This is a genomic window from Streptomyces sp. NEAU-174, assembly GCF_052665095.1.
In genome coordinates this window covers 113,572-227,493 of sequence record NZ_JBQTCE010000016.1, presented here as the reverse complement: position 1 = coordinate 227,493, position 113,922 = coordinate 113,572, and the positions used below count along the sequence as shown (strand labels likewise).

At 68.6% G+C, this 113,922-nt stretch carries 93 protein-coding genes and 14 pseudogenes (2 of these 107 cut by a window edge); 52 read left to right on the top strand and 55 right to left on the bottom strand.

Going from position 1 to position 113,922, the window contains the following annotated elements:
- The 10 genes from ACT2CW_RS37895 to ACT2CW_RS37850 all read left to right on the top strand — a co-directional run.
- On the top strand, nt 1-858 hold the 3' portion of the coding sequence (locus ACT2CW_RS37895; protein WP_182470108.1) for a VOC family protein. The gene continues 111 nt to the left of window position 1, outside the view; only the last 858 of its 969 coding nucleotides appear in the window; its start codon lies off the left edge, out of view; its stop codon occupies nt 856-858.
- The gene (locus ACT2CW_RS37890) at nt 855-1,679 is read left to right on the top strand and encodes a sugar phosphate isomerase/epimerase family protein (RefSeq protein ID WP_445519859.1); all 825 of its coding nucleotides are present in this window, start codon (nt 855-857) and stop codon (nt 1,677-1,679) included. The genes ACT2CW_RS37895 and ACT2CW_RS37890 overlap by 4 nt, the downstream gene beginning before the upstream one ends.
- 105 nt (nt 1,680-1,784) lie before the next feature.
- A complete protein-coding gene (locus ACT2CW_RS37885) occupies nt 1,785-3,134 on the top strand; it encodes an MFS transporter (RefSeq protein WP_445519858.1) in 1,350 nt (449 codons plus the stop codon).
- Between the two features lie 9 nt (nt 3,135-3,143).
- Entirely contained in the window at nt 3,144-3,599 is a 456-nt protein-coding gene (aroQ, locus tag ACT2CW_RS37880) for a type II 3-dehydroquinate dehydratase (RefSeq protein WP_445519857.1), read from the top strand.
- Nucleotides 3,596-4,648, top strand: a complete 1,053-nt coding sequence (locus ACT2CW_RS37875; protein ID WP_445519856.1) for a Gfo/Idh/MocA family protein — start codon at nt 3,596-3,598, stop codon at nt 4,646-4,648. Before aroQ ends, ACT2CW_RS37875 begins: the two co-directional genes overlap by 4 nt.
- 79 nt (nt 4,649-4,727) lie before the next feature.
- On the top strand, nt 4,728-5,006 hold the full coding sequence (locus ACT2CW_RS37870) for a hypothetical protein (RefSeq protein ID WP_445519855.1): 279 nt from the start codon (nt 4,728-4,730) through the stop codon (nt 5,004-5,006).
- Nucleotides 5,003-5,902 (top strand): shikimate dehydrogenase, encoded by a 900-nt coding sequence (locus tag ACT2CW_RS37865; protein WP_445519854.1) that lies wholly within the window; start codon nt 5,003-5,005, stop codon nt 5,900-5,902. The genes ACT2CW_RS37870 and ACT2CW_RS37865 overlap by 4 nt, the downstream gene beginning before the upstream one ends.
- A gap of 10 nt (nt 5,903-5,912) precedes the next feature.
- Nucleotides 5,913-6,587 carry a hypothetical protein gene (locus tag ACT2CW_RS37860; RefSeq protein ID WP_445519853.1) on the top strand — a complete coding sequence of 225 codons (675 nt, stop codon included), beginning with the start codon at nt 5,913-5,915 and terminating at the stop codon, nt 6,585-6,587.
- Nucleotides 6,584-7,372: a 2-keto-4-pentenoate hydratase gene (locus tag ACT2CW_RS37855; protein WP_445519852.1), complete on the top strand. Its 789-nt coding sequence runs from the start codon at nt 6,584-6,586 to the stop codon at nt 7,370-7,372. The genes ACT2CW_RS37860 and ACT2CW_RS37855 overlap by 4 nt, the downstream gene beginning before the upstream one ends.
- Complete coding sequence (locus tag ACT2CW_RS37850; protein WP_164430878.1) at nt 7,369-8,133, top strand: 2-keto-4-pentenoate hydratase; 765 nt, start codon at nt 7,369-7,371, stop codon at nt 8,131-8,133. The genes ACT2CW_RS37855 and ACT2CW_RS37850 overlap by 4 nt, the downstream gene beginning before the upstream one ends.
- A 671-nt stretch (nt 8,134-8,804) precedes the next feature.
- Here ACT2CW_RS37850 and ACT2CW_RS37845 read toward each other — a convergent pair.
- A complete protein-coding gene (locus ACT2CW_RS37845; RefSeq protein ID WP_445519851.1) occupies nt 8,805-9,410 on the bottom strand; it encodes a lytic polysaccharide monooxygenase auxiliary activity family 9 protein in 606 nt (201 codons plus the stop codon).
- 756 nt (nt 9,411-10,166) lie between these two features.
- Between ACT2CW_RS37845 and ACT2CW_RS37840 the strand changes: the two genes are divergently transcribed.
- Nucleotides 10,167-10,382, top strand: a complete 216-nt coding sequence (locus ACT2CW_RS37840) for an aromatic-ring hydroxylase C-terminal domain-containing protein (RefSeq protein ID WP_445519895.1) — start codon at nt 10,167-10,169, stop codon at nt 10,380-10,382.
- 86 nt (nt 10,383-10,468) lie between these two features.
- Nucleotides 10,469-12,619 carry an MMPL family transporter gene (locus ACT2CW_RS37835; protein ID WP_445519850.1) on the top strand — a complete coding sequence of 717 codons (2,151 nt, stop codon included), beginning with the start codon at nt 10,469-10,471 and terminating at the stop codon, nt 12,617-12,619.
- A gap of 206 nt (nt 12,620-12,825) precedes the next feature.
- Here the strand turns inward: ACT2CW_RS37835 and ACT2CW_RS37830 are convergent, their stop codons facing one another.
- The 6 genes and pseudogenes from ACT2CW_RS37830 to ACT2CW_RS37805 all read right to left on the bottom strand — a co-directional run bounded on the left by ACT2CW_RS37830 (nt 12,826) and on the right by ACT2CW_RS37805 (nt 18,840).
- Nucleotides 12,826-14,229 carry a HAMP domain-containing sensor histidine kinase gene (locus ACT2CW_RS37830; protein WP_445519849.1) on the bottom strand — a complete coding sequence of 468 codons (1,404 nt, stop codon included), beginning with the start codon at nt 14,227-14,229 and terminating at the stop codon, nt 12,826-12,828.
- The gene (locus ACT2CW_RS37825) at nt 14,226-14,918 is read right to left on the bottom strand and encodes a response regulator transcription factor (RefSeq protein WP_445519848.1); all 693 of its coding nucleotides are present in this window, start codon (nt 14,916-14,918) and stop codon (nt 14,226-14,228) included. The genes ACT2CW_RS37830 and ACT2CW_RS37825 overlap by 4 nt, the downstream gene beginning before the upstream one ends.
- An 88-nt stretch (nt 14,919-15,006) precedes the next feature.
- A pseudogene (locus ACT2CW_RS37820) lies at nt 15,007-15,315 on the bottom strand (helix-turn-helix domain-containing protein); the annotation flags it as partial.
- A gap of 748 nt (nt 15,316-16,063) precedes the next feature.
- Nucleotides 16,064-17,917 (bottom strand): alpha-L-fucosidase, encoded by a 1,854-nt coding sequence (locus ACT2CW_RS37815; protein ID WP_445519847.1) that lies wholly within the window; start codon nt 17,915-17,917, stop codon nt 16,064-16,066.
- Between the two features lie 24 nt (nt 17,918-17,941).
- A complete protein-coding gene (locus tag ACT2CW_RS37810) occupies nt 17,942-18,094 on the bottom strand; it encodes a hypothetical protein (protein ID WP_164430889.1) in 153 nt (50 codons plus the stop codon).
- 432 nt (nt 18,095-18,526) lie between these two features.
- Nucleotides 18,527-18,840: pseudogene (locus ACT2CW_RS37805) on the bottom strand (alpha-amylase family glycosyl hydrolase).
- Nucleotides 18,841-19,108: 268 nt separating this feature from the next.
- Here ACT2CW_RS37805 and ACT2CW_RS37800 point away from each other — a divergent pair.
- A pseudogene (locus ACT2CW_RS37800) lies at nt 19,109-19,780 on the top strand (ROK family protein); the annotation flags it as partial.
- A gap of 423 nt (nt 19,781-20,203) precedes the next feature.
- Here ACT2CW_RS37800 and ACT2CW_RS37795 read toward each other — a convergent pair.
- Nucleotides 20,204-20,275, bottom strand: a pseudogene (locus ACT2CW_RS37795) (hypothetical protein); the annotation flags it as partial.
- A gap of 364 nt (nt 20,276-20,639) precedes the next feature.
- On the opposite strand from ACT2CW_RS37795, the gene ACT2CW_RS37790 reads away from it, so the two are divergent.
- Nucleotides 20,640-22,283 carry an alpha-L-fucosidase gene (locus tag ACT2CW_RS37790; RefSeq protein ID WP_445519846.1) on the top strand — a complete coding sequence of 548 codons (1,644 nt, stop codon included), beginning with the start codon at nt 20,640-20,642 and terminating at the stop codon, nt 22,281-22,283.
- Nucleotides 22,284-22,461: 178 nt separating this feature from the next.
- On the top strand, nt 22,462-23,841 hold the full coding sequence (locus ACT2CW_RS37785) for a M64 family metallopeptidase (protein WP_445519845.1): 1,380 nt from the start codon (nt 22,462-22,464) through the stop codon (nt 23,839-23,841).
- Nucleotides 23,842-24,184: 343 nt separating this feature from the next.
- Here ACT2CW_RS37785 and ACT2CW_RS37780 read toward each other — a convergent pair whose 3' ends face one another.
- From ACT2CW_RS37780 to ACT2CW_RS37740, 9 genes are all read right to left on the bottom strand, one after another.
- Nucleotides 24,185-26,023, bottom strand: coding sequence for an alpha-L-fucosidase (locus ACT2CW_RS37780; protein ID WP_445519844.1), 1,839 nt, complete (start codon nt 26,021-26,023; stop codon nt 24,185-24,187).
- Nucleotides 26,024-26,076: 53 nt separating this feature from the next.
- Nucleotides 26,077-28,413: a glycosyl hydrolase family 95 catalytic domain-containing protein gene (locus ACT2CW_RS37775; RefSeq protein ID WP_445519843.1), complete on the bottom strand. Its 2,337-nt coding sequence runs from the start codon at nt 28,411-28,413 to the stop codon at nt 26,077-26,079.
- A gap of 109 nt (nt 28,414-28,522) precedes the next feature.
- Nucleotides 28,523-30,643 (bottom strand): ricin-type beta-trefoil lectin domain protein, encoded by a 2,121-nt coding sequence (locus ACT2CW_RS37770; RefSeq protein ID WP_445519842.1) that lies wholly within the window; start codon nt 30,641-30,643, stop codon nt 28,523-28,525.
- Between the two features lie 76 nt (nt 30,644-30,719).
- Nucleotides 30,720-32,051 carry a ricin-type beta-trefoil lectin domain protein gene (locus ACT2CW_RS37765; RefSeq protein WP_445519841.1) on the bottom strand — a complete coding sequence of 444 codons (1,332 nt, stop codon included), beginning with the start codon at nt 32,049-32,051 and terminating at the stop codon, nt 30,720-30,722.
- 318 nt (nt 32,052-32,369) lie between these two features.
- A complete protein-coding gene (locus ACT2CW_RS37760; protein WP_445519840.1) occupies nt 32,370-33,674 on the bottom strand; it encodes a Gfo/Idh/MocA family protein in 1,305 nt (434 codons plus the stop codon).
- A gap of 118 nt (nt 33,675-33,792) precedes the next feature.
- Complete coding sequence (locus ACT2CW_RS37755) at nt 33,793-34,623, bottom strand: carbohydrate ABC transporter permease (RefSeq protein ID WP_445519839.1); 831 nt, start codon at nt 34,621-34,623, stop codon at nt 33,793-33,795.
- A complete protein-coding gene (locus ACT2CW_RS37750; protein ID WP_445519838.1) occupies nt 34,620-35,522 on the bottom strand; it encodes a carbohydrate ABC transporter permease in 903 nt (300 codons plus the stop codon). The genes ACT2CW_RS37755 and ACT2CW_RS37750 overlap by 4 nt, the downstream gene beginning before the upstream one ends.
- Nucleotides 35,523-35,668: 146 nt before the next feature.
- A complete protein-coding gene (locus tag ACT2CW_RS37745) occupies nt 35,669-36,958 on the bottom strand; it encodes an ABC transporter substrate-binding protein (RefSeq protein ID WP_445519837.1) in 1,290 nt (429 codons plus the stop codon).
- A gap of 46 nt (nt 36,959-37,004) precedes the next feature.
- Nucleotides 37,005-38,588: an alpha-amylase family glycosyl hydrolase gene (locus ACT2CW_RS37740; protein WP_445519836.1), complete on the bottom strand. Its 1,584-nt coding sequence runs from the start codon at nt 38,586-38,588 to the stop codon at nt 37,005-37,007.
- Nucleotides 38,589-38,920: 332 nt separating this feature from the next.
- Between ACT2CW_RS37740 and ACT2CW_RS37735 the strand changes: the two genes are divergently transcribed.
- Complete coding sequence (locus tag ACT2CW_RS37735; protein ID WP_445519835.1) at nt 38,921-39,856, top strand: ROK family protein; 936 nt, start codon at nt 38,921-38,923, stop codon at nt 39,854-39,856.
- On the opposite strand, the pseudogene ACT2CW_RS37730 reads toward ACT2CW_RS37735, so the two are convergent.
- The 7 genes and pseudogenes from ACT2CW_RS37730 to ACT2CW_RS37700 all read right to left on the bottom strand — a co-directional run bounded on the left by ACT2CW_RS37730 (nt 39,840) and on the right by ACT2CW_RS37700 (nt 44,773).
- A pseudogene (locus tag ACT2CW_RS37730) lies at nt 39,840-40,231 on the bottom strand (thiolase C-terminal domain-containing protein). The gene ACT2CW_RS37735 and the pseudogene ACT2CW_RS37730 sit on opposite strands and share 17 nt — an antisense overlap.
- 230 nt (nt 40,232-40,461) lie before the next feature.
- Nucleotides 40,462-41,166, bottom strand: coding sequence for a Zn-ribbon domain-containing OB-fold protein (locus ACT2CW_RS37725; RefSeq protein WP_445519894.1), 705 nt, complete (start codon nt 41,164-41,166; stop codon nt 40,462-40,464).
- Nucleotides 41,136-41,252: pseudogene (locus ACT2CW_RS37720) on the bottom strand (hypothetical protein); the annotation flags it as partial. The gene ACT2CW_RS37725 and the pseudogene ACT2CW_RS37720, both read right to left, overlap by 31 nt.
- Nucleotides 41,253-41,260: 8 nt before the next feature.
- Complete coding sequence (locus tag ACT2CW_RS37715; RefSeq protein WP_432045412.1) at nt 41,261-42,430, bottom strand: epoxide hydrolase family protein; 1,170 nt, start codon at nt 42,428-42,430, stop codon at nt 41,261-41,263.
- A gap of 39 nt (nt 42,431-42,469) precedes the next feature.
- Nucleotides 42,470-42,808, bottom strand: coding sequence for a hypothetical protein (locus ACT2CW_RS37710; protein WP_445519834.1), 339 nt, complete (start codon nt 42,806-42,808; stop codon nt 42,470-42,472).
- 146 nt (nt 42,809-42,954) lie between these two features.
- On the bottom strand, nt 42,955-44,037 hold the full coding sequence (locus ACT2CW_RS37705; protein WP_445519833.1) for a helix-turn-helix domain-containing protein: 1,083 nt from the start codon (nt 44,035-44,037) through the stop codon (nt 42,955-42,957).
- 274 nt (nt 44,038-44,311) lie between these two features.
- Nucleotides 44,312-44,773, bottom strand: coding sequence for a MarR family winged helix-turn-helix transcriptional regulator (locus ACT2CW_RS37700; RefSeq protein ID WP_445519832.1), 462 nt, complete (start codon nt 44,771-44,773; stop codon nt 44,312-44,314).
- A 135-nt stretch (nt 44,774-44,908) separates the two neighbouring features.
- Between ACT2CW_RS37700 and ACT2CW_RS37695 the strand changes: the two genes are divergently transcribed.
- The 5 genes from ACT2CW_RS37695 to ACT2CW_RS37675 all read left to right on the top strand — a co-directional run bounded on the left by ACT2CW_RS37695 (nt 44,909) and on the right by ACT2CW_RS37675 (nt 48,854).
- On the top strand, nt 44,909-45,337 hold the full coding sequence (locus tag ACT2CW_RS37695; RefSeq protein ID WP_445519831.1) for an NADPH-dependent FMN reductase: 429 nt from the start codon (nt 44,909-44,911) through the stop codon (nt 45,335-45,337).
- Nucleotides 45,338-45,385: 48 nt separating this feature from the next.
- The gene (locus ACT2CW_RS37690; RefSeq protein ID WP_445519830.1) at nt 45,386-46,333 is read left to right on the top strand and encodes an amidohydrolase family protein; all 948 of its coding nucleotides are present in this window, start codon (nt 45,386-45,388) and stop codon (nt 46,331-46,333) included.
- Between the two features lie 360 nt (nt 46,334-46,693).
- The gene (locus tag ACT2CW_RS37685) at nt 46,694-47,569 is read left to right on the top strand and encodes a dioxygenase family protein (RefSeq protein WP_445519829.1); all 876 of its coding nucleotides are present in this window, start codon (nt 46,694-46,696) and stop codon (nt 47,567-47,569) included.
- A gap of 3 nt (nt 47,570-47,572) precedes the next feature.
- Nucleotides 47,573-47,737, top strand: coding sequence for a hypothetical protein (locus ACT2CW_RS37680; protein WP_445519828.1), 165 nt, complete (start codon nt 47,573-47,575; stop codon nt 47,735-47,737).
- Nucleotides 47,738-47,777: 40 nt separating this feature from the next.
- Complete coding sequence (locus ACT2CW_RS37675; RefSeq protein WP_445519827.1) at nt 47,778-48,854, top strand: dioxygenase family protein; 1,077 nt, start codon at nt 47,778-47,780, stop codon at nt 48,852-48,854.
- 552 nt (nt 48,855-49,406) lie between these two features.
- On the opposite strand, the gene ACT2CW_RS37670 is transcribed toward ACT2CW_RS37675, so the two are convergent.
- The gene (locus ACT2CW_RS37670) at nt 49,407-49,982 is read right to left on the bottom strand and encodes a MaoC family dehydratase (RefSeq protein WP_182470128.1); all 576 of its coding nucleotides are present in this window, start codon (nt 49,980-49,982) and stop codon (nt 49,407-49,409) included.
- Between the two features lie 56 nt (nt 49,983-50,038).
- A complete protein-coding gene (locus ACT2CW_RS37665) occupies nt 50,039-50,926 on the bottom strand; it encodes a LysR family transcriptional regulator (RefSeq protein ID WP_199335058.1) in 888 nt (295 codons plus the stop codon).
- 113 nt (nt 50,927-51,039) lie between these two features.
- On the opposite strand from ACT2CW_RS37665, the gene ACT2CW_RS37660 reads away from it, so the two are divergent.
- The 8 genes from ACT2CW_RS37660 (at nt 51,040) to ACT2CW_RS37625 (ending at nt 58,089) form a co-directional block, all read left to right on the top strand.
- On the top strand, nt 51,040-52,278 hold the full coding sequence (locus tag ACT2CW_RS37660) for a CaiB/BaiF CoA transferase family protein (RefSeq protein ID WP_445519826.1): 1,239 nt from the start codon (nt 51,040-51,042) through the stop codon (nt 52,276-52,278).
- Nucleotides 52,263-53,504, top strand: a complete 1,242-nt coding sequence (locus ACT2CW_RS37655; RefSeq protein WP_445519825.1) for an SLC13 family permease — start codon at nt 52,263-52,265, stop codon at nt 53,502-53,504. Before ACT2CW_RS37660 ends, ACT2CW_RS37655 begins: the two co-directional genes overlap by 16 nt.
- 25 nt (nt 53,505-53,529) lie before the next feature.
- Entirely contained in the window at nt 53,530-54,348 is an 819-nt protein-coding gene (locus ACT2CW_RS37650) for an HpcH/HpaI aldolase/citrate lyase family protein (RefSeq protein ID WP_182470131.1), read from the top strand.
- Between the two features lie 122 nt (nt 54,349-54,470).
- Nucleotides 54,471-54,596, top strand: a complete 126-nt coding sequence (locus ACT2CW_RS37645; protein ID WP_445519824.1) for a hypothetical protein — start codon at nt 54,471-54,473, stop codon at nt 54,594-54,596.
- Nucleotides 54,597-54,598: 2 nt separating this feature from the next.
- Nucleotides 54,599-54,787: a transposase gene (locus tag ACT2CW_RS37640; RefSeq protein WP_445519823.1), complete on the top strand. Its 189-nt coding sequence runs from the start codon at nt 54,599-54,601 to the stop codon at nt 54,785-54,787.
- A 1,135-nt stretch (nt 54,788-55,922) separates the two neighbouring features.
- Nucleotides 55,923-56,813, top strand: a complete 891-nt coding sequence (locus ACT2CW_RS37635) for a VOC family protein (RefSeq protein ID WP_445519822.1) — start codon at nt 55,923-55,925, stop codon at nt 56,811-56,813.
- A gap of 187 nt (nt 56,814-57,000) precedes the next feature.
- On the top strand, nt 57,001-57,252 hold the full coding sequence (locus ACT2CW_RS37630) for a hypothetical protein (RefSeq protein WP_445519821.1): 252 nt from the start codon (nt 57,001-57,003) through the stop codon (nt 57,250-57,252).
- A gap of 231 nt (nt 57,253-57,483) precedes the next feature.
- Nucleotides 57,484-58,089, top strand: a complete 606-nt coding sequence (locus ACT2CW_RS37625; protein WP_445519820.1) for a dihydrofolate reductase family protein — start codon at nt 57,484-57,486, stop codon at nt 58,087-58,089.
- A gap of 118 nt (nt 58,090-58,207) precedes the next feature.
- On the opposite strand, the gene ACT2CW_RS37620 is transcribed toward ACT2CW_RS37625, so the two are convergent.
- Nucleotides 58,208-58,906, bottom strand: coding sequence for a FadR/GntR family transcriptional regulator (locus tag ACT2CW_RS37620; RefSeq protein WP_445519819.1), 699 nt, complete (start codon nt 58,904-58,906; stop codon nt 58,208-58,210).
- Nucleotides 58,907-59,146: 240 nt separating this feature from the next.
- Here ACT2CW_RS37620 and ACT2CW_RS37615 point away from each other — a divergent pair, with 240 nt between their 5' ends.
- The 5 genes from ACT2CW_RS37615 (at nt 59,147) to ACT2CW_RS37595 (ending at nt 65,235) form a co-directional block, all read left to right on the top strand.
- Nucleotides 59,147-60,391, top strand: a complete 1,245-nt coding sequence (locus ACT2CW_RS37615; RefSeq protein ID WP_445519818.1) for an aminotransferase class V-fold PLP-dependent enzyme — start codon at nt 59,147-59,149, stop codon at nt 60,389-60,391.
- Nucleotides 60,392-60,476: 85 nt separating this feature from the next.
- Nucleotides 60,477-61,778: an ABC transporter substrate-binding protein gene (locus ACT2CW_RS37610; protein ID WP_445519817.1), complete on the top strand. Its 1,302-nt coding sequence runs from the start codon at nt 60,477-60,479 to the stop codon at nt 61,776-61,778.
- Between the two features lie 2 nt (nt 61,779-61,780).
- Nucleotides 61,781-62,770 (top strand): carbohydrate ABC transporter permease, encoded by a 990-nt coding sequence (locus ACT2CW_RS37605; RefSeq protein WP_445519816.1) that lies wholly within the window; start codon nt 61,781-61,783, stop codon nt 62,768-62,770.
- Nucleotides 62,767-63,603, top strand: a complete 837-nt coding sequence (locus ACT2CW_RS37600; RefSeq protein ID WP_445519815.1) for a carbohydrate ABC transporter permease — start codon at nt 62,767-62,769, stop codon at nt 63,601-63,603. The genes ACT2CW_RS37605 and ACT2CW_RS37600 overlap by 4 nt, the downstream gene beginning before the upstream one ends.
- 6 nt (nt 63,604-63,609) lie before the next feature.
- Nucleotides 63,610-65,235: a hypothetical protein gene (locus ACT2CW_RS37595; protein WP_445519814.1), complete on the top strand. Its 1,626-nt coding sequence runs from the start codon at nt 63,610-63,612 to the stop codon at nt 65,233-65,235.
- On the opposite strand, the gene ACT2CW_RS37590 is transcribed toward ACT2CW_RS37595, so the two are convergent.
- On the bottom strand, nt 65,232-66,185 hold the full coding sequence (locus ACT2CW_RS37590; protein WP_445519813.1) for an IS481 family transposase: 954 nt from the start codon (nt 66,183-66,185) through the stop codon (nt 65,232-65,234). The genes ACT2CW_RS37595 and ACT2CW_RS37590 overlap by 4 nt on opposite strands.
- 389 nt (nt 66,186-66,574) lie before the next feature.
- On the opposite strand from ACT2CW_RS37590, the pseudogene ACT2CW_RS37585 reads away from it, so the two are divergent.
- Nucleotides 66,575-67,310 (top strand): annotated as a pseudogene (locus ACT2CW_RS37585) (integrase); the annotation flags it as partial.
- Nucleotides 67,311-67,476: 166 nt separating this feature from the next.
- Here the strand turns inward: ACT2CW_RS37585 and ACT2CW_RS37580 are convergent.
- Entirely contained in the window at nt 67,477-68,256 is a 780-nt protein-coding gene (locus ACT2CW_RS37580; protein WP_445519812.1) for an NAD(P)H-dependent oxidoreductase, read from the bottom strand.
- A 137-nt stretch (nt 68,257-68,393) separates the two neighbouring features.
- On the opposite strand from ACT2CW_RS37580, the gene ACT2CW_RS37575 reads away from it, so the two are divergent.
- Nucleotides 68,394-69,242 carry a helix-turn-helix transcriptional regulator gene (locus ACT2CW_RS37575; RefSeq protein ID WP_445519811.1) on the top strand — a complete coding sequence of 283 codons (849 nt, stop codon included), beginning with the start codon at nt 68,394-68,396 and terminating at the stop codon, nt 69,240-69,242.
- A 207-nt stretch (nt 69,243-69,449) separates the two neighbouring features.
- On the opposite strand, the gene ACT2CW_RS37570 is transcribed toward ACT2CW_RS37575, so the two are convergent.
- Nucleotides 69,450-69,641, bottom strand: a complete 192-nt coding sequence (locus ACT2CW_RS37570) for a hypothetical protein (protein ID WP_445519810.1) — start codon at nt 69,639-69,641, stop codon at nt 69,450-69,452.
- Nucleotides 69,642-70,152: 511 nt separating this feature from the next.
- Here ACT2CW_RS37570 and ACT2CW_RS37565 point away from each other — a divergent pair.
- Complete coding sequence (locus ACT2CW_RS37565; protein ID WP_445519809.1) at nt 70,153-70,689, top strand: sensor histidine kinase; 537 nt, start codon at nt 70,153-70,155, stop codon at nt 70,687-70,689.
- 337 nt (nt 70,690-71,026) lie between these two features.
- On the opposite strand, the gene ACT2CW_RS37560 is transcribed toward ACT2CW_RS37565, so the two are convergent.
- From ACT2CW_RS37560 to ACT2CW_RS37540, 5 genes and pseudogenes are all read right to left on the bottom strand, one after another.
- Nucleotides 71,027-71,281 carry a hypothetical protein gene (locus tag ACT2CW_RS37560; protein ID WP_445519808.1) on the bottom strand — a complete coding sequence of 85 codons (255 nt, stop codon included), beginning with the start codon at nt 71,279-71,281 and terminating at the stop codon, nt 71,027-71,029.
- Between the two features lie 130 nt (nt 71,282-71,411).
- Nucleotides 71,412-73,796: a phosphoketolase family protein gene (locus ACT2CW_RS37555; protein WP_445519807.1), complete on the bottom strand. Its 2,385-nt coding sequence runs from the start codon at nt 73,794-73,796 to the stop codon at nt 71,412-71,414.
- Nucleotides 73,797-74,211: 415 nt separating this feature from the next.
- Nucleotides 74,212-75,114, bottom strand: a pseudogene (locus tag ACT2CW_RS37550) (cytochrome c oxidase subunit I); the annotation flags it as partial.
- A gap of 233 nt (nt 75,115-75,347) precedes the next feature.
- On the bottom strand, nt 75,348-78,032 hold the full coding sequence (gene ppdK / locus ACT2CW_RS37545) for a pyruvate, phosphate dikinase (RefSeq protein ID WP_445519806.1): 2,685 nt from the start codon (nt 78,030-78,032) through the stop codon (nt 75,348-75,350).
- A 16-nt stretch (nt 78,033-78,048) separates the two neighbouring features.
- The gene (locus ACT2CW_RS37540; protein WP_445519805.1) at nt 78,049-78,951 is read right to left on the bottom strand and encodes a universal stress protein; all 903 of its coding nucleotides are present in this window, start codon (nt 78,949-78,951) and stop codon (nt 78,049-78,051) included.
- A 178-nt stretch (nt 78,952-79,129) separates the two neighbouring features.
- Between ACT2CW_RS37540 and ACT2CW_RS37535 the strand changes: the two genes are divergently transcribed.
- Complete coding sequence (locus ACT2CW_RS37535) at nt 79,130-79,825, top strand: universal stress protein (RefSeq protein WP_445519804.1); 696 nt, start codon at nt 79,130-79,132, stop codon at nt 79,823-79,825.
- Nucleotides 79,826-79,858: 33 nt separating this feature from the next.
- Here ACT2CW_RS37535 and ACT2CW_RS37530 read toward each other — a convergent pair whose 3' ends face one another.
- The 3 genes and pseudogenes from ACT2CW_RS37530 to ACT2CW_RS37520 all read right to left on the bottom strand — a co-directional run bounded on the left by ACT2CW_RS37530 (nt 79,859) and on the right by ACT2CW_RS37520 (nt 83,560).
- Nucleotides 79,859-80,356, bottom strand: a complete 498-nt coding sequence (locus ACT2CW_RS37530) for a flavodoxin domain-containing protein (RefSeq protein ID WP_445519803.1) — start codon at nt 80,354-80,356, stop codon at nt 79,859-79,861.
- A 14-nt stretch (nt 80,357-80,370) separates the two neighbouring features.
- Nucleotides 80,371-80,823: pseudogene (locus ACT2CW_RS37525) on the bottom strand (CBS domain-containing protein); the annotation flags it as partial.
- 43 nt (nt 80,824-80,866) lie between these two features.
- Entirely contained in the window at nt 80,867-83,560 is a 2,694-nt protein-coding gene (locus ACT2CW_RS37520) for a bifunctional acetate--CoA ligase family protein/GNAT family N-acetyltransferase (RefSeq protein ID WP_445519802.1), read from the bottom strand.
- A 5-nt stretch (nt 83,561-83,565) separates the two neighbouring features.
- Between ACT2CW_RS37520 and ACT2CW_RS37515 the strand changes: the two genes are divergently transcribed.
- Nucleotides 83,566-83,907, top strand: a complete 342-nt coding sequence (locus ACT2CW_RS37515; RefSeq protein ID WP_445519893.1) for a DUF5808 domain-containing protein — start codon at nt 83,566-83,568, stop codon at nt 83,905-83,907.
- On the opposite strand, the gene gap is transcribed toward ACT2CW_RS37515, so the two are convergent.
- Entirely contained in the window at nt 83,882-84,895 is a 1,014-nt protein-coding gene (gene gap, locus ACT2CW_RS37510) for a type I glyceraldehyde-3-phosphate dehydrogenase (protein ID WP_445519801.1), read from the bottom strand. The two genes, ACT2CW_RS37515 and gap, sit on opposite strands and share 26 nt — an antisense overlap.
- A gap of 162 nt (nt 84,896-85,057) precedes the next feature.
- On the opposite strand from gap, the pseudogene ACT2CW_RS37505 reads away from it, so the two are divergent.
- Nucleotides 85,058-85,393 (top strand): annotated as a pseudogene (locus ACT2CW_RS37505) (polyphosphate kinase 2); the annotation flags it as partial.
- A gap of 14 nt (nt 85,394-85,407) precedes the next feature.
- On the opposite strand, the pseudogene ACT2CW_RS37500 reads toward ACT2CW_RS37505, so the two are convergent.
- From ACT2CW_RS37500 to ACT2CW_RS37485, 4 genes and pseudogenes are all read right to left on the bottom strand, one after another.
- Nucleotides 85,408-86,279, bottom strand: a pseudogene (locus tag ACT2CW_RS37500) (universal stress protein).
- A gap of 5 nt (nt 86,280-86,284) precedes the next feature.
- Nucleotides 86,285-87,307: an alcohol dehydrogenase AdhP gene (gene adhP, locus ACT2CW_RS37495; RefSeq protein ID WP_445519800.1), complete on the bottom strand. Its 1,023-nt coding sequence runs from the start codon at nt 87,305-87,307 to the stop codon at nt 86,285-86,287.
- 39 nt (nt 87,308-87,346) lie between these two features.
- Nucleotides 87,347-88,252: a universal stress protein gene (locus ACT2CW_RS37490; RefSeq protein WP_445519799.1), complete on the bottom strand. Its 906-nt coding sequence runs from the start codon at nt 88,250-88,252 to the stop codon at nt 87,347-87,349.
- Nucleotides 88,253-88,414: 162 nt separating this feature from the next.
- A pseudogene (locus tag ACT2CW_RS37485) lies at nt 88,415-89,040 on the bottom strand (hypothetical protein).
- Nucleotides 89,041-89,322: 282 nt separating this feature from the next.
- Between ACT2CW_RS37485 and ACT2CW_RS37480 the strand changes: the two are divergent.
- Together ACT2CW_RS37480 and ACT2CW_RS37475 are read left to right on the top strand one after the other, a co-directional pair.
- A complete protein-coding gene (locus tag ACT2CW_RS37480) occupies nt 89,323-90,015 on the top strand; it encodes a SulP family inorganic anion transporter (RefSeq protein WP_445519798.1) in 693 nt (230 codons plus the stop codon).
- Nucleotides 89,985-90,335, top strand: coding sequence for an STAS domain-containing protein (locus ACT2CW_RS37475; protein ID WP_445519797.1), 351 nt, complete (start codon nt 89,985-89,987; stop codon nt 90,333-90,335). Before ACT2CW_RS37480 ends, ACT2CW_RS37475 begins: the two co-directional genes overlap by 31 nt.
- A gap of 46 nt (nt 90,336-90,381) precedes the next feature.
- Here the strand turns inward: ACT2CW_RS37475 and ACT2CW_RS37470 are convergent, their stop codons facing one another.
- The 4 genes from ACT2CW_RS37470 to ACT2CW_RS37455 are packed head-to-tail and all read right to left on the bottom strand — an operon-like array spanning nt 90,382 to nt 95,063.
- Nucleotides 90,382-91,305: a carbamate kinase gene (locus ACT2CW_RS37470; protein ID WP_445519796.1), complete on the bottom strand. Its 924-nt coding sequence runs from the start codon at nt 91,303-91,305 to the stop codon at nt 90,382-90,384.
- Nucleotides 91,306-91,308: 3 nt separating this feature from the next.
- Nucleotides 91,309-92,310, bottom strand: coding sequence for an ornithine carbamoyltransferase (gene argF, locus ACT2CW_RS37465; RefSeq protein WP_445519795.1), 1,002 nt, complete (start codon nt 92,308-92,310; stop codon nt 91,309-91,311).
- A gap of 19 nt (nt 92,311-92,329) precedes the next feature.
- Complete coding sequence (locus ACT2CW_RS37460) at nt 92,330-93,544, bottom strand: arginine deiminase (RefSeq protein WP_445519794.1); 1,215 nt, start codon at nt 93,542-93,544, stop codon at nt 92,330-92,332.
- 28 nt (nt 93,545-93,572) lie between these two features.
- The gene (locus ACT2CW_RS37455) at nt 93,573-95,063 is read right to left on the bottom strand and encodes an APC family permease (RefSeq protein ID WP_445519793.1); all 1,491 of its coding nucleotides are present in this window, start codon (nt 95,061-95,063) and stop codon (nt 93,573-93,575) included.
- A 431-nt stretch (nt 95,064-95,494) separates the two neighbouring features.
- Here ACT2CW_RS37455 and ACT2CW_RS37450 point away from each other — a divergent pair.
- Nucleotides 95,495-95,884: pseudogene (locus ACT2CW_RS37450) on the top strand (cyclic nucleotide-binding domain-containing protein); the annotation flags it as partial.
- A 23-nt stretch (nt 95,885-95,907) separates the two neighbouring features.
- A complete protein-coding gene (locus ACT2CW_RS37445; RefSeq protein WP_445519792.1) occupies nt 95,908-96,612 on the top strand; it encodes a CBS domain-containing protein in 705 nt (234 codons plus the stop codon).
- A gap of 180 nt (nt 96,613-96,792) precedes the next feature.
- Here the strand turns inward: ACT2CW_RS37445 and ACT2CW_RS37440 are convergent, their stop codons facing one another.
- The gene (locus ACT2CW_RS37440; RefSeq protein ID WP_445519791.1) at nt 96,793-97,488 is read right to left on the bottom strand and encodes a response regulator; all 696 of its coding nucleotides are present in this window, start codon (nt 97,486-97,488) and stop codon (nt 96,793-96,795) included.
- A gap of 271 nt (nt 97,489-97,759) precedes the next feature.
- On the opposite strand from ACT2CW_RS37440, the gene ACT2CW_RS37435 reads away from it, so the two are divergent.
- From ACT2CW_RS37435 to ACT2CW_RS37425, 3 genes are all read left to right on the top strand, one after another.
- Nucleotides 97,760-98,170, top strand: a complete 411-nt coding sequence (locus ACT2CW_RS37435; RefSeq protein ID WP_445519790.1) for a hypothetical protein — start codon at nt 97,760-97,762, stop codon at nt 98,168-98,170.
- Between the two features lie 256 nt (nt 98,171-98,426).
- Entirely contained in the window at nt 98,427-101,099 is a 2,673-nt protein-coding gene (gene adhE, locus ACT2CW_RS37430) for a bifunctional acetaldehyde-CoA/alcohol dehydrogenase (protein ID WP_445519789.1), read from the top strand.
- Nucleotides 101,100-101,323: 224 nt separating this feature from the next.
- Nucleotides 101,324-101,815 carry a pyridoxamine 5'-phosphate oxidase family protein gene (locus ACT2CW_RS37425; RefSeq protein WP_445519892.1) on the top strand — a complete coding sequence of 164 codons (492 nt, stop codon included), beginning with the start codon at nt 101,324-101,326 and terminating at the stop codon, nt 101,813-101,815.
- A 94-nt stretch (nt 101,816-101,909) separates the two neighbouring features.
- On the opposite strand, the gene ACT2CW_RS37420 is transcribed toward ACT2CW_RS37425, so the two are convergent.
- The 5 genes and pseudogenes from ACT2CW_RS37420 to ACT2CW_RS37400 all read right to left on the bottom strand — a co-directional run bounded on the left by ACT2CW_RS37420 (nt 101,910) and on the right by ACT2CW_RS37400 (nt 106,212).
- Nucleotides 101,910-102,221 (bottom strand): universal stress protein, encoded by a 312-nt coding sequence (locus tag ACT2CW_RS37420; protein WP_445519788.1) that lies wholly within the window; start codon nt 102,219-102,221, stop codon nt 101,910-101,912.
- 149 nt (nt 102,222-102,370) lie between these two features.
- A pseudogene (locus ACT2CW_RS37415) lies at nt 102,371-102,460 on the bottom strand (hypothetical protein); the annotation flags it as partial.
- Between the two features lie 128 nt (nt 102,461-102,588).
- Nucleotides 102,589-103,314, bottom strand: a complete 726-nt coding sequence (gene pflA, locus ACT2CW_RS37410; protein ID WP_445519787.1) for a pyruvate formate-lyase-activating protein — start codon at nt 103,312-103,314, stop codon at nt 102,589-102,591.
- A gap of 20 nt (nt 103,315-103,334) precedes the next feature.
- Entirely contained in the window at nt 103,335-105,596 is a 2,262-nt protein-coding gene (gene pflB / locus ACT2CW_RS37405; RefSeq protein WP_445519786.1) for a formate C-acetyltransferase, read from the bottom strand.
- Nucleotides 105,597-105,771: 175 nt separating this feature from the next.
- A complete protein-coding gene (locus tag ACT2CW_RS37400) occupies nt 105,772-106,212 on the bottom strand; it encodes a pyridoxamine 5'-phosphate oxidase family protein (protein ID WP_445519785.1) in 441 nt (146 codons plus the stop codon).
- A 175-nt stretch (nt 106,213-106,387) separates the two neighbouring features.
- On the opposite strand from ACT2CW_RS37400, the gene ACT2CW_RS37395 reads away from it, so the two are divergent.
- Entirely contained in the window at nt 106,388-106,777 is a 390-nt protein-coding gene (locus tag ACT2CW_RS37395) for an STAS domain-containing protein (RefSeq protein WP_445519784.1), read from the top strand.
- A gap of 471 nt (nt 106,778-107,248) precedes the next feature.
- Nucleotides 107,249-109,549, top strand: coding sequence for an Orn/Lys/Arg family decarboxylase (locus ACT2CW_RS37390; protein ID WP_445519783.1), 2,301 nt, complete (start codon nt 107,249-107,251; stop codon nt 109,547-109,549).
- Between the two features lie 359 nt (nt 109,550-109,908).
- Here ACT2CW_RS37390 and ACT2CW_RS37385 read toward each other — a convergent pair whose 3' ends face one another.
- Complete coding sequence (locus ACT2CW_RS37385; RefSeq protein WP_445519782.1) at nt 109,909-110,535, bottom strand: TetR/AcrR family transcriptional regulator; 627 nt, start codon at nt 110,533-110,535, stop codon at nt 109,909-109,911.
- Between the two features lie 113 nt (nt 110,536-110,648).
- On the opposite strand from ACT2CW_RS37385, the gene ACT2CW_RS37380 reads away from it, so the two are divergent.
- The 3 genes from ACT2CW_RS37380 to ACT2CW_RS37370 all read left to right on the top strand — a co-directional run bounded on the left by ACT2CW_RS37380 (nt 110,649) and on the right by ACT2CW_RS37370 (nt 113,572).
- Nucleotides 110,649-111,671 (top strand): aldo/keto reductase, encoded by a 1,023-nt coding sequence (locus tag ACT2CW_RS37380; protein ID WP_445519781.1) that lies wholly within the window; start codon nt 110,649-110,651, stop codon nt 111,669-111,671.
- A gap of 455 nt (nt 111,672-112,126) precedes the next feature.
- A complete protein-coding gene (locus tag ACT2CW_RS37375; RefSeq protein WP_445519780.1) occupies nt 112,127-112,903 on the top strand; it encodes a hypothetical protein in 777 nt (258 codons plus the stop codon).
- Between the two features lie 459 nt (nt 112,904-113,362).
- Nucleotides 113,363-113,572 carry a transposase gene (locus ACT2CW_RS37370; protein WP_445519779.1) on the top strand — a complete coding sequence of 70 codons (210 nt, stop codon included), beginning with the start codon at nt 113,363-113,365 and terminating at the stop codon, nt 113,570-113,572.
- Here ACT2CW_RS37370 and ACT2CW_RS37365 read toward each other — a convergent pair.
- Nucleotides 113,564-113,922: the 3' portion of a TetR/AcrR family transcriptional regulator gene (locus ACT2CW_RS37365; RefSeq protein WP_445519778.1), read on the bottom strand. The gene runs 286 nt beyond the window's last position; 359 of the gene's 645 nt are visible here — the last part of the coding sequence; its start codon lies off the right edge, out of view; it ends in the stop codon at nt 113,564-113,566. The two genes, ACT2CW_RS37370 and ACT2CW_RS37365, sit on opposite strands and share 9 nt — an antisense overlap.

Sequence of the window (113,922 nt, the reverse complement as noted above, 5' to 3'; positions counted from 1 at the left end):
ACCCTCGTCGGCGAGGACCCCGGCCGGGCGCACCTGCGTGCCTGGAACGACGACGTCCTGACCTCACTCACGCTGACGGGCGCCCCCGAGGCCGGTCTGGGCCACGTGGCGTGGCGGGCGACCAGCCCGCAGGCCCTTGAGCGACGGGTCGCCGCGCTGGAGAGGCACGGCGTCGAGGGCACCTGGCATGACGGCGACTTCGGCCACGGCAAGGCCTACCGCTACACCGGCGTCGGCGGGCACATCCAGGAGGTGTACTTCGAGACCGAGAAGTACGTGCCGCCGCCCGGCGAGGCGCCGGCCCTTCCCAACCAGCCGCAGCGCTTCGCCCCCAAGGGCGCCGCTGCCGCGCGCATCGACCACATCAACCTGCTGGTGCCGGACGTCGCCGAGGCGAGCCGCTTCCAGCAGGAGGTCCTCGGGTTCAAGCTGCGTGAGCGGCTCGTCCCCGCCGGGGGCGAGGAGGTCGGCGCTTGGCTGTCGGTCATGACGAAGGCCCACGACCTCGCGCTCACGAAAGAACCCGCCCCCACCACCGGACGGCTGCACCACCTGGCCTACGCCGTGCCCGAGACCTCGGATGTGATCCGCGCCGCCGACATCTTCCTCGAGAACGACGTGTTCATCGAGTTCGGTCCCGCCAAGCACTCGCGCACTCAAGGCTTCTTCCTCTACGTGTACGAGCCCGGCGGCAACCGCGTCGAAGTGTTCACCGGCGGGATCCACATCTTCGCGCCGGACTTCGAGACCGTCACCTGGGACACCGAGTCGAAAGGCCGCGGCACCGCATGGGGCCTGGGCGTGCCGGAGTCGTTCCACACCCACGCGACCCCGCCGTTCGCAGGGGCGCCCGCGTGACCGGGCTGACCGCGAGCTACGTGACGCTGCACGGGGCCGGGTTCACCGATCCCGCGCGCACTCCTTTCGCCGCGCGGGCCGCCGCTGCCGCGAGGGCGGGATTCACCGGGATCGGTGTGCAGTTCGCCGACCTCGCCGCGCACGGCGGGGTCGATGCCGTGCGCACCGTGGCCGCCGACGCCGGGCTCGCCGTCACCGAGGCCGAGTTCCTCGGCGGGTGGGCGCTCGCCGAGTCGGTCGCGACGCCCTCGGAGGCCGAGGTCACGCTCGCTGAGGCCGCGCGCGTCTGGGGGCCGCTCCGGGTCACCTCCGGCGAGTTCGCCGCCGGACCGGCCGATCCCGGACGCGCGGCCGACCGCCTCGCCGAGCTGGCCGCCCGGTTGGCCCCCCTCGGCGTCACCCTGGCGGTGGAGGCATTCGCCTGGGGCGCTCTGCGCGACTATCCCACCGCGCTCGACGTGGTCCGGCGCAGCGGCGCCCCGAACGCCGGAGTGATGATCGACATCTGGCACTGGTTCGCCACCGGCGCCGACACCGCCCTGCTCCACGACATCGACGTCCGCGAAGTCGCCGGCGTCCAGCTCAATGACGGTCCCCGGGTCCGCCCGGACGACCCGGACATGCTGCACAAGGCCCGTTCCACCCGGTTACTGCCGGGCAAGGGTGAACTCCCCGTCCGCGCGCTGGTCGCGGAGCTTCGCAACCTCGGCTACACCGGCCCCTGGTCGGTCGAGGTCAACGACCCGCGGTTCCGCGCCCTGCCCGTCGATGAAGCCGCACAGCGAGCGTTCGGCTCCGCCACCGCAGTCCTCGACGACTGATCCCCGGCCTCCGGCCGCCTCGGCCCGACGCTCGTCCCCGACACCGCTCGTCCTCAACACCGCTCGTCCCCGACACCGCTCGTACCTGACACAAAGGAGTGTCCTGTGTCCGATGCACTCGCAAAAACCGGCCAGACGCCGCGGAAGGCCGCGCTCGCGTCCTTCCTCGGCAGCATGGTCGAGTATTACGACTTCTTCATTTACGGATCGGCGTCGGCGCTGGTCTTCAGCCATGTGTTCTTCCCGGACGTCAGCGCGACCGTCGGTACGCTGGCCGCGCTGGCGACCTTCGCGGTCGCCTACATCGCCCGGCCGATCGGCTCGTTCTTCCTCGGCCACTTCGGCGACCGGATCGGCCGCAAGCGCGTCCTGATCTTCACGCTGGCCACCATGGGCGGTTCGACCTTCCTGATCGGCTGCCTTCCCAGCTACTCCGTCATCGGCGTCTGGGCACCGATCCTGCTGGTGCTGTGCCGCGTGGCGCAGGGGTTCTCCGCCGCAGGTGAGCAGAGCGGCGCGAGCTCGATGACCCTGGAGCATTCTCCCGAGGGCAGGCGCGGCTACTTCACCAGCTTCACCCTCTCCGGGACCCAGGCCGGGCTGGTCGTGGCGACACTGGCCTTCATCCCGGTCGCGGCCCTGCCGAGCGAGGCCCTCTATTCCTGGGGCTGGCGGGTGCCGTTCTGGGCCAGCGCCATCGTGGTGGTCGTGGCGATGTTCGTGCGCCGGACGCTGGAGGAGCCGCCCGCGTTCGAGGAGATCAAGGAGAGCGAGGAGACCGTCAGGTTCCCGCTGACGGTATTCGTCCGCCACTACTGGGGCTCGTTCCTTCGGATCGTCGTCTGCCACCTCTACGGCACGATCTCCACCACCGTGACCGTGTTCGGCCTGGGGTACGCGGTGGATCAGTGGGACATCTCGCGCTCCTCGATGCTGTGGACGATCGTGATCTCCAACATCGGCCAGGTCGTCACGATCCCGTTGTGGGCCAGGCTGTCGGACAGGATCGGCCGCCGCCCGGTGTTCGCCGTGGGCGCCCTGGGCTGCGCCGCGTCGGTGTTCGTCTACTTCTGGGCCATCACGACCTCGAACTGGTCACTCGTCGTGCTCGCCTCGGTCCTGCTGGGCTCGGTGTGCTACGCCGCGCCGAACGGCGTCTGGCCGTCCCTGTACGCGGAGATGTTCGACGCCCGGGTCCGCTACACCGGCATGGCTGTCTCGACCCAGTTCGCAAACGTGCCCCAGGGCTTCCTGCCCACCATCGCCGCGCTCATGATCGGCACAGGTGCCTTCGGCTGGGTCCCGCTCGCGATCCTGCTCGCCGTGCTCTGTCTGCTCGCCGCGGCCGCGGCCCTCGCGGGCCCCGAGACCGCTCACGTGCCGCTCGACCAGCTGGGACACACCTCCCGTCCAGCCGCAGAGACCCCCGCCGCCCGTCTGACCACCACCACCTGAGGAGCCGCCGTGCGACACGGTCGCCTACTGATCCTCAACGGCCCGAACCTGAACATGCTCGGGACCCGTGAGCCCGCCCTCTACGGCGCCGACACCCTCGCCGACGTCGAGCGCATCACCGCGCAACGCGCCGAGGCGCTCGGATACAAAGCCGATTTCCTCCAAAGCAACTGGGAAGGCGCGCTCATCGACCGGCTCCACGAAGCCCGCGGAGGCACGGACGGCGTCGTGATCAACCCGGGCGCGTTCACCCACACGTCCGTGGCACTGCGCGACGCGCTGCTGGCCTCCGAACTGCTCATCGCCGAGGTACACATCACCAACGTGCACAAGCGCGAGGAGTTCCGGCACCACTCCTACGTCTCCGACATCGCCGAAGCCGTCTTCGTCGGAGCCGGCATCCAGAGCTACATCTACGCCGTGGAGACGCTGCACCGTGCCCTCGAACGGAGGGACACCCCATGAGCGCGCTGCGGACCGGCATCGTCGGAACCGGGAAGATCGCCGTCAACCACGCCATGGCGCTACAGGCGATCCCGGGTGTCGACCTGGTGGGCGTCAGCGACGTCGAACCCGACCGTGCGGCGGCCTTCGCCGCACGGTTCGGGATTGCCGGTCATGACCCGGACCCGGAGAGTTTCCTGTCGTCCGGGCTGGACGCGATCACCGTGTGCACCCCGCACCCCTCGCACGAGCGAGTGGTGGTCGCCGCCGCCCGGCACGGTCTGCACGTGCTGTGCGAGAAGCCGATCGCGGTGACCCTCGCCGAGGCCGACCGCATGGTCACGGCCATGGAAGAGGCGGGCGTCCGGTTCGGTGTGCTGTTCCAGCGCCGCTTCTGGCCCTCGGCGGCGCGCCTGCGCGCGGCGATCGACGAGGGCAGGCTCGGCCCGCCGATCGTGGGGACGGTGACCATGCGCTGGGGCCGCGACGCCGAGTACTACGCCGAGCCGTGGCGCGGCCGCTGGGACACCGAGGGCGGCGGAGCCCTCCTCAATCAGGGCATCCACTACGTCGACCTGCTCCAGTGGTACCTCGGCACACCGGTACGGGTGTACGGCGCGATCCGCACCCTCAAACACGGCGACTGCATCGAGGTCGAGGACACCGCGGTGGCGACCGTGGAGTTCGCCTCGGGCGCGGTCGCCACGATCCAGGCGGGCACGACGTTCGCCCCGGGGCTCGGCACCACGGTGTTCGTGTCGGACGCGGCAGGCCAGGCCGCGACTGTCACGGAGTACCCGGAAGGCACCGGGCACACCGACCTGTGGACGGTGAAGGGCGAGGAGGCGTACCGGCAACTGCTCTCCACCGGGATCGACGCCGATCCGCCGCTCAGCCGGATCCACGAGGGCCTCATGCCTTTCCACCGCGAGCAGATCACCGAGTTCGTGACCGCCGTCCGTGAGGGCCGCGATCCGCTCGTCACCGGGCGGGACGCGCGCACCGCACTGGCGGTGGTGCTGGCGATCTACGAGTCGTCGCGAACCGGCCTCCCGGTGGATCTGACGTGACCGGCCGGGTCCCGCGCGAACCCTACGTGTGGGGCAGGTCCACCGGCACCCCCACCACAGCGCCCGAGGAGCACACCGTATGACCGACACGACCACCAAGGCCCGCGCCCTCTACGAGGCCCGGCGCACCCGTATCGCGATCGCCGGACTGGAAGCGGTGACGGTGTGCACCCCGCGCCCGTCGCACGGGCGTGTGGTGGTCGCCGCCCACAGGCACGCTTCGTATGTGCTGTGCGGCGAGCTCGCCGCGTCCCCACGCAAGAACGGTCCGGTGCCGGTCACCACACGTTCCGCGGTCGCCACAATCCGGGTGATCGAGCCCGTGCTCGCCTCGGCCGACCCCGAGGGGGAATCGTGACGACTCTGCTGACGGGCCTGATCGGAAGCGGGATCGGGTTCTCGCTGTCCCCCGCGATGCACGAGCGGGAGGCTGCACTCCTCGGCCTCGAGCTGCGCTACGACCTGTGGGACCTCCAGGCCCTGGGGGCCTCTCCGGGCGATGTCGGCGACCTGCTGCGGCGAGCCAGGGATGCCGGCTACCGGGGCCTCAACATCACCCATCCCTGCAAACAGCTGGTCCTCGCGCACCTGGACACCCTGTCCACTGATGCGGCAGCGATCGGCGCGGTGAACACCGTGGTCATCGGTGAGGACGGCCTCGCGGGCCACAACACCGACTGGACCGGCTTCCGGCGCGGCCTCGTCGACGGGCTCGCGGGCGCCCCGCTGGACCGGGTCGTCCTCGTCGGCGCGGGCGGGGCGGGCGCCGCGGCAGCCTACGCGCTGCTCGACCTGGGTACTGAGCGACTCGACGTCGTCGACGCCGACCCGGACCGGGCGGCTCGCCTCGCCGCCGACCTCGACCCGTACCGGGTCCGCGGTGGCAGACTCACCGAGCTCCCGACGCTGCTCGGACACACGCACGGGGTCGTGCACGCAACCCCGGTCGGAATGGCTGGTCACCCCGGCCAGGCAGTGCCCGGCAACTGCCTGCGGCCCGACCTCTGGGTCGCCGAGATCGTGTTCCGGCCGCTCCACACCGCTCTGCTCGCGGCCGCCGCCGAGGCGGGCGCGGTCTTCCTCGACGGCGGCCGGATGAACGCCCACCAGGCCGCCGATGCCTTCCGGCTGTTCACCGGCTTGGAGCCGGATCCCTCGCGGATGTACGCCCACCTGCGCGAACTCGTCGCCCCTGAAGTTTCCCGCGTTCCGCTGAGCGGGGCGCCCTCTCCCCACCCGACCGAGAGGATGTGACGGTCCCACCATGGGGCAGCAGAAGATCCCGGCGGCCATAGTCGGCCCCGGGAACATAGGCACCGACCTGCTGGCGAAGCTCGCCCACAGCCCGGTGATCGACGTCCGGTACGTCGTGGGCATCGTCGAGTCCGACGGCCTGGCCCGCGCCCGCACCCGCGGCATCGAGGCCAGCGCGGAGGGGGTGGACTGGGCGCGCGCTCGCTTCGAGGCCCTGGTCGCCGAGATCGGTGACGAGGCCTGGGTCGGTTACCACGGTCACCAGAACATGAGTTTGGGCGTCACGAACTCCGTGATCGCGCACGAGGCCGGCGTCCGCTACATCGACGGCTCACTATGCGCGCTCGGTGCCGGCGCGGGAGACTCCCCCACCGAGGTGCTCGGGGCGGTGTTCGACCGGCTCGGCGTCGCGACCGGGCTCGACGCCGGGCTGCTGCTCGACGCTGCCGAAGAGGTCGTCCGGCCGTACCTGAGCCGGTGGCCGAAGATGGACCGCAACGCGATCGTGCAGGGCTGGGCAGGGGTCTACTCAAGCTTCCTGCTGCACGCCGAGCGCGCAGCCGAGCGGTACAAGGTCCCCGCGCACGCCATCTTGCGCCGCTGCGGCGAGCGCGGCTGCGTCGGCGGCCAGGAGGACATGATCATCGACATCGCCATCGGGCCGGCCGAGGAGCAGACCACATGACCGATACGACGGCCAAGGCCCACGCTCTCTACGAGGCCCGGCGCACGCGTACCGCGATCCCGCCGTTCACCGACGCCGAACCCGGTCTCGGCATGGACGACGGCTACGCCATCCAGCAGGAGCTTGTGCGACTCCTGCTCGCCGACGGCGATCGGATCGTGGGGCACAAAGTCGGGCTCACCGCTGTCCCGATGCGGAAGGCGCTCGGCATCGACACTCCCGATTACGGACCGGTTCTGGCCTCCACCGCCTACCGCGACGGGGACGCGGTCCCGCTCGACGCGTTCGTGGCACCCAAGGTCGAGGCCGAGATCGTCTTCGTTCTGGGCGACCGGCTCGAGGGCCCGGGTGTCACCGTCACCCAGGCCCGGGCCGCCATCGCGGGTGCCGTGGCCGGGATGGAGATCATCGACTCCAGGATCGCGGACTGGCGGATCAAACTCGCCGACACCGTCGCCGACCTGGCGTCGAACGGCGCCATGGCCACCTCGAGCCGCATCGTGCCTCTCGACGATGGTCCGAACGGCTGGGATCCCCGGCTGGTCGGGATGGTTCTGACCCGCAACGGCGAATTGGTCGACACGGGCGCCGGCGCCGCCGCGCTGGGAGACCCGGTCGCCGTCGTCGCATGGCTGGCGAACACCCTGGGCGAGCACGGAGTTGCCCTGGAACCTGGGCACCTGATTCTGACGGGCGCGCTGCACGCGGCCCTTCCCATGAACCCGGGCGATGTGTTCCGGGCCGAGTTCGACCGGCTGGGCCCGGTGACGGTGAGGATCGCATGAGCGTGAACGTAAGCGAGTTGGCCGCCCGGCTGAGCAAGGCCGTTGCGGATCGTACCGCCATCACCAAGCTGACCGACGAGTTCCCCGAACTCGACATCCCCACCGGCTATCGAGTGCAGCGCGAGCTACGGTCCGCGACCGGACAGATCGCCGGCTGGAAGCTCGGCGTCACCTCACGTGCCAAGCAAGCCCAGGTCGGAGTGGACAGCCCGATCTACGGCTTCCTGCCGGCCACGGGGGCGGTGGACCTTGGCGAGCCACTGGACACCTCGGCGCTCATCCAGCCGCGCTGCGAGCCGGAGATCGTGTTCACTCTTGGTCGGGACCTCAAAGGCCCGCACATCACCGCGGCCGATGTCGTCGCCGCGTCGTCGGGGGTGGCCGTCGGTATCGAGGTGCTCGACTCCCGATTCGTGGACTACGGCTTCACCATGGCCGACGTTGTCGCGGACAACACCTCGGCGAGCCGGTTCGTCGTCGGGGTGCCGGTCACGACGTCTGGGGTCGACCTGCGCCTGGTGGGCGTCCTCCTGGAGAAGAACGGTGAGGTGGTCGCGACCGCCTCCGGAGCGGCGTCGCTGGGCCACCCGGCAGCCGCGGTCGCCTGGCTCGTCCGGCAGCTCGCCGCCGAGGACGAAGGCCTGACCGCCGGGCAGATCGTGCTCTCCGGCGGACTCACCGCCGCCGTCCCGGTCAGGCCCGGGGATGTCGTCACCGCGACCATCGATCGCCTCGGCTCAGTAGAGCTGAGCTGCCGGTGACCCAACGCTGCAAGCAGAGCGAGCACGGCCGTGTGCCGCAGCCGTGGTCCCCACGCGGCCAAGGTGCGCGCGGCGTGCGTCGGCGCTGTGGTTTGGCGGGACGGGCGAGGGCGAAGAGGTAGTCGCGTTCGTCGTCGTTCAGGTGCAGGGCGCGGGCGACCGAGGCCGGCACAGCCTCAGAGACGTGCGGCGTCGGGCGCAAGGCGGGCGCGACTCAAGCGCAGGAAATCGCCGAGTTCGCTGTTGTGCTCCATCCTGCGCTTGCCGAAAAAGTCATCCGTCCTGGTGGGCGGTGGTGCGCGCGGTGTACCGGAGGTCGACCGGCGAAGTCGCCCGTCAACTCGGCAAGGGCAAGGTCCGGTTCACGCCCAGCGATCGGGCGTTCCTGGCGGCGCTGCCGCACCGGCTGCCACCTCACGTCCTGCGAAGATTACGGCTGCTTGTACGCCCTGACACGGTGCTGCGTTGGCACCGCCCCCTCATTGCGCGCCGCCATACCGCCTCCTGCCGGCCCAAGCGTCCGGGACGGCCGCGCACCACCAGGAGCGAAGGGAGCCCCCCGTCGGGGCAGGGTGACCAAACGGGTCCCCTGCCCCGACGGAGCTCGGTCGGCCGGGCGGCGGGTTACCGGCGCCCGGCAGAGACCGGCGCCGTGTGCGGCGCTCCTCTGCTCAGCCGAAGTTCACGTCGCTGCACCACATGTAGGCCTGGTCGAGGTGCGAGGCCTGCCAGATCACGAACAGGATGTGGTGTCCGGTGTAGCCGGAGGTGCTGACGTTGAACGTGTAGTCCGTCGCCGGGCCGAAGCGGCCGGTCTGCGTGATGAAGTCGAGGTTGCCCCAGCCCAAGGTCTGGGTCTTGGGGTCGAAGCCCTGCTTGCTCACGTAGGCCCTGAAGTAGTCGGCACCGTGGGACGCCTGGTCGTGCACGTGGACCGAGAAGTTGTTGCCGACGGTGGTCGTCTTCCACTGCCCGGGCTTGTTCAGACTGGCGTTCCTCGAGAGGTTGTTGCTGCACAGCGTCCCGTTGGGGGTCTGCGACTGGAACTGGCCACCGAGACCGTCGCGGAGCGCGCTCATCCAGTTCCACATGGTGTCGGGGTTGGCCTGGAAGGCCTGCCAACACATGGGGTCTTCGGTCTGCATGGCCGGGTTCATGTGGTCGTTACCCCACCTTTCCCAGCAGTGGTACGCGCGGGAGGCGGGGCCGACGACGGAGCCGTGAGCCTGGGCGGGGGCCGACCAGGTCAGTGCGCCGACAACCACCGCGAACAGCATGGCGAGCGCCTGGAGAGGCCGGCGGAGGGCCGACCGGGAACGCCCGGTTAATGGGCTCTGTCTGCGCATATGGGGGGAACTCCTTCCAGTTGAAAGGCACCATGGGAGCGCTCCCAACCTACGACTTCTGAGTGAAATGTCAATGAAGCAAACGAAGTTGATTACAGGGGTGGGCGGCGATCAAGAAATCCGCCGTGAGCCGGGAGCGGAGGCTTCGGCGACTTCGGCGGCACGACAGTCAGAACCCTTCCCGAAACCGGAAACCAGCGTGCGGCCTGCCTGCGTTCCGCGTAATTCGGAGTTCAGAGAGCCACGCCACTGCGGGTGCCGATAAATCATTCACGCAGGTCGGCAGACTGATCACGGATCTTCGGTTCTCCTCGACGTTCACCCCCGGGGTCTTCACCTGCGCAGGACCCCGGCGGCATCATGATCTGTCGTACTGCTGCGCCTGGCCTTGCGCTTGCCGAAAATCTGTCCGTCCTGGTGGGAGACAGTGAGCGGGGGTGTTCGGGCTTCGATGGCGATCGGTTGAGACGCGCTCTCACGCGGGTATCGATCGCCGAGGAATGATGGTCGGCCGTCTGCACCCGTTACCCGCGCCGATCACCGATCCGGACCAGATCGCCAGTCTCGACATACGAAGACGCGAGCGCCTCGGCGGCATCCTCCACGAATACCGACATGCTGCATGACCTGCACGAATGAGATTTCCGGCAAGCGCACGGCGGACCTGCTGCGTGAGGTCGTGGGCTCCTGCTCGACCTCGTCGACCGCGCGGAGGTCCGCGACGCCGCGGCCGCGTGGACCGGACGGGTCAACACCGTCACCGCCCGCACGGACCGGGTGGGCGTCGACGCGTTGCTCATCCGGCCCGACGGCTGTGTCGCCTGGGCCTTGCCTACCGGGCAGGACCTCGACGCCACCACGTTGGTGCGTGCGCTGGGCACCTGGTTCGGCCAACCGGCCTGAGCGCCGTATTAACCGTCGTCTCAGGTTCGCTCCGTATGAAGTAGGCATCCAGATAAGCGATGTAACCCGTATATAGGAGGCTAGTGATGGCAGTCAACGCAGCACCGTCCGGCGAAGCGCCGGCCGGTCGGTTGGCAGGCCGATGGGTGCCGTGGTTGGTGATTGGCTTGTGGTTGGTGCTGGCGGCGGGCATGGTGCCGCTGAGTGGAAAGTTGAGCTCGGTCACCACCGACAGCGCCGTGGACACTCTGCCGGCCGGTGCCGAGTCCACCAAGGTGGCGGTGCTGGAGGACAGTCTCCCCGACGGTGACAACAACACGTTCGTCTTCGTGTACCACCGCGCCGGCGGCATGACCGACGCCGACCGCGCGACGGTCGAGCGCCACTACAACACCCTTGCCAAGCGGTACCCGCCGAAGGCGACGGCGGCGGCCGGCGAGGACGACGAGGGCTCACCGATAAGACGCTCCACCGACGGCAAGGCGATGATGTTCACCCTCGAGGTGAGCACGACCTACGGCGAACCGGAGGCCATGGTCGGCCCGTTGCGTGACGCCGCCAAGGACCGCCCCGCCGGCCTGGAACTCGACGTGACCGGCCCGGGCGCGATCGACGGCGACATGGACGCCGTCTTCGACGGCATCGACGTGCAGGTCCTCCTCACCACCATCGTCGTCGTCACGCTCCTGCTCATCCTCACCTACCGCAGCCCGGTGTTGTGGATCATCCCGCTGGTGGCCGTTGGCGCGGCCGCACTGACCGCGATGGCGACCGTCTATCTGCTCGTCAAGGGCTTCGGCATCGTGGTCAACGACCAGAACTCGGCGCTGCTGACGATCCTGGTATTCGGCGTCGGCACGGACTACGCGCTGTTGCTCATCGCTCGATATCGGGAGGCACTGCACCACCATGAGAACGTCCGGGTCGCGATGGTCCACGCGTTACGCGGCGCGGCGCCGGCCATCGTCGCGTCCGCGGCCACCGTGGTCGCCGGCCTGCTCTGCCTGCTCGTCGCGGACCTGAACAGCACCAGCGGGTTGGGCCCGATCGGTGCGGCCGGGATTCTGTGCGCGCTGGTGGCCATGCTGACGCTGTTCCCGGCGGTGCTCGTGGTGCTCGGCAGGCGGATCTTCTGGCCGGCCATCCCGCGGTTCAGCACGGCCGTGGAGGAGAAGCCGGGGCTGTGGGGACGGCTCGGCACCGCCATCAGCCGCCGCCGGTGGGTGGCGACACTCGGCTCGCTCGGAGTCCTCGGCGTGCTCGCCATCGGGCTGGCGGGCAACACCGGCGCCCTACGGGAGCAGGACCAGTTCCTGTCCGCGCCGGAGTCGGTCACCGGCTTCACCGTTCTCCGCCAGCACTTCCCGGAGCTCGGCGGCCAGCCGATGACGATCTTCACGCGGCCGGCGCACCAGGAGCGGGTGCTCGACATCGTCAAGGACACTCGCGGTGTGGCCCTGGCCATCCCGGAGCAGACCAGCCGTGGCTGGGCCAACATCTCCGTGTTCCCGACGGACGCGCCGGACACCGTCGCAGAGTACGACACGATCAAGCGGGTGCGCACCGCCGTGCACGCGGTGAGCGGGGCGGAGGCGATCGTCGGCGGGCCGAGTGCGGAGAACCTCGACACCGAGGTGACCACCAGCCGCGACGAGAAGCTGGTGATCCCGCTGGTGCTCGCCGTCGTCCTGATCGTCCTCGGGCTGCTGCTGCGCGCGATCGTGGCCCCGCTGATCCTGATGGCCACCGTGATCGTCTCATTCGCCGCAGCCTTCGGCGGCAGCGTGTTCGTCTTCGACACGATCCTCGGGTTCAAGGGTATCGACTATTCGGCGCCGGTGCTGGCATTCCTGTTCCTGGTGGCGCTCGGCGTCGACTACAACATCTTCCTGGCCAGCCGGGCCCGGGAGGAGACCGTGCGTCTCGGCACCAGAGAAGGCATGCTCAAAGCCCTCTCGGCCACCGGTGGCGTCATCACCTCGGCAGGCCTGGTCCTGGCGGCCACGTTCGCGGTCCTCGCCACACTTCCGCTGGTGATGCTGATCGAGGTCGGGTTCCTGGTCGCCTTCGGCGTGCTGCTCGACGCCCTGCTGGTGCGGTCGGTCCTGGTGCCCGCCCTCACCCTGCTGATCGGCCGGCGGATCTGGTGGCCGAGTCGGCTGTCCCGTCCAGTGGCGGAGCTGCCGGACGGTCAACAGTCGCTCGGCGACGACGAGGAGCCCGCGCTGCAACGGTGAGCGCGGCGGCACGGACGAGATCCGGGACGGGGCCCCAGGCCCGTCCCGGATTTTTTCATGGGCCCGACGGTCGCCGCCCTTTGGTCCTGCGCCGTGCGGCCGGGGCTGGGGTCGGCGCACCGCGGTGTCCTGCCCCGACGGTGAGCCGCGCGGGGCCATGCCCGAGGGCCGCCGTCCCTTGTCCTGCGCCGCGCCGCCGGGGCGGGTCAGCGCACCACGGCCGGAAGGTCGACCCGAAGCAGCGCACCACCGCGTGCGGAGCGGGCGACGGTGGCCCGGCCGCCGTGGGCGTCGACGACCCGCTGCACGATCGACAGCCCCAGACCGGATCCCGGCAACGCCCGGGCGCTGTCGGCACGGTAGAACCGGTCGAACACCCGCGGTACGTCGGCGGCGTCGATGCCCGGCCCGGCGTCGTCGACCTCGAGCACCGCCGACGCGCCCTCGGCACGGAGCCGGACCTGGACCGGCTGGTCCGCGGGGGACCACTTGCCGGCGTTGTCGATGAGGTTGAGCACCGCCCGCTGGAGCGCAGCGGGACGCCCGTTCACCCACACGGAGGTCACGTCGAGCGCGACCTCGATGTCGGGCACGCGGGAACGCGCCCGGGTCTCGGCGGCCACCACCACGTCGGCGAGGTCGAGCAGCTCGGTGCTCTCGTCGCTGACGTCACCGCGCGCCAGGTCGGTCAGCTCGGCGGCAAGGGTGCTCAACTCGGCCACCTGGGCGCCGAGATCGTTGAGCAGCCGGGTCCGGCTCTCCGCCGGCAGTGCGCTGTCCAGGGTGCCGCGCCGATCGAGCCGGATCAGCAGCTCGACGTTGAGGCGCAGGCTGGTGAGCGGGGTCTTGAGCTCGTGGGCGGCGTCCTCGGCGAGCAGCCGCTGGGCCCGCCGGGAGTCCCGGAGCGCGGCGAGCATGTCGTTGATCGACTGGATCAGCCGCCGGATCTCCCCACCGCCCTCATCCGGGATGTCGGCGTCGAGATCCCGGGTGTGCGCAACACGTACCGCGGCGGCGGTCAGTCGGTCGATCGGTGCCAGCCCGGTCCGCGCCACGGTCCGCCCGACAAGGGTGCCGCCGGCCACGCAGAGCAGCCCGATCAGCAGCATGCCGAACCCGAACTGGTTGATCGGGCTGTCGTCGGCGACACGGGCCACCTGGACCGCGCCGTCGCCCGCCCGCAGAGTGTAGATGCGGTAGCCCTCGTCGTCGCTGTCCCTCGACTCCATCAGGTCGGCCGACGCGCCCTGCGCCACGCGCCCGGCGTGCTCGCTGACCGGGGGCAGCGCGGGTTGGCCGACCGGCGTCCGGGTCGAGCCGTCGGGCAGGATGACCCGCACCAGCTGACCGGATCCGGGATACGGCGGTAGCTGGACCTGCGCCAGACCGGCGCGCTCCGCGGTCGTCGCCAGGACGCGGGAGTCGGCGCGCAGCTGATTCTCGGCGGTGTCCCGCAGCTCCCAGCCCAGCAGCTCGCTGGCCACCTGGAAGGCCACGAACACGCTGACCGCGATGGCCGTCGCCGCGATCACCGTCAGCCTGGTCCGCAGGGACCGCCGGCGCCACCATCGGGTCAGCCGGCGCGGTTCCCGGCCGGCGGGCCTGCTCACGGAGGAGTATCCCGCAGCACGTAACCCAGGCCGCGCAGCGTGTAGATCAATCGCGGCTCACCCTCGGCCTCCATCTTGCGGCGCAGGTAGCTCACGTATACCTGGAGGTTGTTGGCGGTGGAGCTCATGCCGAAGCCCCAGATCGCCTCGAACAGCGCGTCGCGGGTCAAGACCCGGGTCGCGTTGCACACGAGGACCTCCAGGAGGGAGAACTCGGTCCGGGTCAGGTGCAGCGGCCGCCCGCCACGCCACGCCTCGAACCTGTCGGGATCGAGCCGGACGTCGGCGAACGACAGGATCTGCGACTCCCCGTCGGTCGGCGTGCGCCGACGCAGCAGGGCCCGCACCCGGGCCAGCAACTCCTCGGTGGCGAACGGCTTGGGCAGGTAGTCGTCGGCACCCGCGTCCAGCCCCGTGACCCGGTCGGAAACCTGGTCACGGGCGGTCAGCATCAGCACCGGCAGATCCCGACCCGCGGCCCGCAACCGCCGGCAGGTCTCCAACCCGCCGAGGCGGGGCATCATCACGTCGAGGAGCAGCAGATCCAGCGTGTCACCGCTGGCCCCACCGACCCCGTCGAGCACGGCGAGACCGTTGGCGACGGTGCTGGTGTCGTAACCCTCGACCTGGAGCACCCGCTCCAGCGACTCACGGATGGCCGGGTCATCATCCGCGATCATGATCCGCACGCCGGCCCGCCCCCTTCCAGTCGATGCTTTTTGCCGCTCATTGTCTCCGATCAACCTGAGACCAGGATTAGCGCGTCGCTGGGGACCGTGCTCTGGAGCGTAGGAAGTCCGCCCGGGTGCTGGCGGACCGCTCGGGTGCTGGATCGATGCCGGCCTCCTGCAAGATCTCCCAGACGGTGGAAGCGGCCACCTTCACGCCCAGGACAAGCAGTTCGCCGTGCAGGCGCCGATACCCCCAACCGGGGTTCTCCCGCGCCAGGCGCAGCACCAGGGCCCGCACGGAGTGAACGGTCCGAGGCCGTCCCGAGCGCTTGGGCCGGGAGGCGGCAGCATGGCGGCGTACGAGAAGGTCGCGGTGCCAGCGCAGCACCGTGTCCGGACGCACCAGCAGCCGCACTCCGCGGAGCCCACAGACTTGAGTTGCTGGACCACACCGTTGACGTCGTAGTTGTTGACCCGCGTGTTCCACTGGTCGATCGTCGGGAAGATTCCCGTGTTGTAGGCCGAGGTAGGGCAGCTGTAGGGACCGTCTGAGCTCAGGGGGCAGTTCTCGGCCAGGTAGTGCGTCATGACACCGAACTTGCCCTGGCTCATCCAGTCGGTGGCGCTGCCTCCGATGGCCTTGGCCGGGGCGCTGCCCAGGCCACAGAATGCGAGGACCATGACGCAGGTGAACGCGGCGAGCGCCATCACACGCTGCCTGATTCTTCGGGCCGGATACATGGAGGGTGTTCCTTTCGGGGTGGTTTCCGTGAGACGACGGATCGTCTGATTCGTGCCTGAGCCGGTTGGGAAATGACCGGGTGGGAGTCCTTGAGCTGACGGCCTGCATCGTCAGCAGCCACAGTCGAGTCGAATCATGACGCTGGAAGCCCAGCTGCTAACGGACGGGACCTGAGGGAATTCGACGACTCGCCGAGCTCCGCCGGGTTCCAGGCGTACAGGCTGCCCAACTCGGCGAGACCCGAAGGCGCAAGGCCCGCATGAGCTCGGGAAGCTGCCCGGAGGTGAGCAGTTGCTAGGTATAGGCGTTGCGCTCGCCCGCGCTGGGCGCAACCTCGCCCCGCTATTTCGTAGTGAGACGTGTCCGTTGAGATCGGAGGCGTATGTGCGGCCGGTGCTGGTGTTCCAGGTGCCGGTGTAGGTCATGCCGGGGCGTCGTCGCCGAGGGTCGTCGTGGGGTAGAGCTGGGTTCGCGGGACGGCTTGTTTGGGGGTGTTGGGGCTGGTCCAGATGAGCTTCGCCGCGGCCTCGCCACCGTTTTCGGTTTGCTCCAGCTTGATGTCGTAGAGCTGTCCCGCTGTGAGGTTGATGCTGCCTTGGTTCCAGGTGGGGAGGTGCGGGGTGGTGTTGTCGATGATGAGCTGTCCGTTGATCCATAGGCGGACGGTGTCGTCTGAGATGGTGGTGAAGGTGTAAGTCTCGGAGTACCTGGGCTGGATCTTGCCGGTCCAGCGGGAGGAGAAGTTGTCGGTTCCGATGGACGGGGCAGGGGATCCCTCGTAGCGCCACAGGTAGTTGATGGTGGGGTCGGTGCGGGTCACGGCCGGCGTGCCGGTGAAGGTGGTGTTGGTCCAGAATTCGGCTTTGAGGCCGGTGCCGGTGCCGGCGGCTGCCGGAGCCGGGGTGGCGATGTCGGCTTCGATCACCGTGGCGATCGGATTGGTCGCCGAGCCGGAGGGCGTGAAGTCGTAGCCGTCGCCTGCGGTGCGGACCGTCACGGTTTGGTCGCTGCCGAGCACGCGGGCCGCGGTGACGGTGAACGGGCTTCTGGCCGTGACGTGCAGGGTGCCGCCCGCGCCAGGCCAGGTGTAGGCGTGGAGGTAGAGCTTGTTCCCCTTGCGGGTGATGCGTCCCCAGGACGGCTGGCTGGTCAGCCCGCTGAAGCCGGCGCCGTAGATGGCCACGCCATGGGTGGCAGCCCAATCCTTCATCCCTCGCAGGGCGCTCGTATGGCCGGGTGAGATGGCGCCGGTGTCGGTGGGCCCTACGTTGAGCAGGAAGTTGGAGTCGATGCTGGTCGAGTGAATCAGGTCGCGGGTCAGTGTGGTCGGCGACTTGAAATTGTTATCCCAGTAGGCATAGCCCCACCGGTCGCTGACGTTGTCGCAGGTCTCCATCAACTCCGACGGTGACGGAGAGGTGGGATAGTAGCCCTCCGGGGTGGTGAAGTCACCGTCACCGGGCCGATACAGGTGGTAGTTGTCGGCCCCGTGGTGGTCGATCGACCGCTCGTTGATGATGATGCCGGGCTTGAGTCCGCGCACGTAGGACTCCATCCGCGCACCGTCCTCGAAGCTGTAGGGGTTGGGCGGGTCGGTGTAGCCCTTGTACGAGCCGTCGAACCACAGGACCTCGGGGTCGTAGTCGGTGATCAGCTCTTTGATCTGGGCCTTGGCCCTGTCGAGGTACGCGGGGTAGTTACCGCCCGGCAGAGCGTCGGGGTCGTGCCAGTCCCAGATGGAGTAGTAGACACCGAAGTGCAGGCCATTGGCGCGGGCGGCATCGGCCAGCTCGCGCAGCGGGTCACGCTGGAAGGGCGTGCGCTGGCGGATGTTGTAGTCGTTGACCTTGGTGGGCCACATGGCGAAGCCGTCGTGGTGCTTCGCCGTGATGACGATGTATTTCTGCCCCGCGTCCTTGGCAAGCTTCACTATCGCGTTGGCATCGAACGACGTCGGATTCCACGTCGAGGCCCTGGCCATGTAGGCAGAGTCCGGGATGGCGCAATTGCGCTTGATCCATTCAGCGTCTCGGCAGGTCGTCCCGTCGGGCCTGCTGTACTCACCGCGGAAGGCCGAGTAGACCCCCCAGTGCAGGAACAGCCCAAACCTCGCGTCAGTCCACCACTGCGTGCGCGGGGAGGACAGCGGGTCGTCGATGGCGAAGTTGTCGCTGGGCGCAGCCCATGCCGGTTGCGGGGCCACGACTACGAACGCCGCCAGCAGAGCGGCGACACAAGTGGCAATCGGCCGTAGGCGGGTGAGGTGGGGACGCATCGTATGGTCTCCAGGAGCCGGCGATCAGCGGAAGGTGAAGCGGTCGGTCATCAGGTACTGGCCGTTCTTCTTGACCAAGCGGATGGTGCGGATGCCTGCGGGCAGGCCGTCGACGCGGTGGACGAGCTGTTGGACGAGGCGGGTGGGGTTGGCGGTGTTCACTGTCGCGACCCCCATCCGCGACACCCACTTGGGTGCCGGGCAGCAGGCCGCTCAGCGTGGTCCAATCGTCGGCCAGGTCGCCCACTGAAGCGGCGGGCTTGGCCGAGGTGGCAGGCACGGTGACCAGGCCGAGTCCGAGCAGCCCAGCCGCCACTCCGGCCACGACCGTTCTACGGGGTCGCATGGTCTTCTCCGGCGATGCCGGAATGGATGAGCTCGGGGCGACCTTCGTGCAGGGCGGTGGCGAACGACTTGATGAGGCCGTGGTCGCCGCCGGCGTGGCCTTCGGCGGCGGATGAGCCGTCGAGGGAGGTGTCGATGGTCGTGGTCTGCTCGGCGAGGGAGTCGAAGACGCTCAGGTACCGGCCGTCGCCGGTGAGCCGGCCTCGGGTTCCGAAGATCTTGGTGTGCCGGTTCTCCAGCGGGGTGAACGCGGTCCGACCAGATCTAGCGGTGATCGCCAGGGGTGTTCGCCGACTCCTGGAACCAGGAGTGCCGGTGGGAGGTGTGGCCCGGCACCAGGTCGAGCATGACCCGGATGCAGCGGCTACGAGCCGCCTCGATCAAGGCGGCCGCGTCCTCGTTCGTCCGTAGCGCGGCGCGATGCTCAAGTAGTCCGTCACGTCGTAGCCCGCGTCGCCGAACTCCGAGGCAAAGCACGGGCTGAGCCAGACGGCGTCGGCGCCGAGCCACGCCAGCGGGTAGATCTGGTACAGGACCGAGCCGGCATGCCCTGACAACGCCTTTTGAGACTGAGGCATGAGACTTCAGACCTTTCACTGGACGAGAGGTCAACCAGACGACGGCCACAAGCTGGGAGTTTCAATCTTGCGACCTTGAATTAATTATCCTGATGTTCATAATATTTCGAGAGTAGCAGGATCGTTGCACCCGAGCGGCACGACGTCAAGAGGTTGGAGAACAGCTCGATGAATGAGGGCTCTCCGCAGCACTGGTACGGACCGCCGTTGAGCCGCCCGACTACGGTCGCGGCCCTGCGCGTGATCCGCGCCGACGCTGCCGAGCCCCATGAGGACGGCTCGCCGGCGGCCTCACCCTCACCGAGGTCGCCCACCGGGCGGCTGTCTCCCGCGCATCGTCCGAGGACGCCGTCAACGAGCTGACGAGCGTGGACTTCTCGCCGAGATCGTCCCGGATCCGGACGCACCGAGGCCCGTCGGCCGGCCCGCCAAGCGCTACCGTTTCCGCGCCGAGTACGGGGCCGTGATCGGCGTGGACATCGGGATCCACAAGGCCCTGGCGCTGTGCACCGACCTCGTCGGCACCATCCGCGGCAGCCACCGCATCGAGGTGTCCGCCGAGCACAGCAACGCCGAACGCGTCCAGGCGGCCCGCACCGCTCTCAAACGCGCCGCTCGAGCCGCATCGGTGCGTCTCGCCGACGTCCTCGCCGTCGGCGTCGGCACCACCGGCCCCGTCGACCCGAACACCGGGACCATCGCCCTCTCCCCTGCACTGCCCGAGTGGTCAGGCGTCGACATCCGCAAGGAACTGACCGGCCTGGGCTCCGGGCCTGTGATCGTCGGCAATGACGCCAACCTCGGCACGCTCGCAGAGCACTGGCGCGGAATCGCCAGAGACGCCCCAGACGTTGTCTACATACTGGCCGGCCACCAGTTCTCCGTCGGCATCCTCATCGACCGCCGCGTCCGCCAAGGCCGCCACGGTGCCGCCGGAGAAATCGGAGTACTCAAAGCAGCCCGCTGGTACGAGGCCCGTGACGCCCTGGCCGCCGGCAAGCCCGTCGACGACCCCGCCTTCATCGACGACCTCGCCACCGGAATCGCCGCCTCCACCCTCCTCTTCGATCCCGACAAGATCATCATCGGCGGCGGCCTGTCCCGAGCCGGCGACACGCTCCTCAAACCCCTCAAACGCCGGCTCGACGAGCTGTGCCCGTTCCCCATCTCCCGGTTTTTTGATCTGCGAACGTTGTTCGTCCGGGCTGTTCGCCGTCAGTGTTCGGTGGTGCGCCGCGCGGCTGCCCGGGCAGGCTCTGGGCGCCCCCTTCTTGTCGTTTTTCTGGGTGTGGTGCCGGGTCAGCTCGTAGTCGACCGGTGCCATCATCCCCGCGGCCGAGTGCCGCCGGATGGTGTTGTACCCATCGAACCACTCGGCCACTGCGTGGCGGGGCCTCTCACGGGAAGCGAAGCGGGACCGCGATAGCAGTTCCATCTCCAGGGCGGAGTTGAACGCCTCGGCGACCGCGTTGTGGGCGGGACCAGCCGGGAACCGGACACCGGACCAGCCACCCCTACTCCGTTACCCGAGGACTATAGGTCCGAGCTATTCCGAGAGATCGGGCAGTGATCGCAGCGCGGCGGCCTAGTTGATCTACATCAAATCCTGTACAGCAGTGAGTTTGATGAGTTGCTGCGTCACCCCTAGACGCCATAGCAGGTAGCGTCTATACATTCATCCGATGTCTCTGGCCGACGCCGCGGCCCTGTACGCAACACGTCCGAGGTGCTCACGGCCCTGACGTCCCTTCACGCGCCCCAGCCTCGGCCAGCACACCCCACCATCCAGGAGCCGCACCATGTCCTCTGTACCCTTGAGTCGACGTTCCCTCCTCAAGGCTGCCGCGCTAGCCGGAGGCGTCGTGGCCTTCGCGCTCCCACAGGTCCTGTTGCCTGCCACCGCCGAGGCATACTCCGTCCCCTCGAAGATGGACTGGTGGTACCAGGACCGGTTCGGGATGTTCATCCACTTCGGGTCCTACTCCCACCTCGGCCACGGTGAACAGGCGTTCAACGCCGAGAACTGGTCCAAGGCCGACTACCAGACCCAGGTGTCCGCACACTTCAACCCCACCGCCTTCAACGCCGCCGCCATCGCCCAACTGGCCGCGGACGCCGGCATGAAGTACCTCGTGATCACCGCCAAGCACCATGAGGGCTTCGCCATGTGGGACTCCGATGTCCCCAGCTTCACCGACACCACCGGCACCAAGCTTTACAACCTGCACGATTACGCGGGTGTCCAAGGCGACCTGCTGGCGGCGCTCAAGACCGAGTGCGAGGCGCGCGGCGTCAAGTTCGGGCTCTACTACTCGATCATGGACTGGAACCACCCCTCCCAGACCAACCGAGGGGGTCCCACCACGATGGCCTCGCAGGCCGCACGTACCAGCTACATCGCGGACATGAAAGACCAGCTTCAGGAGTTGCTGGACCGCTACGACCCGGCGATCCTCTGGTTCGACGGCGACATGCCCAACGACCTCGCCAGCCCCACCCTGGAGGACTGGTGGAACCGGTCGGACGGCGTCGATCTCTACAACTGGTTGATCGCTCGCAAGCCCGACCTCGTCATCAATGAACGCGTCAAGCACAACTGCGGACTGGGCGACTACACAGTCGCGGAGTCCAGTGTCCCCAGCACTCCGCCGGATCGGCTGTGGGAGACATGCGACACCATGAACGGCGCCTGGGGATATCGCTCGGACGCCGAGAACTCCTACCGACCCGTCGGCGATTTCGTCCAGGAGCTCGCCACGTGCGTATCCCGGGACGGCAACTTCCTGCTGAACATCGGCCCCACGGGCGACGGCTCGGTCACCGCCGGATCCGTGACCATTCTGCGCGGCCTGGCCTCCTGGATGCCGACGTACGGCGACAGCATCCACGGAGCCACCGCAAGCCCCTTCGCCACCGACCCGGCCTGGGGCAGGGTCACCAAGAAGAACGGCAAGCTGTTCGCCCACGTCTTCACCTGGCCCGCCGACGGCGTGCTCCAGATACCGGCGATCACCAACACGATCAAACGCGTCTACCTGATGAACAACCCCTCGGCCGCGCTCACCTACACCGTCAGCGGCGGCCAGATCAGCGTCACCGTCCCGGCCACCGCCCCGGACGCCCATGACTCCGTGGTCTGCGTCGAGGTCAGCGGCGTTCCCACGTCCGCCGGGGTGACGGTGTTCCAGGACGTGGGTTACTCCGGGGCGAGCGCCATCCTGTCGCCGGGCAGCTACACCTCCTCCCAGCTGTCGGCCGCCGGGGTGAAGCCCTCGGCCATCTCCTCGATGAAGGTGCCCAAGGGCTACTCGCTGACGGGCCACTCCGGCGACAACTCCACCGGCACGTCCTGGACGTTCACCGCGGACAATCCCGACCTGCGGGCGACCGGCAACAACGACGCCATCGTCTCGCTGAAGGTCACCTTCAACCCGACCTCGTAAGGGGCGGATCACCGACCGCGGCAACGGCCAGGACTCGATCGCAAACCGCAGGGGCTTGTCCTCGCCGGCGGCGCCGGACGTCGGTGAGGGCGGGCCATGACTGATCCCTGAGTGGAGACGTGTACTGCGGTGCGCTAGCTCACACTTAATCCCCTCGTTCGCACCAAGGAGGATTGCCTTGCGCAAATCCGGCACATCCATACGAAGATCGATTGCGGCAGCCGCCGCAACCACCGTCGCGTGTGCTCTCGCCATCGCTCCCGGCCCCGCCTCGGCACAGCCGACCTCCAACCGGGTCCAGGTGGAGATACCCGGCCCCGAACACTTAGGGCCCGGAGCACTCGCCGACTCACACACCGAAGCGGGATCCGGGTACACCTCGGTCCCACGGCAGGGCAAACAGTCCACGTCGCCCGGCAGCCTCACGCCCGATGAGGCGTTCGCCGACGGCGCGGTCACCAAGGTCGTCGACAACGGTCCCACCGGAAACCGCCTCGACATCGTCTTCGTCGGCGACGGCTACACCGCAGGTGAACTCACACAGTTCCACGCGGACGTCAGGGCGCACTGGGAGGAGATCGCCGCCGTCGAGCCGTACCGCACATACGCCCGCCTCTTCAACGTGTGGGCGGTGGACGCCGTATCCCGCCAGTCCGGAGTGTCCGGCGATCCAACCCCGAACGTAGTGCGGGACACAGCCCTCGGCTCCTACTTCTGGTGCGACAACACCGACCGGCTGCTCTGCGTCGACCAGACCAAGGTCGACTCATACGTCGACAACGCCCCAGAGGCCGACCTGGTGATGGTCCTCGCCAACAGCAGCATGTACGGCGGCGCCGGCTACAACACCCCCAGCCCGAGGCTCGGTTACGAGGGCATCGCCACAGCCTCCGCCCACAATGCCCAGTCCGGTCAGGTCGCCATCCACGAGACAGGCCACTCACTCGGCAAGCTCGCCGACGAATACTTCGACCCCAGGCTCCCCGGCTACGAGCACTACAGCGGGCCCGAACCACGCGAGTCCAACATCTCCAAGCTGACGGCCGCGCAGATGCAGAGCGCCCGCACCAAGTGGTACCGCTGGCTCGGCCAGGCATCACCAGACGGCGGCAGGGTCGACACGTACGTGGGCGGCGGATACTACGTGACCGGCCTCAACCGGCCGACGGACGGCTCGCTGATGCGCTTCACCGGCAGGCCCTTCAATCTGCCCGGGGTCGAGGCGATGATCGCGGGCTTCTACCGGCACGCCTCCGTGGCGCGCGCCCTCACGCCGACCGAGCGTCCACTGCGGGCAGGCAAGAGCGCGCACATCGCCCTCACCCAACCCGCAGGGCCGTCCGCGCGACCACTGAAGGTGCGGTGGTATCTCGACGACGAGCCGCTGAAGACGAAGGCAGGGGATGACACGGTACGAGTCTCCGAACTGCGCCTCCACACACGCGACTCGCAGCCACATCACCTGACCGCGGTGGTCACCGACCCCACCGACGACGTCCGCGACCCCGCCATCGCCAGGACGCTGAGGACGACTCTGACCTGGAAGGTCCACGCCTGACAGCACGGACCGACGAAACCTGGGAAGCGGCCTCGACGCGATCGTCTACGCCGGGGCCGAGTCGGTTCCTGGCCTCGTTCCACTCCGCGATGACAGTAGAAGTTCTTCATGAACGTGCCGGGACGCGGCCCCGGGGAGCGCACGAATCCCTCTGGAAGGCCGCCCGGCGGCACCTGCTCCGGGGTGGCCAGATGTAGCGGCGGTCCGCGGAGTCCTGTTGGGAGTGCGTGAACCACGGGTGCTGGTCCGAGCCGGCGACCTTCTTCTCGGCTCGCTGGGCCCGAGTCGCCCCGCCGTGGGGCGGGACGACTCGGCCTGCGCTCCCCCGGTGGGTCCTTCCGCGTCAGTTGGGGTTGAGCTGCTGCTGCGGTATGACCTGCTGGTCCTGGCCGGGGCTGGACCAGAGCAGCTTCATGTGGGCCTCGCCGGTCTGCTCGACATACTCGATCTTGATGGCGTGGCGGCGGCCCTTGGTCAGGTCCACCTGGGCCTGGTCAACCTGCACGTTGTGCGGCTTCCAGTTGTCGATGACCAACTTGCCGTCGATCCAGACCCGTACGTTGTCGTCCGAGACGGTGCTGAGCGTGTGGGTCTCGGTGCGCCGCGGTTCGAGGGTGCCGCTCCAGCGGACGCTGAATCCGTCCGCCGGAACGTCCACATGCGGAGATCCGGTGAACTTCCACGAGTGGTTGACCGTCGGGTCCGTACGCGTGAGTTTCGGCTCGCCCGACAGCTCCGGGTTGTCGAAGACCTCCTGCTTCAGGCCGGTGCCGCTGCCCGGTGCTGCCGTGGCCCCGGGGTCGACGGTCAGCTCGATGACGGTGGCGGTCTCGTTGGTGGCCGCGCCGGAAGGCTTGATGTCGTAGCCATCACCGGACGTGGTGACGGACACCGACTGGTCGGAGCCCAGCACGCGGGCCTGCTTCACGTCGAAGCCGGTCCGGGTGGTCAGGTGCAGTGAGCCGCCCGACTGGGGCCACTGGGTGACGGCCGCGTACAGCGTGTCGCCCTTGCGGCTGACCGTGCCCCAGGACGGCTGCTCGACCAACCCGCCGCTGCCGGCTCCGTGGACCGCCTCGCCCTGGTCCGCGGTACGCAGCCAGTTGCCCATCTCACCCAGGCGCTCGGCGGCGGGGCCGGGAACCCGCCCGTGGGCGTCGGGACCGATGTTGAGCAGGTAGTTGCCACTCCGTGACGAGGTGGTCAGCAGGTTGCGTAGCAGCTCGCTGCTCGACTTCCACTTGTCGTCGTAACGGGCATATCCCCAGTGGTCGTTGAGGGTCCCGCAGGACTCCCACAGCTGACCCGCGACCGACGTATCCGGTATCTCTTGCTCCGGAGTGCTGAAGTCGCCGTCGGTCACCCGATTCTTCCCGACCCGGTTGTTGACGATCAGATCGGGCTTGAGGCCTCGCAGATATGCCTCCAGGCGCTCGCCGTCCTCCGCAGTCCAGGGCTGTTGCCATGCCCCGTCGAACCACAGCAGCGCCGGATCGTAGGTGTCCACCAGCTCCTTGAGCTGGGCGTACATGCGCTTCTCGTACGCAGGGAAGGTGGCCCGGTCTGCGAAGTCAGGATCGTGCCAGTCCCAGATCGAGTAGTAGAGGCCGAGCTTGATCCCCGCCTCGTCGGCGGCCTTCTTCAGCTCGGCGATGATGTCCCGGTTCTTGTCGAAGGCCGAGTGGTCACGCAAGTTCCACGAGTTGGCCTTTGTCGGCCACATCGCGTAGCCGTCGTGGTGCTTGGCCGTGATGACGATGTACCGCATGCCTGCGTTCTTGGCCGCGGCGACGACGGCCTTGGCATCGAAGTCGGCGGGGTTGAACGTTGCGGCCTGCTTCTCGTACTCCTCCCTCGGTATGTTGCAGTTCCGCATGATCCACTCGGCATCGCGGCAGACGGTGCCGTCGGGGCGGGTGTACTCGCCCTCAAGGTTGGAGTAGGGACCGAAGTGGATGAACATGCCGAAGCGGTCCTGGCGGAACCAGCTCGTGCGATCCGCCGTGAATGGATCATCGGCCGCGTAATCCGTGCCGGGGCCGGTCGCACGTGCGGTCGGCGCGGCGCTGGGCTGCGCGGCGCTGGGCTGCGCGGCAGATAGGGATCCGGCGGCGAGCGCGGCGGCAACCAGCAGCGGCAGCGCGGTAGCTCCTCGTGCGGTGCGGACGTGTGGGGGGTGCATTGCGGCTCCTCATTCATCGGATGGCTGGAACGTAGAAGCGGAGCAGGGCTACCTCAAGACGAGAGCATGTAGGTCCCACCGGCCGTCGTGGTGAAGGTGTACCGGTCGTTGTTCTGGCTCGTGCCGACCGCGGCTCCAGCCGCATCGGTGACCTTCATGGTCCGGCCAGGCCACGGGTTGAGCACGGTCACCGGGCCGCCCGCATTGTCCGCGGTCAGGGAGACGTTGGACACGCTGCTGCCGTCGTAGTCGGCGCTGACCAGGAAGCCGCCAGGGGAACGGAGACGGCTGAAATGTGCCTTCTGGCCTGCGGGGTAGTTGGGGAACAACCGTATGGTGCCGTTGATGGACTGCATCAGCATCGCGTTGATCGCGTTGGTCGCGGCAACGCTCTCCAGGCCGCCGCCTTCCTGTTCGACGCTGAGGTTGGACCGCATCTTCGAGTCGATGAGCGACTTCAGCCGCGCTTGGAGTGAGGCCGCCGGATAGCCGACGCGCGCCGCCACCCCGTAGCTCTTGGCGAGGTTGTTTCCCTGGTTCCAGGAGTCCATCGCGTCAAGCGTGTCGATCGCCGTCCGACGCTGGATCTCGGAAGATTCCAGGTCCAGGTGGCCGAAGGGATGGATGAACTCCAGGTTGCAGATGGTCCTGCCGACAATCGTCGAGAAGTCGGTGTTGGTGTAGTCACGGTTGTAGACCGTCTTGCCGTTGTAGGTCACGGTCGGGAAGTCCGGCAGGCCGGAGAGGATGTCCTTCCACTTGTCCCGGCGCGAGGCGTCGGCTCCGAGCTGCTCGCTGTATTTGAGGGTGCGTGTCAGCACGTACCGGATGGCGGCGAGCCCCAGGGCGTCGTCCTTGGCCCAGTCCTGTTCGTAGGCCGCGCCCATGAAGTGGTACTTCCCATCGGCCTCCTTCGGCCCGATGTAGTCCTCCCAGAAGTTCGCCAGTTCCAGCAGGTACGGATAGAGCGTGTCCTTGAGGAATCCGGTGTCCGGCGCGTACTCGTACTTGTCGACCATGGGGACGGCTGCGTAGCTCGCATTGGTCGGCTGGTTCCAGAACGTCCACTGGCCTGAGGCGCCCTGCGGACCGATCGAGACCGGGTACAGGTAGCCGCGGGTCGAAGCGGGGACGGACTCCTTGAACACCTGGCTCAACGGGTCGTTGACCGCACCGCCCGGGGTTGTCTGGACGCGGGCGATGTTGGCCGTACCCGTGGAACGGTAGTCCAGAACCGCCTGGATCATCGGCTCCGCGATGTCGATGCGGTTGCTGGAGAAGGCGCCGTAGTAGGGGGCCAGCGCGTTGTAGTTGAGGAAGTAGCCGCCGTTCCATTCCGGAGTGTCGGTGGTGCCCCACGGCCCCCACAGGCCGGGACCGGTCGAGCCCCGGCGCGAGGAGCTGCCGAGAAGGTACTGGGAGCCGTAGTAGTACTTCTCCAGAGACGGGTCGTAGACCCGGACGTAGGACTTGAGCCAGTACTGCTTCCACCAGTCGCGGTGCTTGGTGCTCAGATCCGCCGCGGATGCGGCCGTCACCGCGTTGGCGTTGGTTACAGCGCGGCTGACGTGATCGGTGACACCGCGGCCGCCTTCGACGGCCGAGACGATGGTGACCGTCTCGCCCGGCTTCAGGGTGAACACGGCGATGGAGGTGCCGGTGGAGTTCGTACCGGTGGAGACCGAGGCGCCGATGACCTTGGTGGCGAGGCCCATCCGCGACACCCACTGGCTGGACGAGGCGCTCTCGGTGCTGCGCTCCGCCCAGAGGGTGGAACCCTCGGTGCCGGACTTCGCCGGGTACTGAGAGGCCCCGGACTTCGTCCAGGCGTCCAGGGCGAGCCGGACCTCGGCGGTCCCGGTCGTGCTGACCTCGGTGACCACGATGTCCGCGGAGTCCGCGACGAAGGTGCGCGTCCGGACGGGCACACTGTTGACGGTCAGTTCGGTGCGGACCTCGGCGTTGAGGATGTCCTGGGTCATCTCATACGCCGTGCCGTCGTCCGAACCCGACACCTTGCGCAACGTGAGCCCGCCCAGCGCGATCGGGTGAGCGCCGTCAGCCCCCGGGCTGGTCCAGAAGTCGTTCTTGCCCAGATACAGCCGCAGGGTGTTGCGGTCCCCACCGACGACCACGCCAAGCTCTCCGTTGCCCAGAAGGGCCCCGTCGGTCATCTTGTCAGTCAGACGGTCGGGGTCGGTCGTCGCGGGCGGCGAGGTCCAGTGGCCGGCGTATCCGGACAGCAGGTTGCTGAGCGTGTCCCAGTCCGCGTCGCCGTCGGCTGTGGCTGCGCGGGTGGCGGTCGCTCCGGTGCCGTCGGCGTGGGCGGTTCCTACGGCACTTGCGAGTGGCGCGAGGGTAATGGCGGTGAGCAGGGTCCTGCGCTTCATGACGATGCTGTCCTTTCCTTGATCCGGTCAAGGGAGTGGCATGCGTCGAGCCCCGGGGCGTGCCGGGTATGGCGCGCCCCGGGCCTGTTCGTCTATCCGACGGTTCGGGTCAGGCGCTCAGCCGCCACTGCTGGTTGCTGCCGCCGTGACAGCCGTGGATGATCAACCGCGTGCCGTCGCCGGTGCCACCGCTGTCGGCCTCCAAACACTTGTCGAATGCCTTGAGCTGCCTACCGACGGGGTCGTACGTCCACTTCTGGGCATTGGTGCCGTTGCATTGGTAGAGCTGCACCGGGGTGCCGTCGCTGGTGTCGGCCTGCTGGACGTCCATGCACTTGCCGAGCGCTCGGACCTCACCGTTCTCCGGGTTGAACGTCCACTTCTGGGCGGCGGTCTTGTTACAGGTGTGCAGCTGCAAGTCGTTGCCGTCTTCGGCACTGGCCTGCGGCACGTCCGTGCAACGCTGGCTGGCGACCCCGGTGATGGCGTTGGGGTGGGGGTCGATGACGAACCGGTCGATGGTGACCCATCGACTGCTCTCGGTTGTGATCTTGATGGTGTGGGTTCCGTAGGGCAGCGTGGGGCTGAGGTAGGCCGGAACGTCGACACTGCGGGACTCGTCGGCGAGGTTGACGCTCGTGGCCGGGCCGCCGTCGATGGATACGGAAGCCGTGCCCTGGTCAGGCCCTGTGACACCGTTCCAGGTGATTCCGGTGCCGGTGAACTCGTACGTGGCGGTGGAGCCTGCCGTGTTGGAGTTGTGGCAGGTGTTGTTGAAGCAGCTGCCGGGGTTGGAGCTGGAGAACCCGGTGTAGGTGATGGCGGGGTTGGTGTCGTCGATGTCGGGCCTGGTCGTGGTGTCGACTTCGAAGGCGTCCACGGACACGGCGCCCGTCGTCGTCGGGGTGACGGTGATGGTGTGCTTGCCGCGGCTCAGCCCATGGCGGGCGAAGACGACGTCGTTCCCGGTCGGAGGCGAGGAAGCGAGGTCGACGGTCGTCGGGGGGCCGCCGTCGATCCGGACCTCTGCCTTGCCCGCGCCCGCGTCGCGTGCGCCGACCCATTTGACGGAGGTGCCGTCGAAGGTGAACGACGCGGAGTTTCCGGTCGCCGTCGAGGTACGGGCCGTGCCACCGAAGTACTGGTCGCCGCTGGCGGTACCCCACGTGCCGTTGTAACTGATCGAGGGGGAACCGCTGTCGGTTCTTCCGCCGTTGCCGGGGAGGGTGCCGGTGGCTTCACCGACGGCGGCGAGTTGGGCCATCGACGAGTCGGAGATGCGGCCGCTGGGCCAGTCGTAGCCGACGTCCCAGGTCATCGCGGCGCCCTGACTCATCGCGCCGGTCGCATAGTTCACCAGTGTCTCGGTGCTGTGGGACATCGCGGCGTTCGAGGGATTGCCCCAGTGGCCCTGGATGCGGTTCAGGCCGTGGTTGAGCACCTGGGTTCCGTTGTAGTCGCGCCAGCGACCGTCCAGCGAGAGCTTGTCCTCGCCGGAGACAACATCGGACTTGGCGGCGGCGTTCTTGTTCGTCTCGTATTGCCAGCCGGCCGCACTGAGCCCGATCAGGCTGTCGGGGTTGCCAGCGTGCAGCGCGTCGATGAAGTCCGAGGCGTAGGAGTCGAGGTTCGCGAAGCCGCCGTCCACCCACCAGCCGTCGATGAGCGGGCCCCACTCCTTGGCCCAGTACTTGGCGACCTCGAGCCACTTCTTCTGGAAGTCAGCGTTGTGCACGCCGCCGTCTTCGTGGTTGTTGGGGTCGGCGCCGAGCTTCTCGGCGGCGTAAGCGTCGTTCCTCGGCGGGTCGAGCGGGATGTACGCCATGAACTTCAGCCCCTTGGCGTGCGCGGCGGTGGCGAGGTCCTTGATCAGGTCGCGCTGCGAGAGGCGGCTGGGGTGAGCGTCAGTGGCCGGGACGTACTGCTCGTACACCGGGTTGGGCGCGTCCCAGTAGCCGGAGATCTGTCCGACCGGGATCTGGAGCCATCCGGCGCCGACGGAATCGACTTGGTTGACGACGCCCTCGACGTCGTAGTTGTCGACCCGGTCGTTCCACTCGGCGACCGTCGGCCACTTCCCGGTCGTGTAGGAGCCGACCTGACAACCCGGCGGACAGCCTTCCGCGAGGTAGTGCACGGAGACGCCCCACTTGCGCTGGTTCATCCAGTCCGTGGCGTGACCACCGGCGGCCGCAGCCGGGGTCGGCCCGACGGCTACGAACAAGCTCACGATCACTACGGCTGCCGAGATCGAGCTCACCAGAGCACGCAGCCTTCTGCACAGTTGCATCGCTTCTCCTCTGGGATCAGGGGTTGACGCCGTCCTTGTGCCGACTCATGCGGTCACTCAGTCGCCATTGCTGGTTGTCGCGGCCGTGGCAGGCAGCGATAATCACCTTGGTGCCGTTGGCCGTCGCACCGCCGGAAGCATCCAGGCACTTACCGAAGGCCGTGAGCTGCTTGCTGTCGGGGGCGTAGGTCCACTTCTGAGCGTCCGTGCCATTGCAGGAGTACAGCTGCACGGGAGTGCCGTCGTTCGCGTTCCCCTGCTCGACATCCAGGCACTTGCCGAGAGCGCGCACCTCACGGCTCTCCGGGTTGAACGTCCACTTCTGAGCCGCCGTGCCGTTGCAGTCATACAGCTGCACGTCGGTGCCGTCCTCAGTGCTCGCCCCCGGAACATCGACACAGCTGTTACTGCCGACCCCGACGAGTGCAGTGGGCAGCTTGCCCACCGCCTGGCCCAGCGACTCCAGCTGCTGCATGGCCGGGTCGGAGATGTGCCCGTTCGACCGGTCGTAGCCGACATCCCAGGTCACCACTCCCCCGACACGGATGACCTTGAGGGTGTGTTTGATGAGATCCTCGGTGCTGTAGGACATCGGCTGGTCGGGCAGGCTGCCCCAATCGCGCTGCGCCATGCTGAGGTACTGGAGTTGCATCTGGGTGCCCCGGTTGTCGAGCCAGCGGCCGTCGGTGGGACGTTTGGACCAGTCGTCGACGCCGGTTTCGCCCGGGTTGAAGTCGGACTCGGTGGTCACCGACCCAACACCATCGGGCAGGCCGTTGAAGGAGAGGAGAGCCTTGGGGTTGCCGCTGCGCATAGTGGCGGCCATCTTGTCGTAGAAAGGCTCCAGGTCCCGGTAGCCGGAGCCGTCGATGAAGTAGCCGTCGACGTCGGTGCCCCACTGCTGCGCCCAGGTCTTGGCTACCTTGAGCCAGTTCTCCTGGTAGGTCGCGTTCGGTGCGGCTGGCTCCTGGCTGTCGCCGCCGAGCTTCTTGCGGGCGTAGTCATCGCGCTGGATGGCGTCGTCGGTGATGTAGACGATGAGCTTGATGCCTTCCTTGTGCAGCGCGGGGCCCAGTTCCTTGATGAGGTCCCGCTGGGAGAGGCGGGAAGGGTGGTCTGCCGTGGGTGGCACGAGCTGGTCGTAGGCGGCGTTCGGGGCGCTGTAGTAGCCGGTGTTCTGGCCGACCGAGATCTGTAGCCAGCCCGCTCCGATGGACTTGAGCTGCTTGACGACACCGTCGACGTCGTAATGGTTCACCCGGTCGTTCCACTGCGCGACCGTCGGCATGTGGTCGGGGTAATCGCTGAGACTACAGTTTGGGCAGCCTTCGGCCAGGTAGTGCTCCATGACACCGAACCTGCCGTCATGCATCCAGTCGGTTGCCGAGCCGCCAGCGGCTGCCGCCGGAGTCGGTGCCGCGACCACGGCGGTAGCCATCGCTACAACGGCTGACAGTGCCAATCCGGCGCATTTACGTCGATACATTCCCGAGTTGTGCACGGGTTCCACTCCCTAATGTGGTGTGCATGCGCGACCGCCCAGTGCGGTGGGCGGCCCGGCTCTTGGGCGCCTCGGGGTTGAGGCGGTGTTTCAGGTGCGGCAATGCGCGTGGACGCCGTAGGCCGGAGGCGGTCCCTCCACCGGCCGGACGGAATCCGTGGCAGGTCAGAGTCGGACGACCTGGCCGGTGCGGCGGGATCTCTCGGCCGCGAAGACGACGCGATGGCTGTCGCGACTGGCCTCCGGGCCGGTGAGCAGCAGTTCGGGGCGGCCCTCGTGGTGCGCGCGGACGAATGCCTCGATCAGGCCGGCGTCTCCGCCGCCGTGGCCTTCGGCGGCCGAGGCGCCGCCGTTGTCGGTGTCGATGACGGTGCGTTCATCAGTGCGGAAGTCGTAGATCTCGATCGTCCGGCCGTCGCCGGTGATCTGGCCGTGGGTGCCGAAGAGCTTGGTGTGGCGGTTCTCCTGCGGGGTGAAGGCGGTGAGAGTGAAGGAGGCGGTGGCGCCGCCGTCGTACTGGAGGTTGACGACCTGGTGGTCGACGATGTCGTTGTCGGATGCGTAGACGCAGCGCCCGTACGGGCCCTCGGCCAGGGCCGTCTCGACCGCCTCCGCGGTCATCTCGTCGGCGGCGATCCGGGTGAAGTAGCGCTTGACGCCGCCCTCGCGCAGACCGACCGGGTAGACCTTGCGGGCCGAGTACGGACAGTCGGGCTCGACGGAGCAGCTGACACACCGCTCGCCCGCCCCGGCGGGGGCGTTCTCGGTGCGGAAGTGGGTGAGCGAGCCGAAGGACGACACCGCGGTGACGGGGCGGCCGACGAGGTGGCCGAGCCAGTCGATGTCATGGCAGGACTTGGTGAGCAGGAGGAAGGACGAGAGGTCTTCGCGGCGCCAGTTGCCGCGTACATAGGAGTGGGCGAAGTGCCAGTAGCCGATGGGCTCCAGGTGTTGGACGCTGACCAGGTCGCCGATGCGGCCGCTGTCGAGGAGCTCTTTGAGGCGGCGGGTGTAGGGCGAGTAGCGCATGACGTGGCAGACGGTCAGCGATACTCCCGCTGACGTGACCGCCTCAGTGATGCGGTCGCACTCCTCCATGCCGGTCGCCATCGGCTTTTCCAGCAGGATGTCGTAGCCGCGTGCGGCGAACGCCTCCACCGCCTCGAGGTGTTGGGCGTCTTGCAGGGTAATGAGTACGGCGTCCGCGAGGCGGGGAGCTTCAGCCAGCTCGCGCCAGTCGGCGTACCGGTGGTCGAGCGGCACCCCGTGCTGCTCGGCGAAGGCGGCGCGGCGGGCGTCGCGCGGCTCGGCGACGGCGGTGAACACGACGGGTGTCTCCCCCGCCGTGGCCAGAGCGGCATAACCGGTGCCGCGCGCCCCCGCACCGGCCACAGCCAAGCGGAGCGGGCCGCCGAGGGGACGGCCGAGGTGCTCGCTGAGATTGGCGAACGTCTGCGTCACGGTGGTCATTTCTTGACTGCACCTCCGGTTGTGCCCTTAACGATGTGCTTCTGGAGGGCGCGGTGGAAATCTGCACGGGCATCCCGTCCGGTCGGCCCCGGGGGCACCAGCCGGTGAACCCTTGGTGTCAGCCCTTGCTGGCTCCTGCGGTGAGGCCCTTGACGAAGTGCTTCTGGAAGGCGAGGTAGAAGGCGAGGACAGGCAGGGTGGCGAGGAACATCAGCGCGAAGACCTGGCCGTAGTCCTGCTGGTGCTCCCCCATGGCGCGATAGATGCCGACGGTCACGGTGGTGCCCTCGGCCGGACCGAGGATGATCAGCGGGTTGAGGAAGTCGTTCCAGATCCACACCCCGAGGAAGATCAGCACGCTGGCCGAAGCGGGCCGCAGCAGCGGGAACACCACCTGCCAGAAGGTCCGCATCCGGCCGGCGCCGTCGATGGCCGCTGCCTGTTCGAGTTCGACGGGGATGGTCTTGATGAATCCCGCGAAGACGAACACACCGAAGGGGACGTAGTAGCCCACGTTGACCAGGACGAGTCCCATGACGGTGGACATCAGCCCGAAGTCACGCAGCACTTCGGTGATCGGAGCGATGATGACGGCGGGCGGGATCATGAGCCCCACCAGCATCACGACGAGCATGATCCGGGCGCCGATTCCCTGGCTGCGGGCCAGGAAGTGGCCGCACATCGCGGACAGCACAGTGAGTACGGTGATCGAGATTGCGGTGACCTCGACGCTGTTGATCAGGCCGTACCAGAAGAGGTGGTCGGAGCGGGTGAAGACCTGCTTGACGCTGTCCAGGGTCGGCGGGATCGGCAGTCCAACGGGCGAGTCGACGATCTTGCTGCCGGGCTTGAAGACATTGACCAGGACCAGATACAGGGGCAGGAAGAACACCGCGGTGACGAACGCGGCCACCATCGGGCGCAGCCATCCGCTGGTCTGCTTGCTCATGCGTTCACCTCGCGGCGCTGGAGAAGGCGGAGGACCACCGTGGACACGACAGCGACGAAGACGAGCATCACCACGGCGACGGCGGAGGAGTAGCCGCTGCGGTTGCCCACCAGGCCGGTCTGGATGACGTCGAAGGCGATGGTGCTGGTGGTGCGGTCGCCGGGGCCGCCGTTGGTGATGACTTGGACCTGGTCGTAGGTCTTGAAGGTGCTGATCAGCATCATGACCGTGTTGATGGTCAGCGCCGGGGCCAGCAGAGGCCAGGTGATGTGGCGGAACCGCTCGAAGGGCCCTGCCCCGTCGACGGTCGCGGCCTCGTGCAACTCATGCGGCACGCCCTGTAGCCCGGCCAGGTACACCACCACGCAGAAGCCGATCATCTGCCAGGTGACGATCCAGCACAGCGTGTAGAGGGCCAGGTCCGGATCGGACAGCCAGCCCGGCGGGTGATCGACACCGAGTTTGTGCAGCGTCGTGTTGAGCAGGCCGTCGTCGGTGAGGATGGACTGCCAGATGACGCTGACCACGACTCCGCTGAGCACGACTGGGGTGAAAAACACGCCGCGCAACGCGTTGTAGAGCCAGCCGCGGCGGTCCAGGAGGACGGCGATGGCCAGACCGATCGCGTTGGCGGCGATCGTGACGACCACGGTGATGATGAGGGTGTTGGTCAGCACCTTCCAGAAGTCGGGGTCGTCGGCCAGCGTCCGGTAGTTGCGCAGTCCGACCCACTTCGTGGGCGGATTGAAGGGGTTGCGATTGGTCAGGCTGTAGTACGCCGCGATGCCGATCGGGACCAGGACGAAGCAGACGTAGAGTGCCAGCGACGGCAGGCCGAAGACAGCGAAGTGGCTCAGCCGACCGAACCTGCGCGTTGTGCGTCCAGGCCCTCCACTCATGCGTGGCGAGCGGCCCGCAGGCGGACTCTGCTCGGCGGGTGGGTCCTGTGCGGTGGTCCCAGGATGTGTCGCCGTCATCACGGCGCTCCTTTCGGGGGCGGTGCCTGGGGGGTCTGTGGGGGCGGCCGGGCACCGCTGGGTCGTTCCTACTGCTCGGCCTTGGTCCACTCGCTGTCGAGGAACCGTGCGAACTGGTTCGCCGACTTCTTGCCGGTGATCAGGTCCTGCACGCCGAGGGCTGCCTTGTCGGACAGGCCGGGCAGCAGCGACCCATCGCCGTTCTCCTGGGAGAAGGCAGTGGTCACACGGCCTTTCTTGAGCGCTTGTTCATAGACCGCGAGAGTGTCCTGGTAGACCGGGCCCATGCCCTTCGGCGGCTGGTAGCCCTTGATCGCGATGATCGCCCCGTCGGACTTCACGACGGCGTCGAGGTTGGTCTTGTCGAGCTGGAACGCCAGCGCCCACTTCCTGGCCAGCTCCACGTCCGGGGCATGGGCACTGACGCTCAGTCCGCCGCCGGTGAAGGCGGGCACCACGAGGGAACCGTCGTCGGTGGGCCAGGCGAACACACCGACCTCGAAGCCGGGCTTCTTGGCGTCGGCGGACGCCGGGAACCACGACCCCATCGGATACATGGCACCCTTGCCGTCGCGGAATGCCTTCTCCGTGTCGGCGTAGGAGCGGCTGAGTCCTGCCTTGTCGATGTAGCCCTTCTTGGCCAGCTGGGCCACCTTGTCCACCGCCTTGACGAAGGCGTGATCGTCGAAGCTCTTCTTGTCCGCGGCACGTTCGGCCAGCCACCGGGGGTCGCCCTTGTAGACATCCGTGGCGATGGCGGCGATCAGCGGGTACATGTCCGCCCAGGTGTCCTTGCCCCCACCACCGACAACGATCGGTGTGATGCCCTTGGCCTTGAGCTTCGCGCACACCTCGAGGAAGTCGGCGTATGTCGTGGGCGGGGCGGAGATGCCGGCCTTCGCGAAGAGGGCCTTGTTGTAGTACACCAACGGCACGGCCTGGGTGTTGTACGGCAACTGGTAGATCTTGCCGTCGATGGCGTTGGACTTCGGCCAGACGAATGTGGTCAGCTCCTGCGGCGTGAATGCGGCGAGCTTGCCGGCCTGGGCGAACCCCTGGGGGTTGATCGCCGGCATGATGTCGGGCATCTGGCCGGAGGAGTCGAGTTGCTTGACGTAGGCGGTGCGGTCGACGACGGGCGACACCAGCTTCTTGATCTTCACTCCGGGGACCTGCTTCGAGGCCCGCTTGATGGCCGCGTTCCAGTAGGCGGCGTCGAGGTTGGGTGTCTCGAAGGTGAGGAACGACAGTTCCACGTCGCTGCCGGACGACGAGGACGACTTGCTGCCCGCGGTACAACCGGTCAGGGCCGCGACCATGACCGCCCCGCTCCCGGTGAGGAATCTCCGACGATCCATTGCTGCTCCTAGCGATGATCTGTGATGCGTAGTGGCGGGGTGGTGGTCAGGACGCGGGCAATTCGAAGATTCCGTAGGAGAAGCCTTGGGTCCGGACTTCACCGCCAGTGATCTCGACTCCATGTACGGCGAGCGGGCGGGCACCGTCGGCATCGGACAACGGCGCGCGGGCCGGTTCCTGACAGCCATTGATGACCACCAGGTGGCTGTCGCCCCGGGTGTAGACGAAGGGGTAGTCGCGGTGCAGGACCCGCACTGGTGCGTCAGCACCCAGCGCGGGTGTCTGTTTGCGCAGGTGGATGAGCGTACGGACCTGGCGCAACAAAGAGGTCTCGGTCGCCTGGGCGGAGGCGACGGTGGGCCGGTCGGGATCCGGATCGATCGGCAGGTAGAGGCGCTCGGCGGGGGCGGTGGAGAACCCGGCGTTCGGGCCGTCGTCCCACTGCATGGGGGTACGGGAGCCTTGGCGGGCCTGGGTGTCGAGCTGGCTGCCCTCCTTGTCGGACAGGCCGGGGAGGTATCGCATGCCGATCTCGTCGCCGTAGTAGATGACCGGCAGCGAGGGCCAGGTGAGCTGGAAGGCGAAGGCCGGAGCGACCATGTCGCGAGTGCGCGGACCGCAGGCCAGGCGAGAGAAGTCGTGGTTGGCAGTGGGCAGTGCCACCAGGCCGCCGCCGTCAGCCGCCGCCTCGGCTTCGTTCCACGCGGTCAGGAAGGTCTCCATCGACCCCTTGCCGTCGGGGTCGAAGTAGCACGGCTGGCCGTCGCTCCAGGGGCCGACGCTGCCCGTGTTGTTGTCCCACAGGGAGCGCAGAGCGTCGCCATCGAAGTGCAGGAAGAAGTCGGAGTGGAAGCCGGCCGGGATGGAGGTTCGGGGGTCACCCCACTCGGCCAGCAGGGCACAGTGCGGATAGCTGCGATCGATCCACTCGCGCATCTGCCTCCACAGATTGCCCGTCTCCACCTGGCCCGGGTCGTCCTTGACCAGGGAGAAGGCCATGTCCACACGGAATCCGCTGACGCCTCGGTCGAACCAGAAGGCCATGACGTCCCGCAGAGCCGCCCGGTTGGCCATGGGCCCATCGGCGTCCACGGGCTGCCGCCATGGCTCGGTCTCGTCGGACCTGGCGTATCCAAAGTTCAGCGCGGGCTGGATCGGGAAGAAGTTGGCCCGGTAGAAGCCGCCGCGCGCGCCCTGGTTGGGAATCCATTCGCGCATCGGGGAGGCGATGCGGTCGGACCAGATGTACCGGTGGTCACCGGGGGTGTTGGCCGACTCCTGGAACCATGGATGCCGGTGCGAGGTGTGCCCCGGCACCAGGTCGAACATGACGCGGATGCCACGGCTGCTTGCGGCGTCGATCAGTTTCGCCGCGTCCTCGTTCGTGCCGTACCGCGGGGCGATGCTCAGGTAGTCCACCACGTCGTAGCCGCCGTCACCGAACTCGGAGGCGAAGCACGGGTTCAGCCAGACGGTGTCGACGCCCAGCCACGCCAGGTAGTCCAAGCGTTCGACGATGCCGGCCAGGTCGCCGATGCCGTCGCCGTCGGAGTCGGCGAACGACTGCGGATAGATCTGATAGAGGACGGCATCGGACAGCCAGGAGAGCGCGGTACGGGACTGAGGCATGAGGCGGTACGGCCTTTCGCAGGGAGAGCCAACCGGCGCCGGCGGAGACTGGGTGTTCCGGCGCGATCACTCTGAATTAGTAATGCAGATTGATTTAATATCTCGCCGCAGGCTAGGATGTTTGCACCAGGTGGTCGCAGCGTCAAGAGGTCGGAGATGTTTCTATGAGTTCGGGTGCCCCCCAACACTGGTACGGGGCGCCGTGGAAGCGTGCCACGACAGTGGCGGCCCTGCGCGCGCTCCACACGGACGCCTCGCGCGCGCTCGACGACGGCTCCACCGGTGGCCTCACCTTGACGGAGATCGCCGGACGGGCAGGTGTTTCCCGTCCCATGGTCGAGGACGCCGTGGATGAGCTGATCGAGCGCGAACTGGTCGCCGAGATCGTCCCCGACCCCGACGCACCCCGGCCGGTGGGCCGGCCCGCCAAGCGCTACCGGTTCCGCTCCGAACGCGGATACGTGCTCGGTGTCGACATCGGCATCCACAAAATCCTGGCACTCTGCGCCGACCTCTCCGGCTCCATCCGCGGCAGCCACCGCATCGAGGTGTCGGCAGACCTCGACAAAACCGACCGCATCACTGCCGCGCGCACCGCACTCAAACGCGCCGCGAGAGCGTCAGGGATCCGCCTCGCCGACGTGTTGGCCGTAGGCGCCGGAACCACCGGCCCGGTCGATCCGCACACCGGAACAGTGCTCCGGTCCCCGGCCCTGGCCGGGTGGGAGGGCGTCAATCTCAAGGAGGCACTGTCCGGCCTCGGTTCAGGGCCAGTCCTTGCCGGCAACGACGCCAACCTCGGCGCGCTCGCCGAACACTGGCGCGGGACCGCCGCCGACGCCCAGGACGTCGTCTACATCCTGGCCGGGCACCTCATCGCGGTCGGCATCCTGATCGACGGGCAAGTACGTCAGGGCAGGCACGGGGCCGCGGGAGAGATCGGCGTACTCAGAGCCGCTCGCTGGCACGAAGTCCGCGACGCACTGGCCGCCAACAAGCCCATCGACACGCCGGAACTCATCAACGACCTGGCCACCGGCATCGCCGCGGCCGTCCTCGTCGTCGACCCGGACAAGGTGGTCATCGGCGGCGGTGTGTCGCAGGCGGGAGATACCCTCCTCGAGCCGCTGCGCCGCCGACTCTACGAACTGTGTCTGTTCCCGATCCCCGTCGAAGCCTCACACTTCGGCGACCAGAACGTCGCCATGGGCGCGATCCGCCTCGCCCTCGACGAACTGGAAGACGAGCTCTTCACCGGCACCACGTGAGGCGACACCGCACGGTGGAACGTCCGCAGCCGTCCTCGCTCACGCGCCGAGCTGACGCTCGGCAGCCTTCCGTCCGCTCCGGGTGGCATTTGTCGACGTGCCGGTAGTGCTGCGGCTGGTGCCGCAGCAGTCTGACGGATGGGCAGGGCAACCCGGTATCACGGGTCATCGCGGGCCGCACGGCCTCCTGGATGGCGAACATGCCGTACATCCCGGTGTGCGCGTAGAGAAGGCCGCCGCCATTGGTTTGAGCGGGAGGCCTCCGCCGGGACTCGTCGCCCCGCTCCTGATGAAGTCCACGGCCTCCCCCGGCCGCACGAAGCCCGCGTCCTCAAGGCCGTAGAGCGGCAGATGGGCGAAAGCGTCATAGAGCATCAGATCGCGAAGGGCGCGGAACGTGGTGAGCTCCTCCATGAAGATCGCGCCCGGCCCCTCCCCGCTCTCACCCGAGCCCAGCACGGCCACGGGACGGAAGGCCAGGTCCATCTCCGCGGCCCGCTCCCGGGTCGTGACCACGAGCGCCCCGCCGCCGTCGTTGACGGGGCAGCACTCAAGCCGGTGGAACGGCCAGGCGATCGGCGGCGAGGCGAGCACGTCCTTCAGCGTCAGCAACTCCGGCCGGAATGCCCGTGGGTTGCGGCTCGCCCGGCGCGACTGGGCCACCGGCACCTCCGCCAGATCCTCCGGTGCCAGCCCGTACGCGTCCAGGTATGCCAGCGCCGGCAGCGTGAAGCGCGCATACGGGCCGAGGGCCCCGTAGGGCATCTCGAACTGCCCGCCGGGGCTCGCCGGGTCCGGGACGTACGGTGCGCCAAGACATGACCGGCCCGACTCGCCGTGGGCGATGACGATGACGCTCGCCTGGCCGGCCTGGAGCGCCGCCACCGCATGCCTGACGTGGAGCATGTAGGAGCAGCCACCGACGTTGGTGCCGTCCAGCCAACGCGGGCGTACGCCGAGCATGAAGGCGACATCGGAGGGCGGCAGCACCGCCGTGACGCCGTCCGCGTCGGCGACCGAGAGCCCCGCGTCGACGAGCGCCAGGACGGCGGATTCAGCGGCGCGCCGATCGTGAGCCCGGCCGGCTCGGGCGGTGCGCCGGGCAGGTTTGTGAGCAGGCGTGGCCCTTCCGGGAGCGCCGCGATCGCGACGACGTACGGCGCCTCCCCCTCGAAGCCGGGCGAGGCGCGGTGGACGACGACATACGACGCCGCGTGGCCCGGCCGCTCGCTCTCTTCCAGGACACCGGGCCGCCGTTGAAGGGCGACCTGGCGCGAGGCGGGAAGAACGCTCGTCCCGTGTGCGCGCACGTGGGCAGCCACAGCTCACCGAGCCGTGCCTTGTCCCCGTAGGTCTGCGTCTCGGGCGTGGGCGCCGGACGGAATCTGTCCCCCACGAATTTCCTCAGCCAGCGCGCAGTGGGCGGACGAACGAGCGGATGTCCGCGGTGATCAGCTGCGGTTCCTCGGCCGCCGCGAAGTGACCACCGCTGGGGAACATGGTCCACTGGCGCAGGTCGCTGTGTGCGGCGACGAGCGATCGGGGCCGGTACAACAGGTCCCGGGGGAGAACGGCCACCGCTGTCGGCACGCTGATCTCGGGCTTCACGTCATTGGCCAGCCCCATGGGCAGGTGGACTTCGGAGGCCCGGCAGAACAGCTCGGACCCGACGAAACTGTTCGTGAACCAGTACAGCGAGAAGTGCGTCAGCAGCGTGTCCTTGTCGAAGCGGGTCTCCACGTCTCCGTGGCAGTCGCTCCACGCCCGGCGGCGCATGAGCATCCACGCCGCCTGCCCCACGGGGCTGTCGTGCATCGCCCAGGCCAGGGTCTGCGGGTCGAAGGCATGGATCAACGCATGGTAGAAAGCTCCCGGACCCCTGTCCTGACCTGCGATGACTGCCAGTTCCTCCGGAGTGAGCCCGGCCGGGTCACCGGCGTCGTGGGGCACTCCGGGCAGGATCGGGAAGCTCATGTGGACACCGATGAGCGAGTCCGGATGTGCGTGGCCGAGTCGTGCGGTCACAAAGGCACCCGCGTCGCCGCCGTGGGCGACGAACCGCTCGTAGCCCAGCCCCCGCATCAGCTCGACCCATAGGGCGGCGGTCTCGACATAGCCGACACCGGTGCGGGTCAGGGGCCCGGAGAAGCCGAAGCCCGGCAGTGAGGGAACAACGACGTCGAAGGCGTCCTCAGGATCGCCGCCGTGCGCGGCGGGGTCGGCCAGCGCCATGATGACATCTCTGAAGTCCCAGAACGTCCAGGGCCACCCGTGACTCAGGACGATGGGAACGGGGTCGGGCCCTTTCCCTCGCACATGGATGAAGTGGATCGGCACACCGTCGATCTCGGTGCGGAACTGCGGGAACTCGTTGATGCGCGCTTCCTGTGCACGCCAGTCGAAACCGTCCTGCCAGTAGGCCACCAGCTCGCGCAGGTAGGTGCCGTTGACGCCGGAGGACCAGTCCTCGTTGTCGAGTTCGGGCGCCCATCTCGTGTCGGCCAGGCGCGCGCGAAGGGCGTCCACCTCACGTTGGGGTACATCGATCTTGAAGGGCTCAATCTGTGCCATCATTCCTCGGTTTCATCGGAAACTTCTCCTCCAGGCGGGCACTCACGTGAGCGAGTCGACCGCTGAGATCGGCAGGATCCCCTCGTCCATGGGCACGGCGAGGGCGAGGAACACCCGCCCGTACACCTCCGCCGTCGTCGCGATCTTGAAGTGCCGCCCCCACTGGACGTCGGAGCCCAACTCGGCGCTGAGGCGCAGGATGGTCAGCTCGCGCCGGCCGGGCCTGAGCACCACCAGCGCCTTGACCGCCTCGCCCCAGACCGGGGTCGCTGTCCGACCGTCCGGAAGGTGCGGCAGTGGGCGGCCCGGGTCCTGATTGAGCGCGTTCACCAGTAGGTCGATCGTGTTGAGGGGACGACGAACGGGGTCTTGCGAGTACATGCCGGACCGGACTCCTCTGCGTTCGGGTGCTGGACGGCACGCGACCTTGGCATTGCCTAGGACGATGGCACGCGACGGGGCGTGCGACATCGGGCAACTGTCCGAGGTCTGCTCCGTTATGTAGGACAACCGGCGCGGTGAGGCGATCAGTCTCGCTCGTCCTGCTGCCTCCAGAGGCGGTACAGGCACACGGTGACGAAGAACTGAGCGCGCCGGTTCGGCTCGGCGAGCGAGTAGCCGAGCTCGGCCTCGGCCTTCTGCACCCAGTAGGCCACGGAATTGTGGTGCAGGTAGACCTGCGCCGCGGCCTTGCGCAAGGAGCCCGTGATCGCGTAAGCCTCCAGGACGAGCAGGATCTGCTCGCCGTACTGCTCGAACAGTCCGGCGAGGACCCCAACCTCCGGCACGGCGTCGATCTCGTCGTGGCTGAGACGGCAGAGGGCCGCAAGCCCGGTGAGCCGCGCGCCGTCGATCAGTACGCCGTGAATGGGCTGGTACGGGCCGCGGTCGTGCGGCGAGGGCCGGGTGAACAGGTACGCGTCATGGGCGTTGACGTACGCTTCCCGGGTGCGTGCCGCCGGCACGATCCTGCTGTACGCGGCCCGGACGTCGACCGGGACTCCCGGAACGGTGACGCCGTCCGCGCCGTCCGCCATGAGGAGGAGCACCGTTTTCCCCTGGTGATCCGTGCGGGCAACGATCTTCTGCGTGGCCGCGACCGCCTCCGCGAAGTGCTCGACGCCGGCGCCGGGGCCGCTGCACAGCAGAACTCGGATCTCCGTGTCGCGGGTGATGCCGAGCCGCGTGAGCGCCGATTCGTGCGCGGCCTCGCTCGGCGTGCCGTTGATGAGCGCGCTGATCGGCTCGGACTCCCCGTGCGTCAAGGCCGCGCCCCAACGCTCGATGATCGACACGGCGGCGGACAGCCGGTTGAGGAAGTGACGCGCCGTGGGCTCGGGCAGGCCATCGGCCCAGACCCGGCCGCCGGAACCGACCACCGGCACCGAGAACGCGGTCAAGGGGCTGCCCACCGGCGTCAGTGCCCCACACCCATTGCGGGCGACGCCGCCCCCGTCGTCCCTGACCCTTCCCACAGCGGCCCGCATGAAAAGCGCCGCTCGCTCGATCAGGCGGTCGAGGTCGGCGCCTTCGAAGAGCTGCGTATCGAAGAAGGCGGTGATGGTGGACTCATCCGGCTGTTTCGTCGACGCCGGCCCCTGGGAGTTCACACTTGCGTCCCTTCGCTCACCACCGCATTGCCGGTTTTCGAGGGCGGGAGTGGGGGAACACCCTAGCCTCTCTGTTTCGCTTCGGGTGGCTGAGCCGGTCTGAGCGGGTGTGCGGTGGTGGGTTTGGTTGCTCGTCGTCGACGGGTATGGCCGGGGCCCGACGCGCAGGTCGGGTGCTCCAGGGTTCCTCGGGTCGTGGGCGGGCAGCGGTGGTGTCGTGGTTCAGATGGCTGACCGGGCCAGGGCCGTGAGGCGTGCGAATGCGCTGGTCAGCTCACCCTGCGCGCTCGATGCGGGCGAGCACCTTATCGGAGATCCGGTGCAGCGTCCGTAGCTCGTCCGGGGCCAGGACGTTGATGAACAGGTCCAGCACCTGGCTGACGTGTCCAGGGGCCGCGTCTGCCAGGTACGCGAAACCGGCTTCCGTCAGGATCGCCTGCGTGTAACGCCCGTTGTGCGGGTCGGGCTCGCGGCACACGAACCCGCGCTTCTCGAGCCGACCGATCATGTGGGACAGGCGGGACAGTTCCGTGTTGGCCAGGCCCGCGAGCTCGCTTATCCGCAGGCGGCGCCCGGGCTGCTCGGACAGGTGCGCCAGCACGTGGTACTCGATGAAGCTGAGCTTCGAGTCCTGCTGGAGCTGCGACTCCAGCGCCGCCGGAAGCCTCTGGATGAGCTTCATGAACCCGCGCCACGCCGCTAGCTGATCACCGCTGAGCCGGCGCGGCTCGGACACCTTGGACTCCCCTGGGGCAGACATGTGCGCAGCATACCCATGTCACCGAGGGCTGACTTGAACATTCACGTGAGGTGGGCTAGGTTCGCACTTGAACATTCAAGTGTGAGTGTGTCCAGATGGGAAGGGCTACCCATGAGCGACCTGAAGCTCGCCATCATCCTCGGCAGCACCCGTCCCGGCCGTAACGGTGAAGCGGTGGCGAACTGGGTGCTGGCCAAGGCCAAGGAGCGGGCGAACGCCGACTACGAACTGATCGACTTGCTCGACTACCCGCTGCCGCACCTGGACGAGGCCGTGCCGGCGAGCAGGGGCGCGTACGCGGGCGAGCACACGAAGGCCTGGTCCGCCGAGATCAAGGAGTTCCGGGCGATCGAGCACCTGCGGGCGATCTCGAGCGAGTTGCAACTGGCCCACGTGCGCCAGCAGTTGTCATTCTCGTTGCTCACCGACTTCGAGAACTTCTCGGTGTTCAAGCCCTCCGCGATACACGACAGCGCTGCTTCCGTCCTGTTCGGCCAGCTCGAGTCCTGGGCCGGCGCGCTCAAGTCCGTCCGAAGCTGAGTCTCGATGAAGCTTTACGGGCTCGAAGAGCACTTCGTCACCGCCGACGTGCTCGAGGCGTGGAAGCGGCGCGACCCCCAGCTCGCCGAACCGATGATGAAGTGGGCTGTCGCCAGTGACATCACGCCGGCGTTGCTGGACCTGGGCGGCGGACGCATCGCCGCGATGGAGGACGCCGGGATCGACACCGCGGTGCTGTCGCTGACGACGCCGGGGCTACAGAACCTCGACGCGGCGGAGGCAGTCCCCTTGCAGGCGCCCACGAACGACGCGATCGCTGCCGCCGTGGGCCGCCACCCGGGGCGATTCCAGGGGTTCGCGGCGCTCGCCACCTCCGCACCGTCGGCCGCGGCCGAGGAATTGCGGCGTGCGGTCACCGAGCTGCGGCTCAGTGGCGCGCTGGTCAACGCGAACTCCGGTGGCCGGGCTCTGGACGCGCCCGGATTCTGGGACGTCTATGAGGCTGCCGAGGATCTGCGCGCACCGATCTACCTGCATCCCAGTGTTCCGTTCCCGGCCGTCACCGCGGCCTACTACCGCGGTTTCGGCGAGCCGGTGGACAGCATGCTGGCGACCGGGGCGTTCGGTTGGCACTACGACGCCGGACTGACCATGCTCCGGATGATCGTCGGCGGCGTGTTCGACCGGTTCCCCAAGCTTCAGGTCATCCTGGGGCACTGGGGCGAGGTGGTGCTGTTCTACCTCGACCGTGTCGCGACCATGGACAAACTCACCGACCTGCGGCGTCCGATCGCGGAGTACTTCCGCTCGAACATTTTCATCACCCCGGGCGGCATCTCCAGCCACAAGTACCTGCGGTGGAGCCTGGAGACGGTGGGGGTCGAGCGGATCATGTATGCCTCGGACTACCCGTTCAACCGGGAGAGTACCGGATCCGCGCGTCGTTTCCTGGAAACGGCACCGATTGGCGAGGCCGACCGCGAACGTATCGCCTTCCGGAACTGGGAAAAGCTCGTCGCCGGAATCCGGCGCTGACCGATCGCGCCGAAAGGGGGTTCGCGTGCCGGTTCTGCCTGGCCGGGGAGGCCGCTGTATTCACCGATTCGGGTAGTGGTGGGGATGCAGTCGTGTTCCTGCACCCCGCCTCGGGCTCGGCTGACAGTTGGGTGCCTCGCTGGTGCTCGTCGGTACCGCCGACCTGCTGACACCGTCGGCCCTCATGCGATACCTCGCCCGGCACCTGCCCAGCACGGAATTCCGCGTGCTCAACGAGGTCGGTCACACGGCGTTCTGGGAAGCCCCGTCGTAGTGGAACGCCGCCGCACTTGTTTTCCTGACGCGTCACCGCGTCCATCCGAGCCTCACTGTCCCTGCGCCGAAAAGGAGCCAACGCACGTGAGCGAGTCCGAAAGCCGACTGCGGGTCGTGTTCACCGATCTGCGCCGAGCCGTCGACGACGTCATCCTCAAACACCAGATCACCCTCGACGAACTGTTTGCCACGATCGGATGGCTGAAGCAGGTCGCCGACGCCGGCGAACTGCCATCCGCGAGCATCCTGTTCTACAAGACCGTCCTCAAAGGAACCGCGGGCGCGACCTACGCCCACCCGGAGAAGGACGGCGCGAGTCACTGGGAGATGGAGGGCCCCGCCCACCGCCCCGGAGCCCCCGTCCTGCACAGCCCCGCCGTCCTGCCCATGCGCCCCGACGAACCCGGAGAACCCCTCATCGTGTCCGGGGCCGTACGCACCACCACAGGCGACCCGCTGCCCGGAGCCGCCCTGGAGATCTGGCAGATCGACGCCAACAACGTCTATTCCGGCATGGACACCAGCGACTTCGAGCCGCTGAATATCCCCAACGACTCCACCGGCATCCCCGCCGACAACCTCCGCGCCAGGATCATCGCTGACGCCGACGGCCGCTACGAGTTCCGCACGGTGATGCCCGGCACCGAAACCTTCGGCCTGGCCACGGACAGCCCACTCGCCACACTGACCCGAGCGTTGCAGCTTCAAGGCCTGCGCCCGCTGCACATCCACGCGATCGTCTCCGCCGACGGATGCCTACCACTGACCACCCAGATCTACTTCGACGGCGACCCACTGGTCGCCAGCACCCTCGAAGGCGCTATCCCCGCCGACGCGGTCAAGACCACTACCCGCCATCACGACCACCACGCTCGCGGATTCGACCGACCTTACCGCACCCTCACCTACGACTTCGTCTTACGCCCCACGGCCCAAGGCGCCACTGCTACTCCACAGTAGACGGTGCAGAGTCGGCACACGCAGCTGAACGCGGCAAGCACCTTCGACAACATCCTCGCCGCCGGTGCCAAGTCCGGCATGGTTCCGCACGAGTACGTCGACAGCCTCGGCGACGCCGCCGACGCTGGCAGCGAGCAGCGGGGTCTCCTTCACCACCACGGGACCTGACGAGGACACCCTCGCCGCTGTCGGCCTCACCGGCCGTAAGGTGACGGCACACGCCACCCGCGAGGTCACCACGCCGGTCGCGACGAAGGGCGCGGAAGGCTCCATGCAGGTCAGCGCCGCCCAGGTCCTCGACTCGACCACGCCGCCGAAGGACTCGCCATCCTCGCCTCGGGCAGCACTCGCGGGTCACCTTCTGAATTCGAGACAGACGTTCGTCTCCACAAACCGCCTAGTAAGGTCAACCATGAATGCTGCTGCCGATCCTGCGGCCGTCTACGACCAGTTCATGAGGGTGCAGGCTCCCGCCAGTCGCGATCAGCGTCGCTGGACGCCGGCCGATGGGCCGATGCCCGCGCTCTACCTCAGCCATGGCTCTCCGGCGCTGTTCGAGGACGCGGTGTGGATGAGCGAGCTGTTCGGCTGGTCCCAGGCGCTGCCCAAGCCGACGGCGATCCTGATCGTCAGCGCGCACTGGGAATCGGTGCCGCTCAGCCTGTCGGCGTCGGGCCCTAACACGCCGTTGGTCTACGACTTCGGGGGCTTCGCCCAGCGGTACTTCCAGATGACCTACGAAACACCGGACGCCAGCGCACTGGCCGCCCGGGTCGCGGCCTCGATGCCGGACAGCGAACCGTTCCACCAACACGCCAGCCACGGCCTGGACCACGGTGCGTGGGTCCCGTTGAAAACCATGTACCCCTACGGCGACGTTCCGGTCCTGCAAATGTCCTTGCCCACACACGACCCCGCCCGGCTGATGGACATCGGCGGTCGGCTGCGGGGTCTGCGCGAGGAAGGCGTGCTCGTGGTCGGGTCGGGCTACATGACGCACGGGGTTCCCTTCCTCACCCGGGACCAGTTCGTGCACAACGTCGTGCCGTCCTGGTCCGCCGACTTCGATGCCTGGGCAGCCGACGCCCTCGCCCGTGGTGACCTCGACACCTTGATGAACTACCGCAGCCTCGCCCCCGGAGTGCTCTTCGCGCACCCCACCGTCGAGCACTACACGCCGATGTTCGTCACCCTCGGAGTCGCGACCGACGCCGAAGCGCCCGTCCGGACGACGATCACGGGCTACCGGTTCGGGCTGTCCAAGCGATCCTTCCAAGTCTTGTGATCGAACCGGCCGCAGGAGACCGACTAGCTATGTGCGGCACGGCGCCACGAACCCGTTCGCAACACTGAATGTCAACAACAACTCGAATTAACACAATCGGGATGACTGGACACTAGCGGTCATGCGGTCATCCTGGGCTCGGAGCGGCACTGACAACGGGGTCGGCAAGCGCTGCGGACCAGCCGGGCGCGCCGCGGTCGGACTCGTCCTCAAGCCAGGCTCGAAGCATGTAGATCAGCAGCAGGTCGAGCAGCGTGGAAAGGGCGGACACGGATCCCTGCTGAGCCACCTTCTCCACACCCTGCGCGAGTCCGGATCCTTCTACAACGAGCACCGCCCGCACAGGACCCTGGAGCAGGCAACCCCATGCCGCCGAAGGGCCTGGCGTCCCGGCCGAAGCTGAGCGAGGAACTATTCACAGTGCTGGCCCAGAAACTGGACACAGACCTGGTCGCGCACAGCTGGCCCGCCCGTCTCCCCGGCCCATTCCCCCTGCATGCCGACAAGGCCGGCCCCGGCCCTGGCCGGCCGAGGCCCTGACCCGCAACTTTTTCAGTGACCTTCCAGGCCGGCGGCTCTGCGGGACCGCTCGTCCCAGACGGGCTCGACATCAGCGAATGTCGGGCCATGCCCGCGGCGATAGACCATCAGAGTCCGCTCGAACGTGATGACGATGACGCCCGTCTGGTTGTATCCAATGGTTCGGACGGTGACGATCCCCACCTCGGGATGGCTCTTCGAGTCGCGGACGCCGAGGACCTCCGACTGGGAGTAGATGGTGTCGCCCTCGAACACCGGATTGGGCAGACGAACGCGGTCCCAGCCAAGGTTGGCCATCACATGCTGGGAGATGTCGGTCACGCTCTGGCCGGTCACGAGAGCCAGAGTGAAGGTGGAGTCCACCAAGGGGCGGCCCCAGGCTGTCCCTGCCGAATAGTGCCGGTCAAAGTGGAGGGGGGCGGTGTTCTGGGTGAGCAGGGTCAGCCAGGAGTTGTCCGTCTCGAGGACTGTACGCCCCAGAGGGTGTCGGTAGACGTCTCCTGCGGTGAAGTCCTCGAAGTACCGACCCGCCCACCCTATGACGGGCTGCGGCGGGGAGGAATCTTCTGTGCGGCTCAGAATGGTCATGGCCTCATTGTCGGAAGCCCTCGATCCGTGTGTGAAATAGCGAATTTTCACCGAGACTATGCGTATGATGCATGAGCTGTGGAGCAGACGTAGTCGAGGAAGCGCTGTGCCACTGGTGAGCGGAGACCCGACGCAGGGGTGATGACCCCGACCGTGCGAGTGGCTCCAGGATCACTCAGGAGAACGACGACGGCGCCTTGCCGGTCAAGGCTGCCGGTAGTGGGTACAACGGCCACGCCCATGCCGGCTTCGACCAATGAGCGCAGCGTGCTCAGTTCGGTGCTTTCCCAGGCAACACGGGGTGTGAAGCCCGCAGCGGCACAGAGGCGCTCTGTGATCTGACGCAGCCCGAAGACTGGTTGCAGAGCGACGAACGCCTCCTCGGCCAGCTCGGACAGCTTGACCGAGCTGCGCCTGGCCAGGCGATGGCCGACAGGCACAAGAAGGCACAACGGCTCCTCCCGCAGGGGCACCCATTCCAGGTCGTCCCCCGCGGGCCGCGGGCTGGTCAAACCGAGGTCCAGGCGCCCGCACCGAACGCCGTCGACGACCGAATCGGCAGCATCACCGCGCAACTCGAACGCAGTACGTGGAGCGCGGGAGCGGTACCCCGCGAGAAGTTCGGGCACCAGCCACGTTCCATAGGAATGCAGGAAGCCGAGGGCCACCGTGCCGGCGTCCGGGTCGATCAGCGCGGCGATGCGTTGTTCTGCGGTCTCGATTTCGGCGATGGCACGCAGGGCATGGGCCCGGAAGACTTCGCCGTACCTGTTCAGGCGCAGCCTGTTTTGGTGCCGGTCGAACAGTGGCACGCCGACTCGAGCTTCCAGCCGTCTGATGGCGCGGGACAACGTCGGTTGCGAGATGTTCATCCGCTCCGAGACGAGCGTGACGTGCTCATGCTCCGCCAGTGCGGCGAACCACTGCAACTCTCGGATCTCCATGCTTGGACTATACGCCAGGTGCATGGAGTGGGACGAGATTCGTCATTTCACATAGCCCGGGCACGGCCGCAAAGTGTCCCCACATCCAATCGAGACTCCATGGGAGGGACCCCATGTCCGAGCCGCATTCCCTTATGGGCGATCCACCCCCTGACCACTCCGCCGGACCCCTGAGCGGGCTAGTCGTCGTGTCTCTCGAGCAGGCCGTCGCCGCCCCCTTCGCAACGCGGCAACTCGCCGACCTCGGCGCGAGGGTCATCAAGATCGAGCGACCGGGCAGCGGTGACCTGGCACGTGGCTATGACCGCACCGTACGAGGCATGTCCAGTCACTTCGTCTGGCTCAATCGTGGCAAAGAAAGCGTGCAGCTCGATGTGCGCTCACCGGAGGGCAACCGGCACCTGCACGCGCTGATCGACCGGGCCGACGTCCTGGTCCAGAACCTGGCGCCCGGAGCTGCCGCCCGGCTGGGTATCGGACATCACGCCCTGGCCGTCAGCCATTCCCGGCTGATCACCTGTGACATCTCCGGCTACGGCAGCAGCGGCAGTTACCGCGACCGCAAAGCCTACGACCTCCTGGTACAGAGTGAAGCCGGGCTGCTGTCCATCACCGGCACCCCCGATACCCCTTCCAAGGTCGGGCTGTCCATCGCCGACATATGCGCCGGCATGTACGCCTACTCCGGCATCCTCACCGCACTGCTGAAGCTGGCTCGTACCGGGCGGGGATCACAGATCGAGGTCTCCATGCTGGAGGCGCTGGGCGAGTGGATGGGATACGCGGAGTACTACACCCGCTACGGAGGGACAGCACCGGCGCGCACCGGTGCCAGCCACGCCACGATCGCGCCCTACGGTCCCTTCACCACCCGGGACGGGCAGACGGTCCTGCTCGGTCTCCAGAACGAGCGGGAGTGGGCCTCGTTCTGCGAAGTCGTCCTGCAACGCAGGAATCTGGTCGGCGACAACCGCTTCGCAGGGAACGCGGACCGAGTGGCGCACCGCACCGATCTCGACAAGCTGGTGCGTGAGGTGACGAGCAAGCTGTCCGCCAGGGAACTGGTGAACCGCTTGGAGGAGGCCCGAATCGCCTACGCGTATCAGCGCAACATGCAGGAGTTCAGCGACCACCCCCAGCTTCGGGAGCGGGACCGCTGGGCGACCTTCGACAGTCCTGTGGGACCGCTGACTGGGCTGATCCCCCCGGTCACGTTCCACGGTGAAGCAGACGGCCCCCAGCGCCTGAGGCCCGTTCCGGCATTGGGCGAACACACCGACGCAGTGCTCGCCTGGCTCGACGCCGCCAAGGACGACACCCGTGAGGGAGGTACGGCGTGTCCACAGAGCTGATCGGTGTACTCGTACTCGCAGCCGTCTTCGCGGTGTCGAGCCTGCGCGGACTGAACATGGGCGTGCTTGCCCTGGTGGCGGCCTTTCTTGTGGGATGCGTCTGGCTTGGCCACACCCCCGAGCAGGTGCTGGATGGCTTTCCCGCCGAGATGTTCGTCGTGCTCGTCGCGGTGACCTTCCTCTTCGGGATCGCCCGGGTCAACGGGACCGTCGAGTGGATGGTGCACGCCGCCGTCCGAGTCGCCGGGCAGCGGCTCGGCGTCATGCCATGGGTCTTGTTCGGTCTTGCCGCGCTGCTGTGTGCCACAGGAGCGGCGTCCCCGGCAGCAGTCGCGATCGTCGCCCCGCTCGGTATCACCTTCGCCGTGGAGCGTGGTATCAGTCCCCTGTATGTCGGTCTGATGGCGGTGAACGGAGCCGCCGCCGGAAGTTTCGCTCCCACCGGCGTCCTCGGCGGGATCGTGAATTCCTCCCTGCACAGCAGCCATTTGACGGTCAACGGCTGGCAACTGTTCGTCAGCACCTTCGCGTTCAACGTCGCTGTGGGGGTGGTCACCCAGGTGGTCTTCGGCCGTCAGCGCATCCATCGGACGCAAGCCCTCACCTCCGACGGCCGTGCGGCGGATTCCACGATCGTGCTGGGAGCAGAACAGGCAGTAACCCTCTGCGCCATGGTCGCCCTTGTCCTCGGCACCACGGTCCTCTCCCTCGACACAGGGTTCCTCGCTCTGTCCCTGGCCTCAGGGCTTGCGCTGCTGTTCCGGCACACCGCGCAGCAGGCGTCGCGAGAGATCTCCTGGTCGGTGGTTCTGCTGGTGTGCGGGATCGTCACCTATATCGCACTCCTACAGAGCCTGGGCATAGTCGACTCCCTTGGACGGATGATCGCAGCGATCGGCGCGCCGCTGCTGGCCGCATTGATCATTTGCTACGTGGGCGGTGTCGTCTCCGCCTTCGCCTCCACGACCGGCATCCTTGGAGCACTGATGCCACTGGCAGTCCCCTTCCTCGCGTCGGGGGCCATCGGAACGACCGGTATGGTCATCGCCCTGGCAGCGTCGGCGACCGTGGTCGACGCCAGTCCCTTCTCCACCAACGGCGCTTTGGTCATCGCCAACGCACCCGAGCACCAGCGAGACGACGCCTACCGAGGACTGCTGCGCTGGGGAGCGGGAGTGTGCGGGCTGGCTCCGGTGGCTGCCTGGCTGGTCTTCGTGGCCGTCTAAGGTCTTGCCTCACAGAGGAACGAACATGGAATTCTCCGAACGAACCATGCTGTTTGTGCCGGGAGACCGGCCTGACCGATTTTCCAAGGCCGCCTCCAGCGGCGCGGATGCTGTTCTGATCGATCTGGAGGACGCAGTACCGGCCGACAACAAGGCCGCCGCCCGTGCAGCAGCCATCCGGTGGCTGGTCAGACACCGCAGCGTGGTGCGTATCAATGCCCCAGGGAGTCCTTGGCATGCCGAGGACCTCGCTGCTCTCGCCGAGGCACCGGCGCTACGGGGGGTGGTCCTGCCCAAGTGCTCGACTGCCGAGCAAGTGGCCTCCGTCATCGACCACCTGCCCTATGGGGTCAGCCTGCTACCACTGATAGAGAGCGCGATCGGCCTGCGGGAGGCCGGAGCGATCGCCGGTCTGCCGAGAGTGGGACGACTGCTGTTCGGGAGTGTCGACTACGCCCTCGACACAGGAATCACGCCCTCCCCACCAGAGGAGCCGGAGTTGCTGTGGGCCCGTTCCTCTTTGGTAAATGCTTCACAGGCAGCCGGGCTGCCCTCCCCGCTGGACGGTGTTCACACCCGTCTTGACGACGAGGAAGGCTTGGCAACCTCGTCACGGCGAAGCAGGGCACTGGGCTTCGGGGGCCGACTGTGTGTGCATCCCCTTCAAGTGGCCACGGTGCACCGCGCCTGGCAACCTACTGACCAGGAGATCCAGTGGGCCCGAGGAGTAATCCAGGCAAGCAGTGCAAGCAACGGCGGCGCCACCCGAGTGGACGGACAGATGGTCGACCGGCCCGTCCTGCAACGGGCCAGACGCTTGTTGTCTCTCGCCGACAAGCCGTAAAGCACCCACCAAAGTCTGCCTCCACGCGGGCGGGGACCTTGCGGTGTCCCTCCCCTCGTGGCGTAGAGACCGTGACTGCCAGGGGAAGTTGGGAGTCATGGCAGAGAAGCGACGGAAGTTCGATGCGGAGTTCCGCGAGGGGGCTGGAGCGGCTGCGGCGGGAGAACGCCCAGCTCAAACGGGACAACAAGGAACTCGCGATGGAGCGTGGTGTCCTCAAACGCTGCATGGTCCTGTGGGTGACGTAGCCGTGACGGACCCGGCGTCCGTCGTCGGGGCGATCGGCGACCAAAGGACCATGCACAGCATCTGGAAGCCCACCGGGCGTGAGGTCCGCCGGCAGCAGCTGGCCGAGGCGGTGAAAGATGTGTTCACCCAGTCCGGCGGCACATACGGCTCGCCGAAGATCTGGATCACGCTGATGCGGCAGGGCTGGTGAGAAGCGTGTCGGTCAACACGCTTCTCACCAGGCTGGGCATCATTTTCGGCATCCGCAGCTGTATACAGACCTGTCGCCGCGAACTCCTGGACCGGACGTTGGTCTGGAACCGGCGACACTTTCTCCACGCACTGCGCGCGTTCGAGCAGTTCTACAACGGACACCGAGCAGGCACCTCTCGGCCGAGACACCCGGGCGCCGACTGCCTGCGGAAACGGCCTCCGACCCGCGATGATGCCGTGCGGCAACTCTCCGCGACAAGCCGTATCACTCTGTAGTCGAGTGTTTCGGGGCCGTACGCCGCCGTACGGAGCCAGCAGTCCCGTTGTTGATCGCGGTGGCCAGGCACAGCGCGGAACTCCTGGACGCCCCGGCCTACGGCGGCCCTTACGCGCGCGGCCGCCCTCGCCCGCACCCTGGACCGCTGCCGCTGGCTGGAGCGCAGCAACCTCACCGCCGGCGGTATCGATGTCCACCCCGACAAACAACACCTGCACGCCCTGGCCGAGGAACTCTACGACCGCCGCAGCGCCGCCACCCGGATCGTCAACCTGCTGCACTCTGGGCGGCCGGACCAGGCCCTGCTGTCAGCCGCTCTTCGCCCGGCGGCAGCCTTCCGCGCCGGATCCTGGACGGCATCGCCCGCCCTTGACGCTATACCCCCCAGGGGTACAAGCTGTGGAGTGTTCGTGCACTCGTTTGCCGTGGAGGCGTCGTGTATGAGCTGAGCCGCGCGGCCCCTGTGGACGACGGCCAGGCAGGCGGACCCAAGCTGGGTTGTCGAGGAGTACGAGGGCGGCCTGGTCCGGACGTCGTCTTCGCCGACGTCCCGATGCGGGAACGGATCGCCTTCCACCCGGAACACCGTGCGGTTCGACCGCCTCTCAGGGCCAGAGCCGGGTGTGATCTACAACGACACCGAGTACGGCGAGGGTGGCCGGTTGTGCCTGCGTTTCAGGTTCCGGTTGGAGGCGGCGGTGGTTCTTCCGGGGGCTGAAGGAAGAAGCGCAGTTCCAGCGGCTTGAGGACAGCTGCCTGCACGCGGTGGCGGCGACGTTGGCGCATCTGCGGGAGCTGAAGTACAGCGGGCAACCGGCGATCAGTGTCTGAGATCATCGAGAGCGAGGAAGACTCCGTGAGCAGCACATCCGTGGATGTTGACTACCTTGACCACTCCGTGGTCGTGGCGGTCACCGACCTCAACGGGTTGTACGACACCTATGAGGCACTCGGTTTCACGCTCACACCGCGGTCAACACACACAGGTACCGCACAACCCGACGGCGAACGACAGTCTCTCGGCACGGCCAACCGCTGCGCCGTCTTCGGCGAGAACTACATCGAGTTGCTCGGTCACCTGGACAGCAGCCTGCCGGATCCGTGGGGCGTGCGTCGACTCGCAGCTGCGCACGAGGGGCTCCGGGGCTACGTCTTCGGCTGCGGTGACGCCGATCACGTCGATCGGAGGCTTGCCGAGCAAAGGGTATCCACCACGGGTGTCCTCATGCTGCAACGCGACATTCCGACGCCCGACGGCATCGGGACGCTGCGGGCGCGGGTGATCCAGGTGGATCCTCCCCTCGCTCCCGAGGGAGGCGTTCGCATCGCAGAGGTCCAGGGGCTGGACCTCATTCACCAGCCGAGATTCCTCGACCACCCCAACGGGGCGGTGGGCCTGTCTCGGGTCACGCTCGTGGTCGCCGACGAGGAAACCGACCGCTACGTGGAGCGATACCGGAAAGTGCTCGGCATCCCCGCGCGCCGGATTGGGCCGCGCCATGTGTTCGCTCTGCGGGTCGGCGGCCTGGAGATCGTGCCGTTGTCAGCCCTGGACGAGATTCTTCCCGGCGAGAAGGCCCCGACCTTGCCGTACCTCGCGGCTCAGACCGTCGCGGTCAACGACCTCGGCAGGGCCAAGTCGGTCATCGAAGGCAACGGGTTCGCCATCCGTCCGCTGCCCGGCGGCTTCTTCGTGTCAGCAGACGACACCCGCGGCGCCAACCTTGTCTTCGAAGCGCGGGCATGACCGAGCGCGCCGGACACGCGCCTTTCGCGGCCACCCGTTGCGGTCTGGTGCGTGGCCTCCGCCAGGGCCGGATCGCGGCGTTTCGTGGGCTTCCCTACGGGGTCATCGCTCACCGGACCGGCGCGGTTCTCACCCCTCCGCAGGCTCCGCCCGGATCCACCGGATCTCGCTGACGACGTGGGGATGGATGTTCGCCGGCGAGCGAGCACCGACCGGACCGGACCGCCGCAGCACGAAGTCGCCTCCCGTCCCCATCACGGTCATCGACGATCCGGCGCTGCCGGAGGCGCTGGCCGAACTCGCGGCTGCCCGCGCGGACGAGATGGACGCCAACACCGTCAACCGGGAGCTGCCCATCGCGCGCAAGGCAATTGGCTGGTGGCAGCGCCAGGGCTGGATCGCATGCGATCCGACGATCGACATCGAGCGGTGGCCGTGACGTTGTTCAGCGGCTCCACCATGACGACTTCACGTGGCCCCGTTTTGTGGATGTTCTGTGTATGTCGGACGTTCCGAAGTGGCCCCCGGGGGACGGCCCGGAGCGGGACCGTCAGGGATCTGGTTGTGGGGCCGTTCGCGGGTGGGGCTGAGCTGGTTACTCCACAGCGCGGCCGATGAGTTTGTGGCTCCCGGCCGGTCCAAGCTCAGACACCCAGGAAAGGACACCGCCATGTCGGAGCTTCTCGTCGACTTCATCACCTCCCTCGACGGCCACGCATCGGGAAAGGGATGGCCCGGGTTCTGGGGCCTCGAGGGCCCGGAGTACCTCGCATGGCTCGGCGAGCAGCCCGAGGCCACCTACCTGATGGGAGCGAACACCTACCGCCTGATGTCCGGCTTCGCCGCAGGCGAGGTCCCCGATGGCCAAGACGAGTTCAGGCCCGAGGAAGAGGCGTCCGTCGACGAGCTCACGCAAGCGTCCAAGGTGGTGTTCTCCTCCTCACTCGAGGAGCCGCTGACGTGGGCCAACTCCACGATCGTCCGCGACGACGCCGTCGAGGCGGTCCGCGCCATGAAGTCGAGTGGCTCGGGACTCCTCAGCACGATCGGCAGCCTCAGCCTGTGCCGGTCCCTGCTACGAGCCGGACTCGTCGACCGCTTCCGGGTCGTGATGTTCCCGGTGATCACCGGGGCCACGGGCGAAGAACGCATCTACGACGGCTATCCGGACGTCGCCCTCGAGATGATCGAGCACCGCACCTTCGACGGCCGTATCCAGCTGGTCGAGTACAAGCCCCGCGTGCTCGAGCATCCGCCGCTCGGCGTCCCCGCGTGACGTCGCCCCGTCCGCCGGTCTGGACGGCCGCCAGGCCGGCGCCGGCGGGCGCGAAGCAAGACCTCATAGGGGGCGAACGGCCAACGCCAGGACGCCCGATCAAACGCAACGCAACGCGTCAGGCCGGGGAGTCCTCCTCCATGGGCGGCATGAAGGCGCGCAGCCATCGCTCCGTCTGGGCGACATGGGCCTCGGCCGCTCCGGCGGCGGCGCGCGGATCGCGGTCGGCGATCGCGGTGGCCAGCAGGCGGTGATCCTCGTCGCTCTTGCGCCGCATCTGCTCGCCCTCGGGGAGAGTGAAGATCTGGTACTTGCGGGAGCGGGCGCGGAAGACCGAGAGCAGGGAGCCGAGGGCGGGGTTTCCGGCCGCGGTGGCGATCTCGGCATGGAAGCGGTGGTCGAGGTCCGATGCCTCGGTGGGGTCGTCGGTGGCGTCCATGGCCTCGATGAGCGCGAAGAGTTCTCGCACCGTCTCCGGGGTGCTGCGGGCCGCAGCCTGCGCCGCGACGTGGGACTCCAGGACACGCCGGATCTCGTACACCTCCAGCAGACCGGAGAGCGGCAGCAGTTCCAGGGTGAGCGACAGGCTACCTATGATGTCCTCCGGCCTGAGCTGGGAGACATAAGTACCGGAGCCGTGCCGCGGCTCGATCACCCCCAGGGCCGCGAGCATCCGTACGGCCTCGCGCAACGACCCCCGGGACACGCCGAGTTCCTCGCACAGCTCGCCCTCGGGCGGAATGCGCCCTCCGGCGCTGAGGCGCCCGATGGCGATCATGTGGCGTAGGCCGTGGAACGCCTTGTCGACTGCGGACATCCGATTCCTCCCGAACGGGCGGGGCGCGGTCCCGCGCCCTTCGTCGCACTGTACCGATTCATCAGATATCTCCGAGGTATCGATCGGAAGTCATCTGATGATCCACGCTGCTACACCCCTTGATTGCAGGGAATCCGTCATGCAGGATGCCGAGTCATCATACGTGTTCCGGTTGCGATCAGATCTCTCTCGTTTCTGACGCCCCTCGGACCACCCGGACCCCGGCAGATCGGGACTCATGTGAGCGAGACCGATGTCATCGCGGCGCCACGCCCCCTGTTGCTGGCCGACGGCCGTCCCGCCGACCGGGCGTGGACGCTGGACCCTGCCATGAGACACCTGAACCACGGTTCCTTCGGCGCGGTTCCCCTGGTGGCACAGGAGCGGCAGAAGCAGCTGCGGGTGGAGATGGAGCGCTCCCCGGTGGTGTGGTTCCCGGCGCTGCCCCAGCGGATCGCCGACACCAGGGTCGAGATCGCCGACTTCTTGGCGGTGGCCGCCGACGACCTGGCCCTGGTGCCGAACGCGAGCGCGGGCATCAGCACCGTGTACGCCGCCCTCGACCGCCGCCGCGGCGGGGAGATCGTCGTCACCGACCACGGTTACGGCGCCGTGACCATGGGCGCCGAGCGGCTGGCGCGCGACCGCTGGGATGGCGGGGTCCGCACCGCGCGGGTACCCCTCGACGCAGATGAGGAGCAGGCGTGCGAGGCCGTGTTCGCCGAACTGTCCGAGGCGACGGACCTCATCGTGGTGGACCAGATCACCTCGGCGACCGCCCGCCGGCTGCCGGTGGAGCGGATCGGCGCGGAGGCTCGGCGGCGTGGGATCCCGCTGCTCGTGGACGGTGCGCACGCACCTGGTCTGCTCCCCGCCCCGCTCTCGGGGCTGACCTGTGATTTCTGGGTCGGAAACCTGCACAAGTGGGGATGCGCGCCCCGGGGCACCGCAGCGCTCGTCGCCCGTGGTCCGCTGCGTGAGCGGCTCTACCCACCGATCGACTCATGGGGTGCGGAGGACCCGTACCCCGACCGCTTCGACCAGCAGGGCACGGTGGATGCCACCTGCTATCTGGCGGCACCGACGGCGCTCGGCTTCATCGAGCACACCTGGGGCTGGAGGCACGCCCGCCGCTATATGGACCACCTGGCCGGTTACGCCGCGCAGGTCATCGGTGCCGCGTTCACCGAGCTGACCGGCGCCGACAGCAGCGTCGACGTCGGCATGCCGGTCCCCGGGATGCGTCTGGTGCGGCTGCCCGAGGGGCTCGGCACCACCCGCGTCGAGGCCGACGCGCTGCGCGACCGGGTCGCCGGGGAGCTGGGTGTCGAGGCGGCCTTCACCAGCTTCGGCGGCATCGGCTATCTGCGGGTGTCCGCCCACGTCTACAACACCGCCGCCGACTACGAGCACTTCGCCGAGACCTGCGTCCCCGTCCTCGCTGAGTGGGCCCGCGCGGCTCGCCGGCGGCACGGCGCGCCATAGCGGCGCGACACCGTACTCCCCTCCCCACCCCCGACTCCCCAAGCCGCTCCGAGCGCGGCCCGCACCAAAGAAAGAGGTCAGCACGATGAGGAGAAGGACGGCAGCCCTCGCCCTCGGCACCGCCGCGGCGATGGTCCTGACCGGCTGTTCCGCCATGAGTCCGAACGCGAATGGCACGGTCACGCTCAACATGGTCGAGAGCCTGACCAACCCCTCCCGCACCGATCTGCTCAAGGGGCTCATAGCCGACTTCGAGAAGCAGAACCCCAAGATCAAGGTCAACCTGATCTCGCCGCCCACCGAACAGGCCGATCAGAAGATCCAGCAGATGCTCCAGTCCGGCAGCGGCGTGGACGCGCTCGAGGTACGGGACATCACGGTCGGCCCGTGGTCGAACAACGGCTGGCTGTACGACATGGCGAAGGACCTCAAGGGCTGGCAGGGCTGGAATGCCATGACGGAGAACGCCGTCAAGGCGTCCGAGGACGCCAAGGGCCGTACCTTCTTCGTCCCCTACGGCTTCTACGGGCTGAGCCTCTTCTACCGCAAGGACCTGGTCAAGGACGCCGGGTTCAGCAAGCCCCCGGCCTCCTGGGACCAGCTGCTGAACCAGGCGTCCGCCATCAACGACCCGGCGAAGCGCCGCTACGGCTACGCGTTCCGCGGCGGGGCCAACGCCAACAGCAACGCCACCGCCATCATCGAGGCGTACGTGGCCGACAAGGTCGACCTCGCCAACGGCTACAAGCTGAAGAACGGGCGCACGATCTTCTCCGCGCCCGAGGCCCTGGACGCCCTCAAGACCTACCTCACACTCTTCAAGAAGGCATCGCCCAAGTCGTCCGTGTCCTGGGGCTATCCGGAGATGGTCGAGGCGTTCTCCAACGGCTCCACGGCCTTCCTGCTCCAGGATCCGGAAGTCATCGCCACGGTCTCCGAGTCCAAGTCGATCTCGAAGGAGCAGTGGGACACCGCTCCGCTGGTGGCCGGACCCAGCGGGAAGGCCGTCCAGCCGCTGGCCACCGCCGGGTGGGGCATCGCGAAGGGCAGCAAGCACAAGGCCGAGACCGTCAAGCTGATCAAGTTCCTGTCCCAGGGCAAGGCGTCGACGGACTTCACCAAGAAGAACAGCCTGGTGCCGATCCTCAAGTCGGCGACCGAGGACCCGTTCTACAAGACCGGCCCGTGGTCGTCCTACGTCACCATGACCAAGCACCCCGACACCTATCTCAACGTCAGCCAGCCGCGCGGCGTGACCTGGTGGAGCGAGTGGGAGCAGAAGTCCGACGCCGACGTGCAGAAGATGGTGATCGGCAAGATGTCGCCCAAGGAGCTGCTGGCGGGCTGGGACGCGTACTGGACCAAGAAGTGGGAGCAGGAGAAGTAGGGATGCCCGCCACGTCAGCGACGACGACCGGGCCGAAGACTTCGCGCCCCGTCCGGAAGCAAGCCGCCCCGCGGGCCCGGAACGGGCCACGGGGCGGCCGGAAGCGGGAGTTCACGACCCGCCGGGGCCTGCTCATCGCCGCCTTCATGGCGCCGGCCGCGATCTTCGTGGCGGTGTTCACGTACTACCCCATGATCGCGGGCAGCCAGATGGCCTTCCGCCACTGGGATCTGAACGATCTCAGCGACACCTCCTGGGTGGGCCTGGACAACTTCCACCGTGTCTTCTCCGACCCCAACTGGGGCACCGTGCTGGGCAACACGGGCGTCTGGGTCATCGGCTCGATCGTGCCCCAGCTCGTGATCGGTTTCGCGCTCGCCCTGTGGCTGCGCCGCCGGTTCCGCTTCCGCGGCGTCTACCAGGCGCTGATCTTCTTCCCCTGGGCGATCTCCGGCTTCCTCATCGGCATCCTGTTCCGCTGGATGTTCAACAGCGAGTTCGGCGTCGTCAACGACCTGCTCCAGAAGGCGGGGCTGATCGACGAGCCGGTGGCATGGCTGGCCGATCCGCACAAGGCGATGATCGCCGTACTGATCGCCAACATCTGGTACGGCGTCACCTTCTTCGCCATCATGATCCTGGCCGCGCTCCAGTCGGTCCCCGACGAGCTGTACGAGGCCGCGGCGCTGGACGGGGCCGGGAAGGCACGCACGCTCTTCCAGATCACCATCCCCTATATCCGGGTCACGCTGGTGCTCACCGTGCTGCTGCGGGTCATCTGGATCTTCAACTTCCCCGATCTGATCTTCGGGATGACCGGTGGCGGGCCCAACAACGAGACGCACATCGTGACCACCTGGATGATCAAGATCACCCAGCAGGGCGACTACGGCAAGGCATCCGCACTCGGCCTCCTCGTGGTCGCGGGGCTGCTGCTGTTCACGGTGTTCTTCCTGCTGGCCACGCGCGAGAGGCGAGAGGTGAAGTCGTGACCGGCAAAGAGACCACGGCGGGCCGGGCCGTCCGGATCGTCTTCCTGGTGCTGTGGCTGGCCTTCACCGTGTTCCCGCTGTACTGGATCGCCATCACCTCGCTGAAGGCGCCGGGCGACATCTTCGCCTTCCCCCTCGCCTACTGGCCCGAGCACTTCTCGCTGGAGAACTACAGCGCACTGTTCAACAAGGCCGACTTCGGGACCTATCTCACCAACAGCCTCATCGTCGCGACCGTCGCGGGCGCGGTCGCCACCGCCATCTCGATGCTGTCGGCGTATGTGCTGGCGCGCTTCGAGTTCCGCACCAAGTCCGCGTTGCTGACGGCCGCCCTGGTCACCCAGATGATCCCGGCCTTCATCGCGCTGGGCCCGCTGTATCTGCTGATGACCGACCTGAAGCTGGTCGACAACCGGCTCGGGCTCATCCTCGTCTACATCGCCGTGTGTATCCCCTTCTGCACGGTGATGCTCCGCGGCTTCTTCGAGAACATCCCCGACGCACTGGAGGAGGCCGCGATGATCGACGGCCTCTCCCGGTTCGCGGCGCTGTTCCGGGTGCTGCTCCCGGTGATGCGTCCGGGGATCGTGGCGGCGTTCATCTTCAACTTCGTCAACTGCTGGAACGAGCTGTTCCTGTCGGTGACCCTGATGAACAGCGACGCCAACAAGACGACCCCCACGGCCCTCAACGGATTCATCTCCAGCTTCAACATCGACTGGGGCTCGATGTCCGCAGCGGCCGTGTTCACGATCCTGCCAACCATGGTGCTCTTCGCCTTCGCGAGCCGCCACATCGTGCAGGGGCTCACCTCCGGCGCCGTGAAGGGGTGACGGACCATGTCCGTGATCGACGTTCCGCTGCCCGACTCCGTCCATGTGATCACCGGTCCGTCCGGGGACCCGCGCACCGCCGCACCGGCGGGGGCGGGCCGCTGGACCGTGCCCGGCGCCGAGGTGACGGCGCGACACGATCCATACGGCGCCCTGCGGCTGGTGCTCGCCGCGCCGGGTCCGGAGGGCCTGTCGACGGTGGCGCTGCGCTGGCGCCACCACGCCGGCGGTCACCGCCCCGCCCTGGTACTCGGCGATGCGTGGGAGCGCTCGTACGGCGAGTTGCAGTGGCGCAGCGTCCAGCCGGAACGCCCCCTGCCCTGGTACTGGCTGAGCACCGACCCGGCGACCGGTGGCTGCGCCGGGCTGGGCGTACGGACCCGCGCCGGGGCGCTGTGCTGCTGGACGGTGGACGAGGACGGCACCACGCTGTGGCTGGACATACGCTCCGGCGGCCTGCCTGTGCTGCCGGGCGACCGGGAGGTCGCCGCCGCCACGGTGGTCGGGGTGGCGACGGGTGCGGACACCACCCCGTACGCGGCGCTCCAGGAGCTGTGCGCCGCCATGTCCCCCGATCCGCTGGTGCCCGCGCAGCCGGTGGTCGGCTGCAACAACTGGTACTACGCCTACGGCCAGGACTTCGGCCCGGACGCCGTACTGCGCGACGCGGCCACCATCGCCGAGTTCGCCGGGGACCATCCAGTGCGGCCGTTCTGTGTCGTGGACGACGGCTGGACGGAGGGCGGGGGAAGCGCCCCGGGAGGGCCGTGGGACACCGGCCTGCCCGGGCTGTTCGACGACATGGCGGGCCTGGCCGCGGGCATCGCCGACCGTGGCGCCCGGCCAGGCCTGTGGTTCCGGCCGCTGCTGTCCCGGGTGCCGACGGAGGGGATGCGCACGGACACCGGCGCTCCCGGCCGGATCCCCCTGGACCCGTCGCTGGACGCGACGCTGGCGACCGTCGCCGCCGATGTCGCCCGCTTCCGCTCCTGGGGTTTCGAGCTGATCAAGCACGACTTCAGCACGTACGACGTCTTCGGCCGCTTCCACCCGGACACACCGCACGAAATGGCCGGTGCCGGATGGCGGCTCGCCGACCGCACCCGCACCACCGCCGAAGTGCTGGTGGGCCTCTACCGGACCATCGCCGAGGCGGCCGGGGACGCCGTGGTGCTCGGCTGCAACACCGTCGGACATCTGGCGGCGGGTCTGGTGCAGGTGCAGCGCACCGGTGACGACACCTCGGGCCGTCACTGGGAGCGCACCCGACGGATGGGCATCAACACCCTCGCCTTCCGGCTGGCCCAGCACAGCCGCTTCTACGCGGTGGATGCCGACTGCGTGCCCTGTACCCCGGCCACCGAGTGGCGGCTGAACCGTCAGTTCCTGGACCTGGTGGCCCGTTCCGGCACCGCGCTGTTCGTCTCCGTCGCCCCGGCCGCCCGTACCCCGCAGACCGATGCCGACCTCGGCGCGGCCGTCCGGCTCGCGCTGGACGGCGGGTCGCCCGGCGGCGTCGAACCGCTGGACTGGCTCGGGACCACGGCCCCACGCCGCTGGCGGACGGGCAACGCGGAACGCACGTACACGTGGTCCCAGCCCTGGGGTGCGTGGCCGCCGCTTCCGCTCTAGATGTGCTGTCCGGAGAGGTTGGCGACGCGGCTGGCTGGTGTTTGGCCGCTGATTCCGGTGTGGGGTCGGTGGTAGTTGTACCAGTCCAACCAGCCGGGAAACGCTGCCTGACGTTCGGCTTCTGAGGTGTAGGGCCGCTGGTAGGCCCACTCGTCCAGCAGGGTGCGGTGGAAGCGTTCGACCTTCCCGTTGGTCTGCGGCCGCCAGGGGCGGGTCCAGCGTGGGCTGATGCCCAGGTCACGGCAGGTGCGGCGCCAGGTGTTCTTGCTGTAGGCCCAGGCGTTGTCGGTCAGCACGCGCTCGATGGTGACGCCTTGGGCGGTAAACCAGGTGGTGGCGCGGGCCAGGAAGGCCGCGCAGGTGGCGGCGGTCTCGTCGGTCAGGTTCTCGGTGTAGGCCAGGCGGGAGTGGTCGTCCAGGGCGGTGTGCAGGTAGGCGTAGCCGGTGCCGGTGCGGTTCTTGCGGCCGGCTGCCCGGCCGAGGATCTTGTGGCCGCCGCCGTCGGGGATACGGCCGAGTTTCTTGACGTCGATGTGGACCAGTTCGCCTGGCCGGGAGCGTTCGTAGCGGCGGATGGATTCGCCGGTGGCCCGGTCGCAGGCGGACAGAGGTGGCTGGCCATGGCGTTGGAGGATGCGGTGTGCGGTGAAGGAGGCGACGGTGGTGCGGGCGGCCAGCCGCAGTGGGCCGATGCGGTGTTCGCGGCGCATCCGCAGCACTTGTTCCTCCACGGTGGCGGGAGTCCGGTGGGGTGAGTGGTGGGGGCGGCTGGAGCGGTCGCTCATGCCCGTTGCCCCGTGATGGCGGTAGCGCCTGGCCCAGCGGGCGGCGGTGGTGTGGCTGACCTGGAAGCGTTCGGCCGCCCGCCGCAGCGGCCAGCCGTCCTCGACGACACACCGGGCCAGACGCAGCCTGCCAGTCGGGGTCAGCGGGGCATTACGGTGGATCAACGAGGGCCTCCTGCGTGACGGTGCAGATGTCGCAATCCACACCGCAACCAGAGGCCCTCGCCCCGTTCAAGCACCCCCCACGGCGCGTCGCCCGTCACCAACGTCCCCAGACAGCACATCTAGACAGCTGTAGACGGCCCTGGCCATTGGTCGGGCGCGGGTGGATTCGCGACACCGCCGGACGGGTGGACGGCCTGATGAACTGTCTCACCGCGAACTCGATATCGCCCTCTCGTGGCAGCCCGATCGCGATGGCCACAGCAGAGGTCCGAGGCACCGGGCTCATACTCGGGTTCGAACTCATCGACCCGAAGGCCAAGGTCCCGGCGGTCGCGGCGACGAACGCCGTTCTCGCGCAGTGCAGTGAGCGCGGGTCATGATGATCGATCGTGCTGCTACGACTGGCCTACCTCGGTGTGACGAATGCCTTCGCGGTGCTGCGTTTGCTGCCGATGAGTGGCCGGGACAAGGATGTGGAGATCCTGGCCCTGCGCCATCAGATCGCGCCGGCATGCCGCCTTATCGCGGCCCAAGCGACCCGGCCGACCTCGTACGGTGCGCTCTATCCGGATTCTGGTACTGCGTCTGGCGACGGAGAATCCAAACTGGGGCTACAGGCGTCTGCACGGTGAGCTGCTCGTGCTCGGCGTGAAGGTGGCTGCCTCGACCGTCTGGAAAATCCTCAAGGACGCGGGCGTCGATCCAGCGACCGACCGGAGCTCCAGCACGTGGACCGACTTCCTGCGCTCCCAAGCCGACGCCCTCCTGGCCTGCGACTTCTTTGAGACGGTCACCTTGTCCGGCACGCGGATGTACGTACTCGCGGTGATCGAACACAGCAGTCGCCGCCTCCGGATCCTGGGCGCCACCGCACACCCGGCCGCCTCCTGGGTAACGCAAGCTGCGAAGAACCTGGTCATGGACCTCAAGGACGTCGGCTGCCGGGCGCGATTCATGATCCGCGATCGGGACGGGAAGTTCCCCCAGCTGTTCGATGCCGTCCTCAAGGACGCAGGGATCGAGGTCGTCCTCACTGGCATCCAGATGCCGAGCATGAACTCGATCATGGAAAGGTGGGTGCAGACCTACAGACACGAACTCCTGGACCGAACCTTGATCTGGAACGCTACTGCGTACGCTTTGCCGCCGTCCTCTTCCGCGCCGGCGGGCACCGCGCGCCCGGGGAATCCGCCCGTGCACCCTGGCTGGTGGCCCTCGCCCTCACCGTTGCCGCGACCCTCCGGCTGATCCTCGGGTTCATGCCCCAGCCCGTCCCGTCCACCGTCGGCGGTCAGCCGCGCACGTGCAGCCCGAAACCCGTGCGGCCCGTGGGCTCCAGCCCCTCCTTCAGGTGCAGCGAGGGCATCTCGTAATCGCCGAAGTTCTGCGGCCGGAACGGGATCGGCTCGGTCGACTCCAGGGTGAGCAAGCGCTGCTCCCATGCCTTGGCGATGTCCGGATAGTCCTCGCTGGTCATCCGGGCGGTACCGAACACCAAAAACGGCGGCAGCACCTGGATGCCCGGATACCAGAGGATGCCGTGCTGGATCGGGAACAGCAGATCATCGATGGGGCCCTGGATCCCGCGAGGGGCGTAATGCGGTTCCGGGGCGCCGATGGTCACCGACAGCAAAGCCTTCCTGCCCACGAGGGTGCCTTCTCCGAAGCGATCGCCGAACCTGGCGTCGCTGTGTTCGCCGACGCCGTACGCAAAGTTGAAGGTGAACACCCTTTCCACCCAGCCTTTGAGAATGGCGGGCATCGTGTACCACCACATCGGGAACTGCATGATGATCGTGTCGGCCCACAGCACTTTCTCCTGCTCGGCGAGGATGTCCGGGGCGAGCGTCCCGGCCTCGCGGGCCCGGCCGGAGTCGTGGGCGACGTTCAGCGGATGTGATGCGCTGGGGCCGAAGTCCGCGGCGTCCACGACCGCCTTCCAGTTCATCGCGTACAGATCGCTGACCCGTACCTCATGTCCGGCGGTCTCCAGTGTGGATACCGCGTGGTCCTTCAGCGAGCTGTTGAGCGACCTCGGCTCCGGGTGGGCGTAGACGATCAGCGTCTTCATCGAAACTCCTTCGGATCGGCTGTGTCCGATCATGGGCACTGTGGCGCCCGGCATCCAGGGACACTTCTTCCATCAGACGGGACTTCCTGGTAATGGCAGGACCACCCTCCCGGACAGCAACGCGCCATACTGGGAGCATGGACGATCTCGCGGGCTTCCTGCGGACCCGGCGCTCCCGGGTCGACCCGGCTGGCATCGGCATCACCACCGACAGCCGCCGCCGGGTCGAGGGGCTGCGCCGTGAAGAGGTCGCTCACCTGTCCGGAGTCAGCGTCGACTACTACGTACGCCTGGAGCAGGGCCGCGCGACCCAGCCATCCGAGCAGGTCCTCGACGCGCTCGCCCGCGTCCTCGGCCTCGACGAGACCGAACGCGGGCACCTTTACCGGCTCTCCCGGCAGCGCCGCCGCTGCCCCAAGGCGCCCAGCGGGCGAGTCCGGCCGGAGCTGCTGCGCGTCCTCGCCCTGGTCGCCGACGCACCCGCGATGATCATGAACCACCGCCTGGACGTGCTCGCCGAGAACCGCCTCGCCGGGCTCCTCTACGGCCGGTCGACGCCGGGTATGAACATCGCCCGGCACATCTTCCTCGAGGAGACCGAACGCGGCCTTTACGTGGACTGGGAGAAATGCACCCTCGATGTGGTCGGGCACCTGCGCCTGGCTGCCGGCAAATATCCCGAGGACCCCCGCCTGGCCTCGCTCATCGGCGAGTTGGCGATGGGCAGCGAACGCTTCCGCCGCCTCTGGGCCCGCGCGGACGTGCGCGCCCGCACACACGGACGCAAGACGTACCGGCACCCGCTGGTCGGACTGCTGGAACTGCACCAGGAGAACTTCGCGCTGACGGACGAATCAGGCATGGAGCTGCTTGTGCTCTCCGCGGCCCCCGGCAGCCCCGCCGAGGACGGGCTGCGCCTGCTCGCGAGCCTTGACGCGGAAGGCGATGACGCGCACCCCACAGTGAACGCTCAGGTCCGCGAATAACGTCAATCGCTCACCCGCCGCCGAGATCGCCTCAACACACTGACGACTTCCCTGAAGCGACGTATCGTCGAGGGCTTGGTCCAGCATGAGGTTCGGTGTGCAGCGGCTCAGGGAACGGGCCCGATGCCCGGCCCTGTACCGGCAATACCGGGCGAGCCGAAGCCCGCACACCCTTCCTCCGCTCGGCAACCCTCCAGGTCAGTGCAACTAGCGGGCCAAACCGCGCATCAGGAGCTCTGAGAGCTGAGCGTAGGCATCGGCATCGCCGAGGCCGGTGGCTGCGGCTACCTGGCGCTGTTGGATCCGCACCATCACCGCGGTGATGACGTCGGCGGCGAACGCCACGTGCACATCGCGGAACACACCCGCCGTGACGCCCTCGTCGATCAGCTGTTCCACACGGCGGGCGGCCGCGCGTGTGTTGCGCTCATAGGGCGCGGACCAGCTGCTCCTTACTGTCGGCCAACCCTGTGGGTGCCGGAAATTATGTCATGCGGGCTGACCTGCTAGTTCGGATTTGCCGGACCTCAGGAGCAGCGAGCCGTTCTGAGGCAGTGTGCTGGTCGTGGTGATACGGCTGATCTACCTGCTCGCCTGCCAGACCTTCCGATGGCTTGCCCTGCTCGCCCGTTCGGACGCTTCGAAGGACATAGAGATCTTGATGCTCCGGCATCAACTGGCCATCGTACGCCGTGCCCAGCCACGGCCCCGCTTCTCCTGGAGTGACAGGGCCGCTCAAAGCCCAGGCATCCGCGATCCTAGCCACCGATCTGTTCCACATCGATACGGTCTTCCTGCGGCGTTGGTTCGTGCTGTTCTTCATCAACCACGGCACCCGGCGGGTGCACATCGCCGGCATCACCCGACACCCGACCGCCCCTGGATCACCCAGCAAGCACGGAACCACCTCATGGACCTCGGCGACCATGCCGAGTCGATCACGTTCCTCATCCGGGACCGCGGGGCCTACTTCACCGACAGCTTCGGCGCGCTGTCACTTCAGTCCACGCTGGGGCGGGTCTCCGACCTTCCGCAGGTCAGCGAACGGATCCAGCGGGTAGACGACCTGGACGACACCATCAAGATCATCCGCTCGACCATCTACGCCCTTCGTGAGCACGACCAGTCCCGTCGCGGAAGCGGGCTGCGCGCCCAGTTGGTGGCGGCCACCGAACGGGCCACCGAGTCGCTCGGCTTCACCCCCGCGCTGCGGATGACCGGGCTGCTGGACACGCGCACGCCAGCACCGTTCGACGTCACCGTCGAGGTCGCCGATACCGAGTTGAAGCTGCGGGTGGCGGACAACGGCAGCGGAATCGACCCCGCGATCAACCGCCGCAGTGGCCTGGCCAACCTGAGCAAGCGCGCGGAGGAGTTGGGCGGCAGCTTCAGCGTCTCCGCGAACCAACCAAGCGGCACCGTCGTCGAGTGGACCGTCCCACTCTGACGATGATGGAGGGAGCGGTCGGTTCGGTGACGGTGTCCAGCACCGGGATGATCTCGGCCGCCGCCAGGATGTCGATCTCTCCCCGCAATTCGACGACGGTATGCCCTCGGGCGCGGTAGGTGCGGATGCGGCTGCGGGCTGGCTGAGGACTCAGGCGCATGATCGATTCAACTGAGGGTAGGCAGCGGCTTCGACGCAAGGGAACTGGGAGAACGGCTCCGCAGAGTCAATATCCCCGCGATCGGCTGCCCTTCAACACCCCTTCTTGACAAGGGGCAGCCTGCATTCCGGCGAGCCGACCAGCCGAGACGCGAACGTCACTGAGACCCGCTGGCTGCTACGGCTCGACGCCGTCGTCGATCAGACGCCTGTGGAGTTCCATGGTCATCATGTGGATGGCCCGAGTCAGCTCGGTATTGGTCTTGAGTTCCAGCTCCTGCTCGACGAAGTCGTGGTCAGCCTTGATCTGCTGGAAGGCCGCCTGCCGGTTCTGACCGATCATGACGAACGTCATCGAGCCGGCAAACCTGGTGATGGCGTCTGCGACACGTAGCTGAACGTCCTCGGCGCGCCTGCTGTGATGTGCGACCACCGCGGGATGGTGTCGAACCCCTGCCACGGACTGACTCATCTCGGCGTACCTCTCACGTAGGGATCGTGCGCACCGCACGCCCCGGCTGCCCTGTCGGGCGGCCGGGGCGTCTGAGACGGAAGACGGCTGGTCAGCCATCCCACGTCCAGTCGGCGACCTCGGGCAGGTCCATGCCGTGCTCGCGAATCCAGGCGTGGTGGCGCTGCCGGGCGTCCTCCATGCGCTGGCGTACGGCCGCCGCGCGGACTGCGAGGCCGGGGACGCGGTCGATGACGTCCATGACCAGGCGGTAGCGGTCGAGGTCGTTGCGGACCACCATGTCGAACGGCGTGGTGGTGGTGCCGATCTCCTTGTAGCCGCGTACGTGCAGGTTGCGGTGGCCGGTACGGCGGTAGGCCAGGCGGTGGATCAGCCACGGGTAGCCGTGGTAAGCGAAGATGACCGGCTTGTCGGCGGTGAACAGGCCGTCGTACTCGAAGTCGGTCATCCCGTGAGGGTGTTCCTCGCTCGGCAGCAGCCGGGCGATGTCGACCACGTTCACCACACGCACGGCGAGTTGGGGCAGGTGCCGACGCAGCAACTGAGCGGCGGCCAGCACCTCCTGGGTCGGGACGTCACCGGCGCAGCCCAGTACCACGTCCGGTTCACGGGTGCCGTCCTCGGTGCCGGCCCACTCCCAGATACCGGCGCCGCGCGCGCAGTGGACCTTCGCATCCTCCATGGAGAGCCAGTCGAAGCAGGGCTGCTTGCCGGCCACGATCACGTTGACGTAGTCCTTGCTGCGCAGGGCATGATCGGCCACGGACAGCAGCGTGTTGGCGTCCGGCGGGAAGTAGACCCGCACGGCCTCGGGGCTCTTGTTGAGGATGTGGTCGACGAAACCGGGGTCCTGGTGGGAGAAGCCGTTGTGGTCCTGCCGCCACACGTGCGAGGTGAGCAGGTAGTTCAGGGAGGCGATGGGGGCGCGCCAGGGCAGGCGGCGGGTGGTGCGCAGCCACTTGATGTGCTGGTTCACCATCGAGTCGACGATGTGGACGAACGCCTCGTAGCAGGAGAACAGGCCGTGCCGGCCGGTGAGGAGATATCCCTCCAGCCAGCCTTGGCAGGTGTGTTCGGACAGGATCTCCATCACCCGGCCGTGACGTTCGAGGTGCTCGTCCACTTGGAACATCCGGGCTTGCCAGGCCTTGCCGCTGGCCGCGTAGACCGCCTGGAGGCGGTTGGAGGCGGTCTCGTCGGGGCCGACGATGCGGAAGTCGCGCCGCCCGCTCGTGGCGTGCATGACGTCCTGGAGCATGTCGCCGAGCACACGGGTGGGTTCGTGCAGGGTCGCACCGGGCTTGTCGACCTCGACGGCGTACCTCTCCAGGGGCGGCAGGGGCAGCTCGCGCAGCAGCAGGCCGCCATTGGCGTGGGGGTTGGCGCCCAGTCGCCGCTTGCCCTCAGGGATGCAGGTGAGCACCTCGGGGCGCGGGGCGCCGTGCTCGTCGAAGAGTTCCTCGGGCCGGTAGGAGCGCAGCCATTGCTCCAGCTGCCGCAGGTGCTGGGGGTTGTCCCGTACTGCGGCCAGCGGGACCTGGTGGGAGCGCCAGGTTCCCTCCACGGGCAGGCCATCGACCTCGGCCGGGCCGGTCCAGCCCTTGGGAGTGCGCAGCACGATCATCGGCCAGTGCGGTCGCTCCACTACGCCGTCCTCACGGGCGCTGCTCCGGATGGCCGCGATGCGCTCCAGTGCATCGTCCATCGCGGCGGCCATCGCCCGGTGGACGGCCATCGGGTCGTCGCCGGTGACGTGGATGGGGGCGTGTCCGTAGCCGCGCAGCAGCTCGTCGAGTTCATGCTCGGGCAGGCGGGACAGCACGGTGGGGTTGGCGATCTTGTAGCCGTTGAGGTGCAGGATCGGCAGGACGGCGCCGTCGTGGACCGGGTCGAGGAACTTGTTGGAGTGCCAGGACGCGGCCAGCGGGCCGGTCTCCGCCTCGCCGTCGCCGATCACGCAGGCCACCAGGAGGTTCGGGTTGTCGAGGGCGGCACCGTAGGCGTGGGAGAGCGAGTAGCCGAGTTCGCCGCCCTCGTGGATCGAGCCCGGGGTCTCGGGGGCGACGTGGCTGGGCACCCCTCCGGGGAAGGAGAACTGCTTGAACAGCCGGGCCATGCCGGCCGCGTCCCGCGTGATGTCGGGGTAGGTCTCGGTGTACGAGCCCTCCAGCCAGGAGTTGGCCAGCACGGCCGGGCCGCCGTGCCCGGGACCCCAGATGCACAGGGCGTCCAGGCCGCGGGCCTTGATGACGCGGTTGAGGTGGGTGTGCACCAGGTTCAGGCCGGGCGACGTCCCCCAGTGGCCCAGTAACCGAGGTTTGACATGCTCGGGACGCAGCGGCTCGGTCAGCAGGGGGTTGGCCATCAGATAGATCTGGCCGACGGCCAGATAGTTCGCGGCGCGCCAATGGGCGTCCAGCGACCTCAGCTCGTCCTCCTTCAGCTGGGCGGGCGCCTGCTGCGTATCGACGGACATCAGGATTCCTTTCCGAGTCGGGGGCAGGGGTCCGGGTCCGAGTGCCGTACGTTCCGGTCGGTACGCCCCACCTTCCGCCGCCGCGCCGCGTACCCAACAGGGCCGTTCGGGCCACACCTGCCGCAGAGAACCATACGGAGCAACCCTCGAAAGGAGCCGGAGCCCTTCCCCGAACACGCGCCAGCAGTGGTCTGGAGCCCGCAGACCGTTCCTGCAAGTGTCGCGACCACGGTGGTTGCGCCGGTCACACCCAGCCGTCCGCTCGCGATCTCCACCGATCGCTTCGTATCCCGCGCGGGGTTGCGGTAGTCCGAGTAGCCGTGATCACGGGACTGGCGGGTCCTGGCGCCTCTCGCTTGGTGAGGTCCGGCTTGTTGTCGCGCCGAGTGCCGGGCGAGCCTGAGAAGCGCTGACACATGTGGTGGGCCCACACCGTCACCGACAGGCCCGCGATGGCGATGGTTGCGCCGATCAGTCCCATGTAGCCGAACATCGGCTTGCGGGCGAAGACCGGAATGACCTCGGAGACGATGCCGAAGAACGGTAAGGCCAGGATGTAGACCTCGGGCTGGCCGGAGAACCAGAACAGATGCTGCCACAACAGGGCCCCGCCGTTGGCCGCTTCGAAGACGTGGGCGCCGAACTTGCGGTCCGTCTTCAGCGCGAACAGCGCGGCCGCCAGGACCGGGAAGACGATCAGGACCAACACCGCGGTCAGCAGCACGTTCCAGGTGAAGATCGGCATCCGGAACATGGTCATGCCCGGCGCCCGCATGCAGACGATCGTGGTGATGAAGTTGACCGCGCCCAGGATCGAGCCGAAGCCGGACAGCGCCACACCCATGATCCACAGGTCGGCGCCGAGCCCCGGCGAGTGGACGGCGTCCGACAGCGGGGCGTACAGGAACCAGCCGAAGTCGGCGGCGCCTCCCGGGGTCAGGAAGCCGAAGGCCGCGATCGACGAACCGAACAGGAAGAGCCAGTAGGCCAGCATGTTCAGGCGCGGGAACGCCACGTCGGGGGCGCCGATCTGCGGGGCATGATCCAGTTGGCGAAGCCGGTGAACAGCGGCATCGCGAACATCAGCAGCATGATCGAGCCGTGCATGGTGAACGCCTGGTTGAACTGTTCCTGCTACATGATCGGCAGGCCGGGGCCTGGCCAGCTCCGCGCGCATCAGCAGGGCGATCACACCGCCGACGATGAAGAAGGCGAACGCGGTGACCAGGTACATCGTCCCGATCTTCTTGTGGTCGGTGGTCGTCAGCCACTCCGTCCATGGCGGCCGTACGGCCCGTCCGGTCGTCCCTGCGGCCACGGTGACCCCGGCACTCGGCCGCGCGGTCCCCACCTTGTGTATCTGTGCCTGGTCCACCGGACGGTGCCCTCCCCATCTGCCATGTCGACGACGAGCCGGGAAGTGCCCTGATGCAGGTACGGAGCCGGCCTTCCCGGCCGCCGGTGGGGGAGGCCATGGGGAGCCCAGCACGCGCAACCCCCGGGCTGCGCTGGGCTACCTGGGGAGCCCGATCGCCAAGCCGAATGCGACCGTCACCGGCTGTCGCTGGTTTCGGTTTCCGTGAGGGCGGCTCGTCCCGCCTCCAGCCGGGCGGCCGGGATGCGGAAGGGGGAGCAGGAGACGTAGTCGAGGCCCGCCCGGTGGAAGAAGTGGATGGACTCCGGGTCGCCGCCGTGTTCGCCGCACACCCCGGTCTCCAGCTCGGGGTTGACGGCGCGGCCCGCCTCCACGGCCAGCTCCACGAGCTTTCCGACACCTTCCTGGTCGATCGTCTCGAAGGGGGACACGCTGAAGATGCCCTTCTCCAGGTACAGCGGGAAGAAGGACGCTTCGGCGTCGTCGCGGGACAGTCCCCAGGTGGTCTGGGTGAGGTCGTTGGTGCCGAAGGAGAAGAAGTCGGCGGCGTCGGCGATGCGTCCGGCGGTGAGGGCCGCGCGGGGCAGTTCGATCATTGTGCCGATCGGGAGGTGCAGGGACTTCCCTGTCTCCGGCGTGACTTCGGCGAGTACGCGCTCTGCTTCCGTCCGGGCCAGGCGCAGTTCCTCGACCGTTCCGACGAGCGGGATCATGATCTCGGCGTGCGGTCGGCCGCCCTCGCGCAGTCGGTGGACGACGGCCTCGGCGATGGCGCGGACCTGCATGGCCATGAGACCGGGGACGGCCAGTCCGAGCCGTACGCCGCGCAATCCCAGCATCGGGTTCTGCTCATGCAGTCGCTCGACGGCATCGAGCAGTTCGCGGTCGTGGACGTCTGGATGGGTGGCGCTCGCCAGTCGGACGGCCAGCGCGGTGCGGTCGGGCAGGAACTCGTGCAGCGGCGGGTCCATGAGGCGAATGGTCACCGGCAGCCCGTCCATGGCCTTGAGGATGCCGATGAAGTCCTCGCGCTCCAGCGGCAGCAGCGTTGCGAGAGCCTCCTCGCGGGCCGTGTCGTCGCGGGCCAGGATCATCGCCTCGACCAGCGTCCTGCGGTCGCCGAGGAACATGTGCTCGGTGCGGCACAGGCCGATGCCCTGGGCGCCGAGCCGGCGGGCGCGTGCGGCGTCCTCGGGCGTGTCGGCGTTCGCCCGTACCTGAAGGCGACGGACGGAGTCCGCGTGCGCGAGTGCCGCCAGCACCGCCTCGGTCAGCGGGCCGGTGCTATCACCGGTCTCCAGCGCGCGCCCGACGTCGGAGGCGGTGAGCGGCAGGGCGCCGAGGTGCACGGTGCCGGCAGTTCCGTCGACGGACAGGATGTCGCCCTCGCGTACGACGACTCCTGAGTCCGTGGTGAGCCGGCGGGCGACCGGATCGACGGTCAGCGACTCGGCCCCGCACACGCACACCTTGCCCATGCCGCGCGCGACGACGGCGGCGTGGCTGGTCTTGCCGCCCCGGCTGGTCAGGACGGCCTGAGCGGCGATCATTCCGGGCAGGTCGTCGGGGGTCGTCTCACGTCGCACGAGGATCGTCTTCTCTCCGGCAGCGGCTCGGCGCTGTGCCTCGGCGGAGCCGAAGACGACGACCCCTACCGCTGCGCCCGGTGAGGCCGGTACGCCGTGCGCGAGAGGCACGTCGGCGGGGGTGGTGTCGAAGCGGGGGAACATCAGCCGGGTCAGCTCGGCTCCGTCCACGCGGGCCAGCGCCTCGTCGGCCGTGACCGTCTTCTCCCCGCGCAGGTCGTGGGCGATACGGAAGGCGGCCTCGGCGGTGCGCTTGCCGACCCGCGTCTGGAGGATCCACAGCCGACCGCGCTCGACGGTGAACTCGACGTCGCACAGATCCCGGTAGTGGTTCTCCAGCGTGCGCAGGTCGTCTCCGAGTTCGACGTAGGAGCGGGGATCGAGGGTCTTCAGCTCGCTCAGGGGTACGGCGTCACGGACTCCGGAGACGACGTCCTCGCCCTGGGCGTCGGGCAGGTAGTCGCCGTACATGCCGCGGGCGCCGGTGGCGGGGTCGCGGGTGAAGGCGACGCCGGTACCGGAGTCGGGGCCGAGGTTGCCGAACACCATCGCCTGGACGTTGACGGCGGTACCCAGGTCGTCGGGGATGTGTTCGCGGCGGCGGTAGACGCGGGCGCGTTCGCCGTTCCAGGAGTTGAAGACCGCACGGATGGCGCGCTGGAGTTGCTCGACGGGGTCCTGGGGGAAGTCCTCGCCCGTCTCCCGGCGGATGATCGCCTTGAACTCCTCGGTGATCAGGGCGAGTTCCCCGGCATCGAGGTCGTGGTCGTCGCGTGTCCCACGCTGCGCCTTGTGCGCGGCGATGGCCTGTTCGAACAGGTCGCCGTCGACGCCCATCACGGTGCGGCCGAACATCTGCACGAGCCGCCGGTAGGAGTCCCAGGCGAACCGCTCCTGTCCGGAGGCCTTGGCGAGGCCGGCGACGGACTCGTCGTTGAGGCCGATGTCGAGGATGGTCTCCATCATGCCGGGCATCGAGAAGCGGGCGCCGGAGCGTACGGAGACCAGGAGCGGATCGTCGGGTGCGCCGAGGGTGCGTCCCATGGTCCGTTCCAAACCGGCGAGGGCGCGGGCCTCCTCGATGCCGAGTTCGGGCGGTTCCTCGCCCGTGGCGAGGTAGACCTTGCAGGCTTCGGTGGTGACGGTGAAGCCCGGCGGTACGGGCAGTCCGAGCCGGGTCATCTCGGCCAGGCCGGCGCCCTTGCCGCCGAGCAGGTCGGCCATCTCCCGGCTGCCTTCGGCGAAGGCGTACACGTAGGTTGCCGGTGTGCTCATCGCGCTCTCCGGTTTCTCACTCGTGGGGCACGACGGCCAGCGGGCAGCCGACGTGGTGGACGGCGGCATGGGTGACGGGGCCGATGCGCGGAACCGTCGGCCGCTCGGACAGGCGGCGGCCGACGACGAGGAGGCTCGCCGCGGAGGCGGACCTGACCAGCGCGGTGGAGGCCTTGCCCTCCACAACGGTCTCCAGGACCTCGGTCTCGGGGTACTTGTCCCGCCACACCTTCAGGACAGCGGACAGGAAGCCCTGCCACTCCTCGGGCCGCGCGGGATCGTTGACCAGAGCGATGTCTCCTGGGCCGAGGCTGATGGCAGAAGGCGGCTGCCAGGCGTACACGACCCGCAGCCGGGCCTGCCGCAACTTGGCTTCCTCGAACGCGAACTCGATCACTTCGTCGCAGGCGTCGGCGAGGTCGATGCCGAGCACCACATCGAGGTAGCCGGTCCGGGTGGACGGGCTGCCGTCGTCCGCCGGGAAGTGCTCGTCCTCGGCCTCCTCCCCTGTCCGTACGAGGATCACGGGACGGGTGGCCTTCGCGACCACCCCTTGGGCGACGGAGCCGACGAGAAGCCCGGTGAAGCCGCTCAGGCCGCGCGAGCCCAGGACCAGCAGGTCGGCCTGTTCGGCGGCCTTCAGCAAGGCCGCGGTCGCCAGGCCCTCGACCTGCTCGTCGGCGACGTCCACGCCGGGTACCGCGCCGCGGACGCGCTCCTCCGCCTGCCGCAGGACGCGGCGCGCCAGATGCCGCTGCGCGGCGTTCGCCGGCTCCCCTTCCGTCTGGCGGGGATGCCAGTTCCAGGCGTGCACCAGTCGCAGCGGTCGGTCACGACGCACGGCCTCGCGGGCGGCCCACTCGGCGGCGGCGAGGCTCTCGCTCGATCCGTCTACTGCGGCGATGACGGGCGACAGCATGGTGCGCACCTCCTGCGCTTGTTCTGCTCGGTACTGCCAGCGTCTTCCTGAGGGACCCGGTCGGATATGGGCCGCAAGGGCTCTCGCGGGTCCGTTCGGCCCCTGCGCCGGTCCTTGGGCGGTCGGCACGGTAGGAGGCGTGAGAGCGGGTCACCCGTGTGCCAGGGAGGCGATCGTCGTGAGCCGAGTCATCATTGCCTGCGTCAACGGGACAGGCCGTGGTCATGCGGCCGTGGAGTGGGCGGCGCACGAGGCGTCGCTGCGCGACCTGCCGCTGGAGGTGCGGTACGGCTCACTGCCGAACGATTTGAGTACCACGGCGATGCTCGTGCTCGACCTGTCCGCGGCGGGGGACGACATCACCGGCCTGGCAACGGGCCCGGCTGCACTCGCCGTTACGGCCGCCTCCGCGTGCCCCGTGGTACTCATACCGGACGCCGACGTCCCCGTCGCAGCTCCGGCACGCCGGGTCACACAGGTCACCCTCGGGATTGACGCCCGTCACCCGGCGGAGCGGGCCCTCGACTTCGCCTTCGACGCCGCCCAGGTCCGGGGTGTACGGCTGCACGCCGTACACACCTGGGAACTTCCCTCCTGCGCCGCCGGGTTGCCCTTCGGTGTGCCCGAGGAGGACCGTGCCACTTGGGAGGACCACGAAGTGCAGCTGCTGGCCGACGCGCTGCGGCCTTGGCGGGTGAAGTACCCGCGGGTTCCGGTGCTTGAGGACGTCGTACTGCTCAACCCCGTCGAGGCCTTGATCCACCATGCCGAGGCCGCCGCACTCTTGGCCGTGGGACGCGGCGCCAGCGGGACACCGGGCCTCGTGCAGGCCTTGTTGCGCGAAGCTCGGTGTCCGGTCGCCGTCGTGCCGTGAATCGTGGGCGGGCCAAGGCGAGGAGGTGATGACCTAAGCAACCGTCAGTTCCCTTGCGATCCGCTGCGCCCAGGCCTCGATCGCGGGGAAGTCGCGGAAGTCACCGCCCTTGCCGTTGCGGAGGATCATCCGTGCCACCCTGCCACGCGTGCCCTCTTCCAGACGGCCACCGAAGGTGAGGTGCTCCCTGACGCCGAGCCGGTCCATGGCGCGCCGCACGCCGGACACGGGCGGGATGTTCCGCTCCAAGGCTGAAGCGTCCAGCGGCCCGCTGCTGAAGAACCACAGCGGGCGTGTGGCCAGGGCACGGCGGTGGCGGCGGACGAAGCGGCGCGCGTCCTTCTGCCAGCGGCCGGTGTACAGCGCGCCCCCAACCACCACCGCATCGTAGGTCTCGATGTTCGCCACCGATGGTGCAGGCCGTACCTCGGCCGTCAGCCCGTTCTTGCGCAGGACCTGGGCAACGGCCTCGGCGATCTGCGCAGTCGATCCGTTCGTCGTCCCGTACGCGACCAGGACCTTGCCGGTCATGGCGGTCCGCCCCCTCACAGGCGACGCAGCCAGTCGTCGGCCACGCCGTGCAGTGCCTGTTCGGCGGGCTGGACGTGGCTGTCGTCCAGGCGGTAAGTGAGGTTGTCGACCACCGCGACCACGCCGTCGATCTGCTTGGCCATGGAGACGGCGATCTCCGTCTCACTCTTGCGCTCCATGTGGCCGGCGAGCGTGACCACACCCTCCACCACGGAGACATCGACGCTCCGCGGGGTCAGCCACAGCGCGCGGACAAGGACTTCCTCGACCACCTCGTCGCAAATCTCCTTGTCCGGCCGGAGGAAGACCCGAAGCAGGTCCCGACGGGTGACGATGCCGACGAGCCGGTCCTCCTCCTCCACGACCGGCAGCCGCTCCACGCGCCGCTGGGCCATGGTCCGTGCGGCCTCGACGATGGTGGTTTCGGCGCACACGGTGACGGGCGGTTCGGTCATCGACTGGCCGGCCATCACGGAGCCGATCTTGTTGTGCTTCATCTCAGGTTCCTCCTCAGCGGAGTCGGCGCAGGTAGGGGTCCTGGGGCCCGCGCGGCACCAGCCGTACCCGCGCGTCGAGCACGGAGACGTCGGCCGTGGTCGCGAGCACGGGGTTGAAGTCGACCTCGGCGAGTTGCGGCAGATCGGCCGCCATGCGGGACAGGCGCGACAGCAGCTGCTCCAGGCCCTCGAGGTCGGCCGGGCCGTTGCCGCGGGCGCCGAAGAGCAGCGGGGCGCAGCGCGGGGCGGTGATCAGGTCGTGCACGTCGTGGTCGGTGAGCGGGGCCAGGCGGGCGGCGTGGTCGCCGAGAACCTCGGTGGCGGTGCCGCCGAGCCCGAACAGCACGAGCGGGCCGAAGACCTCGTCCTGGACGACACCCGCGAACAGTTCGGTGCCGCGCGCGGCAAGCGGTTGTACGACGACACCGGTGAGCAGCCCCGCGAACCGGGTGTCGAAGTCCCGGAAGGCGGCCCGGACCTGGGCATCGCCCTGGAGGTCGAGGTGTACGGCACGCTGCTCGCTCTTGTGCACCAGTCCGGGCCAGTGGGCCTTCATGACCACCCGGCCGTCCGGGCCGCGCAGCCGCCGGGCCGCGAGGACCGCCTCGTCCTCGGTCTCCGCCCACGCCCACGGGAGCTGTGGGATGCCGTAGCAGGCCAGCAGGTCGGCGCAGGTGCGCGGGTCGAGCCAGCCGCCGTCCGGATGCGCGGCCAGGAAGGTGTCAGTGATCTGCTGGGCACGGGTGGTGTCGATGCCGTCGAGTTCCGGGACCGTGCCCACGGGCCGGGCGAGCCAGGCCGCGCGGCGTGCGGCGTGGGCCAGCGCCCGTGCCACCGCCTGGGGTTCGGCATAGGAGGGGATCGTGCCGCCGTCGGTGGCGGGCAGCAGCTTGACCGGCAGGCCCTGTTCGAGGCGTACCGCGGCGATCGGCTTGGCCCGGTGCGCCGGGGCGTCGGTGAGTGCCCGGACGAGGTCGTCGCCGGTCGCGGCGGCGACCGCCGTGGGCACGAGGGCCACCAGCACGGCGTCGACGCCGGGGTGGCGCATCAGCCGGTCCACGCAGTCCGCGAGCTGGTTCTCGGTGACGGCGGCGGTGGCGTCGACGGGGTTGCCGACCGCGGCGCCCCGCGGGAGCACGGCGAGCAGGTCGTCGATCACGTCCGGGGGGAGCGGCGGCAGGGCAAGTCCCGCCTCTGTGCAGGCGTCCGCGGCGAGGACCCCGGCACCGCCCGCGTTGGTGACGATCGCGACACGCGTTCCTGCGGGGAGCGGCTGGGAGTGCATCAGGGCGGCGGTTTCGAGGAGTTCGCCGACCGAACGGGTGGCGGTGATGCCGGCCTGGGTGAACAGGGCCTGCCGGGTCATGGTGCGGGTGGCAGCCGCCGCCGTGTGCGAGGCGGCGGCGCGGCGGCCCGCCTCGGTACGGCCCGCGTCCACGGTCAGGACCGGCATACGGCGGGTGACGCGGCGCGCGGTGCGGGAGAACGCGCGCGGACTGCCGAAGGACTCCAGGTGCAGCAGCGCCAGTTCGGTGCGGCCATCGCTCTCCCACCACTGGAGCATGTCGTTGCCGCTGACGTCGTACTTGTCGCCGAGGGAGGCGAACGACGACACCCCGATGCCGAGCCGGGACAGCCCGTCGAGCAGCGCGATGCCGACCCCGCCGGACTGTACGGCGACGCCCGCGGTGCCGGGCCTTGGATGTCCGGCGGCGAAGGTGGCGTCGAGGCTGAGCTCCGGGTCGGTGTTGGAGATGCCGAGGCAGTTGGGGCCGACGAGCCGCATGCCGTGCGAGCGGCAGGCGGCCAGCAGGGCGTGCGCCTGGTCGGCGTGGATACCCGCGGTGACGACGAGGAGGGCCCGTACGCCCGCCTTGCCGCACTCCTCGGCTGTCTCCGGGATCGCGGCGGCGGGTACGGCGAGCACCGCGAGGTCAGGTGTCTTGGGCAGGGCGCTTACCGACGAGTAGGACGGCACGCCGAGAATCGCGTGCGCGGCGGGGTTCACCGCGAACAGGCGCCCGGTGTAGCCGCCCGCGTGCAGCTGGCGCAGGATCGCCCGGCCGAACGAGCCGGGTTTGCGTCCGGCACCAACGACTGCGACCACGTTCGGGCACAGCAGCGGCTCGAGGCTGGCCACGTCGGCGGCCCGGCCCCGGGCCTCCACGGCCGACAGATAGGCGTCGTCAGCGTCGAGCCGGATCGTGCAGCGCACCTCGGGCCCGTCGAACCGGCGGGCGGTACGCAGGCCGAGGTCGGCGAAGAGCCGGAGTATCTCGCGGTTCTCGCTGAGCGCGTCGGCGGTGAAGGTGGTGATGCCCTCCGTCCGGGCTGTGGAGACCAGGTGCTCGACGAGCAGGGTGCCCACTCCGCGGTGGTGCAGGCCGTCGCAGACGGCGATGGAGATCTCGGCCTCGTCCTTCTCCCCCGCCGTGTCGTACTCGGCGATCCCGATCACCTGACCATGCGTCTCGGCCAGCAGGGCCCGGTAGCCGGGGTGGGCGGGGGCGCAGGCCCGGTCGGCGGCCAGGGCGGCGGACCGGGGGTTCAGCGAGAAGAAACGCAGACGGAGATTGTCCGGGGACATCTCCTCATAGAGTCCCTGCACCCGGTCGTGGTCGGCGGCGGTCACAGGACGGATGCACACGGTGGTGCCGTCCGCGAGCAGGGCGTGAACTGGGGGTCGGTTGAGCACGGCTTCCGACATCAGGGATCTCCTCCAAGCTTCTCGATGGTTCGAGCATCCGGCGGGCAGGCGCGGTCGTCGCTACAGCCCTGGCGAAGGAACTGCGCCAACCCTCAAAGGCGCGCACATGGACAGGGCGCATCTTCGGCCTCCCGTACGACTTCCGGCGGCCCACGCCGGAGAAGATCGCCCGCGAGTTCTGGGATCCCGACAGCGACGCCTTCTTCACGCCGCACGCCTTCGGCGTCGGATACGGGCTGAACCTGGCCCGTGTGGCCGTGGGCTACGCCGTTGTCGTTGACCGGGTTCCAGCAACCACCTACAGCTGCCGGCCGTTGTCCATCAGACGTCGGCGACCAGCGCAGTGAGGTCCAGCAGCCGGTTCGTGTAGCCCCATTCGTTGTCGTACCAGCCGAAGACCTTGGCGAGGGTGCCGTTGGCCTGGGTGAGCGCGGCGTCGAAGACGCAGGAGGCCGGGTCGCCGATGACATCTCGGGAGACGATGGGCGCCGTCGAGACACGCAGGATGCCGTTCAGCGGGCCGTCGGCCGCCGCGGCGAAGGCCGCGTTGATCTCGTCCGCCGTGACCTCACGGTTCAGCACCACCGTGAGGTCGGTCAGCGAGCCGTCCTCCACGGGCACCCGGACGGCGATCCCGTCCAGCGCACCGGCCAACTCCGGCAGTACCAGGCCGACGGCGCGGGCGGCACCGGTGCTCGTCGGGATGATGCTCAGTGCCGCCGAGCGGGCGCGCCGCAGGTCCTTGTGCGGACCGTCGAGCAGCGACTGGTCGTTGGTGTAGCCGTGGACGGTGGTCAGCAGGCCGCGGTCGATGCCGAAGTTCTCATCGAGCACCTTGACCATCGGCGCCAGGCAGTTGGTGGTGCAGGATGCGGCCGAGATGATCCGGTCGCGGTGCCGGTCGTACGTGTTGTCGTTGACGCCCATCACGAGGGTCGCGTCGACGCCCTTACCGGGCGCCGAGAGCAGCACCGTGTGGGCGCCTGCCTTCAGGTGCAGGGCCGCGGCGTCGCGGTCGCGGAAGCGGCCGGTGGACTCGATGACGATGTCGGCTCCGTAGTCGGACCAGTGCAGGGCGGCCGGGTCGCGCTCGGCGGTGACGGCAATATGCCGGCCGTCGACGGTGATCGAGCTGTCGTCGTGCACGACCTCGCGTCCGATGTGCCCGAACGTCGAGTCGTACTCCAGGAGGTGGGCGAGGGTGGCGGGCGGGGCGATGTCGTTGATCGCGACGACGTGGACGTCCTGGGTTCCCGCCTCCGCGCGGTCGAGGGCCGCGCGGAGATAGGTGCGGCCGATGCGGCCGAAGCCGTTGATGCCGACACGTACGGTCATGGTGAGGGACTCCTTTACAGTCGGGGGCCTACCGTGGGTCGTGAGTGACTCAGTGAGTCGTCGGGTGGTGGAGGCGGCATGGCCGGTAAGAAGGCGGCGAAGCTGCCGCGCGAGGTGTATGAGAAGGAACTGCTGCGTCTTCAGACCGAGTTGGTGAAACTTCAGGAGCGGTTCCGGCGTCGCCTGGAGGATCCGTTGCGGCGCTGGAAGCTGTCGCCGATGGACCTCGAGTCGATCACCCGCTGGGAGGCCTACTCGCGGGCCAAGGATGAGATGCTGATCCACACGGACATCTCGGAAGCGCCCTGGTACGTCCTGGAGAGCGACGACAAGCGCCGGGCGCGGCTGAACATGATCGCCCACCTGCTCGGCTCCCTGCCCTACCGCGACGTGCCGCCACCGGTGCTGGAGCTTCCGCGTCGGCCGCCGTCGACCGGCTACGAGCGCCCGCCGCGTGACCTGCATACGTACGTCCCCGACCACGCGGCGAGCCTGTAAGCCGGTCACTGCGCTCACGCCCGCTGCGGTACAACGGCGACAGACAGGTGGCGTGGTGCTGCACCGCGTGGGCGACGCGGCCGAGCTGGAGGCCGTAGTGGCCCCCGCGGCGCCGGGCCCCGACGACGAGCAGGTCGGCGTCGGCCGAGGCGCCGAGCAGGGCCTGGCGGGCGTGGCCCTCGACAGTACGGCGGTGCACCTCGACGTCGGCCGGGAGGTCCCGCAGAGCTGTTTCCAGCACCTCCGCCGCCTTCTCTTCGTGCAGCCTGGCCGGTTCGCCGGCTAGCAGGGGGTGGTCGGTCGATTCGTGCGCGGGGCAGCGCCAGGCTCGTACGGCTTCCAGCGGCACGCCTCGGCGCTGTGCCTCGTCGATGGCGAAGCGCACCGCCGCCGCGTCAGTCGGCTCGTCGCCGACGCCCACGACGATGCGGCCGTGCCTGCCGGGTACGGCCCGGTTGTCGTGACAGCCGCGCAGCACGATCACGGGGCAGTGCGTGTGGCCGGCCACCGTCACACTGACGGAGCCGAGCAGCGCCTCGGCCAGGCTGCTGCGGCCCCGTGAGCCCAGAACCATGGCAGCGGCGGTGCGGCTTTCCCGTACCAGCGCGTACTCGGGTTCCTCGGGCAGCACGTCGATGGTGACCTTCACGTCGGGTCGGCGGGTACGGACCCGACGTGCGGCGGTCTCGACGATGTCCTCGGCCATCACCTGGTCCGAGGGCTTGCCGAGATCGTCCGCGAGTGAGGTGCCTTCGTACCGTTCCCAGAGCGAGGCATACACCAGCCGCAGCGGCAGCCCCCGCAGGGCGGCTTCGTCGGCCGCCCAGTCGACGGCGCGCAGGCTCGGCTCGGAGCCGTCGACGCCGACGACCAGAGGGAGTTCCATCGTGCTCACCGTCCCGCGGCCAGGTCGAAGACGATCCGGGCCTTGATGTCACCGCGCAGCACGGCGTCGATGGAGTCGTTCACGGAGGCAAGCGGGCGGGTCTCGTAGATGACCTTGGTGCGGCCGGCCGCGTGGAGCTGGAAGACCTCGGTGAGGTCCTGCCGGGTGCCGACGATGGAGCCGATCACGGACGTGCCGTTGAGGACGGTGTCGAAGATCGGGACCTGGAGCGTGCCGTGAGCGGGCAGGGCCACCATGACGAGCTTCCCACCGCGTCGCAGACCGGAGTTGACCGCCTCGAACGCGGCCGGGTTCACCGCGAGCGCGATCGCCGCGTGGGCGCCGCCGTGCTTCTTCAGCTCCTTGCCGACGTCCTGCTTGCGGGCGTCGATGACGAGGTCGGCGCCGAGTTGCGCGGCGAGTTCGAGCTTGTCGTCGGTGACGTCGATGGCCGCGACGGTTGCTCCGGCGATCTTGGCGTATTGCAGGGCGAGGTGGCCGAGGCCGCCAACGCCGGAGATCGCGACGAGTTGGGTGGGGCGGACGTCGGCGACCTTGAGGGCCTTGTACGTGGTGACGCCCGCGCAGGTCAGCGGCGCGGCGTCGAACGGGGTGACGCCCTCGGGCACGGGCTGGGCGAAGTCGGCCCAGGCCAGCATCTTCTCGGCGTACCCGCCGTCGCAGCCGTACCCGGTGTTGACCTGCTGCTCGCACAGCGTCTCCCAGCCGGACAGGCAGTGCTCGCACCGCCCGCACGCCCTGCCGAGCCACGGCACCGCGACCCGCTGCCCGACGGACAGGTGGGTGACGCCCTCCCCGAGGTTCTCGACGACGCCGACACCTTCGTGCCCGGGGATGAAGGGCGGGGTGGGCTTGACGGGCCAGTCGCCGTGCGCGGCGTGGATGTCGGTGTGGCACAGCCCGGAGGCCTCGACACGGATGCGGACCTGACCGGGGCCGGGCTCGGGGTCGGGACGCTCCTCGATGACCAGGGGCTCGCCGAAGGCTCGTACGACCGCTGCCTTCATGATCTGTTCTCTCTTCTGGAGGGGTGTGTCGGTGCTCAGTCAGTGGTGGGCGACGACGGCGACGGGGGCGGTGGAGTGGTGCAGGACGGCATGGGTGACGGTGCCGATGTGGGCGCCGACGGAGGAACGGCGGATGCGGCGGCCGACGACGACCAGGGAGGCCTCGTGGGAGGCATCGATCAGGAGGAGCGAGGGGCTGCCGTAGTGGGACTGCTCGACGACCTCGACGTCGGGGTACTTCGGCCGCCAGGGGCGCAGCACCTCGCTCAGGACTACGGCGTCGCCCTTCGCGATCTCCCGCTCGACCGCGGGCTCCAGGGCCATGCCGTAGGCGTAGTAGGGCGGCGGGTTCCAGGCGTGCACGACCCGCAGCGGCACCGAGCGTCGCGCCGCGGCCTCGAAGGCGAACCCGATCAGCGCCTCGTCGGGGCTCGCGACGTCGAGCCCGAGGAGGACGGGACCGAACCCAGTGGCCGCGGACGGGATGCCCGCCGGGTCCATCTCGTGCTCGTCCGCGGCCTGCTCGCCGGCGCGGACCAGGACCACGGGCCGCCGGGCGTGCGCCACGACCGCGAACCCGACCGACCCGACCAGGAAACCGCGGACTCCGCCCAGGCCGCGTGAACCGAGGACCAGCATGTCGGCGTCCTCGGCCGCGTTGACCAGGGCTTCGGCGGGCCGTCCGGTGAGCTGCTCGGTGGTCACCTCGACGCCCGGGTGACGCAGCCGCAGGCCCTCGGCGGACTCGTAGGGGATCCTCTCGGTCCAGTGCTGGTGCGTCTCGGCGCCGAGGAGCGGGGCCTGGGCCATGGGCTCCGGGACGGGCTCCCAGACCTGGACGAGCTTCACCGGCAGTCCACGCAGTTCCGCCTCGCGGGCCGCCCATTCCGCGGCGGCGCGGCTCTCGGGTGAGCCGTCGAGGCCGACGGTGATGGTGCGGGGCATGTTCTCCACCTCCTGAATCGGGGCCCCGAGGGGTCCCGATTCCAGCGTCATGTCGGGGGGTTCTTCAGGGCAGGGGCCGCTGGTCCTTCAGCGGGGACGATGGGCCCTGCACACGGGTCGGCGGGTCGGGTCCGGGGCGAGGTCCGTCCCGCCGCGTGCGGGTCAGTGCAGCCAGGTGTGGTCGCGGACGATCGGCAGCCGCGCCCATTGCCGGCCCAGGCCCCAGGTGGCGCCCGCGCCCGCTGCCGCCAGGGCGATCAGGGCGACGGCGTAGATCACGTGGTAGTCGGCGAACGGATTCGTCGACATGCTCGGCGCGCCGTTCGACAGGTGCCTGGCCGGAGGCCACTCGGCGAGCACATCAGCGCCATCATCGCCGTGCCCGCCACCGCCGCTGGCCACAGCGCCACACCCGCCATGACGGCCAGGCCGATGCCCAGCAGGCCGAGCATGAACGGCCAGTCCGCCCACGTGTCGCCGGCCCAGGAGTGGAACGTGGACTCCATCGGCCCGGCGGCGACGGAACTGAGGAAGCCCTTCGTCGGCGACCCGCCGTCGATCCAGCCCTTGCCGGACGCGGTCGCGTAACCCAGGCCGAAAGTCTTGTCCAGGAACGCCCAGAGGAAGACGAACCCGGTCAGGATGCGCAGGGACGCGAGTGCGTAAGCCTGCGCGGTGTGCGTGTCGAGACGTGCGGACACGGCGGACTCGGAGCCGGTCCGATGCCAACGGAAGGCGGCCGACAGGTGGAAGCCCGGGCTTCCGTGAGCGTGCTCGTGCGCGGCCATGATGGTGGTCCCTTCGGGGATGTATGAATCGTCGTCTCCTTGACGTGTCTCACTCTCGTCCGATGCCTGATGCCGCGCCGGATGCCGAAGGTCTCCATCCGTTGGGCTGAACGTCCCTGCATGCGTGGCCGGTTGGGCTGGAGGCGGCGGCGAACCGGGCAGGTGGAACACCCGGGCGGGTGTCGCGGATGATCATGCGGCCGTGGATGCTGGGCCCAGACGGAGAGGGGGCGGCACGTGGCTCAGGACTCAGGCGGACGTTTCCCGTGGTGGTGGCGGCTCATGCCCGGCCTCGGTGCCCTGGCCGGTTACCGGCGTTCGTGGCTGAGGGGCGACCTGCTGGCCGGCGTGACGGTGGCGGCGTACCTCGTGCCGCAGGTGATGGCGTACGCGGGTGTGGCCGGGCTGCCCACCAGTCGCCGGGCTGTGGGCGATCCTGCCCGCCCTCGCGTTGTATGCGTTGTTCGGGTCCTCCCGACTGCTGTCGGTAGCGCCCGAGTCGACGACCCTCTGATGACGGCCACCGTGGTGGGCCCGCTCGCGGGCGGGGACGCAGGGCACTACGCATCACTGGCCGCGGCCCTCGCGGTAACGGTCGGCCTGGTCCTCACGGCGCGCGCCTTCACCGGGCGCAGCGACGACGAGCCGGGCCTCGACGCCAACCAGGAGTTCCTGGCGCTGGGCGCGGCCAACCTCGGTGCGGGAGCCCTGCACGGCTTTCCGGTCAGCAGCAGCGCCAGCCGTACCGCGCTCGCGGCCTCGACGGGCGCCCGCAGCCAGGGCTACTCGCTGGTGGCCGGAGCGATGGTCCTCGCCGTCCTGCTGTTCTTGAGCCCCTTGCTGAGCCGGACGCCTTCGGCGGTGCTGGGGGCGCTCGTCGTGTACGCCGACTGGCCTCCTTCCGTCGCCGCGAACTCATGCTCGCGCTCGGCTGCCTGGCCGGCGTGCTCGCTCTGGACATCCTGTACGGGGTGATCGTGGCGGTCGGCCTGTCGGTGGCGGAACTGTTGACGCGGGTGGCGCGGCCGCACGACGCGGTCGAGGGGCTGGTGCCTGGGTTGGCGGGCATGCACGACATCGATGACTATCCGCAGGCCCGCACGATCCCGGGCCTGCTTGTCTACCGCTACGACTCTCCGCTGTTCTTCGCCAACGCGGAGGACTTGGGGCGCCGGGCCCTGGCCGCTGTCGACGAACAGACCGTTCCCGTCCGCTGGTTCGTACTGAAGGATCTCATCTTCCCCACGCTGCCCACCGCGGTGGCCGCATACCGCAAGTGGAACGGCGAGCGGTAGGGCCCGGCCCTGGAGGCGCGATGCGGAGCGGTGCCGCCCCGCTGCGTCACCCGACGGTGAGGTCCGGCCGGATCAGCGTGCCCGACCTGCCGTGGACGATCTCGTATGCCGCGTCCAGGGCGCCGATCGCGGCCAGACCGCCGGTGTGTTCGACGAAGCCGGCAGCTGCCTCGGTCTTGGGGCCCATGGAACCGGCCGGGAAACCACCGTGCCGCAGTTCCCGGGGGGTGGCGTCGAGCAGCGGGTGCTGGTCTGAGGTGCCGTAGCCCTCGTAGACGTAGGGGACGTCGGTGAGAATGAGCAGGAAGTCGGCCTTGAGGTCCTCGGCGATCAAAGCAGCGGTGAGATCCTTGTCGATGACGGCCTCCACGCCGGTCAGTGCGCCAGTGTCACCATCGGCGGTGACGGGGATCCCGCCTCCGCCGGCGCAGATCACCAGGGTCCCGCTGTTCAGCAGTTCGTGGATGGTGTCGGTCTCCAGGATGCGCTCGGGCGTGGGCGAGGCGACGACGCGACGCCAGCCGGTGGCGTCCCGGGCGATGAGCCAGCCCCGCTTGCGGGCCAGTGCCTTGGCCACCGGCGCGGAGTACACCTGCCCGACGAACTTCGTGGGCCGTTCGAAGGCCGGATCGTCGGCCCGCACGAGGGTGTGCGTGACGAGGGCGGCGATCCGATGTCCGGGCAGAGCATTGTGCATGGCGCGGGTGAGCAGGGAGCCGATCATGCCCTCGGTCTGGGCACCGAGCAGGTCCAACGGGTAGGGGGCGCTGAGCACGGGGTCGGCCTCGCTCTCCATGGCGAGGAGGCCGATCTGCGGGCCGTTGCCGTGGGTGATGACCAGCTCGTGCTCATGGGCGAGGGCGGCCAGTGCGGTGACGACCCGGTCGATGTTGGCCTGCTGGACGGCGGCGTCGGGGCGTTCGCCGCGGTGCAGCAGGGCGTTGCCGCCGAGGGCGACGACGATGCGCATGGTTCAGTCCTCCAGGGTGGCGACGAGCACGGCCTTGATGGTGTGCAGCCGGTTCTCCGCCTGGTCGAAGACGATCGAGGCGGACGAGGAGAAGACCTCGTCGGTGACTTCGAGGCCGTTCAGGCCGTAGGCCTCGAACAGCTCCTGGCCGAGCCGGGTGCGGTGGTCGTGGAGGGACGGCAGGCAGTGCATGAACTTCACGTCCGAGTTGCCGGTGAGGGCGAGGGTCTTGTCGTTGACCTGGTACGGCAGCAGCAGCTCGATCCGCTCGCGCCAGGTGTCGGCCGGTTCGCCCATGGAGACCCAGACGTCCGTGTGCAGGAAGTCGGCGCCGTGTACGGCTGTCTCAACATCCTCGGTGAGGGTGATCCGCGCCCCGCTTCGGCCGGCCACTTCACGGCATGTGGCGACCAGCGCGGCTTCCGGCCACAGCGCCTGGGGCGCGGCGATGCGCACGTCCATGCCGAGCAGCGCGCCCATGGACAGCAGGGAGTTGCCCATGTTGTTGCGGGCGTCGCCCAGGTAGCAGTAGCTGACGTCCGTGAGCGGCTTGGTGCTGTGCTCGCGCATGGTGAGCATGTCGCACAGGCTCTGGGTGGGGTGGGCGGTGTCGGTCAGGCCGTTGTAGACGGGGACGCCGGCGTGGGCGGCGAGTTCGGTGACGATCGACTGGACGGAGCCCCGGTACTCGATGCCGTCGAACATGCGACCGAGGACACGGGCGGTGTCGGCGATGGACTCCTTGTGTCCGACGTGGGTGTCGCCGGGGCCGAGGTAGGTGGTGCGGGCGCCCTGGTCGGCGGCGGCGACCTCGAAGGCGCAGCGGGTGCGGGTGGAGGTCTTATCGAAGATCAGGGCGATGTGCTTGCCGGTCAGCTGTGGCTGTTCGGTGCCGGCGCGCTTGGCCGCCTTGAGGTCGTGGGCGAGACCGAGGAGGTGGTGGATCTCGCGGGCGGTGAAGTCGAGTTCGCTCAGGTAGGAGCGGCCTCGCAGGTCGACGGTCATGTTGGGGTCCTTTGGGGAGTCAGGCAGCCGGATCGCGTTCGACGGGGCAGCTCATGCAGCGCGGACCGCCCCGGCCGCGGCCGAGTTCGGCACCGGCGATCGTGACGATCTCGATGCCCTGCTTGCGCAGGTATGTGTTGGTGGTGACGTTGCGCTCGTAGCCGACGACCACGCCGGGTGCGAGGGCGAGAAAGTTGCTGCCGTCGTCCCACTGCTCGCGCTCGGCGTTGCGGATGTCCTGGGGAGCCGAGAGCATCCGCACCTTGTCCAGGTCGAGGGCCTCGGCGAGCGCGGTCGCGAGCTCGGAGTTCGCGGCGACGTCGAAACCGGTCTCGCGCTCGGAGCTGGGCCGCAGCGTCCAGGAGCGCAGGGAGTCGGCGAGGCCGGGATAGATGACGAAGGCGTCGCGGTCGACCATGGTCAGCACGGTGTCCAGGTGCATGTACGCGCGGGCCGCGGGCAGTTGGACGGCGATCAGCTCGCTCGTCGAACCGGCTGCGAAGAGCCGGGTGGCCAGGTTCTCCACGGCCTGGGCGGTGGTCCGCTCGCCCATGCCGACCATGACGGTGCCGTTGCCGAGGACGTGGACGTCCCCGCCTTCGAGGGTGCCGACAGGTCCGTCGAGCAGCGGTGCGGGCGCGACGCCGGCGAACATCGGGTGGAACCGGTAGATGGCCTCGGCGTGCAGACTCTCGCGTCGCCGGGCGGGCTTGGCCATCGGGTTGACCGACACCTGGTCGTAAACCCAGCAGGAGTTGTCGCGTGGGAAGAGGTGGTTGGGCAGTGGGGTGAGGGCGAAGTCGTCGGTGCCGAGCGTGTTCCACACCAGGCTGTGCGGGGTGGCGAGCGGCAGATCGCTCTTGAGGAGGCCGCCGATCAGATAGCCGGCGAGCGTCTCCCCGTCGAGTTCGGCACACAGTTCGCGCACCGGGTCGATGAGGGCCGGGCCCACAGTGCCGGGAGTGATGACCCGGTCCAGGATCCAGTCGCGGGCCTCTGCGACGTCGAGGGTCTGCGCCAGCAGGTCGGCGAAGTAGTGGACGCGGGCGCCGTGGTCGCGCAGGACCTGAGCGAAGGCATCGTGCTCCTCGCGGGCCCGCTTGGCCCACAGGATGTCGTCGAAGAGCAGGGCGTCGACGTTGCGCGGGGTGAGGCGGGAGAGTTCGAGGCCGGGGCGGTGCAGGATCACCTGGCGCAGCGGGCCGACCTCGGAGTCGACGTGGAAGGTGTTCATCGCGGACGTTCCTCTGTGCTTGGGGCGGTCAGTCGTGGTGGCGGAAGTCGTTGTGCTTCCGGGCTCCGCTGATGCGGCTGGTACGGAGCCCCCGGGAGAGCCGCCGGGCCGGCGGGGGCGTCTCGGGTGCCCGTTGCGGCCGGTCCACGGTCGCCGCGGTCCTCGGCGCCGTGGCCTCGCCGAAGGTGTCCTGTCCCCGCTTCAGCCACACGTAGACGGGAACGCCCAGCAACAGGACGAACAGGCCGTAGTAGACGGTCTGGTAACCGCTTCCCTGGATCGACCAGTACGAGAAGGCGAGGGCGAGCCCGGCGACGGCGACGTCACGGGCGAGCCTGCGGGGGCTGAGGCCCTCCCGGCCGCGCACCAGCAGCCAGTACAGCTGGGCGGCAGCGGAGAAGAGGTAGGGGATCACGGCGGTCAGCACGCTCAGCAGCACGATCTTGGTGAAGACGTCGTCGAAGCGCGTGTAGCTGAACACGGTGATCAGCGAGGCCAGCACGGTGGAGGCGACGATGCCGAAGGCCGGGACGCCGCCCTCGCCGCGCAGCCGGGCGAAGGACTGCGGGAAGAGACCGTCGCGGGCGGCCGCGTACGGCATCTCCGCGCACAGCATGGTCCAGCCGTTCAGGGCGCCGATGCCGGAGATGATCGCGGCGACGGCGACGATGTCACCGGCCCAGCTGCCGCCGAAGATGCTGTCGGCCGCGTCGGTGAACGGCGCGGTCGAGCCGCCCAGCCTGCCGTGGGAGACGGTGCCGAAGACGGCGAGGGTGCCCAGGATGTAGATGACGGCGCAGATGAGTGTGCCGTAGACGGTGGCGCGGGGGACGTTGCGCTCCGGCTCGCGGACCCGGCCGGCGACGACGGAGGCCGCTTCCAGGCCCAGGTAGCTGAACAGCGCGATGGCGCCCGCGGCCGAGATCGCGCCCAGCGCCGACTGGCCGCTGGCGTTGAACGGGCCGAAGTTGTGAGCATCGATGAACAGCAGCCCGACAGTGGCCATAAAGATCAGCGGAACGAACTTCAGCACGGTCGTGATCACCTGGAACGCGCCCATGTTCCGGACGCCGGTGAGGTTGATCGCGGCAGGAATCCACAGCCCGACCAGCGCGAGAAGCACCGAGACCCACTTGTCGTGCCCGGTGTTCACGAACACCTCGACGTAACCGACCCAGGCCACGACGATGGCCGCGTTGCCGGCCCAGGCCGTGATCCAGTACGACCACGCGTTGAGGAACCCGGCGAACTCCCCGAAGGCCTCGCGAGCGTAGACGTACGGCCCGCCGCTCGCCGGAACGCGCTTGGACAGCGCCCCGAAGGTCAGAGCCAGCGCGAGCGCGCCGAGGGTGACGGCGATGAACGCGACGAGGGAAATGGGCCCGTACGGGGCAAGGGCGGAGGGCAGCGCGAAGACTCCCGTACCGATGATGCTGCCGATGACGAGCGCGGAGGCGGCGGGAAGGCCGAGCGGCGCCGTGGGCACAGTCCTCTTTCCGCCTCCTGTGGTTCTGGGCATGGCTGAGGCTCCTTACACACCAGTGTGGGTGAGTCGATCCGCGACTGATCCTTCTGCCTCTCAGGCGCGCACAGTCAGCGGCCACACGGCCCACGCCCGACCCCGATGGTCCCGCTGTCGCAAGCCTGGACAGCCCAACTCGGCCGCTTCGCGCTGCTCCTGTCCACAGGACATTGGCCGTTCGGTCCACGGCATGGCCCGCCCAGCCCCATCGTCAGCACCGTGCCGAGCTCGACAATCGAGGGCAGAAGCTGCGGCCGGGCTCGCGACGCGATGCCAACTGGCCCGCGACACGGGGGCGGCGGCCGCCTTCACTGCCATCTGCTCTGGGGCCGGATGGCACTGCTCCGGCCCATTGGCCCCTCGCACGATCCGAGTCGGCGCCACAAGCTGGAGGCATCAGTCCGTACACCCTGACCGGGAGGCCGGCCATGAACACCCCGAGCATGCTGCGCGCGCTGCCTATCCAGCACCGGCAACGGCTCATGCGTCTTGCCCGGGAAGTGGCCTTCCCGCAGGGGACGCGCCTCTTCAACGAAGGGGCACGTGCGGACCGGTTCTAGATCATCCGCACCGGCTCCGTCGATCTCGACACACACGTCCCCGGCCGGCGCCGCGCCATCATCGAGACCCTCGGCCACAACGAACTCGTCGGCCTGTCCTGGCTGTTCGCGCCGCACGTGTGGCATCTGGGCGCCACAGCCGCGACCCCGGTACGGGCCTACGAGTTCGACGCCACGACCGTCCGCTCCCTCTGCCAGGCCGACCCGGCACTCGGCCATGCCGTCACCCAGTGGGCCGGCGAAGCACCGTGTAAGCGGGCCGACCCGACGAAGGAGTCACCATGCCCAGCACCCCGCACATCGTTAGCGACGTCATGTCCCACACCGTCGCCGCCGTCGGCCGACGGGCCGCCTTCAAAGAGATCGTGCAGCTCATGCAGGACTGGAAGGTCAGCGCCCTGCCTGTCCTGGAGGGCGAAGGCCGCGTGGTCGGCGTCGTCTCCGAAGCCGACCTGCTGCCCAAGGAGGAGCTCCGCGACAGCGACCCCGACCGGGCCACCCAGCTGCGCCGCCTCGACGACCTGGCCAAGGCCGGCGGCCTCACCGCCGAGGACCTCATGACCTCCCCCGCCCTCACCGTCCACGCGAACGCGACACTCGCCCAAGCCGCACGGACCATGGCACACGCCAAGGTCAAGCGCCTTCCCGTCGTCGACGAGGTGGGCATGGTGCAGGGCATCGTCAGCCGCGCGGACCTGCTCAAGGTGTTCCTTCGGGACGATGAGGAGATCGCCGAGGAGGTCAGGCAGGAGGTCGTGGCGTATCTCTTCCCTGCGCCGGTGTCAGCCGTGCAGGTGGAGGTGCGAAACGGCGTCGTGAAGCTCATCGGCCACGCCCGGGACACATCCCTGGTCCCGGTGGCCGCGCGCCTGGTCCGGGCCGTCGAGGGCGTGGTCGACGTGGAGTTCGAGCTGACGCGCTCGGAAAGCCCTGCGGAGTCGACCGCCGCTCACGCGAACGGCGGCGAAACCCTGTCTCCGGCCTGAGCCACTCCTTGGCAGAACAGCGGGATCCTCGCCGGGCCGTACTAATCCTCCACTACGGGCACCCCAGATCAGTCTCACTAACCAGGGGACGAAGCGGTACCTAGTGACGAAGGAGGCGACAAACCGGGCGCTCATCACATTGCACGGCGATTCGTCCTCATCTGTGCCGGTCTTCCGGTTTCAGTGCCTTTCCTGCCGCTGCCGGTCCTGGACCTGAGTGGCGATGACAGCGGCCTGGATACGGCGCTCGACGCCGAGCTTGGCCAGCAGACGGGAAATGTGATTCTTTACCGTCTTCTCGGCCAGGTACAGCCGCTGGCCGATCTGACGGTTGGTCAGACCCTCACCGATCAGAGCCAGGATCTCCCGCTCCCGCTCGGTCAGGCCTTGCAGTCCGTCGGGCTGCTGCTCCTCCTGCTGGCCGCCGCGCAGCCGGGCCATCAGCTTGGTGGTGGCACTGGCATCGAGCAGGGACTGCCCACCGGCCACGGTGCGCACGGCGGACACCAGGTCCGAGCCCTGGATCTGCTTCAGGACATATCCGGAGGCGCCCGCCATGATCGAGTCGAGCAGCGCCTCCTCGTCGTCGAAGGAGGTCAGCATGAGGCAGGCCAGCTCCGGCATGCGAGAGCGCAGCTCCCGGCACACGGTCACGCCGTCCCCGTCCGGCAGACGGACATCGAGCACGACCACCTGCGGGCGCAACGCGGGCACCCGCACCAGTGCCTGCTCCACGGTGCCGGCCTCGCCGATCACCTCTATGTCCGGCTCGTCGTTCAGCAGGTCGCGCACCCCGCGCCGCACCACCTCGTGGTCGTCCAGCAGAAATCCCGTATCCGAGCCGAAAGGCCAGGGCCGGTCGGCCCTGTTGTCCACCCATAGTGCCCCGCGGCCTTGAGATACCTCTGCCGCCAGAGTACGAAACGGCCCGTCGTCCCCTTCCGCGGTCAGGTGCCACGGCTCTGATGCTCTGGGAAGCCGAAGCCGAAGCCGAAGCCGAAGCCGAACCGGGCCCGCATACCCGAATCGCACCATCCCCAGGGTGAAGGTCCAATGGCCCCGCTGCTGGGGTCCGACAGCCCTGGGCCGGGACCGCTGATCGCAGAAGTCTGGAGCCGCTGCGAAACGATCAGAAGGAGCGGAGCACATGACTGCCAAGGACACCAGCACCCAGGTCACCAGGTCCGTCGCCGTAGAGGTGCGTGTGGAAGGTGATGTGGACGAGGAAGCCGTCGCATACCTCCGGGAGAAGGTCGACGCGGTCCTCGGCCGGCCCGGGGTTCCAGCCGTGAGCGGTGCAGTGAGGGTCGCCAGGGCGGTGGCGCACCACGCCGAGCGACCCTGGTCCGCCGGGGCTGAGCTCATCGTGGGGAACACCCTCGTGGTCGTGCATGCCCAGGAAGCCACGGGACACGAACTGGCGGACCGGCTGCACGACCGGCTACGCAGCCAGATGAACCGTGTCCTGCACCGCAAGGAGGAGGCCCGCAGGTCGGCCACTCCTCCTCCGTGGCGCGGCGGCCGTGCCGACAGCGGCCGAGAGGAGAACCCATCGTGAGCCTCCGCTGCCGCGCGGTCGCCCTCCTCCGCGTACGTGTGGTTCCTGCGCCTCGGCGAGGGGGCTGCCCGGACGGGTCGCCAGGCCTCGCCAGACCAGTGCCGGTCAGCCCTCGGAAGGGACCATCGGCACCTGGGAGTCGGGGCCGGGCAGGACGAGGGTGAAGGCGTGAGCGGCACCGGTCCCCCGCGGTGCCGCTCCCGTCCGCACACCGTCGGCCATCGCCGACGGCTCTCGTCAATGGAGGCGCTCCCCAATGACCCGTCATGAGGCCGGAACTCAGGCGACAGCAGCTGCCGACGCGCCGTCCGACATCACCATCGCCGTGGACCAGCTGGTCACGAACGGACTCAAGGCGCTCGCCGACTATGACACCCTCACCCAGGAGCAGGTCGACCACATCGTCAAGAAGGCATCTGTCGCCGCCCTGGACCAGCACACCACGCTGGCCCGCCTGGCCGTGGAGGAGACCGGGCGCGGGATCTTCGAGGACAAGGCCGCCAAGAACATGTTCGCCTGCGAGCACGTCACGCACAGCATGGGCCCCATGAAGACCGTCGGCGTCATCGCCCGCGACGACATCGAGGACATGATCGAGGTGGCCGAGCCGGTCGGCGTGGTCTGCGCGATCACACCGGTCACCAACCCGACCTCCACGACCGTCTTCAAGGCCCTGATGGCGCTGAAGACGCGCAACCCGATCGTGTTCGCCTTCCACCCCTCGGCCCAGCGGTGCAGTGCGGCGGCGGCCCGGATCGTACGGGACGCTGCCGTCGCCGCAGGGGCGCCGGAGCATTGCGTGCAGTGGATCGAGACTCCGTCGGTGGAGGCGACCGGCATACTGATGCGCCACCCTGGCGTCTCGCTGATCCTCGCCACGGGCGGCAACGCCATGGTCAGGGCCGCCTACTCGGCGGGCAAACCCGCCCTGGGAGTCGGTGCGGGCAACGTGCCGGCGTACGTGCACAAGAGCGCGAAGCTGCGCCGGGCCGTCAACGACCTGGTGCTGTCGAAGTCCTTCGACAACGGCATGATCTGCGCCTCCGAGCAGGCCGTCATCCTGGACGACGAGATCTACGACGCGGCGCTGGCCGAGTTCCGCACTCTGCACGCCCACGTGGCGACCGCCGAGGAGAAGGCAAAGCTGGAAGCCTTCCTGTTCCCGACCGGCCAGGCCAACGCGGGCTGTGAGCCCAAGGTCAACGCCGGGGCCGTCGGTCAGAGCCCGGCATGGATCGCAGAACAGGCCGGCTTCAACGTCCCGGCCGACACCTCACTGATCCTGGTCGAGGCCGACCGGGTCGGTCCCGAGGAGCCGCTGACCCGCGAGAAGCTCTGCCCGGTACTCGCCGTCCTGCGCGCCGGCACCGAGCAGCAGGGCTTCGACCTCGCCGCGGACATGGTCACCTTCCACGGCCAGGGCCACACCGCGGTCATCCACACCGAGGACCCGGCGTTCGCGGAAGCGTACGGCCAGCGTATGAAGACCGTACGGATCATCGTCAACGCCCCGTCGTCGCAGGGTGCCATCGGCGGCATCTACAACAGCCTGCTGCCGTCGCTCACTCTGGGCTGCGGCTCGTGGGGTCACACTTCGGTGTCCAACAACGTCTCCGCAGTGCAGTTGCTGAACATCAAGCGGGTCAGCGCGCGCCGCAACAACGTGCAGTGGTTCAAGGTCCCGCCGAAGATCTACTTCGAGCCGCAGTCCCTGCGCTACCTGTCCTCCATGCCGGACGTCCACCGCGTCACGGTCGTCACCGACGCCACCATGACCCGCCTCGGCTTCATCGACCGCGTCAGCCGCGTCCTGCAACGCCGTCACGAACCGGTCACCGTCCAGATCATCGACAACGTCGAGCCCGAGCCGAGTATCGACTCCGTGCAGCGCGGCGCCCAGCTCATGCGCGACTTCGGCCCCGACACCATCATCGCGCTCGGCGGCGGCTCCCCCATGGACGCCGCCAAGGTGATGTGGCTGCTGTACGAGCACCCGGACATCGACTTCGCCGACATGCGGCAGAAGTTCTCCGACATCCGCAAACGCGCCTTCCGCTTCCCGGTCCTCGGCACCCGGGCCCGCCTGGTGTGTGTGCCCACCACGTCCGGCACCGGCGCGGAGGTCACCCCCTTCGCGGTGATCTCCGACCCCGCGAGCGGCAAGAAGTACCCGCTCGCCGACTACGCGCTCACCCCGAGCGTGGCCATCGTCGACCCGCTGCTCACCGCGGACCTGCCCCCGGCGCTGGCGGCCGACAGCGGCTTCGACGCCCTCACCCACGCCATAGAGGCGTACGTGTCCGTCTACGCCAACGACTTCACCGACGGCCTGGCCCTGCACGCGATCCGGCTGATCTTCGACAACATCGAAGCAGCGGTGAATGACCGCAAGGGCCGTCCCGACGCGCGGGAGAGGATGCACAACGCCGGCACGATCGCGGGCATGGCCTTCGGTAACGCCTTCCTCGGCATCGTCCACGCCATGTCGCACACCCTGGGCGCCACCTTCCACATCGCCCACGGTCGTACCAACGCCGTCCTGCTGCCGCACGTCATCCGCTACAACGGCACCATTCCGGCGAAGCTCACAGGCTGGCCCAAGTACGAGAACTACCGCGCTCCGGAACGCTTCCAGGACATCGCCCGCATCCTCGGCCTACCCGCCTCCACCCCGCAGGAGGGCGTGGAGTCGCTGGCCTGCGCGGTGGAGCGGCTGCGCGACACCGTGGGCATCGAGCCGTCGTTCCAGGCTCTCGGCATCGATGAGCGCCTGTTCCTGGACGCTCTGCCGCAGCAGGCCCTGAACGCCTACGAGGACCAGTGCGCGCCGGCGAACCCGCGCATGCCGATGCTCGACGACATGCAGGAGATCATGCGCACGGCCTACTACGGGGGTGCGCTGGGCCGACCGAACGCGGACAAGGGCTGAACGGCCCTGGCGTGAAGAGCTTCGGTGCCGTTCCAATGACCTGATCAGCCTGTCCGCGACCGCAAGCCGAGTGCCACGGACAGGCAACCACCACGTCTTGAGGGGACGACGCACATGCCCTACCGGCGCACCGGCCGCGACCACGGCGAAAGTCCGTGCCGCCGCCTCGCCGCCCCAGTCGAAGAAACGCAGCAGTGAGCAACGAAACCGTACGGAAGCCCGCCATGACCATCGACACCGCTCAGGACCTCCCTGTCGGGCCACGCCGAAGCATCGAGCTGGACAGCGACGAAGCCCTCCGGCTGTTGGGCAGTGTGTCCTTCGGACGGATCGTCTTCACCCGCCACGCGCTGCCGACCGTCCACCCGGTCAACCACGTCCTGGACAACGGCGACATCGTCATCCGCACCCACGAGGGCGCGGCCCTGACCGCGCGCGCCGGGCAGGCCGACGGTCAAGGCGTCGTGGTGGCCTACGAGGCCGACGCCATCGATCCCGACACGCACCTCGGCTGGAGCGTGGTCGTCACCGGCTACGCGCACCTGGTGACCGAGGCGGAGGAACTGGCCCGGTATCAGGAACTGCTCAACCCGTGGGTGCGCCGGACCATGGACTACGCGGTGCGCATCCGCCCGGACCTCATAACCGGCGTGCGGCTCACCGCTGACGTAACCGGCGTGTGGCCCACCGCCGACGACGAGTCCGGCGGCGCCTGATCGCAGTCCGACTGCAAAGCCATGCGGCGTGAGAACCGTCCGGGTTCTCACGCCGCGTTCAGCCCGATGCCGGCTCCGCTCGCCGGGCGGCCCGTCAGGCGTGCGGGACCACTGCGACCGGTGCGGTGGCGTGGTGCAGCACCGCGTGGGTGACCGGGCCGATCGCCGCGTCGATCGGCGTCCGGCGCCGGGGGCAGCCGGCCACGACCGGGGACGCGTCGCGCGAGGTCTCCACGAGGTGCGAGCCCGCCTTGCCGATCACGGTGTCGTTCGGCGCCGCCGAGTCGAGGCCCAGGACGACGTCACGGAACGGCGCGGCCCCGGACCCGAAGCCGCCGGGCTGGCGTTCGTCCTCGGAGCGCAGGCCGCCCCGCACGAGGACGACAGGCCGCCGGCTGCCCGCCACGACTGGCGCCGCGCGATCACCGCTTCGGTCTCGCGAAGCATGCGGTCCGCCCAGCGAATCTGCTCGCGCGGGCCCAGGGACGGCTGGGGTGCCCCGCCCAGGGGCGCGTAGAGCTGCCGCCCAAGGGCGTGGACCAAGTGCAGCGGGAGGTCCCGGAGCAGGGCTTCCCTCGCTGCCCATTCGGCGGCGGTCAGGCTCTCCGGGCATCCATCCAGGCCTGCGGTGATGGTGCGGGGCATCTCGGCCTCCTTCGAAGTCACGAATTCAGTGTCGTTGCCGTGTACTTGGGGCAGGAAAAGGCCTCAGGTCCCTGTACGGAAGCCGAGTGGCCCACACGCGGGTGAACACGCGACGGAGACCGGCCCACTCACAACGCCCGCAGCCCGTGCTCCCGCAACTGCTCGCGCACGCGTTCCGTCAGCTCCGGATCGGGCACGGGCGTGTCGCGCAGCGGGAAGTCGATACCCAGGGCGTCGTACTTGTGGGCGCCGAGTTTATGGAAGGGCAGGACGTCCACCCGATCGACGTTGCTCAGCCCGGCCAGGAAGGCGCCGAGGCCGTCCACGGCGGACGGGGCGTCGGTCCAGCCCGGGACGAGCACGTAACGGATGTACACGGGGACGCCCAGCCGGTCGAGACGGGTGGCGAAGCTGAGCGTGGGGGCCAGTCGGCCACCGGTGAGCCTGCGGTAGGTGGGGACGTCGAACGACTTGATGTCCAGCAGCATCAGGTCGGTGTCGGCGAGGAGATCGTCGGGGGCACGTGCGCCCAGGAAGCCGGAGGTGTCCAGCGCCGTGTGCAGTCCGGCCTCTTTGCAGCGGTGCAGGAGGGAGCCGGTGAACGCCGGCTGGAGCAGCGGCTCCCCGCCGGTGATCGTCACCCCTCCCCCTGCCATGGTCAGGAACCCCCGGTACTTCTCGATCTCCACCATGACCTCGTCGACCGAGGTCTCCCGCCCGTCGCGCATGTGCCAGGTGTCGGGGTTGGCGCAGTACAGGCAGCGCAGCGGGCAGCCGCTGACGAACAGGACGAACCGGGTCCCGGGACCGTCCACGCCGGTGGACAGGTCCCAGGAGTGCACCCGACCGGTCACCGCCGGCGGCGTGGTGACGTTCACAGCGACCCGTGGAAGGTGCGGCTGATCACGTCGAGCTGCTGCTCACGCGTGAGCCGGACGAAGTTGACGGCGTAGCCGGAGACGCGGATCGTCAACTCGGGGTACTTCTCCGGGTGTTCCATGGCGTCCTCGAGCGTCGCCCGGTTCAGGACGTTGACGTTCATGTGGAAACCGCCGGAGGTCATGTACCCGTCGAGGATGCCGACCAGGTTGCCTGCACGCTCTGAGGGGTTGTGCCCGAGCCCCTCGGGCGTGATGGTCGTGGTCAGGGAGATTCCGTCGCGGGCCTCCTCGTACGGCAACTTCGCCACCGACAGGGCCGAGGCGACGACACCGTGCCGGTCCCGGCCGTTCATCGGGTTGGCACCGGGTGCGAAGGGCTGTCCGGCGCGCCGTCCGTCGGGGGTATTGCCGGTGTGCTTGCCGTAGACCACGTTGGAGGTGATCGTCAGGACCGACTGGGTGTGCTCGGCGTCCCGGTAGGTGGGGTGCCTGCGCACCTTGGCCATGAAGGACTCCACGAGGTCTACGGCGAGACCGTCGGCGCGGTCGTCGTTGTTGCCGTACGCCGGGTACTCGCCTTCGACCTGGTAGTCCACGGCCAGCCCGGTGTCGTCCCGGATCACCTTCACGCGGGCGTACTTGACGGCCGACAAGCTGTCGGCGACCACGGAGAGCCCGGCGATGCCGCATGCCATGTAGCGGTGGACGGGGTGGTTGTGCAGGGCCATCTCGATGCGCTCGTAGGCGTACTTGTCGTGCATGTAGTGGATGACGTTGAGCGTGTCGACATACGTCTTCGCCAGCCAGTCCAGCATCCGATCGTAGGCCGCCGACAGCTCCTCGTAGTCCAGGTACTCCCCTGTCAGGGCGGGCATCTCGGGTGCGACCTGCTCGCCGGTCATCTCGTCCCGGCCGCCGTTGATCGCGTACAGCAGCGCCTTGGCGAGGTTGACGCGGGCGCCGAAGAACTGCATCTGCCTGCCCACCGCCATCGCCGACACGCAGCAGGCGATCGCGGTGTCGTCACCGGTGCGCGGGCGCATCAGGTCGTCGGACTCGTACTGGATGGAGCTGGTGTCGATCGAAACCTGGGCGCAGAACCGCTTGAAGCCCTCGGGCAGCCGCGGCGACCACAGCACCGTGAGGTTCGGCTCCGGCGCGGGCCCGAGGTTGTAGAGCGTCTGTAGGAAGCGGAAGGAGCTGCGGGTGACGAGTGTGCGGCCGTCGGTGCCGATGCCCCCGATGGACTCCGTCACCCAGGTCGGGTCGCCGGAGAACAGCTGGTCGTACTCGGGTGTGCGCAGGAAGCGTACGATCCGCAGCTTGATGACGAAGTCGTCGATCAGCTCCTGGGCCTGAGCCTCGTCGATACGCCCCTCGTTGAGGTCGCGCTGAACGTAGGCGTCCAGGAAGGTCGAGGTGCGCCCCAGCGACATCGCGGCGCCGTTCTGCTCCTTCACCGCGGCCAGGAAGCCGAGGTAGAGCCACTGCACGGCCTCGTGGGCGGTGGACGCGGGGCGGGTGACGTCACAGCCGTAGGAGGCGGCCATCCGCGCCAGCTCGCCCAACGCCCGGATCTGCTCGGCGAGCTCCTCGCGATCGCGGATGACGTGCGGGGCGGAGGGCCGACTGTCCAGAAGGGCACGCTCGGCGCGCTTGGCCTCGATCAGCCGGTCGGTGCCGTACAGCGCGACGCGCCGGTAGTCGCCGATGATCCGGCCCCGGCCGTAGGCGTCCGGGAGCCCGGTGATGATGCCCGCCTTGCGGGCGGCCCGCATCTCTGGGGTGTAGGCGTCGAAGACGCCGTCGTTGTGGGTCTTGCGGTAGGTGCCGAAGACCTTGGTGACGAACGGGTCGGGCTCGTGTCCGTACGCCTTCAGGCCGTTCTCGACCATCCGGAGGCCGCCGTTCGGCATGATCGCGCGCTTCAGCGGGGCGTCCGTCTGTAGCCCCACGACCAGTTCACGGTCCCGGTCGATGTAGCCGGGGGCGTGCGAGGTGATCGTGGAGGGGGTGGCGGTGTCCACATCGAGGATGCCCTTGCGCCGCTCCTCGGGGAACAGCGAGCTGACCTTGCGCCAGACCGCGAGCGTGCGCTCGGTCGGACCGGTCAGGAACGCCGGACCGCCTTCGTAGGGCGTGTAGTTGGCCTGGATGAAGTCGCGTACGTCGATCCGTTCGCGCCAGCGACGGCCGGTGAATCCACGCCAGGCCTCGGCGGGTGCGTCCACGTCCGGACGGGTTGCCACGATCATCACTGCCTCCGCATCGTTCGCGACACCGCACACGGACGGTTCCGTGAGCGGCTCCGCCGACGATGCTCCTCGCGCGCCCCTGCCCGGGGCAGGGCCGGCGGGAACCCGTCGCCGCGCCGTCCGGCCCCGCACCGTAGGGCCCTTCGGACCAGGTCACGATGCAGGTGCCCAGTGGTCAGGCGGAAAGGTGCAGGCCGTACATCGTGCGGCCTCCGACGAGTTCGCGCCCGGTGACCAGTTCCGGCTCGATGCGCACGAAGACCTCCCCGGGCGAGGGAGCCCAGGAGCGCGGGCCGATCCGCTCCAGGCGTGCCGCCTCGGCCGGATCCGTCACGACCTCGGCCCGGCCGGTGACGACGACGCTCCAGCCGGAGTGCGTCTCCACATCGGCCGCGTCCGCCTCGAACGCGACGACCGCGCCGTCGACCGCGCGGGCCAGCTCGGAGGCCGCCGAGGTGCGCAGCAGCACCGCTCCGTCGGCGTCCAGGCCGAAGTTCACCGGCACGACCGCGGGCAGCGCATGGCGCGTGTAAACGATGCGGCCGACGGGAGCCGTCGCCAGCAGGCGCAGGCACTCGTGACGACCGAGTTCGCGGAAACCATCGTTCGGGTACATGAGTCAGCCCGTCCTTCGCCCGGTTGGGGATCACATTCCATGCTGAGCCCGCCGGCGCCCGCGGGTGAGGGCCACGGGTCCCGCCCTGGCCGGAGAGCGGCCCGAGGAAACGTCGCGGGAAAGGGGGGCCGGACGGCCCTTCCGGCACGCCCATCGACCCGTATTTCCTCTGACCATGGCCGAAACCCTCATCTCGTTCGCACCCCGCCACACCGAGCGTGCCGCCGGCGGGACGACCGTCCTGGAGCTGCGCGGTGACATCGACATCCTCACGTCACCGCCCCTTGGAGCACGCCTGGACGATCTGACGGCCGTCGTTCTCCCCGACCTCGTCGTGGACCTCCGTGCCGTGTCCTTCATCGACTGTGCCGGGCTGCGGGTGCTGTGCCGGGCGCGGAACAGGGTCATGGAACGGCACGGTCGGCTGCGTCTTGTCACTGACAGCAACCAGTTCCTCCGAATTCTTCGTGGTGCGGGGCTGGATGGCGTGTTCGAGATGTACGACCACCTGCCCGAAGCCTTGGCTGCTGAGCCCAGCGGGGTCCTCACTGCCACAGCGGGCTGATAAGCCTGAGGGCGCAACCCACGGGGCCTTCGGAGTGGCCGCGGCTCCAGGATCACGGCGATTCAGGCGGCCCGGTCGTTGAGCGTCAACACACCTGATCCGGTGCACGCCGCGGAGTAGCCGGGCCCTCCGGGGAAGGTCAGTGAGGCACCTTCTGTCTGAGCGGCTTCGGCGAGTTCGGCTCGAACGTTCGGCGGAAGCGGCCTGCCAGGATGCCAGTGAGGACGACCTCGATCCCCGTGTCCGTACGCCCTTGGGAAACTGGGCGAATCCTCAGAGTTCAGGCACGCGCCCGGTCCATGCTCACCATGTCCCGGCCGCGGCCCACTTGCGGTCGCCGCAGATCGATCTCCCGTCCGCGATGTACGCCATACCGGTGGTTTCGCCCAAGGGGGGCCGCTCGCCCAGCCGGGCCGCGCGGACACTTGCCCGACGGTGGCCGGGCGGCCACCCGGGGAGGGGAGGACAGTCATGGCCGACAGCAGGGTTCTGATGGCGGTACCGGAGCACCCGCGCGCCGAGGGCGCCAGGACGGAGCAGTTGCGGAAGATCCGGGATGCCGTCGAGGCCGGCGGCTTCGAGGTGCGCTGGGCCGTCGACGCGCAGGACGCGGACGCGGTGCTGCGTACCGAGGCGGGGCTGGCGGCGGCACTGGTCGCCTGGGATCTGCCCGGCGGCGGCGTGGAGGACGGCGGGCCCGTCGTCCTCCGCCGGATCGGCCGGCGTTTCCGGGACCTGCCGGTCTTCCTGATCATGACTGAGGAGGGGGTCCGCGATCTGCCGCTGTGGGTGTCGGAGACGGTCGTCGGATACGTGTGGCCGCTGGAGGACACTCCGGGATTCATCGCGGGCCGCATCACCAGTGCCGCCCGGGCCTACCGGGAGGACGTGCTGCCGCCGTTCTTCCGGGCGTTGCGCCGCTTCGACGACGCCCACGAGTACTCCTGGCACACCCCGGCGCACTCCGGCGGTGTCGCCTTCCTGAAGTCAGCGGCGGGGCGGGCCTTCCACGACTACTTCGGCGAGCGGCTGCTGCGCAGCGACCTGTCGATCTCGGTCGAGGCACTGGGTTCGCTGTTCGAGCACACTGGACCGATCGGCGAGGCCGAGCGCAACGCCGCCCGCGTCTTCGGATCCGACTCCACCTACTTCGTACTGCACGGCGACTCCACCTGTAACCGCCTGGTCGGCCACTTCAGCGTCACCCGCGACGAGCTGGCGCTGGTGGACCGCAACTGCCACAAGTCGGTGCTCCAGGGGCTGGTCGTCTCCGGGGCCCGCCCCGTCTACCTGGTTCCCACCCGCAACGGCTACGGCCTGGCCGGCCCGCTGCCACCGGCCGAGCTGGCGCCGGAGGCGATCGCGGCCCGGCTCGCGGTGCATCCGCTGGCCGAGGCCGCGGTGTCGCCGCGGCCTCAGTACGCGGTGTTCACCAACTCCACCTATGACGGGCTCAGTTATGACGCCGTCGCGACCGCGCGAGCGCTCGCGGGCAGTACACCGCGAGTGCACTTCGACGAAGCCTGGTTCGCCTACGCCCGATTCCACCCGCTGTACACCGGCCGGTACGGCATGGCGGTGGACGAGCGGACCTTCCCGGGGCCGGAGCGGCCCACGGTGTTCGCGACCCAGTCGACGCACAAGCTGCTCGCGGCGCTGTCGCAGTCCGCGATGGTGCACGTGCGACCCGCACCGCGGGCACCGGTGGAGCACGACCGCTTCAACGAGGCCCTGATGATGCACGGCACCACCTCGCCCCTGTACCCGATGATCGCCTCGCTGGACGTGGCCACCGCGATGATGGACGGCCCCCAGGGCGAATGGCTCATCGACGAGGCGGTGACGGAGGCGATCCGCTTCCGTCAGGAAATGGTCCGCCTGCACAAGCGGGTGGAGAGCGCCGGGGACCGGCCGGGCTGGTTCTTCGGCGTCTGGCAGCCGGACTCCGTCACCGACCCGGCCACCGGCGAGCGCCTGCCCTTCGACGAGGCCCCGCCGGAACTGCTGCGCACCACGCAGTCCTGCTGGCTGCTGGAGCCCGGTGCCGCCTGGCACGGCTTCCCCGGGCTCACCGAGGGGCACTGCATGCTGGATCCCGTCAAGGTCACCCTGACCTGCCCCGGCATCACCGCCGCCGGCGACATGGCCGAGGAGGGCATCCCGGCCCGCGTCCTGACGGCGTACCTGGCCACGCGGAACATCGTCGTCGAGAAAACCGACAGCTACACCACGCTGATCCTGTTCTCCATGGGCATCACCAAGGGCAAGTGGGGCACGCTGCTGGACGCCCTGATGGACTTTAAGACCCTGTACGACGCCGACGCCCCTCTCGACCGGGTGCTGCCCGCCGCCGTCGCCGCGCATCCGCGCCGCTACGCGGGGCTGACCCTGCGCGAGCTGTGCCGGCAGATGCACGGCCGGCTGCGTTCGGCCCGTCTGGTGGAGCTGCTGGACACAGTCTTCCAGCAGCTCCCGGAGCCGGTCCGGCCTCCGCAGCACTGCTATCAGCGTCTGGTGCGTGGCGGCACGGAGCGGATCCGGATCGCCGATGCCGCGAACCGGGTGGCGGCCGCCATGGTCACCGTCACCCCACCCGGCATCCCGGTCCTGATGCCCGGGGAATCCACCGGTGACACCGACGGCCCCCTCCTGCGGTACCTCACGGCCCTGGAGAGCTTCGACCGCCACTTCCCCGGCTTCCGCAGCGAGACACACGGCGTCACGATCGACGAGGAGACCGGCGACTACCAGATCGAGTGCCTGCGCAGGTGACCTGGCCGCAGCCTCGTTGACGCCCCGGGCCGGCCGGCGGCGGGCGGGCCCGCGGTGTCAGCGCAGCGCCGTCGCGTTGGCCGGAGAGCCCACTCCGCCGGTCAGGTTGAGGGGTTTGACGGTGACCAGGCTGTCCCAGCGTCCGGTGTGCCGGCAGTCCTGGGCGAGGCCGGTGAGGTTCCACAGCTCGCCCAGGAGGCAGGCCCAGTTCGGCGATCAGTTCGTGGTGGCATCATGCCCTGGTCCTCGGGCGCGCTGTGGTGGAAGTCGCTGTCGACCAGGACGGGGAGGACCTCTACGGCGAAGGTGTCCGTGGCCATGAGTTGCCGTCGACATGGCTGCCGGGTGATGCCGTCTCTTCAGCGGCCATCATCTGTTGATGACGAGTCAGATGAACCACCCTGGCGTGGGGCGCGCAGCCCATCGATGAGCAGGGCGACCATACGTTGGTTGTACTCGGGTCCTTGGCCGGGCACGGGCATGCACAGGTTGGCGATGGCGTACAGCAGGTCATGAGTGCTGACGTCGTCGCGGACTTCCCCGGCGGCTGCCGCGGCGTCGAGCAGTTGCGTGAGGACGGGGCCGAGCTTCTCCAGGAAGTGGCCGGGCAGGGCCTCGTAGGCCGGATCGCCCGAATGGAGGGCCGGGGCCAGTCCTCGCTTGGTTCCCAGGAACTCGGTGTACTGGCGCAGCCACTCGGCAAGCGCCTCTCCCGGCTCGTGGACGGCGCTGAGCTGCGGTCCCGCGGCGGCGCACGCGTCGATCCCGCTCTCCACCACTGCCTTGACCAGGTCGGAGCGCAGCGGAAAGTGCCGGTAAAGCGTTCCGACGCCGACGCCGGCCAGGTCGGTGATCTCCTTGGCGGGTGCGTTGACGCCGGATGTGTCGAAGACGGTCCTTGCGGCCTTGAGCAAGGCCTCGACATTGCGCTGCGCGTCCGCGCGGGTGCGGCGGGGCACCCCGGGCCGCGCTGCCTTCTCGGTCATGATCCCTCCAGTTGCGTAACCGGAATAGCTTTCCATATAGTTGCGGAAAGGTATTCCGGTTAACCAGGGTAGGGCATCTCACCGGTGCTCTTCCACAACTCAGGAGGGACCCCATGCAATACCGCACGCTGGGCCGCACCGGCATCAAGGTCAGCCCGTACGCCCTCGGCACGCTGATGTTCGCCTCGGTCGTCAACAAAGCGGGCCACGACGACTCGATCCGCGTCATCCACAAGGCACTGGACGCCGGCATCAACTTCGTCGACACCGCCGACGCCTACGGCGACGCGGAAGAAGTCGTCGGCAAGGCGCTCAAGGGGCGTCGCGACAGCATCGTGCTGGCCACCAAGGTGAGCCGCCCTATGGGCGAGGACCCCAACCAACAGGGCGCCTCCCGGCGCTGGATCATGACCGCGGTCGAAAACTCGCTGCGTCGCCTACAGACCGACCGCATCGACCTCTACCAGATCCACCGCGTCGACCCCACGACCGACGTCGAGGAAACACTCTCCGCGTTCACCGACCTGATCCGCAGCGGAAAGGTCCGCGCCATCGGCTCCTCCACCACCCCGGCCTCCGACATCGTCGAGGCACAGTGGGTGGCAGAGCGCCGGAAACTGGAGCGCTTCCGCACCGAGCAGCCGCCCTACTCCATCCTCAACCGCGGTATCGAGCGCGAAGTCCTGCCCGTCGCCCAGCGGTACGGCATGGGCACCCTGGTGTGGGGTCCGCTCGCTCAGGGGCTGCTCACCGGCCGCGTGCGCAAGGACCAGGAGAACACCCTGATCCGTGCGGGCTTCGTCAAGCACCTCAACGACGAGCGCCGCATCGACGTCGTGGAACAGCTCATTTCCCTCGCCAAGGAAGCGGGCATGCCGCTGACCCACCTGGCCACGGCGTTCACCATCGCCCACCCGGGCGTCACCAGCGCCATCATCGGGCCGCGCACGATGGATCACCTCGATGACCTCCTCGCTGGCCTTGACGTCGTCCTTGGCGACGACCTCCTGGACCGGATCGACGAGATCGTCGCGCCAGGCACCGACATCGGCACGCTCGACCAGAACTACATGCCTCCCGCCCTGGAGACCGCGAGCCTGCGTCGCCGCCCCCTCGGCGAGCGCGCGGCTGCCTGACGCTCCGCACTGCTGTCGGTGACCTCGCGGTACACCGACGACTTTCAGCCGCTCACCCTCGCCGTCCGTGACCGGCTGTACATCGGGCGCTCCGCCTGCCTGCCTGCCCCGCCGGCCGTAGCGCGCCGGATCATCCGGCCCTACACGCCTCTAGGCCACAGGTCACCGACTCACCTCGCTACTGGGTTCACCATCGCTCACCACGGCGTCACCAGCGGCCATCATCGGACGGCGCACGATGGCCCATCTCGGCGACCTCACCTCCGGCTTCAACGTCCGGCTCAGCGACGACCTCCTCGACCGGATCGACGAGGTGTCCTCGCCAGGCACCGATGTTGTGCCTTCGACCAGGACGACCAGCCCAAGGCCCCAGAACTCGGGATTGCGCCACCGTCCGCCGACCGCACGTGCCGGGGTCTGCCCCAGACCCTGCCGACACCTCAGAAAGGTCTTTCATGAGGGAAATCACCATCGACTGCACCATCGACGGCCAGTCTTATTCGGCTGAGCAACTCGACAGGCTGCGCTATGTCCGCGATCTGCACGTGCTGCACCAGATGAAGCGGCTCGGCGCGAGCATCGAACATCACAACAGGCCGCTGTCCGACGACGAGATCGACTACCTCACTCCCAAAGACGCACACGACATCAACGTCGCAACCACCTTGGCGTACGGCGCGGAAGGACTGCGCAAGCTCTTCGCGGAACCACTGCGGACGTCGGACCGGATGTGGAAGGACTGGAACACCGCGTCCGCCGGGCTGCCGTTGCAGAAGTCGTGCGCCGAGCTCGCGGTGACCGGGGTGGCCCTGGAAGAATTCCGGGCTCACGTGGCCGATTTCGACGAGCTCCAGAAGTTGGTCGTGGAGGCCAATCCCGATCACTTCTTCTTCTGCCCGGAAGGGGCCGGGGGTGCCTATGCCATGGAGACGTTCGGTATGTACGGCGCCCCGACGGATGTGCTGGTCACGGTCGACCCGACGCTCCCCGCTCCCTTCGACCTCGATGAGGGATTCCAGCTGCTCCTCCCGGGACGCGTGAAGCTCACGAGCGATGGCACCCCGATCGACATCGTCGCCTACCACCAGTGCAAGCCCCTGCCCAACGGCCTGCTTGTGAAGCTCTGCGCACTCTTCCCCGCGAAGACGCCGAAGGAACTGGTCGACGGACACAAGCTGCACCTGGCGATCGAATTCGCCGCTACGCTCGAAATGATCTCAGCCGCACGCTAACCCCGGCTCGCCACACCTCGACACAGCGTGACGGAGTTTCGCGGCGGTCCAGCCGAGGGTCTGTTTCATGAGCCGGAAGGCGAGCCCGAGATCGAAGCCGCGAAGGAACGGCTCCCGCCCACGGTTCACCTCCGCAGGTGTGACGGCGGTGGCCGAGCACCACAGCGCCTGCGGCCTTGGACCCCGGCTGGCGGCGGATGTCGCACGCCGCCAGCTTCTTCGCGCCGGGCGGCTGAGGGTGTGGCGGCCCGGCGCAGAGCACCCCTGGGACGTCGGCGCTGCCCGGCTCCCTAGTGTTCTTCGACGAGTCGGGGGTGTCGCCGCTGCCCCAGATGCGCCGGAGGTACGCGCCCCGTGGCTGTGTTTCCACCTCAAGCCGGGCAGCTACGACACCATGACGTTGATCGATGTACTGCGGCAGGTCAAAGCGTTCTATGCGGGTGAGCCGGTAGTGCTGGTGTGGGTCGGGCTGTCCGCGCACTGGAGCCGGGACATGCGAGCCTGGGTAGCCGGACAGAGCTGACGCTGGAACGGCTGCCCGCCTATGCACCTGAGTTGAACCCGGTGGAACTGCTGTGGTCGGCGATCAAAACACGCGAGCTGGCCAATGAGTTGGGCGCCGCAGGTCACTCGAAACCAGAGTCCGTCTTCGAACCTGGTTCAGCCTGACCGGGTCACGGTGGACATCGAGGGCCGGGACGCATGAGATGCGGTGAGAAGAGCGCCGTGCACGGCTGAGGACGCCGCCCGGGTGGCATAGCGGGCGGTGTCCGGAGGCCATGCGTCATGTTCCTGATGAATCAGGAGACTGACTGCGCCGTGTACGCCTGAGCACAGAAGTCTGGCGGTTTCGGTGGTGCTCTCCACCGGTACGCCGGCATCGGCACAGGCTGTGACCTTGTCCCGGAAATAGCGGAAACACGCGTCCTCGTTCTGGCGACTGGCCTCGGTGGCCTCGCTGTCCATCACCAGTCGGTACTGGGAGGGATGGCGAAGCCCGAATGCGATGTAGGCGACGC

What these genes read in the sequence shown, in the direction of transcription:
- ACT2CW_RS37455 (WP_445519793.1), bottom strand. Translation starts at nt 95,063, where the DNA reads ATGCCCAGAACCACAGGAGGCGGAAAGAGGACTGTGCCCACGGCGCCG.
- ACT2CW_RS37460 (WP_445519794.1), bottom strand. Translation starts at nt 93,544, where the DNA reads ATGAACACCTTCCACGTCGACTCCGAGGTCGGCCCGCTGCGCCAGGTG.
- ACT2CW_RS37775 (WP_445519843.1), bottom strand. Translation starts at nt 28,413, where the DNA reads ATGAAGCGCAGGACCCTGCTCACCGCCATTACCCTCGCGCCACTCGCA.
- ACT2CW_RS37740 (WP_445519836.1), bottom strand. Translation starts at nt 38,588, where the DNA reads ATGCCTCAGTCCCGTACCGCGCTCTCCTGGCTGTCCGATGCCGTCCTC.
- ACT2CW_RS37630 (WP_445519821.1), top strand. Translation starts at nt 57,001, where the DNA reads ATGTTCGCCGGCGAGCGAGCACCGACCGGACCGGACCGCCGCAGCACG.
- ACT2CW_RS37665 (WP_199335058.1), bottom strand. Translation starts at nt 50,926, where the DNA reads ATGGAGATCCGAGAGTTGCAGTGGTTCGCCGCACTGGCGGAGCATGAG.
- ACT2CW_RS37780 (WP_445519844.1), bottom strand. Translation starts at nt 26,023, where the DNA reads ATGCACCCCCCACACGTCCGCACCGCACGAGGAGCTACCGCGCTGCCG.
- ACT2CW_RS37620 (WP_445519819.1), bottom strand. Translation starts at nt 58,906, where the DNA reads ATGTCCGCAGTCGACAAGGCGTTCCACGGCCTACGCCACATGATCGCC.
- adhP (WP_445519800.1), bottom strand. Translation starts at nt 87,307, where the DNA reads ATGAAGGCAGCGGTCGTACGAGCCTTCGGCGAGCCCCTGGTCATCGAG.
- ACT2CW_RS37435 (WP_445519790.1), top strand. Translation starts at nt 97,760, where the DNA reads ATGACTGCCAAGGACACCAGCACCCAGGTCACCAGGTCCGTCGCCGTA.
- ACT2CW_RS37650 (WP_182470131.1), top strand. Translation starts at nt 53,530, where the DNA reads ATGGAATTCTCCGAACGAACCATGCTGTTTGTGCCGGGAGACCGGCCT.
- ACT2CW_RS37520 (WP_445519802.1), bottom strand. Translation starts at nt 83,560, where the DNA reads ATGTCGGAAGCCGTGCTCAACCGACCCCCAGTTCACGCCCTGCTCGCG.
- ACT2CW_RS37790 (WP_445519846.1), top strand. Translation starts at nt 20,640, where the DNA reads ATGTCCTCTGTACCCTTGAGTCGACGTTCCCTCCTCAAGGCTGCCGCG.
- ACT2CW_RS37530 (WP_445519803.1), bottom strand. Translation starts at nt 80,356, where the DNA reads ATGACCGGCAAGGTCCTGGTCGCGTACGGGACGACGAACGGATCGACT.
- ACT2CW_RS37595 (WP_445519814.1), top strand. Translation starts at nt 63,610, where the DNA reads ATGTCCGTGATCGACGTTCCGCTGCCCGACTCCGTCCATGTGATCACC.
- ACT2CW_RS37760 (WP_445519840.1), bottom strand. Translation starts at nt 33,674, where the DNA reads ATGACCACCGTGACGCAGACGTTCGCCAATCTCAGCGAGCACCTCGGC.
- ACT2CW_RS37810 (WP_164430889.1), bottom strand. Translation starts at nt 18,094, where the DNA reads ATGGGGGTCGCGACAGTGAACACCGCCAACCCCACCCGCCTCGTCCAA.
- ACT2CW_RS37605 (WP_445519816.1), top strand. Translation starts at nt 61,781, where the DNA reads ATGCCCGCCACGTCAGCGACGACGACCGGGCCGAAGACTTCGCGCCCC.
- ACT2CW_RS37385 (WP_445519782.1), bottom strand. Translation starts at nt 110,535, where the DNA reads ATGACCGAGAAGGCAGCGCGGCCCGGGGTGCCCCGCCGCACCCGCGCG.
- ACT2CW_RS37835 (WP_445519850.1), top strand. Translation starts at nt 10,469, where the DNA reads ATGGCAGTCAACGCAGCACCGTCCGGCGAAGCGCCGGCCGGTCGGTTG.
- ACT2CW_RS37480 (WP_445519798.1), top strand. Translation starts at nt 89,323, where the DNA reads ATGCCCGGCCTCGGTGCCCTGGCCGGTTACCGGCGTTCGTGGCTGAGG.
- ACT2CW_RS37380 (WP_445519781.1), top strand. Translation starts at nt 110,649, where the DNA reads ATGCAATACCGCACGCTGGGCCGCACCGGCATCAAGGTCAGCCCGTAC.
- ppdK (WP_445519806.1), bottom strand. Translation starts at nt 78,032, where the DNA reads ATGAGCACACCGGCAACCTACGTGTACGCCTTCGCCGAAGGCAGCCGG.
- gap (WP_445519801.1), bottom strand. Translation starts at nt 84,895, where the DNA reads ATGACCGTACGTGTCGGCATCAACGGCTTCGGCCGCATCGGCCGCACC.
- ACT2CW_RS37445 (WP_445519792.1), top strand. Translation starts at nt 95,908, where the DNA reads ATGCCCAGCACCCCGCACATCGTTAGCGACGTCATGTCCCACACCGTC.
- pflB (WP_445519786.1), bottom strand. Translation starts at nt 105,596, where the DNA reads ATGATCGTGGCAACCCGTCCGGACGTGGACGCACCCGCCGAGGCCTGG.
- ACT2CW_RS37390 (WP_445519783.1), top strand. Translation starts at nt 107,249, where the DNA reads ATGGCCGACAGCAGGGTTCTGATGGCGGTACCGGAGCACCCGCGCGCC.
- ACT2CW_RS37715 (WP_432045412.1), bottom strand. Translation starts at nt 42,430, where the DNA reads ATGATGGCACAGATTGAGCCCTTCAAGATCGATGTACCCCAACGTGAG.
- ACT2CW_RS37815 (WP_445519847.1), bottom strand. Translation starts at nt 17,917, where the DNA reads ATGCGTCCCCACCTCACCCGCCTACGGCCGATTGCCACTTGTGTCGCC.
- ACT2CW_RS37765 (WP_445519841.1), bottom strand. Translation starts at nt 32,051, where the DNA reads ATGGAGCACTACCTGGCCGAAGGCTGCCCAAACTGTAGTCTCAGCGAT.
- ACT2CW_RS37670 (WP_182470128.1), bottom strand. Translation starts at nt 49,982, where the DNA reads ATGACCATTCTGAGCCGCACAGAAGATTCCTCCCCGCCGCAGCCCGTC.
- ACT2CW_RS37470 (WP_445519796.1), bottom strand. Translation starts at nt 91,305, where the DNA reads ATGCGCATCGTCGTCGCCCTCGGCGGCAACGCCCTGCTGCACCGCGGC.
- ACT2CW_RS37745 (WP_445519837.1), bottom strand. Translation starts at nt 36,958, where the DNA reads ATGGATCGTCGGAGATTCCTCACCGGGAGCGGGGCGGTCATGGTCGCG.
- ACT2CW_RS37565 (WP_445519809.1), top strand. Translation starts at nt 70,153, where the DNA reads ATGGACCTCGGCGACCATGCCGAGTCGATCACGTTCCTCATCCGGGAC.
- ACT2CW_RS37540 (WP_445519805.1), bottom strand. Translation starts at nt 78,951, where the DNA reads ATGCTGTCGCCCGTCATCGCCGCAGTAGACGGATCGAGCGAGAGCCTC.
- ACT2CW_RS37375 (WP_445519780.1), top strand. Translation starts at nt 112,127, where the DNA reads ATGAGGGAAATCACCATCGACTGCACCATCGACGGCCAGTCTTATTCG.
- ACT2CW_RS37850 (WP_164430878.1), top strand. Translation starts at nt 7,369, where the DNA reads ATGAGCGTGAACGTAAGCGAGTTGGCCGCCCGGCTGAGCAAGGCCGTT.
- ACT2CW_RS37425 (WP_445519892.1), top strand. Translation starts at nt 101,324, where the DNA reads ATGACCATCGACACCGCTCAGGACCTCCCTGTCGGGCCACGCCGAAGC.
- ACT2CW_RS37610 (WP_445519817.1), top strand. Translation starts at nt 60,477, where the DNA reads ATGAGGAGAAGGACGGCAGCCCTCGCCCTCGGCACCGCCGCGGCGATG.
- ACT2CW_RS37575 (WP_445519811.1), top strand. Translation starts at nt 68,394, where the DNA reads ATGGACGATCTCGCGGGCTTCCTGCGGACCCGGCGCTCCCGGGTCGAC.
- ACT2CW_RS37400 (WP_445519785.1), bottom strand. Translation starts at nt 106,212, where the DNA reads ATGTACCCGAACGATGGTTTCCGCGAACTCGGTCGTCACGAGTGCCTG.
- ACT2CW_RS37735 (WP_445519835.1), top strand. Translation starts at nt 38,921, where the DNA reads ATGGTCGAGGACGCCGTGGATGAGCTGATCGAGCGCGAACTGGTCGCC.
- ACT2CW_RS37580 (WP_445519812.1), bottom strand. Translation starts at nt 68,256, where the DNA reads ATGAAGACGCTGATCGTCTACGCCCACCCGGAGCCGAGGTCGCTCAAC.
- ACT2CW_RS37395 (WP_445519784.1), top strand. Translation starts at nt 106,388, where the DNA reads ATGGCCGAAACCCTCATCTCGTTCGCACCCCGCCACACCGAGCGTGCC.
- ACT2CW_RS37710 (WP_445519834.1), bottom strand. Translation starts at nt 42,808, where the DNA reads ATGTACTCGCAAGACCCCGTTCGTCGTCCCCTCAACACGATCGACCTA.
- argF (WP_445519795.1), bottom strand. Translation starts at nt 92,310, where the DNA reads ATGACCGTCGACCTGCGAGGCCGCTCCTACCTGAGCGAACTCGACTTC.
- ACT2CW_RS37860 (WP_445519853.1), top strand. Translation starts at nt 5,913, where the DNA reads ATGGGGCAGCAGAAGATCCCGGCGGCCATAGTCGGCCCCGGGAACATA.
- ACT2CW_RS37875 (WP_445519856.1), top strand. Translation starts at nt 3,596, where the DNA reads ATGAGCGCGCTGCGGACCGGCATCGTCGGAACCGGGAAGATCGCCGTC.
- ACT2CW_RS37870 (WP_445519855.1), top strand. Translation starts at nt 4,728, where the DNA reads ATGACCGACACGACCACCAAGGCCCGCGCCCTCTACGAGGCCCGGCGC.
- ACT2CW_RS37625 (WP_445519820.1), top strand. Translation starts at nt 57,484, where the DNA reads ATGTCGGAGCTTCTCGTCGACTTCATCACCTCCCTCGACGGCCACGCA.
- ACT2CW_RS37855 (WP_445519852.1), top strand. Translation starts at nt 6,584, where the DNA reads ATGACCGATACGACGGCCAAGGCCCACGCTCTCTACGAGGCCCGGCGC.
- adhE (WP_445519789.1), top strand. Translation starts at nt 98,427, where the DNA reads ATGACCCGTCATGAGGCCGGAACTCAGGCGACAGCAGCTGCCGACGCG.
- ACT2CW_RS37695 (WP_445519831.1), top strand. Translation starts at nt 44,909, where the DNA reads ATGAGCGACCTGAAGCTCGCCATCATCCTCGGCAGCACCCGTCCCGGC.
- ACT2CW_RS37750 (WP_445519838.1), bottom strand. Translation starts at nt 35,522, where the DNA reads ATGAGTGGAGGGCCTGGACGCACAACGCGCAGGTTCGGTCGGCTGAGC.
- ACT2CW_RS37555 (WP_445519807.1), bottom strand. Translation starts at nt 73,796, where the DNA reads ATGTCCGTCGATACGCAGCAGGCGCCCGCCCAGCTGAAGGAGGACGAG.
- ACT2CW_RS37645 (WP_445519824.1), top strand. Translation starts at nt 54,471, where the DNA reads ATGCGGAGTTCCGCGAGGGGGCTGGAGCGGCTGCGGCGGGAGAACGCC.
- ACT2CW_RS37660 (WP_445519826.1), top strand. Translation starts at nt 51,040, where the DNA reads ATGTCCGAGCCGCATTCCCTTATGGGCGATCCACCCCCTGACCACTCC.
- ACT2CW_RS37490 (WP_445519799.1), bottom strand. Translation starts at nt 88,252, where the DNA reads ATGCCCCGCACCATCACCGTCGGCCTCGACGGCTCACCCGAGAGCCGC.
- ACT2CW_RS37845 (WP_445519851.1), bottom strand. Translation starts at nt 9,410, where the DNA reads ATGCTGTTCGCGGTGGTTGTCGGCGCACTGACCTGGTCGGCCCCCGCC.
- ACT2CW_RS37755 (WP_445519839.1), bottom strand. Translation starts at nt 34,623, where the DNA reads ATGAGCAAGCAGACCAGCGGATGGCTGCGCCCGATGGTGGCCGCGTTC.